This window comes from Arthrobacter sp. PM3 (assembly GCF_003352915.1).
In the GTDB taxonomy this organism is placed as follows: domain Bacteria; phylum Actinomycetota; class Actinomycetes; order Actinomycetales; family Micrococcaceae; genus Arthrobacter.
Map to the genome: position 1 here is coordinate 2801072 of NZ_CP022314.1, position 95507 is coordinate 2896578.

76 protein-coding genes and 1 tRNA gene are annotated in these 95507 nt (G+C 69.2%); 42 read left to right on the forward strand and 35 right to left on the reverse strand.

Translation table 11 applies throughout. The features are described from left to right. Nucleotides 1-36: 36 nt before the first annotated feature. On the reverse strand, nt 37-519 hold the full coding sequence (locus tag CFN17_RS12765; RefSeq protein WP_208748112.1) for a helix-turn-helix domain-containing protein: 483 nt from the start codon (nt 517-519) through the stop codon (nt 37-39). Between the two features lie 357 nt (nt 520-876). Here CFN17_RS12765 and CFN17_RS12770 point away from each other — a divergent pair, with 357 nt between their 5' ends. Continuing rightward, the gene (locus CFN17_RS12770; protein ID WP_208748113.1) at nt 877-2382 is read left to right on the forward strand and encodes an NAD-dependent succinate-semialdehyde dehydrogenase; all 1506 of its coding nucleotides are present in this window, start codon (nt 877-879) and stop codon (nt 2380-2382) included. Between the two features lie 46 nt (nt 2383-2428). On the opposite strand, the gene CFN17_RS12775 is transcribed toward CFN17_RS12770, so the two are convergent. Genes CFN17_RS12775 through CFN17_RS12785 form a run of 3 tightly spaced genes read right to left on the reverse strand, consistent with a single transcriptional unit; the run spans nt 2429 to nt 7550 of the window. Next, complete coding sequence (locus tag CFN17_RS12775; RefSeq protein ID WP_208748115.1) at nt 2429-4957, reverse strand: DUF3488 and transglutaminase-like domain-containing protein; 2529 nt, start codon at nt 4955-4957, stop codon at nt 2429-2431. Next, nucleotides 4954-6390, reverse strand: coding sequence for a DUF58 domain-containing protein (locus CFN17_RS12780; protein ID WP_208748116.1), 1437 nt, complete (start codon nt 6388-6390; stop codon nt 4954-4956). The genes CFN17_RS12775 and CFN17_RS12780 overlap by 4 nt, the downstream gene beginning before the upstream one ends. 14 nt (nt 6391-6404) lie before the next feature. Next, complete coding sequence (locus CFN17_RS12785) at nt 6405-7550, reverse strand: MoxR family ATPase (RefSeq protein WP_208748118.1); 1146 nt, start codon at nt 7548-7550, stop codon at nt 6405-6407. A gap of 177 nt (nt 7551-7727) precedes the next feature. On the opposite strand from CFN17_RS12785, the gene CFN17_RS12790 reads away from it, so the two are divergent. The 5 genes from CFN17_RS12790 (at nt 7728) to CFN17_RS12810 (ending at nt 14061) form a co-directional block, all read left to right on the forward strand. Next, the gene (locus tag CFN17_RS12790; RefSeq protein WP_208748120.1) at nt 7728-8615 is read left to right on the forward strand and encodes a TatD family hydrolase; all 888 of its coding nucleotides are present in this window, start codon (nt 7728-7730) and stop codon (nt 8613-8615) included. 304 nt (nt 8616-8919) lie between these two features. Beyond that, the gene (locus tag CFN17_RS12795; protein ID WP_208748122.1) at nt 8920-10062 is read left to right on the forward strand and encodes a resuscitation-promoting factor; all 1143 of its coding nucleotides are present in this window, start codon (nt 8920-8922) and stop codon (nt 10060-10062) included. A gap of 204 nt (nt 10063-10266) precedes the next feature. Beyond that, a complete protein-coding gene (gene rsmA / locus CFN17_RS12800; protein WP_208751480.1) occupies nt 10267-11106 on the forward strand; it encodes a 16S rRNA (adenine(1518)-N(6)/adenine(1519)-N(6))-dimethyltransferase RsmA in 840 nt (279 codons plus the stop codon). Between the two features lie 82 nt (nt 11107-11188). Then, nucleotides 11189-12151 (forward strand): 4-(cytidine 5'-diphospho)-2-C-methyl-D-erythritol kinase, encoded by a 963-nt coding sequence (locus CFN17_RS12805; protein ID WP_208748123.1) that lies wholly within the window; start codon nt 11189-11191, stop codon nt 12149-12151. Nucleotides 12152-12231: 80 nt separating this feature from the next. After that, nucleotides 12232-14061, forward strand: a complete 1830-nt coding sequence (locus CFN17_RS12810; RefSeq protein ID WP_208748125.1) for an ABC-F family ATP-binding cassette domain-containing protein — start codon at nt 12232-12234, stop codon at nt 14059-14061. Nucleotides 14062-14594: 533 nt separating this feature from the next. Here the strand turns inward: CFN17_RS12810 and CFN17_RS12815 are convergent. Next, nucleotides 14595-15194, reverse strand: a complete 600-nt coding sequence (locus CFN17_RS12815) for a TetR/AcrR family transcriptional regulator (protein WP_208751481.1) — start codon at nt 15192-15194, stop codon at nt 14595-14597. A 246-nt stretch (nt 15195-15440) separates the two neighbouring features. On the opposite strand from CFN17_RS12815, the gene CFN17_RS12820 reads away from it, so the two are divergent. From CFN17_RS12820 to sufU, 12 genes are all read left to right on the forward strand, one after another. Beyond that, nucleotides 15441-15512, forward strand: a tRNA-Gln gene (locus CFN17_RS12820). Between the two features lie 42 nt (nt 15513-15554). Then, nucleotides 15555-17054: a bifunctional UDP-N-acetylglucosamine diphosphorylase/glucosamine-1-phosphate N-acetyltransferase GlmU gene (gene glmU / locus CFN17_RS12825; RefSeq protein WP_208748126.1), complete on the forward strand. Its 1500-nt coding sequence runs from the start codon at nt 15555-15557 to the stop codon at nt 17052-17054. Between the two features lie 5 nt (nt 17055-17059). Further along, nucleotides 17060-18040 (forward strand): ribose-phosphate diphosphokinase, encoded by a 981-nt coding sequence (locus tag CFN17_RS12830; protein ID WP_208748127.1) that lies wholly within the window; start codon nt 17060-17062, stop codon nt 18038-18040. A gap of 283 nt (nt 18041-18323) precedes the next feature. After that, nucleotides 18324-18941 (forward strand): 50S ribosomal protein L25/general stress protein Ctc, encoded by a 618-nt coding sequence (locus CFN17_RS12835; RefSeq protein WP_208748128.1) that lies wholly within the window; start codon nt 18324-18326, stop codon nt 18939-18941. 113 nt (nt 18942-19054) lie between these two features. After that, a complete protein-coding gene (pth, locus tag CFN17_RS12840; protein ID WP_208748130.1) occupies nt 19055-19642 on the forward strand; it encodes an aminoacyl-tRNA hydrolase in 588 nt (195 codons plus the stop codon). Nucleotides 19643-19825: 183 nt separating this feature from the next. Beyond that, nucleotides 19826-22570 (forward strand): LuxR C-terminal-related transcriptional regulator, encoded by a 2745-nt coding sequence (locus CFN17_RS12845; protein ID WP_208748132.1) that lies wholly within the window; start codon nt 19826-19828, stop codon nt 22568-22570. After that, nucleotides 22548-25250 carry a LuxR family transcriptional regulator gene (locus tag CFN17_RS12850; protein WP_261792191.1) on the forward strand — a complete coding sequence of 901 codons (2703 nt, stop codon included), beginning with the start codon at nt 22548-22550 and terminating at the stop codon, nt 25248-25250. The genes CFN17_RS12845 and CFN17_RS12850 overlap by 23 nt, the downstream gene beginning before the upstream one ends. 373 nt (nt 25251-25623) lie before the next feature. Next, nucleotides 25624-28239, forward strand: a complete 2616-nt coding sequence (locus CFN17_RS12855) for a LuxR C-terminal-related transcriptional regulator (RefSeq protein ID WP_208748136.1) — start codon at nt 25624-25626, stop codon at nt 28237-28239. A gap of 59 nt (nt 28240-28298) precedes the next feature. Next, nucleotides 28299-30908 carry a LuxR C-terminal-related transcriptional regulator gene (locus tag CFN17_RS12860; RefSeq protein WP_208748138.1) on the forward strand — a complete coding sequence of 870 codons (2610 nt, stop codon included), beginning with the start codon at nt 28299-28301 and terminating at the stop codon, nt 30906-30908. A gap of 481 nt (nt 30909-31389) precedes the next feature. Further along, nucleotides 31390-32973 (forward strand): sugar transferase, encoded by a 1584-nt coding sequence (locus tag CFN17_RS12865; protein ID WP_208748140.1) that lies wholly within the window; start codon nt 31390-31392, stop codon nt 32971-32973. 190 nt (nt 32974-33163) lie between these two features. Continuing rightward, nucleotides 33164-34471: an aminotransferase class V-fold PLP-dependent enzyme gene (locus tag CFN17_RS12870; RefSeq protein ID WP_208748142.1), complete on the forward strand. Its 1308-nt coding sequence runs from the start codon at nt 33164-33166 to the stop codon at nt 34469-34471. 11 nt (nt 34472-34482) lie between these two features. Then, a complete protein-coding gene (gene sufU, locus CFN17_RS12875; protein WP_208748144.1) occupies nt 34483-34938 on the forward strand; it encodes a Fe-S cluster assembly sulfur transfer protein SufU in 456 nt (151 codons plus the stop codon). Between the two features lie 107 nt (nt 34939-35045). Here sufU and CFN17_RS12880 read toward each other — a convergent pair whose 3' ends face one another. From CFN17_RS12880 to CFN17_RS12890, 3 genes are read right to left on the reverse strand one after another with little or no spacing between them, the layout of a single operon-like run. Next, nucleotides 35046-35267: an SCO4848 family membrane protein gene (locus tag CFN17_RS12880; protein ID WP_208748146.1), complete on the reverse strand. Its 222-nt coding sequence runs from the start codon at nt 35265-35267 to the stop codon at nt 35046-35048. Nucleotides 35268-35271: 4 nt separating this feature from the next. After that, nucleotides 35272-35769, reverse strand: coding sequence for a DUF2505 domain-containing protein (locus CFN17_RS12885; RefSeq protein WP_208748148.1), 498 nt, complete (start codon nt 35767-35769; stop codon nt 35272-35274). A 48-nt stretch (nt 35770-35817) separates the two neighbouring features. Beyond that, entirely contained in the window at nt 35818-37329 is a 1512-nt protein-coding gene (locus CFN17_RS12890) for an SDR family oxidoreductase (RefSeq protein WP_208748150.1), read from the reverse strand. 266 nt (nt 37330-37595) lie between these two features. Here CFN17_RS12890 and mfd point away from each other — a divergent pair, with 266 nt between their 5' ends. The 3 genes from mfd (at nt 37596) to CFN17_RS12905 (ending at nt 42755) form a co-directional block, all read left to right on the forward strand. After that, entirely contained in the window at nt 37596-41258 is a 3663-nt protein-coding gene (gene mfd / locus CFN17_RS12895) for a transcription-repair coupling factor (RefSeq protein ID WP_208748151.1), read from the forward strand. A gap of 6 nt (nt 41259-41264) precedes the next feature. Beyond that, the gene (locus CFN17_RS12900) at nt 41265-42092 is read left to right on the forward strand and encodes a metal-dependent hydrolase (protein WP_208748153.1); all 828 of its coding nucleotides are present in this window, start codon (nt 41265-41267) and stop codon (nt 42090-42092) included. A gap of 153 nt (nt 42093-42245) precedes the next feature. Further along, nucleotides 42246-42755: a TspO/MBR family protein gene (locus tag CFN17_RS12905; RefSeq protein WP_208748155.1), complete on the forward strand. Its 510-nt coding sequence runs from the start codon at nt 42246-42248 to the stop codon at nt 42753-42755. Nucleotides 42756-42829: 74 nt separating this feature from the next. On the opposite strand, the gene CFN17_RS12910 is transcribed toward CFN17_RS12905, so the two are convergent. From CFN17_RS12910 to nirB, 6 genes are all read right to left on the reverse strand, one after another. Continuing rightward, nucleotides 42830-43054 (reverse strand): hypothetical protein, encoded by a 225-nt coding sequence (locus CFN17_RS12910; RefSeq protein ID WP_208748157.1) that lies wholly within the window; start codon nt 43052-43054, stop codon nt 42830-42832. Nucleotides 43055-43107: 53 nt separating this feature from the next. After that, nucleotides 43108-43821, reverse strand: a complete 714-nt coding sequence (gene deoC, locus CFN17_RS12915; RefSeq protein ID WP_208748159.1) for a deoxyribose-phosphate aldolase — start codon at nt 43819-43821, stop codon at nt 43108-43110. A 159-nt stretch (nt 43822-43980) separates the two neighbouring features. Beyond that, nucleotides 43981-44886 carry an FAD-dependent oxidoreductase gene (locus CFN17_RS12920; protein ID WP_208748164.1) on the reverse strand — a complete coding sequence of 302 codons (906 nt, stop codon included), beginning with the start codon at nt 44884-44886 and terminating at the stop codon, nt 43981-43983. Nucleotides 44887-45142: 256 nt separating this feature from the next. Then, on the reverse strand, nt 45143-46330 hold the full coding sequence (locus tag CFN17_RS12925) for a uroporphyrinogen-III synthase (RefSeq protein ID WP_208748166.1): 1188 nt from the start codon (nt 46328-46330) through the stop codon (nt 45143-45145). An 8-nt stretch (nt 46331-46338) separates the two neighbouring features. Further along, complete coding sequence (gene cobA / locus CFN17_RS12930) at nt 46339-47373, reverse strand: uroporphyrinogen-III C-methyltransferase (RefSeq protein ID WP_208748173.1); 1035 nt, start codon at nt 47371-47373, stop codon at nt 46339-46341. A 2-nt stretch (nt 47374-47375) separates the two neighbouring features. Beyond that, nucleotides 47376-50051, reverse strand: coding sequence for a nitrite reductase large subunit NirB (gene nirB / locus CFN17_RS12935; protein ID WP_208748175.1), 2676 nt, complete (start codon nt 50049-50051; stop codon nt 47376-47378). Between the two features lie 259 nt (nt 50052-50310). Here nirB and nirD point away from each other — a divergent pair, with 259 nt between their 5' ends. Further along, complete coding sequence (gene nirD, locus CFN17_RS12940) at nt 50311-50688, forward strand: nitrite reductase small subunit NirD (protein WP_208748177.1); 378 nt, start codon at nt 50311-50313, stop codon at nt 50686-50688. Nucleotides 50689-50714: 26 nt separating this feature from the next. Here the strand turns inward: nirD and CFN17_RS12945 are convergent, their stop codons facing one another. After that, nucleotides 50715-52454 (reverse strand): phospho-sugar mutase, encoded by a 1740-nt coding sequence (locus CFN17_RS12945; protein WP_208748179.1) that lies wholly within the window; start codon nt 52452-52454, stop codon nt 50715-50717. 131 nt (nt 52455-52585) lie between these two features. Here CFN17_RS12945 and CFN17_RS12950 point away from each other — a divergent pair, with 131 nt between their 5' ends. Beyond that, complete coding sequence (locus tag CFN17_RS12950; RefSeq protein ID WP_208748181.1) at nt 52586-53065, forward strand: Rrf2 family transcriptional regulator; 480 nt, start codon at nt 52586-52588, stop codon at nt 53063-53065. A gap of 71 nt (nt 53066-53136) precedes the next feature. Here the strand turns inward: CFN17_RS12950 and CFN17_RS12955 are convergent, their stop codons facing one another. Beyond that, the gene (locus CFN17_RS12955; protein ID WP_208748183.1) at nt 53137-53955 is read right to left on the reverse strand and encodes a purine-nucleoside phosphorylase; all 819 of its coding nucleotides are present in this window, start codon (nt 53953-53955) and stop codon (nt 53137-53139) included. A gap of 96 nt (nt 53956-54051) precedes the next feature. On the opposite strand from CFN17_RS12955, the gene CFN17_RS12960 reads away from it, so the two are divergent. The 4 genes from CFN17_RS12960 (at nt 54052) to CFN17_RS12975 (ending at nt 57496) form a co-directional block, all read left to right on the forward strand. Then, a complete protein-coding gene (locus CFN17_RS12960) occupies nt 54052-55467 on the forward strand; it encodes an NAD(P)H-quinone dehydrogenase (protein ID WP_208748184.1) in 1416 nt (471 codons plus the stop codon). A gap of 129 nt (nt 55468-55596) precedes the next feature. After that, nucleotides 55597-56169: a TetR/AcrR family transcriptional regulator gene (locus tag CFN17_RS12965; protein WP_208748186.1), complete on the forward strand. Its 573-nt coding sequence runs from the start codon at nt 55597-55599 to the stop codon at nt 56167-56169. Then, on the forward strand, nt 56166-57002 hold the full coding sequence (locus tag CFN17_RS12970) for an SDR family NAD(P)-dependent oxidoreductase (protein WP_208748188.1): 837 nt from the start codon (nt 56166-56168) through the stop codon (nt 57000-57002). The genes CFN17_RS12965 and CFN17_RS12970 overlap by 4 nt, the downstream gene beginning before the upstream one ends. Continuing rightward, nucleotides 56999-57496 carry an SRPBCC family protein gene (locus CFN17_RS12975; RefSeq protein WP_208748190.1) on the forward strand — a complete coding sequence of 166 codons (498 nt, stop codon included), beginning with the start codon at nt 56999-57001 and terminating at the stop codon, nt 57494-57496. The genes CFN17_RS12970 and CFN17_RS12975 overlap by 4 nt, the downstream gene beginning before the upstream one ends. Before the next feature lie 8 nt (nt 57497-57504). Here the strand turns inward: CFN17_RS12975 and CFN17_RS12980 are convergent, their stop codons facing one another. The 3 genes from CFN17_RS12980 to CFN17_RS12990 form a co-directional block, all read right to left on the reverse strand. Continuing rightward, nucleotides 57505-58962, reverse strand: coding sequence for a benzaldehyde dehydrogenase (locus CFN17_RS12980; RefSeq protein ID WP_208748192.1), 1458 nt, complete (start codon nt 58960-58962; stop codon nt 57505-57507). A gap of 135 nt (nt 58963-59097) precedes the next feature. Continuing rightward, nucleotides 59098-59760: a Type 1 glutamine amidotransferase-like domain-containing protein gene (locus CFN17_RS12985; protein WP_208748194.1), complete on the reverse strand. Its 663-nt coding sequence runs from the start codon at nt 59758-59760 to the stop codon at nt 59098-59100. Between the two features lie 59 nt (nt 59761-59819). Beyond that, nucleotides 59820-60113 carry a hypothetical protein gene (locus CFN17_RS12990; RefSeq protein WP_208748195.1) on the reverse strand — a complete coding sequence of 98 codons (294 nt, stop codon included), beginning with the start codon at nt 60111-60113 and terminating at the stop codon, nt 59820-59822. 185 nt (nt 60114-60298) lie between these two features. Between CFN17_RS12990 and CFN17_RS12995 the strand changes: the two genes are divergently transcribed. Together CFN17_RS12995 and CFN17_RS13000 are read left to right on the forward strand one after the other, a co-directional pair. After that, entirely contained in the window at nt 60299-60775 is a 477-nt protein-coding gene (locus CFN17_RS12995) for a DUF805 domain-containing protein (RefSeq protein WP_208748197.1), read from the forward strand. A gap of 119 nt (nt 60776-60894) precedes the next feature. Then, complete coding sequence (locus CFN17_RS13000) at nt 60895-61443, forward strand: flavodoxin domain-containing protein (RefSeq protein WP_208748199.1); 549 nt, start codon at nt 60895-60897, stop codon at nt 61441-61443. Here the strand turns inward: CFN17_RS13000 and CFN17_RS13005 are convergent. Together CFN17_RS13005 and CFN17_RS13010 are read right to left on the reverse strand one after the other, a co-directional pair. Continuing rightward, nucleotides 61428-62117 carry a hypothetical protein gene (locus CFN17_RS13005; protein WP_208748202.1) on the reverse strand — a complete coding sequence of 230 codons (690 nt, stop codon included), beginning with the start codon at nt 62115-62117 and terminating at the stop codon, nt 61428-61430. The two genes, CFN17_RS13000 and CFN17_RS13005, sit on opposite strands and share 16 nt — an antisense overlap. Nucleotides 62118-62184: 67 nt before the next feature. Beyond that, a complete protein-coding gene (locus CFN17_RS13010; protein ID WP_208748203.1) occupies nt 62185-62817 on the reverse strand; it encodes a hypothetical protein in 633 nt (210 codons plus the stop codon). A 137-nt stretch (nt 62818-62954) separates the two neighbouring features. On the opposite strand from CFN17_RS13010, the gene CFN17_RS13015 reads away from it, so the two are divergent. Then, complete coding sequence (locus CFN17_RS13015; protein WP_208748205.1) at nt 62955-63296, forward strand: hypothetical protein; 342 nt, start codon at nt 62955-62957, stop codon at nt 63294-63296. A gap of 61 nt (nt 63297-63357) precedes the next feature. On the opposite strand, the gene CFN17_RS13020 is transcribed toward CFN17_RS13015, so the two are convergent. The 3 genes from CFN17_RS13020 to CFN17_RS13030 are packed head-to-tail and all read right to left on the reverse strand — an operon-like array spanning nt 63358 to nt 68613. Further along, complete coding sequence (locus CFN17_RS13020) at nt 63358-64917, reverse strand: FAD-dependent oxidoreductase (protein WP_208748207.1); 1560 nt, start codon at nt 64915-64917, stop codon at nt 63358-63360. After that, nucleotides 64914-67196, reverse strand: coding sequence for a molybdopterin oxidoreductase family protein (locus CFN17_RS13025; RefSeq protein WP_208748209.1), 2283 nt, complete (start codon nt 67194-67196; stop codon nt 64914-64916). Before CFN17_RS13025 ends, CFN17_RS13020 begins: the two co-directional genes overlap by 4 nt. Before the next feature lies 1 nt (nt 67197). Next, nucleotides 67198-68613: an MFS transporter gene (locus CFN17_RS13030; RefSeq protein WP_208748216.1), complete on the reverse strand. Its 1416-nt coding sequence runs from the start codon at nt 68611-68613 to the stop codon at nt 67198-67200. A gap of 293 nt (nt 68614-68906) precedes the next feature. On the opposite strand from CFN17_RS13030, the gene CFN17_RS13035 reads away from it, so the two are divergent. Further along, entirely contained in the window at nt 68907-70319 is a 1413-nt protein-coding gene (locus tag CFN17_RS13035; RefSeq protein WP_208748217.1) for an MFS transporter, read from the forward strand. A 341-nt stretch (nt 70320-70660) separates the two neighbouring features. On the opposite strand, the gene CFN17_RS13040 is transcribed toward CFN17_RS13035, so the two are convergent. From CFN17_RS13040 to CFN17_RS13065, 6 genes are all read right to left on the reverse strand, one after another. Further along, the gene (locus CFN17_RS13040; RefSeq protein WP_208748218.1) at nt 70661-71392 is read right to left on the reverse strand and encodes a glutamine amidotransferase; all 732 of its coding nucleotides are present in this window, start codon (nt 71390-71392) and stop codon (nt 70661-70663) included. 67 nt (nt 71393-71459) lie between these two features. Next, complete coding sequence (locus CFN17_RS13045) at nt 71460-73280, reverse strand: biotin carboxylase N-terminal domain-containing protein (RefSeq protein WP_208751482.1); 1821 nt, start codon at nt 73278-73280, stop codon at nt 71460-71462. A gap of 179 nt (nt 73281-73459) precedes the next feature. Further along, the gene (locus tag CFN17_RS13050; RefSeq protein WP_208748219.1) at nt 73460-74161 is read right to left on the reverse strand and encodes a nucleoside triphosphate pyrophosphatase; all 702 of its coding nucleotides are present in this window, start codon (nt 74159-74161) and stop codon (nt 73460-73462) included. 91 nt (nt 74162-74252) lie between these two features. Next, nucleotides 74253-76808 carry an MMPL family transporter gene (locus tag CFN17_RS13055; RefSeq protein ID WP_208748220.1) on the reverse strand — a complete coding sequence of 852 codons (2556 nt, stop codon included), beginning with the start codon at nt 76806-76808 and terminating at the stop codon, nt 74253-74255. A gap of 1 nt (nt 76809) precedes the next feature. Continuing rightward, the gene (locus tag CFN17_RS13060; protein ID WP_208751483.1) at nt 76810-77490 is read right to left on the reverse strand and encodes a TetR/AcrR family transcriptional regulator; all 681 of its coding nucleotides are present in this window, start codon (nt 77488-77490) and stop codon (nt 76810-76812) included. A gap of 105 nt (nt 77491-77595) precedes the next feature. Further along, nucleotides 77596-77973, reverse strand: a complete 378-nt coding sequence (locus tag CFN17_RS13065) for a YbjQ family protein (protein ID WP_208748221.1) — start codon at nt 77971-77973, stop codon at nt 77596-77598. Between the two features lie 173 nt (nt 77974-78146). Here CFN17_RS13065 and CFN17_RS13070 point away from each other — a divergent pair, with 173 nt between their 5' ends. Beyond that, a complete protein-coding gene (locus CFN17_RS13070) occupies nt 78147-78701 on the forward strand; it encodes a Clp protease N-terminal domain-containing protein (protein WP_208748222.1) in 555 nt (184 codons plus the stop codon). A 228-nt stretch (nt 78702-78929) separates the two neighbouring features. On the opposite strand, the gene CFN17_RS13075 is transcribed toward CFN17_RS13070, so the two are convergent. The 4 genes from CFN17_RS13075 to CFN17_RS13090 form a co-directional block, all read right to left on the reverse strand. Beyond that, nucleotides 78930-80351, reverse strand: coding sequence for a dicarboxylate/amino acid:cation symporter (locus tag CFN17_RS13075; RefSeq protein ID WP_208748223.1), 1422 nt, complete (start codon nt 80349-80351; stop codon nt 78930-78932). 264 nt (nt 80352-80615) lie between these two features. Beyond that, nucleotides 80616-82316 carry a DUF885 domain-containing protein gene (locus tag CFN17_RS13080; protein WP_208748224.1) on the reverse strand — a complete coding sequence of 567 codons (1701 nt, stop codon included), beginning with the start codon at nt 82314-82316 and terminating at the stop codon, nt 80616-80618. Nucleotides 82317-82408: 92 nt separating this feature from the next. Next, nucleotides 82409-82669, reverse strand: coding sequence for an acyl-CoA carboxylase subunit epsilon (locus tag CFN17_RS13085; protein ID WP_261792193.1), 261 nt, complete (start codon nt 82667-82669; stop codon nt 82409-82411). Next, nucleotides 82666-84249 carry an acyl-CoA carboxylase subunit beta gene (locus CFN17_RS13090; protein WP_208748225.1) on the reverse strand — a complete coding sequence of 528 codons (1584 nt, stop codon included), beginning with the start codon at nt 84247-84249 and terminating at the stop codon, nt 82666-82668. Before CFN17_RS13090 ends, CFN17_RS13085 begins: the two co-directional genes overlap by 4 nt. Nucleotides 84250-84453: 204 nt before the next feature. On the opposite strand from CFN17_RS13090, the gene CFN17_RS13095 reads away from it, so the two are divergent. The 10 genes from CFN17_RS13095 to CFN17_RS13140 all read left to right on the forward strand — a co-directional run bounded on the left by CFN17_RS13095 (nt 84454) and on the right by CFN17_RS13140 (nt 95175). Then, nucleotides 84454-85359 carry an NAD(P)-dependent oxidoreductase gene (locus CFN17_RS13095; RefSeq protein ID WP_208748226.1) on the forward strand — a complete coding sequence of 302 codons (906 nt, stop codon included), beginning with the start codon at nt 84454-84456 and terminating at the stop codon, nt 85357-85359. 49 nt (nt 85360-85408) lie between these two features. Then, complete coding sequence (locus CFN17_RS13100; RefSeq protein ID WP_208748227.1) at nt 85409-86335, forward strand: biotin--[acetyl-CoA-carboxylase] ligase; 927 nt, start codon at nt 85409-85411, stop codon at nt 86333-86335. Beyond that, a complete protein-coding gene (locus CFN17_RS13105) occupies nt 86328-86927 on the forward strand; it encodes a PH domain-containing protein (protein ID WP_208748228.1) in 600 nt (199 codons plus the stop codon). Before CFN17_RS13100 ends, CFN17_RS13105 begins: the two co-directional genes overlap by 8 nt. Further along, nucleotides 86917-88182, forward strand: a complete 1266-nt coding sequence (locus tag CFN17_RS13110) for an adenylate/guanylate cyclase domain-containing protein (protein ID WP_208748229.1) — start codon at nt 86917-86919, stop codon at nt 88180-88182. Before CFN17_RS13105 ends, CFN17_RS13110 begins: the two co-directional genes overlap by 11 nt. Nucleotides 88183-88317: 135 nt before the next feature. Further along, entirely contained in the window at nt 88318-89103 is a 786-nt protein-coding gene (locus CFN17_RS13115; RefSeq protein ID WP_208748230.1) for a PP2C family serine/threonine-protein phosphatase, read from the forward strand. Between the two features lie 51 nt (nt 89104-89154). Continuing rightward, nucleotides 89155-91452, forward strand: coding sequence for an NAD-dependent DNA ligase LigA (gene ligA / locus CFN17_RS13120; protein WP_208748231.1), 2298 nt, complete (start codon nt 89155-89157; stop codon nt 91450-91452). Next, nucleotides 91449-92291 carry an inositol monophosphatase family protein gene (locus tag CFN17_RS13125; protein ID WP_208748232.1) on the forward strand — a complete coding sequence of 281 codons (843 nt, stop codon included), beginning with the start codon at nt 91449-91451 and terminating at the stop codon, nt 92289-92291. The genes ligA and CFN17_RS13125 overlap by 4 nt, the downstream gene beginning before the upstream one ends. A 99-nt stretch (nt 92292-92390) precedes the next feature. Continuing rightward, complete coding sequence (locus CFN17_RS13130; RefSeq protein WP_208748233.1) at nt 92391-92894, forward strand: GNAT family N-acetyltransferase; 504 nt, start codon at nt 92391-92393, stop codon at nt 92892-92894. A 110-nt stretch (nt 92895-93004) separates the two neighbouring features. Continuing rightward, nucleotides 93005-93388: a RidA family protein gene (locus tag CFN17_RS13135; protein ID WP_208748234.1), complete on the forward strand. Its 384-nt coding sequence runs from the start codon at nt 93005-93007 to the stop codon at nt 93386-93388. Between the two features lie 56 nt (nt 93389-93444). Next, nucleotides 93445-95175 carry a SulP family inorganic anion transporter gene (locus CFN17_RS13140; RefSeq protein WP_208748235.1) on the forward strand — a complete coding sequence of 577 codons (1731 nt, stop codon included), beginning with the start codon at nt 93445-93447 and terminating at the stop codon, nt 95173-95175. 75 nt (nt 95176-95250) lie between these two features. On the opposite strand, the gene CFN17_RS13145 is transcribed toward CFN17_RS13140, so the two are convergent. Further along, the coding region (locus tag CFN17_RS13145; RefSeq protein WP_208748236.1) for an IS30 family transposase at nt 95251-95507 on the reverse strand (257 nt) is incomplete at its 5' end.

Here is a 95507-nt window from a genome sequence, read left to right on the forward strand (position 1 = left end):
GGAAGTCAGCCTTGAGGGCGGTGAGGGCCTGGACCTTCACCGTCGTTCCTGCGCCCTCAAGGCCCGCAATTTTCCCAGGTAAGCCACCTCCGCCCGCAACCGTTCGTTCTCCCGGCGCAGCCTCTCCAACTCCGCCCCCGGCCCGGGCTCCGGCTCCGGCGGCGGGGACCCGGGCCTCCCGGGCCTGCCGCCAGCCTTCGGACGCAACGCATCGGCACCCTCGCGGCGATACGCAGCCGCCCAGTTCTTCAGCAACCCCGACGAGGACAACCCGGCCTCCGCCGCGAGAGCCTGGGCGGTCTCACCCGCGATGAACCGCTCGACCAAGGCCAGCTTCAGCTCGAACGAGTACACCTGTTTCGTCTGCTTGGCCACCAGCACTCCTCGACCATGGATCCTCCACCGCAGATACAGGCCCTTGACCGGCGAGCGAGCCACACCCATCACCCGCGCAGTCGCCGCATCCGCGATGCCCTTCTCAAACCACGCTACAGCGGCCTCGCGCTGATCTTCAGACAACGGACTACGACCAAACATAAAACTGCTCCCCTGAAGTCGGAAATGAATATCCCAGTCCAACTTCCGGGGACCACTTCACCTTGGGTGGGGTGGGCATGTCCGCCGGGGGCGTTGAGCCAAGGGACATGTCCAGTGGGGGGTGCTCCAGCTAGTTGTGCAGCTGCACAGCACATTCCAGACCGCATAGTGCGCGCATGCATAGACTTGCCCGTAAGCGCGGCAGTACCGTGGCAGTAATCCGCACGCCCGGGCCCACGGCAGCGAGCGTCGCCGCCGGGAGGTCGTGCCGGCAAACCAGAGCCAAAAATCCAGTGGCAACCAACTGGATCCAACCGAATTGCTGACGAGGGAGTCGTTGTGACCGTAACTGCCCAGCCTATTGTTTCCGCGGAGCGGGAGAGTGCCCTGCTGGCCTCTGTCCCGACGGGCCTGCTGATCAACGGTGAATGGCGCCCGGCCGTCTCCGGGAAGACGTTCGACATCGAGGATCCCGCGACCGGCAAGGTGCTGCTGAGCATCGCCGACGCCGGTCCGGAGGACGGCAAGGCCGCCCTCGACGCCGCCGCCGCGGCGCAGGAGTCCTGGGCGAAGGTCCCGGCGCGGGAGCGCGGGGAGATCCTGCGCCGGGCGTTCGAACTGGTGACGGCCCGGGCGGAGGACTTCGCACTGCTGATGACCCTGGAGATGGGCAAGCCGCTGGCCGAGGCCCGCGGCGAGGTCACCTACGGTGCGGAGTTCCTGCGCTGGTTCTCCGAGGAGGCCGTCCGCGCCTTCGGCCGGTACTCGGTGTCCCCGGACGGCAAGTCCCGCCTCCTGGTGACGAAGAAGCCGGTGGGCCCCTGCCTGCTGATCACGCCGTGGAACTTCCCGCTGGCCATGGCCACCCGGAAGATCGCCCCGGCCGTCGCCGCGGGCTGCACGATGGTGCTCAAGTCCGCGAACCTGACCCCGCTGACCTCGCAGCTGTTCGCCGCCGTCATGGTCGAGGCCGGGCTGCCGGCCGGGGTCCTGAACGTGATCCCGACCTCCACCGCCGGGGCCACGACCGGGCCGCTGATCAAGGACTCCCGGCTGCGGAAGCTGTCCTTCACCGGATCCACCGAGGTCGGCCGGCGGCTGCTTTCGGACGCGTCGGAAACGGTGCTGCGGACCTCGATGGAACTCGGCGGAAACGCCCCGTTCGTCGTGTTCGAAGACGCCGACGTCGATGCCGCCGTCGCCGGGGCGATGCTGGCGAAGCTGCGGAACATGGGCGAGGCCTGCACCGCGGCGAACCGGTTCATCGTGCACGAGTCCGTCGCGGACGAGTTCGCGGAGAAGTTCGCCGCGAAGATGAAGGACATGACCACGGCCCGGGGCACCGAGGCCGACTCGAAGGTCGGTCCGCTGATCGATGCGAAGAGCCGGGACAAGGTCCACGAACTCGTCACCGACGCCGTGAACTCCGGCGCGGTCGCCGTGACCGGCGGCTCCGCCGTCGAGGGCCCGGGCTACTTCTACCAGCCGACCATCCTCAAGGGCGTCACCGAAGGCACCCGGATCCTGTCCGAGGAAATCTTCGGCCCCGTCGCCCCGATCATCACCTTCAGCACCGAGGACGACGCCGTCCGGCTGGCGAACAACACCGAGTACGGGCTGGTGGCCTACGTCTTCACAAAGGACCTGAACCGGGGCATCCGGATGGGTGAACGCCTCGAGACCGGCATGCTGGGCCTGAACGCCGGCGTGGTGTCCAACGCGGCCGCCCCCTTCGGCGGGGTCAAGCAGTCCGGCCTGGGCCGGGAAGGCGGCCTCGAAGGCATCGAGGAATACCTCTACACCCAGTACATCGGCATCGCCGACCCCTACGCCGACCAGGCCTAGGAACTACTCCGCCGGCCGCGGCCCCGCACCAGCGGACCGCGGCCGGCTAGCCCCGGCGCACCCGGCGGACGGCAGCGCGGATCCTCAGCCAGGATTCGGCAACGCCCCGCCGGGTGCGCTTTGCTGTCCGGGCGAGGGCCCCGCGGGACGCCGGCAGGGCCTGCCGCCAGCCGGAGAAGACCGACGGCGGCAGCCAGTCCGCACGCAGCCGGACCGGAAGCTTCGCATTGGACCGCAGTGCTGACTGCACCAGGGCAATTCTCGCCGCGGCGGCGGCAGCGTCGCCCGGAGCCGTGCTCCCCGGTTTCCGGGCCGGACGGCCGTACCGCTCACGTTCGAAGTCCTCGGTCAGGGCTGCCGCGGCCCGCTGCCCGGGAGCGTCCGCGCCGCCGGGGCCGCCGGCGGGCGCGCCCAGCGCCCCGGAAGCACGCAGGCGCGCGGAGAAGTGCCGCGGCGTCTCGCTGGCCCCGGGCACCACGCCGTAGTCCGTGGCCAGATCCCGCAGTTCCGCCCAGGCCTGCAACGCCGGTCCGGGTGGCGCGCCGCCGTCGCCGCGGGACACCGTCCTGAGCCTGCGGCGCCGCACGGCGCTGCGCACCAGCCGCGGCGAGGCTGCCAGCAACGCCAGCAGCAGCACCACGGCGGCGCCGTAGAGCGCCTGGGCCGGGCGCGCATCCGAGGCACCCGGCGCCCCGGCCGCGGGAAGGGGGACCGGGGCGGTCGTGGGAACCGGCGCCGCGGTGGAACGCTCCCCGGGGGTTAAGGCGTCGTTGCGTTCATTGGTGCTGGCACCGCTGGGCGTGGCGGCCTCGGTGGCGTAGGCCGGGACGACGCCACGGGAGGGCGTCGGCTCAAACGGCACCCAGCCGATGCCCTGGAAGTACAGTTCCGGCCATGCATGCGCGTCCCGGGCATCGACCTCGAACTCGGGCAACGGCCCCTGCCCGGAGACGGACACGGTGGCCCCTGTGGGGCGCCCCGGGGCATAGCCGACGGCGATTCTGCTCGGAATGCCCTCCAGCCGCGCCATCACGGCCATGGCCGAGGCGAAGTGAATGCAGTACCCGCTCTTCTGGGTCAGGAAGTCCGCGAGGACGGACAGGCCGTTCCCGTCATAGCCGCCCTGGACGGGGGACTGCAACGAGTAGGTGAAGTCGAGTGAACGCAGGTACTTCTGGATGGCCAAGGCTCGCCCGTACGGGGTGGCCGCTCCGGCCGTCACCGAAGCGGCGGTGGTCCGCACGATCTCCGGCACGTTCGAGGGCTGGCGGAGGAACTGCTCCGGGAGCCCGCGCGCCGGCCCGGCGGCCTCGGCCAGCAGCCCGGCGGTAATCTGCGGGGCGACGGACGTCACCACGTACTGCTGGTCGCGGGAGTTCGTGTCCAGCCCCTTGATGCTGAGCGTGGCAGGGTCCCAGGTCCAGCGCCCGGTCAGTCCGCTGACCGACTCCGGTGCGTACGGCGCCGGGAGATAGGGGCTCGTGTACTGGCCCGTGTTGACGGCCGTGACCACGCGAAGTTCCGTCGCGGCGCTCTCCACGCCGGCGTCGATCTTTCCGGTGCCCGGCCGCCGGGTGGACTCGCGGTCATCAGGGGCCCAGGAATCGCCGTCGAAGCTGTCCACCGTCACCGACCGCAAGTACGGCGTGGTCGGGGCGTTCGTGGCGAACGTGATCCGGCCGTTGCCGGCGGGGCTGCGCAGGCTGCTGCCCAGGGTGATCATCGGATTCAGGCCGGCGGCGGCCCCGAAGGGGTTCAGCCTCGAACCCTGCGGAAACGTGCCCTGGTCGAAGCCCGGGATGACCAGCTGGGCGGCCAGTGTCACGGTCAGCGCCATGACGCCGGTGACCGCGCCGCGCCGGATTTGCCCGGGATCCCGGGCGGTGTCGGCACGGGTGCCGGCATCCGGCGCGAACCAGTGGCTGCAGCCCAGGATCAGGAGGAAGCCGACGGCGGCGCCGACGAAGCCCGGCACCCCCACACTTTGCGGCTTGATCATGGCCGGCACCACGAGGATCGCCAGGATCCCGAGCCCGCTGGTCGCCGGCAGTGCCAGTGGAAATGCCAGGGTGTCCACGAGGACCACCAGCAGCCCCAGTACCGCGCAGATCAGCATGACAATGCCTGCGTTGGGAGCCACCGGGGTGCTCTCGGCCAGGACGGTCTCGCTCGCGCGCCGCAGGAATTTACCCAGGTAGCTCATGGTCTCGGCGGACGGAATGATCCCGGCGATGCTGTGCTGCCGGAAGAAGGTGAAGGTCAGGACCACCACGAGTGCCGCCAGCCCGCCGGACGCCACGAGCCAGGGCCGGGCCCGCAGGGACCGGAGCGCTGCCATGGCGAAGGCCACGGCAAGGACGGTGGTCAGCACGGGCGAGTACCAGGCCCAGCCGCGCAGGACGCCGTTGAGCCCAAGGGCGGCACCGGCGACGGCCGCGGCGACGGCGGCCCCCATCACCCAGGGCTGGGCGCCCGGGCGGCCGCGCCGGGCGGCCGGGCCGGGGGAGAGGACCACCGCCGGTTGGTCCGCGCCGGAATGTCCCGGACCGGTGCTGCGCTGCGGTGCGAGGGTCATCGCCGGCCTCCTGCGCCGCGGCGGAGATCGGACGTGGCGGACAGGACCGGGCCGGCCTGGTCGAAGGCTGCCCAGGCTTCGGGCAGCGGGGTCCGGGCGGACACTGCCACGGCGCGCCAGCCGCCCAGCCGCAGCGCCTCCAAGACCTCAGGCATGTCGTCGGATCCGTGGACCGGATCCGTGACCAGCAGGGCGAAGGCGCTCGGCCCGAACGCGGCCGCCGGCGACAGCGCCCGGGCCTCGGCCGGGGTCAGGTGGCCCAGGAGCGCCAGGACAGGTCCGCGCTGCCGGTGGGCGGAGAGTTTGTCCATCAGGGCGTCATCGAAGGCGTGCGCCCCGGCCCCGCCGCTTGTCCCGGCGGCGGGAGCCGTGCCGGGCACCCGGGGACGGTGCAGGTGGTTGTGGTGCGCGCCGGAGAGTTGGATGGCGGCGAGGCTTTCGGCTACGGATTGCAGTCCTGCGGCCCCGCTGAATTCCTCTGCCTCGGGCTCGGGGGCGGAGGGCGACAGCCGGAAGGCAGGCGCGCCCGCGGTGTCCAGGAAGCGCAGGGAGTAGTTGCGCTCCGCGAGGTGGGCGCCGATTGACATCGCCGCGGTAACGACCCATTCGAACCCCTCGCAGGTCACCAGCTCATGGCCATCCTTCTCTCCGGTCCCGGGCCGAAAGACGCCGTGGGGGTAGGCGGCGAGCCGCTGGTCCAGGATGATGGTCGCCTCGGGGGTCGTGACGGATTCTTCCTGCCGCACCATGAGGGACCCGTGGCGTGCGGTGGCGGCCCAGTGCACCCGGCGCATGGGATCCCCGTGGCGGTATTCGCGGGTCATGACGTCGTCGTCGCTTGGATTGGCACGGATCCGGGTGGCGGTGACGCCGTCGTACCCGCGGGCACCGGCCAGCCCCGTCTCGGGAAGCTCCACGGCCGCGGGCGTCACGGTGAGGAGGTCGCCGCCGTCAATCGCGTGCCGGTGGAAAGACAACCCGAACGGATCGCTGAACTCTGCGGTGACCGGCCCGATCAGGAACTGGCCGCGCTTGGCGGAGCGCAGGTGGTACTCGTAGCGGCTGGTTCCGCCGGCCGCGGCCCGGGCCGGGAACCGGAAAACGGGGGATTCGCCGAACCGGGCCGGCAGGTGCTCCTCCATGACCGCATGGCCTGTCCCCGACCCGGTCCGCGCGACGGCCAGCCGCACCGTGGTGCGCGCCGACGTCTCGACCGGGGACGGGCTGAATTCGCGGTAGACCCTGAAGCTGGGCTTCAGCATGCGCGTCCCGGCCAGGGACAGCAGCGGCAGGACCAGCAGGAACACGGCCAGCGCCAGCAGGTCACGGCGCCCCATGATCTGGGCCGCCAGCAGAAAAACCGCACCCGCGCCGATCAGGCCCCAGCCGCGGGTGCTGAAAATGTGTCCGGGGAGCCGGTCCCTCAACGCCACGGCTGGACCGCGTCCTAGCGCGGGTTCGGCAGTTTGGGCGCCGGTGCGGCGGCCAGCGGGGAGGCCTTCCGGCCGTCTCCATGGGCTGACGCCGCCACCTCCGGGTTCACCGGGATCCCGGCGATGATGGTCCGGATGACGCTGTGCGGTGTCTCGCCCGCGCTGGACGCTTTCCGGTCCACGATGATCCGGTGGGCGAGGACGGCCTCGGCGACACTGACGATGTCGTCCGGCAGCACGAAGTCCCGGCCCTCCAGCGCGGCCGTGGCTTTGGCGGCACGCAGGAGCTGCAGCATGGACCGGGGGCTGGCGCCGAGCCGGAGCAGCCCGCTCTCCCGCGTGGCACGTCCGAGCGCCACCGTGTATTCCTTGATGGACCGTGACACGTAGACCTGCTGCACGGTCGCGATCATCGCGGCCACCTCAGCGGCCGTGACTACCGCAGTGACGCTTGCCAGGGGCGAGGACGCCTGGTGGGTTTCGAGCATTTCGATCTCGGATTCGGTGTCCGGGTAACCCATGGAAATCCGGGCCATGAAGCGGTCCCGCTGCGCTTCCGGCAGCGGGTAGGTGCCTTCCATCTCAATGGGGTTCTGGGTGGCCACCACCATGAACGGCTCATCCAGCCGGTAGGACGTGCCGTCCACCGTGACCTGGTGCTCCTCCATGCATTCGAGCAGGGCCGACTGGGTCTTGGCGGAGGCCCGGTTGATCTCGTCCCCGATGACGATGTTGGCGAAAACGGCGCCGTGGCGGAATTCGAAAGAGCGGGTCGCCTGGTTGAAGACTGACACTCCCGTGACGTCGGACGGCAGCAGGTCCGGGGTGAACTGGATCCGGCTGACGGAGCAGTCAATGCTGCGGGCCAGGGTCTTGGCGAGCAGGGTCTTGCCCACCCCGGGGACGTCTTCCAGGAGCAGGTGGCCCTGGGCGAGGAGCACGGTCAGGGCCAGCCTTGCCGCATCGGCTTTGCCGTCGATCACCGTGTTGATGGCCGTAAGGATCCGCGTGCTGGCCGAATGGAAGGCCTCCGCGTCCATGGCGTCCTGGACCCGCGGCGCGGGCCGGTGCCCGGCCGAATCCGGCTCTGTGGCAGGGAGGCCCGGGAAGTCCTGGCCTCCGGGGAGGACGTCGTCGAGGGAAGTGCGGTGGTAATCCATCGGCAGCCTTTCAGCCCTGGTAGTCCCCGGAACGGACCGGCAACAGCAGCCGGGCTCCGCGGTCGGGTTCGCCTGTCTCCTTACGGGGAAATAACAGAGTACTAACAGACTACTAACACAACTGCCGGGCCTGACAGAGAGTTCCGGGGAATTCTGGCCGCCCGATAGGGTGGAGGAATGCTCAATCCCCTCACCCCCATGCCATTCCGGTCGCCCGGAAATGACGGCACCGGCCGCGGCGGGTATCCGCCCGCACCGGAACCGCTGCCCGTCCCGGTCATGGACAACCACACGCATCTGGACTTTCCCAATGACGGGCCGTCCGTGAGCGTGCGGGACGCCCTCGACACCGCTGCGGCCGTGGGCGTCCAGGGTGCCGTGCAAGTGGGCTGCGACCTCGAATCGTCCCGGTTCACGGTCAAAGCCGTGGAGCTTGACCCGCGGCTGCTCGGCGCCGTCGCCCTGCACCCCAATGATGCCCCGGACTACGCGCGCCGCGGCGAACTGGAGGACGCCCTGGCCGAAATCGAGGCCCTCGCCGCCCACCCGCGCATCCGGGCAATCGGCGAGACGGGCCTCGACTTTTTCCGGACCGAAGGGGAGGGGCTGGCCCACCAGCGCTACTCCTTCCGTCGCCACATCGACATCGCCAAACGGCTCGGCCTCACGCTGCAGATCCACGACCGCGACGCGCACGACGACGTCGTCCAGGTCCTGCGCGAGGAAGGCGCCCCGGAGCGCGTGGTGTTCCATTGTTTCTCCGGCGGCGAGGAACTCGCCAGGACGTGCAACGCCGAGGGCTGGTACATGTCGTTTGCCGGAACCGTGACGTTCAAGAACGCCGTGAACCTGCGGGCTGCCCTGGCCATCGCGGAGCCGGAACGGATCCTGGTCGAAACCGACGCGCCGTTCCTCACCCCGCACCCGCACCGCGGCCGTCCCAACGCGAGCTACATGGTTCCCTACACCGTCCGGGCCATGGCGGATGTGACTGGAAAAGACCTGTCGGCGCTGTGCGCGCAAATCGCCGAAAACTCCTTGCGGGCCTACGGATCCTGGGCCTGAACGTCCCGGACGGGACCCCGCCGTCGATATACCGGGTATGCACAATTTCTTGGCTGCTTTATAACGCTACGGTTACAGTGGTCAACTATTAGCCGGGGTCGGGGAAGGCCTACGGATAATTTCAGCCAAGCAGGGCGTGCATCGTGGCCAACGAACCACATGCGCGCTCTCGTTTTGGGTGAGGCAGTGCATGCATCTTTCGTGACGTTTCGGACCCTGTCCGGAACCGCCCTTGGCGCGCTCACGGGAGGTGGCCGCATGCACCTATCCCCGTGCCCGGAAGGTCCAAGAGATTCGGGCAATCGTGGTCAAGTTCTTCACATCGGACGGCAAGATCAGCTTCGTCAAAGTTGGTGCGCAGCTCGTGGTGCTCGTGGCACTCGTGCTGGGCCTGGTGGCCTTTGTCGGCAACAACAAGACGATCACACTCAACGTGGACGGCAGAGTCAGCTCCGTCCAGACCTTCGGCGGGACCGTCGGACAGGTCGTTAAGAGTGCCAAGGTTGAACTGCAGCCGGCCGACCGGGTGTCGCCGTCGGTGGACACCAATGTGCAGGACGGATCAGTCATCAACGTCAACCTCGCCAAGGCCGTCAAGGTCAGCCTGGACGGCGCCGAACGGACCATCAACACCACCTCGCCCACCGTTGAAGGGCTCGTGACCGAGCTCGGCGTGGCCAGCGCCTCGCAGGTGTCGGTGCCGAAGGACGCCCAGCTGGCCGTTTCCGGCTCCTTCGTCGAGATCACGACGCCGAAGACCGTCAGCATCGTCGCGGACGGCAAGGCGGCGAAGACCACGACGACCGAGGCCACCGTGGCCAAGGTGCTCGAGGACGCCGGAGTGTCCCTCGGGGCCAGTGACCGCGTCTCCCAGCCCGGGAACGCGCCGGTGGTCAATGACATGGTCATCAAGGTTTCCCGCGTCGACGTCAGCAAGACGGCCACTACCACCGAGCCCGTCGCGTACGACACACTCACCACCGAGAGCGCCGACATGTTCAAGGGCGAGAAGACCGTCACCCAGGCCGGCGTCGCCGGCTCCACCACCAAGAGCTTCAAGCTGGTCCTCGTGGACGGCCGCGAGGCCTCCCGGACCCTGGTGTCCGAGACCGTCAACGCCCAGCCGGTCACCGAGAAAGTCACCGTGGGTACCAAGGAAAAGCCCAAGCCCGCCAACACCGGCGCGGCCGCCCCGGCCATGATGAACCAGGGCATGTGGGACAAGATCGCGCAGTGCGAGTCCGGCGGCAACTGGTCGATCAACACGGGCAACGGCTACTACGGCGGCCTGCAGTTCGACATCCGGACCTGGCTCGGCTCCGGCGGCGGCGCCTACGCCCCGAACGCCAGCCTCGCCACCAAGGCCCAGCAGATTGACATCGCCAACCGCGTTTACGCCCAGCGCGGCCTCGGCCCCTGGGGCTGCGGCTGGGCCGCCTCCAGCTAGCACGCCCTGCCGGCGGGTGAACGCCGGCCAACCTCCGCCCGCTCTCCGCGGCGGCTGACCACAGCCGCGGAGACCGCACAGGCCGGGTCCGGATCCCTTCCGGACCCGGCCTGTGGCGTACCGGCGCCGGGATAGGATACCTAGGTGACTGAACCGAGCCCCGACGCCCCCGAAAGCCTGCCGGCAGCGGCGCCCGCACCGCTGATGGGCGCCTCCGACATCCGCCGGCTCGCAGAGGAAATCGGTGTGCGGCCCACGAAGACCCTGGGCCAGAACTTCGTGATCGACGGCAACACCATCCGGCGCATCGTGGCCGCCGCGGACATCCGGGCCGGGGAGACGGTCCTCGAGGTCGGCCCCGGGCTCGGCTCGCTGACCCTGGGCCTGCTGGATGCCGCCGGGACCGTCGTCGCCGTCGAAATCGATCCCGTCCTCGCCGGGCGCCTGCCGGACACGGTCCGCCAGTGGCGCCCGCAGGCGGCGGAAGACTTCCACCTCGTCCTGGCCGACGCCATGAAAGTCACGGAACTGCCGGCGGAACCCACCGCGCTCGTGGCGAACCTGCCCTACAACGTCGCCGTTCCGGTGGTCCTGCACCTGCTGCAGCACTTCCCGAGCCTGCAGCACGGCCTCGTCATGGTCCAGGACGAGGTCGCCGACCGGCTCGCGGCGGGCCCGGGGTCCAAGACCTACGGCGTGCCCTCGGTCAAGGCCGCCTGGTACAGCAGCATGCGCAAGGCCGGGGTGATCGGCATGAACGTATTCTGGCCGGCGCCCAAGATCCACTCCGGACTCGTCGCCTTCACCCGCCGGGAACCGCCCGTCACAACGGCCACCCGCGAACAGGTATTCGCGGTGGTCGACGCCGCCTTCGCGCAGCGCCGCAAGACCCTGCGGGCGGCCCTGGCCGGCTGGGCCGGCAGCGCCGCCGAGGCCGAACGCTGCCTGCGCGCCGCCGGCGTCGATCCCGCCGCCCGCGGTGAAGTCATCGACATCGAGGCCTTTGCCCGGATCGCCGAAGCCCACGGCCGGCCCGGCTCCTGAGTTCCGTGACGCCGACGGCAGGGGTGTCCCCGGGCGCCGTCCCGTGCTTGGAGCCCGGGCCGGGATGCCATAGCGTGGAGCCATGAACGCAGTGAGAGGGCGCTTTGCCGCGAGGACTGTCCGGGTCAAGGCTCCGGGCAAGGTCAATGTCTCACTGGACGTCGGACCCTTGCGGCCGGACGGCTACCACTCGGTTGCCAGCGTCTACCTGGCGGTCTCGCTCTACGAGGAGGTCGCCGCCACCAGCACCGACACCGGCGGGATCACCGTCAGCATCAGCGACGCCAGCACTTTGGACCTGGACGGCGTGGACATCCCGCTCGACCACCGGAACCTCGCCTACAAGGCGGCGGCGATCATGGCCGACGTCTCCGAGCACGCGACCGGCGTCCACCTGGAAATCACCAAACGCGTGCCCGTGGCCGGCGGCATGGGCGGCGGCTCCGCCGACGCCGCCGCCACCCTGCTGGCCTGCGACGCGCTGTGGAACAGCGGCCTGTCCCGAGATGAGCTCGCCCACCTCGCGGCCGAGCTCGGCGCCGACGTGCCGTTCGCGCTCCTGGGCGGCACCGCCGTCGGCCTCGGCGTGGGCGACGACCTCTCCCCGGCCCTCGTCAAGGCCCAGACCGACTGGGTCCTGGTCACGGCCGACTTCGGCCTGTCCACCCCGGAGGTCTTCCGGACCCTGGACCGGCTGCGCGCCGCGGAGGGCGTGGCCGCGGACGAGCCGGTCGCCGTCGACCCCGGTGTTCTCACGGCGTTGCGCAGCGGCGACGCCGATGCCCTCAGCAGGGTCCTGGTCAACGACCTCCAGCGCGCCTCGATCGAACTGGCCCCGAACCTGCGGGACACCCTGGGGTGCGGGGAGGCCTGCGGCGCGGTCGCGGGAATCGTCTCCGGCTCCGGACCCACCGTCGCGTTCCTGGCGCACAGCGCCGCCGCCGCCGCCGGACTCGCCGAGGACCTCCGGCACCACGGACTCGACGCCATGGCCGTCCACGGCCCGGTGCCCGGGGCCCGCATCATCTCCGATACGCTCCTTTAGGAGCTTTTCCGCTCCCACGGCAACACATCACCGAACCACCGCACCGAATCCCAGCACCGAATCCCCAGAAAGCAGTTCCAGTGGCACACCTGCTCGGCGGCGAGAACCTCACGGTCTCGTATGCAACCCGGACCGTCCTTGACGGCGTAACCCTTGGCCTGGAAGAAGGCGACCGGATCGGCATGGTGGGCCGCAACGGCGACGGCAAGTCGACCCTCATGCGCCTGCTCGCGATGCGGGCCACCCCGGACTCGGGCCGGGTCACCAAGCGCGGCGACGTCAACATCGGCTACCTGGACCAGAGCGACGTCCTCGACGGCGACCTCACGGTCGGCGCGGCCATTGTGGGGGACAAAGCGGACCATGAATGGGCCGCCAACCCCAAGATCCGCGAAGTCATGGGCGGCCTGGTGTCCGACGTCGACTGGCACGCCAACGTGCACGCGCTTTCCGGCGGGCAGAAGCGGCGGGTGGCCCTGGCCAAGCTGCTGATCGAGGACCACGACGTCATCATGCTCGACGAGCCCACCAACCACCTTGACGTCGAAGGCGTCGCGTGGCTGGCCCGGCACCTGAAGACCCGCTGGCGGGCCAACCAGGGCGCGTTCCTCGTGGTCACGCACGACCGCTGGTTCCTCGACGAAGTCTGCAACAAGACCTGGGAAATCCATGACGGCGTCATGGACCCGTTCGAGGGCGGTTACGCGGCCTACGTCCTGGCCCGGGCCGAGCGCGACCGGATGGCCGCCGTCGTCGAAGGCAAACGCCAGCAGCTGGTCAAGAAGGAGCTCGCCTGGCTGCGCCGCGGCGCCCCGGCCCGGACCTCCAAGCCCAAGTTCCGGATCGAGGCCGCGAACGCCCTGATTGAGGACGTCCCGGAACCGCGCGACTCCATGGCGCTGAGCAAGATGGCCACGGCCCGGCTCGGCAAGGACGTCCTGGACCTGGAAAACGTGTCCCTGGACCTGCTGGGCGGCGAGTCCGGGCAGAAACTCTTCGACAACATCACGCTGCGTCTCGCGCCGGGCGAGCGGCTGGGCCTCGTGGGCGTCAACGGCGCGGGCAAGACCACCCTGCTGAAGCTGCTCAACGGCGAGATCCAGCCCACCTCGGGCAAGGTCAAGCGGGGCAAGACCGTGGTCACCGCCGTCCTGACCCAGGAGGTCAAGGAGCTCGACGACGTCTCGGACCTGCGCGTGATCGAGGTGATCGAGCGCGAGAAGCGTTCTTTCAACGTCGGCGGCAAGGAGTTCACCGCCGGCCAGCTCGTGGAGCAGTTGGGCTTCACCAACCAGAAGCAGTGGACCCAGGTCAAGGATCTCTCCGGCGGCGAACGCCGGCGCCTGCAGCTGCTGCGGCTCCTGGTCGGCGAACCCAACGTGCTGATGCTCGACGAACCGACCAACGACCTCGACACGGACACCCTGGCCGCCGTCGAGGACGTCCTGGACGGCTGGCCCGGCACCCTGGTGGTGGTCAGCCACGACCGATACCTGCTCGAACGCGTCACCGACCACCAGATGGCGCTCCTGGGCGACGGGAAGCTCCGCGGGTTGCCCGGCGGCGTCGACCAGTACCTGGAACTGCGCGGGTCGGCGCTGGCCGGCTCCACGGTGGCCGGCGGCGGCAACCCCGTCACAGCTGCCGGCGGGGGACCCGCACCGGCCGCCTCCGGCCCTTCGGAGGCGGAGAAGCGGGAGGCCCGCAAGGCCAAGAACCGGATCGAGCGCCAGCTGGGCAAGCTCCAGCAGCAGGAAGAGAAGATCCACGCGCAGATGACGGCCGGGGCCGGGGACGCCAGCAAGTTCGACGAGCTCGCCGAACTCAACCGGAAACTCCAGGACCTCGTCGGGGAACGCGAAGACCTCGAACTCGAATGGCTCGAAGCGGTCGAGCTGCTGGGGGAGTAGCCCGCCTGCTGGCCGCCCCCGCGGGGGACATGCTCAGTGTGCCGCCCCACGCATGGACATGCTCCCCGCAGCCCTCGTATCCCTTGGGACATGCTCAGTGTGCCGCGGCGCGGCTGGGCATGCTCCCCGCAGTCCTTAGTCCTCCCGGGGCATGCTCCTCTTTTGAAGCGAAGAATGAGCATGTCCCGCGGAGTGCCCGAAACCCTCAGAGCATGTCCAGCCGGGCGGACAAGGAGTGGACATAGGGGCGCTATGTCCACTCCCCGAGGGCAAGGATGAGCATGTCCCGAGTGCAGGGATGAGCATGTCCCGCGGGCAGGGATGAGCATGTCCCGCGGAGCGGCTGAAGCCCAGGGGGCATGTCCGGCGGCAAAGGCCAGGGACAGGCATGGTGGTCCTATGTCCATTCCCCGGGGTGTTACTGCTCCCAGGGAGTCGGAATGAGTATCCCAGTCCAACTTCCGGGGACCAGTTCCGGGCCAGGGGAGGGCATGTCCCACTGGGGGGTGGGGCCGGGGCCCGCGCCCGGAACCCTAGTCCTGGCTGCGCAACTCCGGGTCCTTCTGCAGACCGGTCAGGCCGTTCCAGGCCAGATTGACCAGGTGGGCGGCGACCTCGCGCTTGTCCGGGGTACGGCTGTCCTGCCACCACTGCCCGGTCATCGCGACCATCCCCACGAGCATCTGGGCGTACATGGCTCCGTCGGCCGGGCTGAAGCCGCGGCGGGCGAGTTCGTCTTCGAGGATGTGTTCCACCCGGGCCGCCACCTGTGAGAGCAGGGTCGAGAAGGCGCCCTCCGGCTGGGACGGCGGGGCGTCGCGCATGAGGATCCGGAATCCGTCGGTCCGGTCCTCGATGTACGTCAGCAGGGCCAGGGCGGCCCGCTCCACCAGGACACGGGGTTTGGCTTCCTCGGACAGGGCCTCGTTGATGGAGGTCAGCAGGATGTGGAATTCGTAGTCCACCACCTGCGTGTACAGGCCCTCCTTCGAGCCGAAGTGCTCGTAGATCACCGGCTTGGAGACGCCCGCGGTGGCGGCTATTTCCTCAATGGTGGTGCCGTCTAGGCCGCGGAGTGCGAAGAGTCCGCGGCCGATGCCGATTAGCTGGGTGCGGCGCTGCGGGCCCGTCATCCGGGGCCGGGGAGCGTGGCCGGGGGCACGCCCGGGCCGCCCGTTGCCGGTGTCCGCCCCGCCGGATGCGCCTGCAATGTTGCTCACAGCTCCATCATGCCCTACCCCGGCCCGCCGCACGGCCGGTGACCGTCCGCGGGAAACAGCCCGGCCGCCTCACAGCCGGTGCTGCGGGCGCTGAGTCGCACGAGCATCGACCTTCGTGGCAGAATTGGTTCTCGTGCCCCAGGTCAACCCAGGGCACGGTCCGCTCTGGTGTAACGGCAGCACCCCGGCCTTTGGAGCCGTGGAGTATAGGTTCGAATCCTATGGGCGGAACTGGCGAGACACACTGCGCAACCAAGCAAGGAGAGCCAACACGTGAGCCCCGAGAACACCGGCCCAGCCGCCGTGATCGTCCTAGCTGCAGGGGCCGGCACCCGGATGAAATCCCGCACGCCGAAGATCCTTCACGAGATCGGCGGGCGGTCCCTGGTGGGTCACGCGCTCAACGCCGCCCGCAGCATCGACCCCCGCGAGCTGGCCCTGGTGGTCCGGCATGAACGCGACCTCGTGGCCGCCCACGTCACCGCCCTCGATCCGAAGGCCCTGATCGTGGACCAGGACGACGTCCCCGGCACCGGACGCGCGGTCGAAGCCGCCCTGGAGGCCCTCGACGCCCAAGGCCCGCTGAGCGGAACGGTGGTGGTCACCTACGGCGACGTGCCCCTGCTTACCGGTGAACTGCTGGCCGAGCTCGTTGCCGTCCACGAGGCCGACGACAACGCTGTCACCGTCCTCACTGCCGTCCTCGACGACGCCACCGGCTACGGCCGCATCCTCCGTGCCGGCGACGGAACCGTCACGGGCATCCGCGAACACAAGGACGCCACCGAGGCCGAACGCGGAATCCGCGAAATCAACTCCGGCATCTACGCCTTCGACGCCGCCGTTTTGCGCGACGCGCTGGTCCACATCACCACCGACAACGCGCAGGGCGAAAAGTATCTGACCGATGTCCTGGCCCTGGCCCGTGCCGCGGGCGGCCGTGTCGCCGCCGTCGTCACCGCGGACCGCTGGCAGGTCGAAGGCGCCAACGACCGCGTCCAGCTCTCGGCCCTCGGCGCCGAACACAACCGCCGCACGGTCGAGGCCTGGATGCGCGCCGGCGTCACCGTCGTCGACCCCGCCACCACGTGGATCGACTCCACGGTGACGCTCGACGAGGACGTGCGCCTCCTGCCCAACACCCAGCTGCATGGCGCCACCACGGTGGCGCGCGACGCCGTCGTCGGCCCCGACACGACCCTCAGCGATGTCACGGTAGGGGAGGGCGCCAAGGTGGTTCGCACGCACGGCTCCGGCTCCACGATCGGGGCGCGTGCCAGCGTCGGCCCCTTCACCTACCTGCGCCCCGGCACCGTCCTGGGCGAGACCGGCAAGATCGGTGCGTTCTACGAGACCAAGAACGTCACGATCGGCCGCGGCTCCAAGCTGTCCCACCTCGGTTACGCCGGGGACGCCGAAATCGGCGAGAACACCAACATCGGCTGCGGCAACATCACGGCCAATTACGACGGCGAGAAGAAGCACCGCACGGTGATCGGCTCCGGCGTGCGCACCGGTTCCAACACTGTGTTCGTGGCCCCGGTCACTGTGGGCGACGGCGCCTACAGCGGCGCCGGCGCCATCATCCGCCAGGACGTCCCGGCCGGTGCCCTCGCCCTTTCTTTGGCCAAGCAGCGCAACGCGGAAGGCTGGGTGGCGGCGAACCGCCCCGGCTCCTTGTCCGCCGCCCTGGCCCAGTCCGCCGCCGCAACAGCCGCCGCAGGCGTCGCCCCGACTTCCTCCACTACTCCGGCACCAACAGAAGAGGGCTAGCAATCATGAGCGAAATTACGGCACACGGCGAAAAGAAGCTGGTGCTGGCCGCGGGGCGGGCGCACCCTGAGCTGGCGAAGGAAATCGCGAAGGAGCTGGGCACCGAGCTGCTGCCGCTGGACGCGTACGATTTCGCCAACGGGGAAATCTACGTTCGCGCCGGCGAAAGCGTCCGCGGCACCGACGCCTTCGTGATCCAGGCCCACCCGGCCCCGCTGAACAACTGGCTCATGGAACAGCTGATCATGATCGATTCGCTCAAGCGGGCCTCCGCCAAGCGCATCACCGTGGTGTCCCCGTTCTACCCCTACGCCCGGCAGGACAAGAAGGGCCGCGGCCGCGAACCGATCTCCGCGCGCCTGGTCGCCGACCTCTACAAGACCGCCGGGGCCGACCGGATCATGAGCGTGGACCTGCACACTTCGCAGATCCAGGGCTTCTTCGACGGCCCCGTGGACCACCTCATGGCCATCCCGCTCCTGGCCGACTACATCCGCACCCGCGTCGGCTCGGACAACATCACCGTCGTCTCCCCGGACACCGGCCGCGTCCGCGTCGCCGAACAGTGGGCCGAACGCCTCGGCGGCGCCCCGCTGGCGTTCGTGCACAAGAGCCGCGACCTGACGGTCCCCAACCAGGCCGTGTCCAAGACGGTCGTGGGCCAGATCGAGGGCCGCACCTGTGTACTGATCGACGACATGATCGACACCGGCGGAACCATCTCCGGCGCCGTCCAGGTGCTCAAGAACGCCGGCGCCAAGGATGTCATCATCGCCGCGACGCACGCCGTGTTCTCCGACCCGGCGGCCCGCCGGCTGTCCGAGTCCGGTGCCCGCGAGGTCGTGGTGACCAACACGCTGCCGATCTCCGCGGACAAGCGCTTCCCGCAGCTGACGGTGCTGTCCATCGCGCCGCTGATCGCGCGCGCCGTCCGTGAAGTGTTCGACGACGGCTCCGTCACCAGCCTGTTCGACGGCCAGGCCTGATCCCTGCCCGTCCCGCGCTGCCCGTCCCGCGCTGCCGGTGGGCCCGGTTTCAGAAACCTGGCCCGCCGCTGGTAGGGTTGTACCGAAACCTTGGCGAGGGAGAGCGCCGGTAAGCCGTATACATACTGTATACACGGCCGCCGGGCTGCTGGTCTCCGTTATCGACTGGGTCTGAATCTCCTTCTGAAGGGCAGCTGCACGGCAGCCCGGCGTTGAAGGTCGCAAACAGACCTCCGCCCTTGCTGACCACCGTTTAGCTTGAAATGCCACGAGGAGTTACCCCATGTCTGAGCAGAAGCTCGCAGCAGAAGTCCGCACCGAATTCGGCAAGGGCTACGCCCGCCGCGCCCGCATGGCCAACCTGATCCCGGCCGTCATCTACGGCCACGGCGCCGAGCCGATCCACATCACCCTGCCGGCGAAGGCCACCACCCTGGCGGTCCGCGTCCCCAACGCCCTGCTCACCCTGGACATCAACGGTGAACAGCACCTGGCCCTGGTCAAGGACATCCAGCGCAACCCGATCAAGCAGATCGTCGAGCACCTGGACCTCCTGACCGTCCGCACCGGCGAGAAGGTCACCGTTGACGTCCCCGTCCACGTGACCGGCGAAGCCGCCCCGGGCACCGTCCAGAACCTCGAACTGACGGTTGTTTCCGTCGAAGCCGAGGCAACCCACCTGCCGACCGCCATCGAGGTCAGCATCGAAGGCCGCGGCGCCGGCGAGCACGTCCACGCCTCCGACCTCGTCCTGCCGAAGGGCGTTGCCCTGCTGGCCGACCCCGAGGCCCTGGTTGTCAACATCTCCGAGGCTGTCGAAATCGTCGAAGAGGGCGAAGAAGCCGGCGAGGAAGCCGCTGAGGCTCCCGCCGCCGCGGAATCCGAAGCAGCAGCCGAGTAATTTCTGCGCATTCACCGGTGGCCGGGTCCCTGAGGGGCCCGGCCGCCGTCGTCTGACGACCCGTTCCGCCCTGCGCGTCCCGCCCCGACCCGGGCCTACCGAAGGACTGATCCATGACCGACACCTGGCTGATCGTAGGCCTTGGCAATCCCGGACCCGAGTACAGCCACAACCGGCATAACGTCGGCCAGATGGTCCTGGACGAGCTCGCCGCGCGCGCCGGGGGCGGCTTCAAATCACACAAATCCCGTGCCCAGGTCCTCGAAGGCCGCCTGGGTATCGGCGGGCCCCGGGTGGTGCTGGCCAAGCCGCTTTGCTATATGAACGTCTCCGGCGGCCCGGTCTCGGCGCTGGCACAGTTCTACGGGATCGACCCCGCCCACGTCATCGCCGTCCACGACGAGATCGACATTCCCTTCGACACCGTGAAGCTGAAGCTCGGCGGCGGGGAAGGCGGCCACAACGGGCTGCGCGACATCTCCAAGGCCCTGGCCACCAAGGACTACCTGCGCGTGCGGGTGGGCGTCGGACGTCCGCCGGGCCGGATGGACACCGCCGACTTCGTCCTGCGTGATTTTTCCGCCCCGGAGAAGAAGGACCTGCCCTTCCTCATCGATTCAGCCGCCGACGCCGTCGAGCTTCTGGTCAAGGACGGCCTGCTCGCGGCCCAGCAGAAGTTCCACCCCGCCAAAGCGCAGTGAACCCGCCACAACCCGGTAAACAGGGCCCGGACCCCACCAAGATGTCCGAATAATGGGTTTCCGTTCCAAGAATCCGGCATTCCGGTTATGATCTGTCTACTCTCACGTCGGGGGATAGGGATACGCTACTTCTAAGTGGGCAGTCTGGGGTTGCTGTCTACAAAGCGGTACGAAGGAAACTACATGTCGAGGGATTCGCTGGGCTGGGGGAATGTTTCCACTACATTGGCACCCGCCGAAGAAGAACATGCCGCCGGTCCGGTCGCGAGGCACGGATGGTCCGGCCTGGCACGCAGCGCCGACGCCGAGCGCGTCCGGACGGAACTGCTGGCGCAGGACCGGATGGGCGTCGTTATCACCGGCGACCGCGGTGTCGGCAAGACGCTGGTCGGCCGGACTGCCCTCGCGGGATTCGGCCCCGAGGTCTACACCATCCAGCTCCGGAGTTCAGGACCCGGGACGGCCACGCCCTACGGCTGCCTCGCTTTCACCCTGGCGCGGCTCCCGCAGAGCTCCCTGGGCTCGCCGACAGCCATCCTGCACGGCATCACCTCACTGATCCGCGACGACGCGGCCGGCCGTCAGTGCGTTATCCTGCTCGACAACGCGGGGGCGCTGGATGAACTGAGCACCGGTGTCCTGCTGAACCTGCTGCAGACCCGCACCGCCCGGCTCATCGCGACGGCCCAGCGCACCACGGACCTTCCGCCGGACTTCTACTGGCTCATCACCTCCGGCCAGCTTGCCGAGGTGCGGCTGGCAAACCTGACCGAACTTGAAACGCTGGAGGTCCTCCAGTCGGCCCTCGGCCACCGCGTCTCGACCGCCCTGGCAAGCCAGCTGCACCAGCTGGTCGGCGGCAGCCCGACCCTCCTGCAGGCCGTCGTGTCCGAACAGATCGAACGCGGCAACCTCGTCCTGTCCGGGTCCGTCTGGACCCTGGTGGACGAGGTTGTACTGGACGGACGGACCGCGCTGGAAGATATCGTCCGGGCCAGGTACGCCCGGGAGACACCTGAGGCGCGGGAAGTCATCGATGTCCTCTCCTGCGCACGCACGCTCCCGCTGTCCCGGCTCGCCAGGATGTACAGCCCCGGCGTCATTGCCGACATGGAGGAAGCCGGCCAGATCGTCGTCGACCGCACGGACCGGCACCTGGTCACCCTCGGCGACCGCTACCTGGGCGACATCGTCCGCAACTGGCTGAGCGTTGAACGCCGCCTGGAACTCCGGGACAAGGTCCCCGGGCACCAGAAACATGAACTGGACGAGCTGACCGTCGAGGACCTGCTGGCGTACGCGGCGTGGACCCACGACTGCCACGCCCAGCTCGCCCCTGCCCACGCACTGGCGGCAGCCAGTGCCGCCGTCAAGCTCTTCGACCCGAAATTCGCCCTCAAATGCGCCGGCAGCCTGTCGCCGTCGGATACCGAGTGGGCCGCCGGCCAGCTCCAAAAATCGGCGGCCTATCTCCAGCTCGGCCTGCCCCTGCAGGCGATGTCCGCGCTGGACGATGTCTCCGAGCAGCAGGTCAGGGACCTCACAGCCGAAGGCTTTGCCGACTTCATTGCCGCGAAGGCCGACTGCATGGCCTGGCTGGAGGATCGTTCCGGCAAGGTCCCCGAACTCCTCCGGCAGGCCAGGGTGCGGCTCCAGGAGCTCAGCCTGGACGAGCCGCCGGCCGACCCCGCCGCGCTGTCCCGGGCCGGGCTGGGCCTGGACCTGTGCGAGTTCAACTACCTGTCCTTCATCGGGGACTACGAGCCCATGATGGAGCGGCTCACCACGGCGGCCACGACCGACATCCCGGGCGCCGATCCCGCGCACCGGCTCCGGTCCGCCATCATCCTGATGGAGGCCCTGTCCATGACGGGCCGGGAGCTGGATGCGAAGAAACTCATGCGCGAGGTCGGCGGCCAGCTGGGCGAATGGTCCCACGTGCCGCGCTTCCGTGAAAACTTCGCCTGGCGTTCCTACAACGTCCTGCTCCTGTCCGGCCTGTGGCGCCAGGCCATCGACATGCTCAAGGACGCCAGCGGCCGGGCCGGGCACGGGCTGCATTCGGGCAGCGCCGCCACCGACCTCGCCGTCGGGCTTGCCTACGTGTATGCCGGCCGCGGCTACATGGCGCTGGACCCGCTGTTGGCCGCCATCGCCCAGCTGGAGGTCCGGGCGAGCCTGCAGTCCCTGCGCCAGGCCTACGCAGCGACCGCCTTTGCGTATGCCCAGACCGGCAACTCCGTCCAGGCCACCATCTACCTGGACCGCGCCCGCTCGGCCGATGGCCCGGCCCGGTTCACGGTGAGCAGCTCGACGGAGTTCTGCATGGACATGGCCTCGCGGTGGCTCGGCGACCCCGAGGCCAAAGACCGGCTGGTGCGGTCCGCGGAGGCGCATTTCCGGAAGGGGCGCTACACCCTGGCCGGCATCTGCATGCTCGGAGCCACAGTCAACGGAACAGCCAAGGACTTCATCTTCATGGAGGAGATCGCCGGGCTGAGGCAGGGCCCGCTGTCCGAACTGTCCCGCACGGTCGCCGTCGGCAGCCGGAAGAAGGATGCCGCGGTGATGCTCGAAGCCGCCGAACAGGCCGCGGCACTGGAGCTGGACGCCGTCCAGGCCCGCTGCGCGGCGCTCGCGTTCGACTTCGCCAAGGGCGCCGGACTGACCGCCAGCGCCAACGCCGCATACAGCATGCTCGAAAGCCTCTCGGAGTCGGTTCCGATGCTGCCCGTCATGCCCCGGAACAAGGGGCCGCTGCTCACCGACCGGGAGCGGCAGATCGCCGCCCTGGCCGGAAACGGGGTCTCGAACAAGGACATCGCCCTGGAAGTCGGCATTTCGGTCAGAACAGTGGAGGGACACCTGTACCAGGTGTTTACGAAGCTCGGCGTATCTTCGCGAAGTGATCTGCTTGGACTCATCTAGGGGCACGGCGGGGCCCCCCGGCACCGAGGCTAACCACGCCTTGACCGGGAGGTCTGAAGATTTGAAGTCGGCCGTCGAGTCGCTTCAGGGCGGCAGCCACGTGGCCGTGTTCGTCCTCGGCGACAGCGGGACGGGGAAGTCCAGGCTCATCGAAGCCGTGGTGGCCGAGCTCGCCGCCGAAGTGACACCGGTGCGGATCCACGGCAGCGCGTCCCTGACGAATGTCCCCTACGGTGTCCTGGGGCCCTTCATCGTCGGGTTGCCGGTCCAGGACGCGACATCGCAGCTGGCCGTGCTGCGCACCCTGTGGTCGCATTTGGAAGAAGAGAAACGGGCCACCCAGAAGCCGCTCCTGCTCATCGTCGACGACGCCCACGACCTCGACGAGGCGACGGCGGGCATCCTGGCGGAGCTGGCCGCGGCCGGCTGGGCGAAACTGCTCGTGGGAGCGGCGGCCCGCCCGGGGCTGCCGGAGCCGCTCCTGCAGCTGTGGTTCGAAGGCATCGCCGAGCGGCATGACCTCCGGCCGCTGACCCTCGCGCAGACCACCGAAATGCTCGAAGGCGAGCTCGGCGCGCAAGTCCTGCCCAACGTCGCTGAGATCCTCTGGGAGGCTTCCGGCGGGAACCCGATGCTCCTCAACGGGCTCCTCGACGACGCCCGGAAGGACGGGACGCTGCTCCGGCAGAACGGCGTCTGGCTCTTCACCCGGCACCTGAACAGCCACGGCGACCGGCTGACCGACGTCGTGCGCCGCCAGCTGCTGCTCCGCTCGCCGGAAGAACGACAGGCGCTGAACCTGGTGGCGCTGGCCGAGCCGGTCGCCCGGGACCTGATCGAGTCCGTCGCCGGCGAAGCGGCCGTGGAATCGCTGATCGAGAGCGAACTGATCCGGGTGAGCGACTCGCCGCCCGGCGAACTTCGGCTGTGGCATACCGTGTACGGCGACACCCTCCGGAACCTGATCTCGCCGGCGCGGAGCCTGCAGCTGAGGCAGAGCCTGCTGCGGCGCATGGACAGCGAACCAACGTCCGCCGAAGGACTGCTGCGCCATGTGAGCTGGTCGATCGAATGCGGGGCCGAAGTCGAGGACCGGCAGCTCCTGCGGGCCGCGGTGCTCGCCAGCCGGCTCTACGAGGACGAACTCGCCCGCAAGGCCGCGGGCCTGGTCAAGGACCCGGACCTGCAGATGGCGGCCCGTGCCGTGATCGCGCGGACCCGCTACAACTCCTCCGACTACGTTGCGGCATGGGAAATCCTCGACGCCGATTTCGGCCAGGGCAACACGCTGCCCAGCCTGCTGGCCGGCTCACTGCTCTGGGCCGCGGTCATGTCCGCGCTCGGACATGAACCGGACGAGATCATGAAACGGGCCCGGACGCTGCAGCATGCCGGCGAGCGTCTGGCCGAGGCCCGGCCGGACACCGCGCAGGACGTCCTCGCCGCCGTCGCCGAACGACTGGACACCATGGAAGCCATGGTGCTGGCCATCGCAGGCGACTACACCAAGGCACCCGCGGACGCGGAGCTGCCGCCGCCGGCGAACAACCTCCAGGCGGCCTTCCGGCTGACCCTCGACGCGGAGCGGCTCCTGGCCGCCGGCAAGGGCCTGAGCTCGTTTGCCGTGATGTCCCAGGCCGTGGAAGCTGCCGGGACCGACCACGACGAGCTGTACTTCCTCACGGATTTCCTCGTGGTCCGATCGGCTGCCGCGGCGGTCCAGGCCGGAGACTGGCAGGCAGCCGAAACCCTCCTGGCCGGTTTCGTCGCCGGGTCCGGGCCGAGCCTGATCTCTTTCGGCGGGGGAGTCCACGCCGCCCACGGCATCATCCTGCTGTACCAGGGCAAAGCCGCCCAGGCACTTCACACCCTGGGTGCCGCGCTCGAAGCGCTGCGCCTGACCGACCCCCAGCAGCTGTTCGCCCTCACGGCGGCCATGGCCTTCGCCGCCGCCGCGGAAGTCGGCGCCCAGACCAAAGCCGAACTGTTCCTCGCCGACTACGAGACCGCCCCGGCGGCGTTGCCGCGTTACATGCGCTCCCTCGCCGCGATGGCCGTGGTCTACGGCAAGGCCCGGCTCGGGAACTACCCCGGTGCGATCGAGGAACTGAAACGGCTCGGACGCCCCGATCAGGCGACGGACACGGCCGGCCTCGAACTCGACGCGCTGGCCCTGTGCCTGGCGCTGGGGGACACGGACGCGGCCCCGCGGCTGCTGGAACTGCAGCCCGGGCTCGAAGGTCCGAGGGCTGCCGCGATCTGCGCCTACGCGGCGGCCATCAGCACGGACAATGCCGCGGACCACCTGGACGCTGCGAAGACGTGTGAAGCCGCCGAGCTGTGGACCTTCGCCGCGCTTGCCTATGACGCAGCGGCGCACGCCTACCGGGCCGCGGGCGACACCCTGCGCGAGCGCATGGCCAACTCCCAGCGCAGGAGGTGCCTGGACCGGGCGGATGATCTTCCCGGCGAGGACACGGCCAAGAGTGACGACTCGCTGGGCATCCTGACGCGCCGCGAACGCGACATTGTGGCGCTCGCGGTGCGGGGCCTGACCGACCGGCAGATCGCCGCCGAACTGCAGGTGTCCGTGCGCACGGTTGAGGGCCACCTCTACCGCAGCTACGCCAAGCTGAACGTGAAGGGCCGCGAACAGCTCCCCGGGATCGGCCCCCGCTAGGTTCCGCAGCCGCATGTGGCGGGCCGTATTCCGGGCTTCCGGGAGGACACGGCCGGGGACACCTGAAACCGGTTTTCCGACTACTTGGTTTCGACCCCGCAGCCGTGCCGGTCCAACTGAGTACAGGTACGTAGAGGGGGCCGAATACTCGCCCGGTATTCGAGTACTACTTACGCATACGGAAAATTCGCGCGGTCAATACCGTAGATGTATCACCGCTCACACTTTGACTGCGAAGGTCTCTCATATGTTCCAGCAAGACGCCAGCTTGCCTGCGGGCAGCGGCCATACCGAAGCGTCATTTCCGGCGACGAGAAACGGCTACGGCCGCAACAAAGACAGACCTTTCACGCGCCAGGAAGTCGTTGCCGAGGTGGTCGAAACTCTGACCTCGGGCTCCGGCTGCGGCATCGTCCTCGTGGGCGACCACGGGGCTGGCAAGTCCTTCATCGCCCAGCGCGCCCTCGAGCAGCTCGGCGACGAGTACATGGTGGTCCAGGTCAGAGGCAGCTCGATTTCCTCCAAGCTGCCGTACGGCGCCCTCAGTGTGCTTCTGAACGACCTCGACGCCTCGCACCTGGAACACCCTCTGATGGTGCTGCGCGGGCTGACCCAGCTGCTGCACAGCAAAGCCGACGGACGCAGGGTGGTCCTCTTCGTCGACAACGCCCATGACCTCGACGAGCTCTCCAGCATGATGGTGGCCCAGTTGAGCGCGGGGGCACACGTCACGCTGCTGGCTGCGTGCGTGGACATGCCCCATGTTGGCGGTGACATCATGGGCCTCTGGAAAGACGACATGCTCCGGCGGGTCGACCTTGGACCGTTCGACTTCACCGAGACGGCAGCAACGCTGCACCACGAATACGGGGGACGGTTCTCCCTGACCGCGGCCCGGGCGCTTTGGAGCGCAAGCGGGGGCAACGCCCTCTTCCTCCATTCCCTGGCCCGGGAACAGATCAAGCTCGGCACCGTGCTCCGCCAGGATGGCGTCTGGTTCCTGGGCAACGGCCCCATCGCCCTGACGGGTGAGATCCGCGACGTCGTGAAGGCGCGCCTCAACCGGCTCGGGGCCGGCCAGCGCGACGTCTTCGAACTGCTGGCCCTCGCCGGCGGCGTCCCGCTGCAGACCCTCATGCTGATCGCCAACCCCCAGGACATGGACGCACTCCAGGAGCGGTCACTGATCCGGGTCACACACGAACACCCGCCGATGGTGAGCGTGGCCAACCCGGTAACCGCCGGCATCGTCGCCAGCGTCGTCCCCCCGGGCCGCAGCGCCGAACTCCGCCGCCGGCTGACGGCTGTCGTCCAGGAATCGGATGCTCTGGACGCCGGTGGTTCCACCGGCGTCGCCTGGGCACTGGACTGCGGGGAACAGGTGAGCCCCGAAGTGGCCCTTGCTGCGGCCCATACCGCCAACAGTGCGTCCGACCCCGTCGCGGCCCTTCGGTTCGTCGAGGAGATCGAGGGAAACGACCCCGCCGTCCCGATGGCCATCGAAGCGCTGAAAGCCCACATCTCGGTCAACAACGAGGAGTCCGCCCGCCGGGTCCTGGAGACGCTGGACGAGGCTGGCCCCGGGGAGGTCCCGCTGGGCGAGTGGACCGTCCTGCAGCTCCTGCGCGCTGAGCTGGACAAGCGTAGCCACGCCCCGGCAGCCGATCCCCAGGCACGGCTCCGGGAGCTCGCGGAACGGCTGGCCACGGAGCCAGCCGGGGACAGCCCCGCTGTTCGGACAGCCCGGGAGCAGCTGCGCGTGGCCGACGCCGAACTCGCCGCGTTCCAGGGCCGCTACGCCGATGTCCTGGCCGTCACCGACGGCATGGACACCGCCGACCTTGGCAGCGAATCCAGGATTGTGGCCTCCAGCCTGCGCTGCGAGGCCCTGGCCGTCACCGGCAACGTGGTGCAGGCCCTGGCCTTGGGCAAGCAGGTCCTGGCCGCCGCCGCCGGCGTCCGGCTCACGGACCGGGCCGCCCGTGAGATCCGCGGAAGGTTTCTGCTGCTCCTGCTCCTCTCGGCCAAGTACCGGGAGGCCTCGGCTTTCCTTGACGAGACCTACAGCGGCGGCGAACCACAGACCCGGCTCGGCGGGATGTTCGAGATCGGGCACGGTGTTATCGACCTGCACGCCGGGCACCTCGACGACGCCCTGTCCCGGCTCCAGGCCGGCCGCTGGCAGCTCCGGGCGCTGGACCCGGACACGCTGGCCGGCCTGGCCACGGCGGTCTGCGCCTACGCCGCAGCACTCCAAGGCGAAGAAGAGGCTGCTGGCCTCCTGCTCGCCGACCTCGCCCAGCCGCGGCCGGCCGCAGCCTGGCTGGTGGAACGGCTGACACGCTACTTCGAACTCTCAGCCCAGGCCGAGCTCGGTCAACGTTCCCTGTCGATCCGGGCGCTCACCGCCGAGGCGGACCGCGACACGGAATCCTCGGCCCTGGCCCCGGCGCTCCTGTTCCTGTCCGCCGCGTCCCGGCTGGAAGACCGCCAGACGGGCCAGAAACTGGGCGCCCTCAGCGACCGGGTCGCCGGACAGTTCGCGTCACTGTGCTCGCGGCTGGCCGAGGGCATGCGGGAGGCCGACAGTGAACGGCTGCTTGCGGCGTCCAAGGACGCCGAGGCCGCAGGGAACGCAGTGTTCGCCAGGGACGCGGCCCGCAAAGCCGTCAGTTGCGCCAACGACGCCGGCAACCGGATCGCGCTGCGGATCGCCCAGCGGGCGCAGCAGTCACTCGATGACAAGTTCGGCAGCCCGAAGAACGGCCTGCACTCGCTGACAACCTCGACTCTGACGGCAAGGGAATGCGAAGTGGCGGTCAGGGCCGCCGCCGGCACGTCAAACCGCAAGATCGCCGAACAGATGCACGTCTCGGTCCGCACAGTGGAGGGCCACCTCTACCAGGTGTATTCGAAGCTGCATGTGGCCAGCCGATCGGAACTCAAAGATGTCATCTCAACTCCGGCAGACAGCGCCCGGCTCGGCTGAGACCGGCACGTTCGACGGCGGCTGCCCGGCATCCGCCGGGGCCGGCAGGAAGAACGACGATGGAAAGCCTGGCTGAGACCGGCCCGCTGGTCGAGCGCTCGGCGCTCGTCAAGGAACTGGTGCGTTGCCTGCAGGACGGCACCAAGTCCGGTGCCCTCGTCATCGGCGGGGCCGGCACGGGCAAGACCGCGGTTGTCAAAGCAGCCATCCGCGAACTCGGAACCCGCAGCCACGTGATCCGGCTGACAGCCACCCCGGCGCTGGCCGCTGTCCCTTTCGGGGCGCTGGCTCCGTACCTGTCCACGCTCCCCGACCGCGAACTCGACTCCTATGCCGCGGTCGTGGAGGCCCTGGCGGGCAGCCTGAAAGCCGAGGCGATCCGGCCCCTCTTTGTGATCGACGACGCCCATTGCCTGGACCAGGGGACCATCCGGCAGCTCGCGCAGGCCGCGGCCACCGGCGCAGCCGGGATCCTGGCAACCTGCCTGCCCGGACCGATGATTGCCGAAGAATTCCTGTCACTCTGGGACGACGGCATCGTCGCCAAGTTCGACCTCGACCCGCTGAGCCGGACCGGGACCCACCAGTTGTGCGAGCAGGTCCTGCGGGCCGACGTCTCGCCCTGGGTCAGTGCGCTGTTTCACGACGCGGCCGACGGCAACCCGCTCATGCTCATGTCCCTGATCCAGCATGCCCGCGCCAGCGGTGCACTGGGCTTCCGGCACGGGGTGTGGTTCCTGCTGGCCAACCCCGAAATGGCTGGGGTCCCGGCCGCCGACGTTGTTGACCGGCAACTGCGCTCCATGACCCCGGAGGAAAAGACGGCCGCCACGATTGTTGCCCTGGCCGGACCGCTCTCCCTGGCCCAGATCCTGCGGATCAGCGGCCCGAAAGCTGTCGATGCCCTGGACACGGCCGGCATCATCGCCGTCTCGGCCGGGCATGACCGGCTGGTCCGGCCCGCGAGCCCCATGGTCGGCGAGATCATCCGCCACCGGGTCCCGGCCGGCCGGAGTTCAGCCCTGCGCTCCAGCGTCCTGGCGCTGCCCTCGGCCCGTACGGCGGCCCCGGGAGCGGCCCTGAACCGGCTGCGCTGGTCTCTCGACTGCGGTGTGGAAATCCCGCCGTCCCAGCTGTTGCAGGCCGCCGTTGCCGCGAACACCGCCTTGGACCCGGTGACCGCGGCCCGGGCAGCGCGGGCCGTTCGGGATACCCGGTACCTCTCCGAGGCCCGGATCCAGCTGGCGTACTCGCACTTCATCCTCGGGCGCACGGCGGCCGCGGCGGCGTGCCTGGAGTCCGCCGGGCCGCTGCCGGCCGGCAGACCCCCCTTATTGGCCGCACTGCTCGCGGCCCGGCTCGGGTCCGCAGCGCCGCCCCGGCCCTGGGGTGATCAGATCCGGGATGATCAGCTCCGGGACGGGACGGCCGTGGCGGAACTGGCCGCCGGTCTCCTCACCCGCACCTGGGACGGCCGGTTCGTAACGGCCGGACCAGTGCTCAGCGACCTCATCCGCGCTGCCGGCACCGACCCTGAAATCCGGGTGCCGGCCGTGTCCGTCCTCGCCGAAGTGCTGACCGCGCAGGGCCGGCTGCGGGCCGGGCTGCGCCTGGACGGGGAGGCCTGGAGCGGGGCCAGCAGCGCGAGCACGGCGCTTCCCCTGGTCTACGAGGACCTTGTGGTCCGGCACTGCCTGAACCTGATCCGGGCCGGCGACTGGGACGGCGTCGGCCGGGCCCTGGACGAATACGCGGCCCGCGAGCCCGGACGGCTCCTGTATAGCGGCGGCATGCTCCACCTCATGCGCGGATACTCCAGGCTGCGCCAGGGCAGGATGCGCGAAAGCCTGGCCGAAGTGCGCCTGGGCGTAGAGGAACTCACTATCGCCGACCCGCTGAACCTGCTGCCGTTTGCGCACGCCGTCGCTGCGTACGCGGCCGCCGCCGTCGGAAGCCACGAGGAGGCCGGAGAACATGTCCTGGCCTTCCGGCATTCGGCATACGGGGAACCAAAGACCCTGCAGCTGCTGGCGGAAGCGTACTGCCGGGCCGCGGCGCCCGGGGACGATCCGGTCGGGAGCGGCGCGGAAGCCTTGGCCCGGCTGGCGGACGAGGCCCTGCACGAAGGCCTGCGGGGCGTTGAAACCGACATCCGGCGGCTCGCGTTCCGCAGCGGCGACACTTCAGGGGCGGAATCCCTCGCCCTCAGCAGCAGTGCCGTGGACGGCCCGGAGGCACGCCTGCTCGAAACCTACGCGCGGGCGGTGTCGGCTTCCGACGCCGTCGACCTCATCGGGATCAGCGACGACGCGCTCAACGGCGGCCACGGGCTCCTGGCGCTTGAAGCCGCCCAGCAGGCCGAGCGGATCCTGGCCGACGACCCGGAACGGTGGAGGCTGACTGCGGTCCAGCGGCGAGTCCACCACCGCCTCGTGGAGGCCGGAATGTCGGCGCGGCTGGAGATCGTCCACAGCGATCACGGTGCCGCCCTGACCACCCGCGAGGCCGAAGTCCTGGAACTGGTGTCCGGCGGGGCAACGAACGCCGAGATTGCCGCTGCCCTGTGTGTGTCGCAACGGACCGTGGAGGGGCACTTGTCCCGCATCTTCGCCAAGCTCGGTGTCGGCCGGCGCACCGACCTTCTGGACCTGGGCACCGTTCAGCCCTGACACCGGACCCCCGCCGCAGCGGCGGCTGCGTACCGTCCGGGTGGACCGGGGGACCGGCGGGAGTATCCCCAAGTAGTGCCCGTCAAATCGGTCCCGCAGAAGTCGGGTAAACGCTACTCGTGTGTGGAACCGGTCCGGGCGATTGACTTAAGTCAGTCCCACGAACAACTCACAAAGGTCTCAGAATGAGGAACTTCAGGTCGGTACTCGACCGCGGGCACGACCTGCAGACTAGCGTGGCATCAAATAGCATCTTGCTTGCTGAGGCAGCCACTGCCACCATTAGAGGTGGTCGTGGCATAAATTCAATACACCGAACTCCTTCAGTGGATTCGCACGGGGCCGCAGCCGGCAGCCGTGCGCCAAGGTCGGAGCCGGCGGCGTCAGAGCCTTCTGAGACCGAGGCTCTCCCCCCAGCCGCCGTCGGCTCCCTTAATCGGTCTACACCCGGGTCCGGCCCGCTCAAAAGTGAGGATCCGGCATGAGCGCCGTCGACGAGCGGCGCAGGGGATACCGGCCCCGGGGAATCCGCTTGACGCGCCGGCCGGCCGCGGTTTTGGCTTCCAGCGCCGGGCCCCTCGCCCGGCCGTGGGGCACCGTCGACTCCGGCGTGAACGCGCAGGCCGCGCGCGTGGACTCCGGACAGTCCTGGGCCAAGCGCTACCGGCGGTGGCTGCGGATCACCGACGCAGTCATTGTGGCGGTCACCGTTGCTGCCGCGTACGCCTTCCGGTTTGAGGAAGTCGGGCCCTTCCCGGTCCATGCGGGCGCAAGCGGCTCGTATCTGGCGGTCAGCATTGCCGTTGTCTTGGCCTGGGTTCTGGCGCTTGAAGTGCACCGCACCCGCGAGGAGACAGTCCTGGGCATCGGCTCGGAGGAATACAAGCGGGTCCTGGATGCCACCCTGGGCGTCTTCGGGGGCATCGCCATTATCGTTATCCTTCTGGGCATCGACGTGGTGCGCAGCTACTTTGCCCTCGCGTTGCCGGCCGGGGCACTCCTGCTCCTGGTCAACCGCTGGCAATGGCGGGCGTGGCTGAACCGTCAGAGAGTTTTCGGGCACTACCTCTCCAAGGTGATCGTGGTGGGCGCACCTGCCGACGTCGAGTACGTCATCCGGCAGTTCGGCAAGGTTTCGGGCGCCGCGTACGAAGTCGTGGGCGCGGCGTTGCCGGCCGGTTCCTCCGAGAAACACCTGCAGATTTCTGCGGCCCGGATTCCGGTGCTGTGCGATGTCGATTCGGTGGCGGGGAAGGTCGCCGAGACGGGGGCCAACGCGGTGGTAGTGGCCGGGCCGCTCGAAGGCGGAACCCGGGCCATCCGGCAGCTGGGCTGGGCACTGGAAGGCACCCGGGCCGGCCTCGTCCTGGCCTCCAGCTTGACCGACGTCGCGGGCCCGCGGATCCACTGGCGGCCCGTGGAAGGCCTGCCCCTCATGCACGTGGAGCTGCCCCGGTTCACCGGCGTCAAGCACACGCTCAAACGCCTCGTGGACATTCTGGCATCCGCCGCGGCACTGCTGATCCTCTCACCGTTGCTCGGTGCGCTGGCCTGGATCATCGTCCGCGACAGCAAGGGGCCGGTGTTCTTCCGCCAGGAGCGGGTGGGACGCAACGGCAAACGGTTCAAGATGGTCAAGTTCCGTTCCATGGTCACGACCGCCGAACAGGACCTGGCCGGGCTGCGGCACCTCAACGAAGGTGCCGGGCTCCTGTTCAAGCTCAAGAATGATCCGCGGATCACCGCCTGCGGCCACTGGCTCAGGAAGTACTCCCTGGACGAGCTTCCGCAGTTCTGGAACGTGCTGAAGGGGGACATGAGCCTCGTCGGACCGCGGCCGCAGTTGCCCGGTGAAGTCGACGGCTATGAGGGCGACGTGAGCCGGCGGCTGCTGATCAAGCCGGGCATCACGGGCCTGTGGCAAATCAACGGCCGGTCCAACCTGGATTGGGATGAGAGCGTCCGCTGGGACCTCTACTACGTGGAGAACTGGTCTTTGACCGGAGACATCATGATCCTCTGGCGCACGTTCAGAGTCGTCCTGCATCCGGTGGGAGCGTACTAGGGCGTGCCACCCCTGTCCGGTGGCCGTCCGCTGGGCTCCCGGACCGGATAAGAGGCCGCGCGCAGCGGCCGCGCTGGAGGTCTGCGGGAACGTGGGATAATTAGGTCGAATCTGTGTGACGTATTTCCGGCGGCCGGCTTCCCGGCCGCCGCGGTACGCCCCATCGAACGCCGATCCAGGAGTCCCCGCCATGGTTGCCACCCCAGCCCATCTCCGCCGCTCTGCCGTCGCGCTCGGAAACGAGGAGGTTCTGAGGATCCGCAATGACTTTCCGATCCTGCAGCAGCACGTCAACGGCAAACAGCTCGTCTACCTGGACTCCGGGGCCACCTCGCAGAACCCGCTCAGCGTGCTCGAGGCCGAGCAGGAATTCTACGAGCAGCGCAACTCGGCGGTCCACCGCGGGGCGCACCATCTCGCCGTCGAGGCCACCGAGGTGTTTGAGAACGCCCGGGAAACCGTAGCGTCCTTCATCGGAGCGCAGTGGGACGAACTCATCTGGACCTCCAATGCCACGGAGGGCCTGAACCTGCTCACCTACTCCTTCCTCAACGCCTCGCTCCCCGGAGCGGGCCCCGATGCCGCCCGTTTCGCCCTGGCGCCGGGCGACGAACTCGTGGTCACCGAAATGGAGCACCACGCCAACCTGATCCCGTGGCAGGAGCTCGCCGCCCGGACCGGCGCCGTCCTGAAGTTCATCCCCATTGACGACTCCGGCGCCCTGGACCTGGACGCCGCGGCCGGCATCATCGGGCCCCGGACCCGCGTGCTGGCATTCACCCACGCCTCCAATGTCCTCGGCACCATCAACCCGGTGGCTGCCCTGGTTGCCCTGGCCCGCTCAGCCGGGGCGTTAGTGGTGCTTGACGCGTGCCAGTCCGCGCCGCACCTGCCCCTGGATGTCAAAGCGCTCGACGTCGACTTCGCCGTGTTCTCCGGGCATAAGATGCTGGCCCCCACCGGAATCGGCGGCCTCTACGGCCGCTCCGAGCTGCTCAACGCTATGCCGCCGTTTTTGACCGGCGGCTCCATGATCACCACCGTCACGATGGAACGGGCCGGCTTCCTGCCGAGCCCGCAGCGGTTCGAGGCCGGAACCCAGCGCATTTCCCAGGCCGTGGCCCTGGCTGCGGCGGTGAACTACCTGAGCGAAACCGGGATCGGCCGCATTCACGCGTGGGAGGCCGAACTCGGCCAGCGCCTCGTGCAGGGCCTGGCGTCCATCCCCGGCATTCGCGTGCTCGGCCCCGCCGCGGGGGAGGACCGCATCGGCCTGGCGGCCTTCGACGTCGCCGGCGTCCACGCGCACGACGTCGGCCAGTACCTGGACAGCCGGAGCATCGCCGTTCGGGTGGGGCACCACTGCGCCCAGCCGCTGCACCGCCGGCTCGGCCTGACGGCCACCACCCGCGCCAGCACCTACCTGTACAACACCACGGACGATGTGGACGCGTTCCTCAATGCGGTCGCCGACGTCCGTGCCTACTTCCAAGCCTAGGACGGACCTCCATGAGTCTTGACCAGCTTTACCAGCAGATCATCCTGGAACACTCCAAAGCCCGTCACGGCAGCGGCCTGGACGCTGCCGCGGCGCCGGCGGGTGCCGCTACCGGCCAGTCGCACCAACTGAATCCGACGTGCGGGGACGAGATCACGGTCCGGGTGTCCGTGGCCGGCGGGAAAGTCAGCGAGCTGCGCTGGGACGGGGAGGGCTGCTCGATCTCGATGGCCTCGGCGTCCGTGCTGACGGACCTCGCCGAGGGCATGGCGGTCGAGGAACTGCGGACGGTGATCGACAGTTTCCGCGAGGTGCTGCGCTCGCGCGGCAAGATCCCGGCCGACCCGGAGCTGCTGGGCGACGCCGCGGCGTTCGAGGGCGTGTCCCGGTACGCCGCACGGGTCAAGTGCGCCATGCTCTCCTGGGTGGCTGCTGAGGACGCCCTCGGCCAGGCACTGACGGCCTGACGGCGGGCGCTCAAGGCGCACGTTGTCACGGGCGGTCCCCGGGGAGGGACCTTGGGCACGCCGGCGGCGGTGACCGCCGGCGTGCCGGTCGCTATGCGTGCCGGATGCTAAGCGAGCAGCCCGGCGATGCCGATTACCGCCGTCGCCGCCCCCAGCACCATGGAGATGCTGACGAGGACCACATGGACGGTCAGGAATCGCGTGGCCTTGCCGTCGGCGTCGCGGGCGCGCGGGTCCTTCATGACCCGGCGCAGGAACTGCGGCCAGACCACCAGGGACCAGACCCCGGCGATGATCAGGACGACGGCAGGGAACGCGGGCAGCTGCACGGCGTTAGTGGCTTTCGAGCCAGGCCTGCGCCTGCTGGGACTGCAGGTTCAGGGCCTTGCCGACCATCGGTTCGGCAGCGTCGGCGATCTTGCCGCCGAGGAACGGTACCGAGGAGGTCACGTTGCCTTCAAGCTCGATCCGGGTGCTGCCGCCGTCGGACACGAGGCGCTGGACAGCGCTGACATCCAGCGGTGCGCCGGCGACCTTGAGCGAGATCCTGCTCTGCCGGGAGCCGTCGGCTGCCGGGGCCTCCCAGTCCTCCAGCTGGGTCACCTTGAGGCTTTCGCCGACAATCTTCCGGGCAAGGTCCGGCATCCGGGTGGTCGGGATGGTCCGCACGGTAGTGGTGCTGAACGCGCCGGCGGGATCGCCGTCGACGGCGAAGGATTCGAGGCTGCCGCCGACGAGTTCGCTCGTGTGGCGCAGGAAGTCTTCATTGACGAAAACCGCTGCCACGCGGTCGACGGCGTGCGGGACAGTGGTGGATGCACTCAGGGCCATAGGGGGGTCCTCCGTGGTGTGGAAGTGGACGATTCGGGCTCCAACATCCTACGTGGTGCGCCGGGCAGGTTCCGATTCGAGCCTCTCCAGGTCTCGGGCGGCGGCCGTGATATTCCGTGACATGGCCGGAAAAATGACGCTGTGGAACGGCAGCACGGCCAGCCAGTAGAGGCGGCCGCTGAGGCCTTTCGGGAAGAAGATGGCGCGCTGCCGGTACCGGCTGCCGGCGCCCTCCGGCTCGACGGCGAGCTCCAGCCAGGCCCGGCCGGGGGCCCGCATTTCGGCGCGCAGCCGCAGCAGCCGGCCGCGGTCGATCCGCTCCACCCGCCACCAGTCCACCACCTCGCCCTCCGCCAGCAGGTGCGGGTGCCGGCGTCCGCGCAGCAGTCCCGCCCCGCCGGTGAGCTTGTCCAGCCAGCCGCGCACCTGCCAGGCCAGCGGCAGCGAATACCAGCCGTTCCGGCCGCCGATGCCCTCAATGACGGTCCAGACGTACCGGGGATCCACGTCGCTGGTGAAGCTGCGCTCATCCAGGAACACCGTGTGCCCGGCCCAGTCCGGGTCGCTGGGCAGGGGATCGGCGTCGGCGCCGGCGCTCGCCCAGGTGGTTTCGACCTGGCCGTCGCGTTCCTTGCCCAGTGCCAGCGCCACGGCCCGCCGGTACGGCGTCAGTCCGCCCTCCGGCACCGGGATGTAGGCATCGATGTCATGTTCCCGGGAGACCGCATCGTGCTGGAGCGACTCCACGAGCGGCAGGGACATGGACAGCGGGATCGGGGTGGTCAGGGCCACCCACAGCCCGGCAAGCCTGGGGGCGGGCACCGGAAGCGCCAGGACCACCCGGTGCGGCAGGCCGGCCTCGGCCGCGTATTCCTTCATCATGCCCGCGTAGCTGAGCACCTCCCGGCAGCCGATGTCGAACGTCCGGTTGATGGGTCCTTCCAGCGACGCGGCGGCCACGAGGTAGTACAGGACGTCGCGGACCGCAATCGCCTCGATCTTGTTGCGCACCCAGCTGGGGGCCGGCATCAGCGGGAGGGTCTCGGACAGGTGCCGGATCATTTCGAACGACGCCGAGCCCGAGCCGATCACGACGCCGGCCTGGAACACCACGGCGTCCACCGGGCTGGCCAGGAAGACGTTCCCCACGGCTTCGCGGGACCGCATGTGGGTGGACAGCCTGGCCCCGGCCGGGTGCAGGCCGCCGAGGTACACGATCCGGTCCACGCCGGCCGCGGCAGCCGCCCCGGCGACGGTCCCGGCCATGGCCTTTTCCTTCGCCTCGAACCCGGCGCCGGCGGCCATGGAATGCACCAGGTAGTACAGGACGTCGACGCCGGCCAGCGCCTCGCGCAGGGCCGCGCCGTCGTCCAGGCTGCTCTGGATGACCTCGACGTCCTCCAGCCACGGCACGCCCGCGATCTTGGCCGGCGTCCGGACCAGAACCTTGACGCGGTGCCCGGCCTCGAGCAGGCGGGGGACCAGGCGGCCGCCGATGTAGCCGGTGGCGCCGGTGACCAGCACCGTCTTTGGATTCGCTGCTATGGGGACGCCGTTCATGGAAGGCTCCTGTCGTTGCGCCTACAAGGCATTCGGAGTGCGGGCCGCCGCGGACGGCTCCCGGCCGGACCGCAATCCGGCCGGCAGCCGTGCCGGCGGTCCTGCCAGCCTAGCCGCGATGGCCGGGAGTGTCTGCCGGCCGCCGGCCGCCGAAGCCGGGTCCGGGCTGCCACGGCTGCGGGGTAGGCTTGGAAGACCCGGGATTCCGACGAATTCCGGCTATTTGTGTTGCCTGCACGTCCGTGATCACCTCAGGAGCAACAGCCATGAGCCTCAACGGCCCGTCCCTCACCGGTCTGCGCCGCGTCCTCGCCGAGGACCGCAACTACACCCGCGTCCGGGCCGAGGCCTCCCGCGGCTTCGCCGGCCGCAGCGAGGACTACCAGATCAGCGCGCCGGCCGGCCTGCGGGCCACGCTGCTCGCGGAAGTGGCCGACGGCCTGGCGGCGCCGGCCGATGACAATGCGGCCGGCGCAGGCTCCGGCCCGGCCCCGGTGGTCCTGGCCGTCACGGCCACTGGCCGGGAAGCCGAGGACCTGGCCGAGGCGCTACGCGCCTACCTGCCGGCCGCCGCCGTCGCCGAGTTCCCCAGCTGGGAAACGCTCCCGCACGAACGGCTCTCCCCACGATCGGACACGGTGGGCCGCCGGCTGTCCGTGCTCCGCCGCCTGGCTCACCCCGACGCCGCCGGCGCCCTGCGCGTCGTCGTGGCCCCGGTCCGCGCCGTGGTCCAGCCGATCGTGGCGGGCCTGGGCGACCTCGTTCCGGTGACGTTGAAGGTCGGCCAGGACGTGCCCTTCAGCGACGTCGTGAAGAACCTCGCGGCCGCCGCCTACGCCCGGGTGGACATGGTCACGCGGCGCGGCGAATTCGCGGTCCGCGGCGGCATGCTGGACGTCTTCCCGCCCACCGAGGACCACCCGATCAGGGTTGAGTTCTTCGGCGACGAGGTCGAGCAGATGCGCTGGTTCGCCGTCGCCGACCAGCGCTCCCTCACCGCACCCGGCATCCACCATCCCACCGAGCTCCACGCCCCGCCCTGCCGCGAAATCCTCATCACGCCGTCCGTCATGTCCCGCGCGGCAACGCTGAAGGCCCAGATGTCCGCCGCAGCCGACATGCTGGAGAAGATCGCCGGCGGCATCGCTGTCGAGGGCATGGAATCGCTGGCACCGGTGCTCGTCGACGCCATGGTCCCGTTCCTGGACCAGCTCCCGTCCGGGTCCGTCGCGGTCGTGATCGAGCCCGAAAAGGTCCGCACCCGGGCCCACGACCTCGCCGCCACGAACGAGGAATTCCTCGAGGCGGCCTGGTCCACAGCCTCCGACGGCGGGACGGCGCCCCTCGACTTGAGCTCGGCCGCTTCCGAGGCCCTGCACTCGGCCAGCTTCCGGTCCCTGGCCGAAACCCGCACCACGGCCCTGGCTCACGGGGTCTCCTGGTGGTCCATCACCTCGCTGGCCTCGGACGAGGACCTGCTGCCCGACGTCGACGTGCTGAACCTGCACGCCCGCGAACCGCGCGGCTACCAGGGCGACGTGGCCGAAATGATGGACTTCATCGGCTCCCGGGTCCGGGACCAGTGGCGGATCGTGGTGGTCACTGAGGGCCCCGGGCCGGCCCAGCGGCTGGCCGAGCTGTTCCACGACAACGACATCCCGTGCGCCCGGGTGGACACGCTCGACGCCGAGCCGCAGGCCGGCCTGATCGAGGTGACCACGGCCGCCGTCGGACGCGGTTTTGTCCTGGACGGGCTCAAGCTGGCGCTGCTGACCGAGGCGGACCTGCTGGGTCGGACGTCCGCCGGGTCCACGAAGGACATGCGCCGGATGCCCTCAAAACGGCGGAACGCCGTGGACCCGCTGCAGCTTGTGGCCGGGGATTTCGTGGTCCACGAACAGCACGGGATCGGCCGGTTCGTGGAGCTGATCCAGCGCAAGGTCTCCGGCGGCGGAGACGGCGTGCGCGAATACCTGGTCCTGGAATACGCCCCGTCCAAACGCGGCGCCCCCGGCGACCGGCTCTTCGTTCCCACCGACCAGCTGGACCAGGTCACCCGCTACGTCGGCGGGGACGCCCCGGCGCTGAGCAAGATGGGCGGCGCGGACTGGGCGAGCACCAAGTCCAAGGCCCGCAAGGCCGTCAAGGAGATCGCCGGCGAACTGATCCGGCTTTACTCGGCCCGTATGGCCTCCCGAGGCCATGCGTTCGCGCCGGACACGCCGTGGCAGCGCGAACTGGAGGAAGCCTTCCCCTACGTGGAGACCCCGGACCAGCTGACAACCATCAACGAGGTCAAGGCCGACATGGAGCGCGAGATCCCGATGGACCGGCTGATCTCCGGCGACGTCGGCTACGGCAAGACCGAGATCGCCGTCCGCGCCGCATTCAAGGCCGTCCAGGACGGCAAGCAGGTGGCGGTGCTGGTGCCCACCACGCTGCTGGCCCAACAGCACTACGAGACCTTCACCGAACGGTTCTCCGGCTTCCCGCTCCGGGTCAAGCCGCTCTCGCGCTTCCAGGGCGCCAAGGAAGCCAAGGAAACCGCCGACGGGGTCAAATCCGGCGCGGTGGATGTGGTGATCGGCACGCACCGGCTGCTGTCCAAGGACTTCGCGTTCAAGGACCTGGGCCTGGTGATCGTGGATGAGGAACAGCGTTTCGGTGTCGAGCACAAAGAGGCGCTGAAGAAAATGCGGACCAACGTGGACGTCCTGGCCATGAGCGCCACCCCGATTCCCCGGACCCTGGAGATGTCCCTAACCGGCATCCGCGAAACGTCCACCCTGGCCACCCCGCCGGAGGAACGCCACCCGGTTCTGACGTACGTGGGCCCGTACACGGACAAGCAGACTTCCGCCGCCATCCGCCGCGAGCTCATGCGCGAAGGTCAGGTGTTCTTCGTCCACAACCGGGTCTCCACCATCGACAGCACCGCGGCGAAGATCCGCGAACTGGTTCCCGAGGCCCGGGTGGAAGTGGCGCACGGCAAAATGTCCGAGAGCCGGCTCGAACAGATCATCGTGGACTTCTGGGAAAAGCGCTTCGACGTCCTGGTATGCACCACCATCATCGAGACCGGGCTGGACATCTCCAACGCCAACACCCTGATCGTGGACGGGGCGGACAAATACGGGCTCTCCCAGCTGCACCAGCTGCGCGGGCGTGTGGGCCGCGGCCGGGAACGGGCCTACGCCTACTTCCTGTACCCCTCGGAGAAACCCCTGGGCGAGGTGGCGCTGGAACGGCTCAAGGCCGTCGCAACGCACAACGAACTCGGCGCCGGCATGCAGCTGGCCATGAAGGACCTAGAAATCCGCGGCGCGGGCAACCTGCTCGGCGGCGAGCAGTCCGGCCACATCCAGGGCGTCGGGTTCGACCTCTACATCCGGCTGGTGGGCGAGGCCGTGTCCGAGTACCGGGGCGAGGCCGAAGAGAAGGCCGCCGAGATGAAGATCGAACTGCCCGTCAACGCCCACCTGCCGCACGACTACGTGCCCGGCGAGCGGCTGCGCCTGGAAGCCTACCGGAAGCTGGCGTCCGCGGTGACAAACGAGGCGATCGACGAGGTCCTCGCCGAGCTCGTGGACCGCTACGGGGAGCTGCCGCTGCCGGCGAAGAACCTGATCGACGTCGCCCGCTTCCGGGTGGGCGCCCGCGAAGCCGGGCTGTCCGACGTCGCGCTGCAGGGCAACTTCATCAAGTTCTCCCCGGCGCAGCTGCCGGAGTCCAAGCTCATGCGGCTCACCAGGATGTACCCGGGCGCGCAGGCGAAGCCTGCCCTGGACGCCGTGCTCATCCCGAAGCCCAAGACCGCCAGGATCGGCGGCAGGGACCTTCAGGACGCCGAAATCCTCGAGTGGGCCAACGGCGTGATCCGCAACATCTTCTCCGACTCGCCTGCAGCGGCGACACCGGCGGTGAAATAGGCCGTGATGGGAGGACATCACGCCGCGTCCGGGGCCGCGGCGTGGGTGGCCATTGCCTCGACCGGGCCGTATGCCCTGGGCTGGTACCCGCTGGACCCCACCGGAATCGTGATCGGCGCCATGGCGACGGCGGGGACCGCGCTGGTCTGCGACTGGGACCACCGCACCAGCACAGTGGCGCATGCACTGCCGCCGCTGTCCAACCTGGTGGCCCGCGGCATTGAGAATGTCAGCGGGGGCCACCGGCAGGGCACTCACTCGGTGCTGGGTGCGGCGTTCTTCGTGCTGCTCGCCACGATCGCCGGGCAGCTGCAGCTGCAGACCCCGTGGGGGCTGCTGTCGGTGGGGGCCGGGCTGCTGTGCATGTTCATGATCAACATTGCCGCGAAAGCCCTCAAACTCTTCCGCAAGTCCGGCTGGATCAGCAACTGGGTCTTCGCGCTGGTCATGGCCGGGCTGGTGACGTGGTTTGCGCCGCACCAGTGGACCTGGCTGCCGGTCTCGATGCTCACCGGGGTGCTGGTCCACATCGTGGGCGACATGATCACCACCGGGGGAGTGCCGCTGCTGTGGCCGATCGTGATCAAGCCGCCGAAAGTCCTGCGGAAACTGCCGCTGCTGAAAAACATCTGGAAAGCCAACGGGGCGTTCTCCATCCCGCTGCTGGGCCGGGCCGGCTCGCGGCGGGAGTGGCTGGTCCTCATCCCGGTCAGCGGCTACGCGATGGTGGGGATGTTCGGCGCGGGCCTGGCCGTGGCCCAAGCGCATTTCCCGGCCGCCCTGGCGCTCGGCAACGGCCTGATCAGGAGCCTGTTCACGCTGGTGCCCGGCTAGGCTGCATGGGCGCCCGGCGCCGTTACTTTCCGGTTGTGCGGCGGTACCCTAGGCCGCATGGAGGTGCATCCTGAGCCACAGGGTCACCCAGGGTGCCACTTCTCCTGACATCAAGGATGCACGTCTGGACCGGTAGGGAACCTGGGAGTAGCAATGAAACCGATGACAGTGGTGTGGACGGCGGCTGCGACCGCCGCGACGGCGGCGGCCGGCGCAGTGGCGACGGATCCGAATGCCGGGTGGTATCGGCGGCTGCGCAAACCTGACTGGCAGCCGCCCGCCATCGCGTTTCCTGTGGTCTGGACAGCCCTTTACGCGGACATCGCCGTGAGTTCCGCCGTCGCGCTGGACACCAGCGATGCACCGGACACCCCCGCCCGCACAACCCGACGGCGGGAAATAGCCGCCTACCGGGGTGCTCTGGCGGCAAACCTCATCCTCAATGCGTCTTGGAGTTGGCTCTTCTGGCGCGGCCGCCGGCCGTGGCTGGCGGCGGCAGAGTGCGCCGTGCTGACAGCGAGCAGCGCCGACCTGGTGCGCCGGACGTACAAGCTGAACCGCAGCGCCGGCACGGCCCTTGCCCCCTACGCCGTGTGGTGCGGATTCGCCACCGCTTTGTCAGCGGCAATCGCGAAGCTCAACCCCCGGACGGCCGCCCGCTAGGTCCGGCGCCGCCGGACGTCCCTTAACTGACTGAAGCCCCGGATGGTCCGGAGCTTCAGTCAGTTAAGGAACGCTTAGTTTTCGCCGGCCGAATCCGAACGGCCCAGCACGGTCTGCGGGATCCAGAAGGCGAGGGCGAAGAGGACGAGGCAGACAGCCATCGGCCAGGGGTTGTCCAGCGTGAGGAAGGACAGCGAGTAGATCGCGCCCAGGAACAGGACGATCATCGGCACGAACAGGGCGATGCTGGAGCCGAGGCTGTTCTCGACTTGCCGGGTCTTGGTGTTGTTGCTGGACATTCGTTCCTCCTCGGCCCCGGGGGGCTCAAAACTGTGGGCGCTGCCGGCGCGGGTCAGTACGCGGACGAACCCTGTTCACCCGTGACAATCGCGATGCCGGAGCTGGCGCCAATACGTGTTGCACCTGCAGCAATCATAGCCTGTGCGTCAGCCAGGGAACGCACACCGCCGGAGGCCTTGACACCCAGGTCCGGGCCCACGGTGCGGCGCATCAGGGCGATGTCCGCGGCGGTGGCCCCGCCGCCGTTGAAACCGGTGGAGGTCTTCACGAAATCCGCCCCGGCCTCCACGGCAGCCTCGCAGGCGAGGACCTTCTGCTCATCGCTCAGCAGCGCCGTTTCGATGATGACTTTCAGGATGGCGCCGCCTTCATGGACGGGCTCCGCGACGGCTGCGATGTCATCGATCAAGGTGCCCTTGTCGTTGGCGCGGGCCGCGGCGATGTTGATGACCATGTCGACCTCTTCGGCGCCGTCCAGGACGGCGCCGCGGGCCTCGAACGCCTTGACATCGCTCGGGGTTGCGCCCAGCGGGAAGCCGACCACGGAGCAGGTCAGCACGCCGGAGCCTTTGAGGGCGGTCTTGACGGTCTTGACCCAGACCGGGTTCACGCAGACGGACTTGAAGTGGTACTCGGCCGCCTCGGCGCAGACCTTGAGGATTTCGGCTTCGCTGGCCTCCGGCTTGAGCAGCGTGTGGTCGATGTAGGAGGCAATGCCGGCTGCGGTCCCGGCAGCGGCACCTTCAGTGGCGGCTTCGTGGCTCATGGTGGTCCCTTTCCTGGCGGGCCGGGACGCGGCGGTCCTTGCCCGGGCCTTGCGGGCCTGTGGGCCCTGTCGGCGCCGCACGGTTCGCGGCTTATCAGGTGACCATCTTGCCACAGGAAAGGGCCCGGCGGACGCTGCCGCCGGGCCCGTCCGCGCTAATCAGGCGGCCTCGGCCAGGGGAGTGCCGAGGGTGGCCTGCAGCAGCTGCGAGGCGCACACCGACGCCGCGGAACCGGAGGCCACCAGCAGTCCCAGCCGGACGCCGTCGTACGCTGCCGCGTCCCCGATCGCCCAGATGCCCGGCACCGAGGTGCGGAAGTCCTGGCCGATGACGATGCCGCCGCCGGGCGCCGTGGCGAGCCCGGCCGTGGCGGCGAGTTCGTCACGGGCGATCCGGTCCTCGGCAAGGATCACGAGGTCACCGGTCATGCTGGAGCCGTCCTCGAAGACAATGCCGGAGGCCGGCAGGACCGACCCGGCGAGGGTGGGAACAACCGCGGCGGGCCGCACGGTGGTGCGGACCGGGCGGACGCCGCGGGCCCGGAGGACGGCCTCGGCCTGCCCGGCGGCGGAACCGGTGCCGACCAGGATGCCCAGGGGGCGCCGGCCCAGGACCCGGGTGACGTCTTTGACGGCCTCACCCAGCCGGGCGGCGTCGTCGATCGTGGAGTAGCTCAGGCACCGTCCGGCGCCTTCCACCGGGGTCTCGGCCGGGGCGGAGCCGGTGGCGATGACGAGCTCGTCGTAGCTGAATTCCATGCCGTCGGCGGTGGTCACGCGGCGGTTCCCGGCGTCGATGTAGCTGGCCGGCTGGCCGAAACGGACGGACACCTGGGGCAGGACAGCGAGCTCCAGCAGTTCCTCAGGCGCATCGTCACGGTTGCTGAGTACCGTGATCGTGCCGGCGAACGGGGTCCGGGTGAGCTGGCGGACCAGGGCCTGGGCGGCCGGGCCGGCGCCGGCGATGACGATCCTGGGCCGCGCGGCCGGAGCGTGTGCGGTGGTGGTCGCGGCGGCCGCCGGGGAGGAGGTGAAGGAGGTGGGGGACAATGCCGGTGCGGACATGTGCAGGCCCTTTCGCTGGGTGGCCGTGATGTGGCCGGTGTGCTTGATGAACCCCAGCGTAGGCGCCCGATTTTTCCGGGGTGTTTCCCGGGTGTTGCCGCCCCTGGCCTGCCTGTTCGCCAGTATTTACCGGCCGGTAATGCCGTGCGTCACACCTTCGCGGCGGGCGGGAACGGCGGGCGTGAACAAAGCAACGCGGGGTCACTTAGCGTCCATAAATCACGGTGGGATGGGCGCTAGGTGACCCCGCGTTGCGTTAGACCCGGATCCGGTAGCCGCGCTTGACCACGGTTTCGACCAGCCGGGTGTCCGGCAGCGCGGAACGGAGCCGGCTGACGGTCATGTCCAGGGCATGCACGGAGCCGCGCAGTTCCAGCAGCTCGGACAGCGCCTCGCGGGAGAGCACCGCCCCGCCGGCGCCGATCAGTGCGCGCAGCAGCAACAGCGGCGCCGGTGCCATCTCGACGGGTTCGCCGTTGATCCGCAGCGACCGGCCGCGCAGTTCGACGCTGCCGGAGATGGTGTCCAGCCGGCGCACGTGGTTCAGGGCCAGATGCTCGCAGACCAGCCGGATCAGCGCGCCCATCCGGAACCGTTCCGGGATCAGCGGGTGCAGTCCGGCGTCCAGCAGCGGCTGCGCGGTGATGGGCCCGACGACGGCGGTTGCCACGGTGGTCTTCAGGCTCTCCACGAGCTGCTTGTAGACGCCCATCTCGTGGGCCGTGCTCCACATCGCGTCCACGGCGGGGGCGCTGGTGAAGGTCAGGACGTCCAGGTTGCCGCTGCAGGCGGCCTCGATGAGCTTGGGCAGCCGGTCGGCGCCGTCCGGTTTGACCCAGCGGTATGGGGTGACCGTGAGGACCGTGGCGCCGGACATGCGCAGGCGCTCCAGCTGCCGGACATCGGTGTAGCCGTGCAGCTGCACGGCGACCGTCTTGCCGCGCACGCCCTCGGCAAGGAGCATGTCCACCAGGGTGGAGGTGGTTTCGTCGCTGCTGATCCCGACGTCGGCGAGCCCGGCCGCACGCACGGCGCCGCGTGCTTTGGGGCCGCGGACGAACATGCGCGTCGCGGAGAGGGTCTCCAGCAGCTGCTCGCCGATGCCGAACGTGTCCGCCGCCTCGCACCAGCGGCGCATGCCGTACGCGGTGGTGGCGATGCAGAGGTCCGGCTTGGCGGCGATGATGGCGCGCGTGTCATCGATCAGGCTCTGGTCCTCTCGGACCGGGGCGATCTTCAGCGCCGGGGCGTGAAGCACCTCCGCACCGCGGCGCTCCAGGGCCTCGATGAGGTCCTGGGAGCGGCGGTGCGAGGTGACGCCGATCCGGAAGCCGTCCAGGGGCAGGTCCTTCTCGGCCCCGTCGTCGGCGGGCTCCGGCGCGCCTGAAGTTACGGGGGTGCCGGGCTCCGGGAAGGCGGCGGCGATGGCATTGAGTGCGCTCATGAGAATCCCTATGCTTCCAGCAGTGATGCGGCCAGCCGGTCGAGTTCGGCCGTGGCCTCGGCGCAGCCCCGGTTGGCTTCGGCTATCCGGACGACTTCGCCGATCACCAGGACCGCCGGGTTGCTGCAGCCGGCTGCTGCGGAGGTGATGGTGCCCAGCTCGGCGATTGTGGTGCGCTGGCCGGGGCGGTAGCCGCGCTCCACCACGGCCATCGGCATGTCGGTGCGCATCCCGGCCCGGCGGAGCCCGGCGGCCAGGTGGTGCAGGGTGCCGATGCCCATCAGGACAACAATGGTACCGCCGAGCCCGGCCAGGTGCTTCAGTTCGTTCTCGCTCAGCGGCGCATGGCCGGACACCACGGTGAACATGTGGCTGACCTCGCGGTGGGTGACGGGGATCCCGGCGGCGGCCGGCACCGAGATGGCGCTCGTCACTCCGGACACCACGCGCACCGGGACCCCGGCGGCGACGCAGGACGCGACTTCCTCGCCGCCGCGGCCGAAGACGTACGGGTCACCGCCCTTGAGCCGGACCACGTTGTTGCCCGCCAGCGCGCTTTCCACCATGAGCTTTTCGATGTCGGCCTGGCTGACCTTGTGGTGGCCCGGCTTCTTGCCCACGTCCACCAGCTCCGCCGACGTCAGGGACGGCAGCTCCTGGTAGGGGGCCAGCCGGTCGTAGAAGACGACGTCGGCGTCCCGCAGTGCGTTGACGGCGGCCACGGTCAGCAGCTCCGTGGTGCCGGGGCCGCCGCCCACCAGGGTGACGTGACCGGCCGGTCCCGCGGCGGGCTCCGCCGAGACCGGGATGCCGGCCGCGCGGCAGCGTTCCAGCAGAGCGTCCCACCCGGGCTGGCCGTCGTCGACGGCGGCGACCAGGAACGGCCGCTCCGGCAGGTCCCCGTCGAGTCCGGCGCCCTGCGGAGTGCTGAGGCGGTACACGACCGCGCCGGCGGCCTCGTAGCGGCGCACGGCCTGGCGGGCGGCGGTTTCGGAACCGGTGACGAGGACATCCCGGCCGGTGAGATCGATGCTGAGCTGCATGGTTAGACACCACTTTCGATGGCTTCGCCGGTGGAGAGTCCGGCGGCCCGGACAGGGATGGTCGTGGCGATCAGCGTGGCGCCCTTTTCCTCGGCCGTGGCCGGGCGCATCTGGCCGCGCTCGTCCGGGACGAAGGTGATGGAGTCGTCCTTCTGGTCCGGGGCGTTGACGAAGGAGCGGAACCGGCGCAGGCGCTCGGGGTCCTTGAGGGTGTCGGCCCACTCGTCGATGTAGGTGTCGACATGCTTGGCCATGGCGGCCTCGAGTTCCTCGGCGATGCCCAGGGTGTCCTTGACGACGACGTCCTCGACGTGCTTGATGCCGCCGTCGAGCTCCTCCTGCCAGCGTGCGGTGCGCTGGAGGCGGTCGGCGGTGCGGATGTAGTACATGAAGTAGCGGTCGATGTACTTGATCAGCGTCTCGTCGTCGAGGTCCTTGGCGAGCAGTTGGGCGTGGGCCGGGGTGGCGCCGCCGTTACCGCCGACGTACAGGTTCCAGCCGTCCGCGGTGGCGATCACGCCGACGTCCTTGCCGCGGGCCTCGGCGCATTCGCGGGCGCAGCCGGAGACGCCCATCTTGAGTTTGTGCGGGCTGCGGAGGCCGCGGTAGCGCAGTTCGAGCGCGATGGCCATGGCGACCGAGTCCTGGACGCCGAAGCGGCACCAGGTGGAGCCGACACAGGACTTCACGGTGCGCAGGCTCTTGCCGTAGGCCTGGCCGGATTCGAAGCCGGCGTCCACCAGTTCCTTCCAGATTTCCGGGAGCTGCTCCAGCCGGGCGCCGAACATGTCGATGCGCTGGCCGCCGGTGATCTTGGTGTAGAGGCCGTATTTCTCGGCCACGGCGGCGATCACGCCGAGCTTCTTCGGGGTGATCTCGCCGCCGGCGATGCGGGGGACCACCGAATAGGTACCGTCCTTCTGCATGTTGGCCAGGGCGCGGTCGTTGGTGTCCTGCAGCGTGCCGCGGCCGGCGTCGAGGACGTAGGCGCTGTTCTGGCTGGCGAGGATGTTGGCGATGGTCGGCTTGCAGATGTCGCAACCCGCGCCGGTGCCGTACTTGGCCATGATCTCTTCGAACGAGGTCAGTTCCAGGACCCGGATCGCGTCGAAGAGTTCCTGCCGGGACAGTTCGATGTGTTCGCAGAGGGCCTTGGAGACCTCGACGCCGGACTTGGTCAGCTCGGTTTCCAGCAGCTTCTTGAGCATCGGCACGCACGAGCCGCACTGGGTGCCGGCGCGGGTGCAGCCCTTGAGCTCGCCGAGTTCCTGGACGGGGGCGTTGCGCTCGCAGGCGCCGCAGCCGTTGATGGCGTCGCGGATGGTCCCGGCCGTCACGTTGTTGCAGGAGCACAGGGTGGCGTCGTCCGGGAGTTCCGTTTCCGGGGCGTCCCCGCCGCCGGCGGCGGTGAGGTAGGCGCCCGGTTCGGCGGCGAGCTCGCGGCCCAGCATGGGGCGCAGGGACGTGTAGGGGGCGGCGTCGCCGACGAAGATGCCGCCGAGGAGGGTCTTCGCGTCGTCGGTGGTGACGATCTTCTGGTAGACGCCGCGGGCGGGGTCGGCGTAGACGATTTCCAGGGAGTGCTCGGTCCGGGCGAACGCGTCGCCGAAGCTGGCCACGTCCACGCCGGAAAGCTTGAGTTTGGTGGCGGTGTCGAACCCGGGGAACGTCGCCTCGCCGCCGTGCAGCCGGTCGGCGACGATTTCGGCCATGGTGTTGGCCGGGGCCACGAGGCCCAGGCACATGCCGCCGAAGTTCGCGACCTCGCCGATCGCCCAGATGCCGGGGATCTCCGTTTCGCAGCTGTCGGAAATGACGACGCCGCCGCGCGGGCCCAGCTCAAAGAGCTGCTTGGCGCCCTCAGGGGCCCGGAAGAGCTCGTCGCGGGGTTTGACGCCGATGGCGACGATCACGATGTCGGCGTCGATGATCCGGCCGTCGGCCATGAGGACGCCGGTGACCTGGCCGTCGTCGTCGGAAAGGACCTCGGAGGGGAACACGCCGCCGTGGACGGTGAAGCCCTTTGCCTCGATCAGGCGGCCGAGGGCCTGGCCGGCGCCCTCGTCCAGCTGGGTGTTCATGAGCCACGGCGAACCGTTGATGACCACGGGAACAGCGCCGAGCTGCTCGGTGCCTGCGGCGGATTCCAGGCCCAGGAGGCCGCCGCCGATCGTTACGGCGATGACCTTGCGGCCCAGCTTCCTGGTGAGGTCCGCGATGGCCTTATTAATGGACCGGACGTCCTCAAGGGTGCGGTAGACATGGGTGAGTTCGGCGCCGGGGATGGGCAGCCGGGCCGCGTCGGAGCCCGTGGCGACGACGAGCTCGTCGAAGGGGTAGACGGTTCCTGCGGCGGTGGTGACGGTCTTGCCGGCGGCATCGATGCTGGTGACGCGCTCGCCGGTCTTGAGCTCCAGGGCGCCGTGGTCCCACATGGACGCCTCGCCCAGGGTGAGGTCGACGTCGGCGTCGGTGAGCGCCTTGCTCAGCGCGACGCGGTCGTAGGGGAGGTGGGCTTCCTCGGTGAGGACGGTGACGTGCCAGCCGTCGAGGCCGCGGGCGTGCATGGCATCGGCGAAACGATGGGCTGCAGGGCCGCCGCCGGCGACGACGACGCGTCGCGGGGTGGCGGCGCTGGCTGCGCCAAGGTTCTGGTGGCTTGAAGTCTGTCCGGTCACGGTGGGCCTTTCGCATGGGCCGCAGACGGTGCTCTGCAGCTTGTCCATCCAGACTAGGGAGAGGGAATTTCGCTTCAGTTTCCCGTTTGTTTCGTGATCTTAACTTCTGCATCACGAATGCATTTCCGGCCGCGTGAGCTCTCTTTTACGTCCCCGACACATTGACTGCACCCGCTTGTTACACCCCGGCCCTAGCTTGGAGATGTGGCCGCACAGGCGGTCCTGCCCGGAATGAACGGGCATGTTGAGAGGGGCCGAAATGACCGCAGTACTTGAAGTTGAGGAACGCGCGTTCCAGGAAGATGGCGACACCGCTGCCGGCTGGCACGGCGTGTGCGCCGTGGCGGACCTGGAACCCGGCTGGGGCGAGGCCGCACTGATTTCCGGCCGCCAGGTCGCCCTGTTCCGCACCGTGGCCGGTGAGGTTTTCGCCGTCGCCCAGGAAGATCCGGCCACCGGCGCCCACGTCATGGCGCGGGGCATCACAGGATCCCGCGGTGCGCGCCCCACCATCGCCTCGCCGCTGCACAAGGAGGTCTATGACCTCGCCACGGGCGAATGCCTCACCGCCCCCGACCTCCGGATCGCCACATTCGCCACCAGGGTCGTGGACGGCCGCATCGAGGTGCGGCTCTAAGGCGCCCCACCCGCGAGACGCCTCCGCTAGAGGCCCAGGGCTTCGCGGACGTCGGCGAGCACGCTGTCCAGCGCGGCGCGGGCCTCGGCCCGGGCCGCCGGCAGTTCGGCCGCCGAGCCGGCGCTGCGGATGACTTCGAGGTAGCACTTGAGTTTCGGTTCCGTGCCGCTGGGCCGGATGATGACGCGGGTGAGATCCTTCGTCAGGTACAGCAGGCCCTCGGTAGGCGGCAGCTGCTCGCTGCCCGCGGCCAGGTCCGTGACGGTCTCGACGCCGGAGCCGCCGAAGGACTCGGGCGGGCTCACCCGCAGCCGGTTCATCATGGCATCCAGCAGGCCGAGATCGGCCACCCGGATGCTGAGCTGGTCGCTCGTGTGCAGTCCGTGCACCAGGTAGAGCTCGTCCAGGGTGTCAAAGATCGTCTTGCCCTCGGCCTTGGCCGCGGCGGCGAGTTCGGCGATCAGGACCGCGGCCGAAATGCCGTCCTTGTCGCGCACCAGGGACGGGGCAACGCAGTAGCCCAGCGCCTCCTCGTAGCCGTAGACCAGCCCCGGAACACGGGCGATCCACTTGAACCCGGTCAACGTTTCCTCATGGGCGTAGCCTGCCGCGGCGGCAATCCTCGCCAGCAGCCGCGAGGACACGATCGAATTGGCGAACACTCCCGCCGGCGGCTCGCCGGCGGCGGCCAGCCGCGCCACGACATGGGCGCCCAGCAGGGCGCCGACCTCATCGCCGCGCAGCATGCGCCACGCGCCGGTGGCAGGGTCCTTCGCCGCCACCGCTGCCCGGTCGGCGTCGGGGTCGTTGGCGATCACGAGGTCCGCGTCCTCGCGTGCCGCCGTCTCGAGGGCAAGGTCCAGGGCGCCGGGCTCTTCCGGGTTGGGGAAATTCACGGTGGGGAAGTCCGGGTCCGGCTGTGCCTGTTCGGCGACCAGCATGACGTCGGTGAACCCGGCGGCGTTCAGCACGGCCGCCGCCGTGTCCCCGCCCACGCCGTGCATGGGCGTCAGGACGATCTTCAGCCCGCGGGCCGGGAAGCGCCCGGGCGCCGCGAGGGCGGCGACGGCGGCCTCGTAGTCGGCGGCGATGGAGGGATCCAGCACGGTCCAGCCGTCCGTGGCCAGGGCCACGGTGTCCAGGGCGCCGACGGCGTCGATCTCCGCCGCGATCAGGGCGTCGTAGGGCGCCACGATCTGGGCGCCGCGGCCGCTTTCCTCGACGGCATGCCGGCCCAGGTACACCTTGTAGCCGTTGTCCTGCGGCGGGTTGTGGCTGGCGGTGACCATCACGCCGCCGTCGCAGTCCAGGGCGCGCACCGCGTAGGCGAGCAGCGGCGTGGGCAGGGCGGCCGGCATCAGGAACGTCTCGACGCCGGCGGCGGTGAGGATCGCGGCGGTTTCCGCGGCGAAAATGTCGGAGTTGTGGCGGGCATCGAAGCCGACGACGGCGCGCGGCCGGGTGCCGGGGGAGGCCTGCCCGACGGCGCCGGTGAGGAAGGCGGTAAAACCGGCTGCGGCGCGGCGCACCACCACGCGGTTCATGCGGTTCGGGCCCGGGCCGAGGGCCGCACGCAGCCCGGCGGTGCCGAACTGCAGGGTGCCGCTGAAGCTGTCGGCCAGCTCCTGCCGGGCCGCCGCGACGCCGTCATCGGTGAGGCGGATCAACTCGGACAGGGCGGCGGCAGTGGCAGGGTCCGGGTCCTGGTCTGCCCAGTCGCGGGCGTCGCTCAGGAGTCGGGCGAGGTCGGCATCAGAAGACGTCATAGGAACCAAACTATCGCCAATCGGGCGCGATCCCGCCCCTGACAACCGGGAGCCGGGGTTTCAGTTGCATCACGCCCGCCCACGGCCGGGGCCCTTGACACCTAAATTTCCGGACACGTAGCGTCTGGAATATGAAGATGGGCCGAGGGGTCGAATGGGCCGTGCACAGCTGCGTCAACATGGCCTGGACACCCCCGGGCGAGCCGGTGAACAGCGCCCGGCTCGCGGAGTACTACCGGCTTCCCGCCGCCTATTTGAACAAGCAGTTCCAGTCTTTGGTCCGGGCCGGGGTCCTGGACTCCGTCTCGGGTCCCCGCGGCGGCTTCCTGTTGGCGCGCAGGCCGGAGAACATCTCCGTGCTGGACATCGTCCTGGCCCTGGAGGGGGCCGAGCCGGCCTTCCGGTGTGAGGCGATCCTGGGGAATGTCCCGGAGCCGGCCCGGGAGGGGGACTTCACCCGGTCATGCCTTATTTCGCAGACGATGCGCCAGGCGGAGCTCGCGTGGCGGCAGGCGCTGGCGCGGCAGAGCATCGCCGGGATCGCCGACTCCATGGAGCGGCGGTTCCCGGCGGACAAGGCGAAGGTCTTGGACTACCTGGCGGCGGAGTAGCCGCGGAAGCAGTCCAGGACCCGGTATCAGCCCAGGTCCCGGGATCAATCCAGGACGACCACGGGCCGTGGTCAGAGTTTGGCGATGATCTCCGCGAGGAGCTTGGAAATGCGCGGCCCGGCGGCCTCGCCGGCCTCCAGGACTTCCTCGTGGCTCAGCGGCACGGGGCTGATCCCGGCCGCGAGGTTGGTCACGAGCGAGACCCCGAAGACCTCCATGCCGGCGTGCCGGCCGGCAATGGCCTCAAGCGCGGTGGACATGCCCACCAGTGACGCGCCGATCCGCTTGGCGTACTGCACTTCGGCGGGTGTCTCGTAGTGCGGGCCGGTGAACTGGGCGTACACGCCTTCCTGGAGTGAGGGGTCCACCTCGCGGGCCAGGCCGCGGATGCGGGCGGAGTACAGGTCCGTCAGGTCCACGAACGTGGCGCCCTCCAGGGGCGACGTGGCGGTGAGGTTGATGTGGTCGCTGATCAGCACCGGGGTGCCCGGGGCCCAGTCCTCGTTGAGGCCGCCGCAGCCGTTGGTCAGCACCAGCGTCTTGCAGCCGGCGGCCGCGGCGGTGCGGACACCGTGCACGACGGCCCGGACGCCCTTGCCCTCGTAGTAGTGCGTGCGGGCACCCAGGACCAGGGCTCGCTTGCCTTCTTTGGTCAGGACGGAGCGGATGGTGCCCACGTGCCCCACTACAGACGGTGCGGAGAAGCCGGGGATTTCGGCGGCCGACAGGGTGGCGGTGGTCTCGCCGATCAGCTCGGCGGCGTCGCCCCAGCCCGAGCCGAGGACCAGGGCGACGTCGTGGGTGTCGACTCCCGTCTCTTCGGCGATGTAGTCAGCGGCGGCGCGGGCGGCGTCGAAGGGGTCCTTGTTGAGGAATTCTGTTGTGCTCACCGGTACAAGCTACCGTGCGCCCCGCCTGCTGCCCAGCACCGCGCCGCGGCCCCGATTCTTGGTGGCTCCGGTTCGGATGGTGGACAATGGTGGATTGTGACTACGCATCCTGACTTCAGCTCACCCCGCATCGCAATTCTCGGCGGAGGGCCGGGCGGCTACGAAGCCGCCATGGTCGCCGCCTCGCTGGGGGCGCAGGTCACCATCATCGAACGTGCCGGACTCGGCGGATCCGCGGTGCTGACCGACGTCGTGCCGTCCAAGACCCTGATCGCGACGGCGGACCTGATGACCCGCGTGGGTGAGGCGGGGGAGCTGGGGGTCAAGTTCGACGTCGACGGCGGCGACTTTGCCCCTGCGATGCGCGCGGACCTCAAGCACATCAACGACCGCCTGCTGCGCCTGGCGCGGAAGCAGTCGGAGGACATCCAGTCCGGGCTGGAGCACCAGAACGTCCGCATCCTGATTGGCTCAGGCCGGCTGCTGGACAACCACACCATCGAGGTTCTGACCGCCGACGGCACCGAGACCGTGGAGGCCGACACCATCCTGGTCGCGGTCGGAGCCCACCCGCGCGAGCTGCCCACCGCACGTCCGGACGGTGAACGCATCCTGAACTGGGCGCAGATCTACAACATGGACGAGCTCCCCGAAGAGCTGATCGTGGTCGGCTCCGGCGTCACGGGCGCGGAATTCGCCTCGGCCTATAACGGCCTGGGGTCCAAGGTTACCCTGATTTCCAGCCGCGACCGGGTGCTCCCGGGCTCGGATACCGACGCTGCCGAGGTCCTTGAGGGCGTCTTCGAACGTCGCGGCCTGACGGTGCTCTCCCGTGCCCGCGCCGAGACCGTGGAGCGGACGGCCGACGGCGTTGTGGTCACCCTCGGCGACGGCTCGACCGTGACCGGCAGCCACTGCCTGGTCTGCGTCGGCTCCATCCCCAACACTGCCGGGATCGGCCTGGAGGAGGCCGGCGTCGCGCTCACCGAGAGCGGCCACATCAAGGTCGACGGCGTCTCCCGCACCACCGCGCCGAACATCTACGCCGCGGGCGACTGCACCGGAGTCCTCGCCCTGGCCTCCGTGGCCGCGATGCAGGGCCGGATCGCCGTGGCGCACTTCCTGGGCGACGCCGTCATGCCGATCAAGCTGCACCAGGTCGCGTCCAACATCTTCACCTCGCCCGAGATCGCCTCCGTGGGTGTGTCCGAGGCCGAGATCGAGTCCGGTAAGTACCAGGCGGACATCATTAAGCTGTCGCTGCGCAGCAACGCCCGGGCCAAGATGCGCAACCACCGCGACGGCTTCGTCAAGATCTTCGCCCGCAAGGGCTCCGGCACCGTGATCGGCGGCATCGTGGTGGGCCCGAACGCCTCTGAACTCATCTTCGCGGTCTCCATCGCTGTGACCCAGAAGCTGCACGTCGACGACGTCGCCAGCACCTTCACCGTGTACCCGTCGCTGAGCGGCTCCATTTCCGAAGCCGCCCGCCGGCTTCACGTGCACATGTAGGAACGCGGCACGTAGCAGAGAATCAGAAGGAACCGGCCTCTTCAGGAGGCCGGTTCCTTCGCCTTAACCGGGGCGGCCGCGACATCGAGCCGCATTTACAATCTGACATTATTTGCATATATTGTCAGAGTGAGCGATCGTTCAAACGAAATCATCGACGCCGCTTATGTGTGCTTCACCCGCCACGGGACGCGCCGGACGACGATGCACGACCTGGCGGACCAGGCCGGCATTTCCCGGCCGGCGCTGTACCAGTACTTCCGCAGCAAGGATGACGTCTTCCGCTCGCTGGTGGCCCGTCTGCTGGACGGTGCGCTTTCCGCCTCCCAGCGGGCAGCGGAGACTGAGGGGCGGCCCGAGGACCGTCTGGCCGGAATTCTGTTGGCGAAGCTCGATCTCGTGATGCAGATCTGGCGTGACAGCCCGGCGCACGCGGCCGAGCTCCTCAGTGTCGACACCCGGGTCTCAGCCGAGGTGCTCGGGCGTTACGAGGAGTCCATGCACGGCCTGCTCGCCCGGACGCTCCAGGAGGTTTACCCGGCGGCCGACGCCCGGGAAGCGGCCGAGATCCTCCTGGCCTTCACCCGGGGCCTGGAGGCGGGAGTCGCCGACCCCGACGCCCTGCCCGACCGCCTGCGCCGGGGCGTCAGCATTTTCGTCGCCGGCTTCAACACCCTTACTTTCGCAAAGGAACAACCATGACCACCGCTGTACTGATTACCGGCGCGTCTTCCGGTATTGGCCGCGCGAGCGCCGAACGGCTGCTCGCCCGGCCCGGGTTCACCGTCTACGCCACGGCGCGCAATCCGTCGGCGATTGCCGATCTTGAGGCGGCCGGGGCCAGGGTCCTGGCGCTCGACGTCACGGACGCGGCGTCCATGGCCGCCGGCGTGCGGACCGTGGAGGAACAGCACGGCAGCGTCGGCGCCCTCATCAACAACGCCGGCTACGGCGAGTACGGGACCATCGAGGAGGCAGACCTGGACGCGGTCCGGCAGCAGTTCGAGACCAACGTCTTTGGCTTTTCCCGCATGATCCAACTGGTCCTGCCGGGGATGCGGGCGGCCGGCGCCGGCCGGATCATCAACATCGGCTCCATGGGTGGCAGGGTCACCTTCCCCGTCGGCGGCTACTATCACGCCACCAAGTACGCCGTGGAGGCCATCACGGACGCGCTCCGCTTCGAGGCCGCGCCGTTCGGCATCCGGACCTCGTTGATCGCTCCGGGCCTGATCCGCACGGGCTTTGGCGCCACCGCCTCACGGACCCTGGCCGCCTCCGGGGATGCGGCAGGCCCGTATGCGGCCCTGAGGGCCGCCGCGGACGAGCAGATGGCCACTTCCTATGCTTCGCCGGTTCTCGCCGCCGAACCCGACGCCGTCGCGAGCGCGGTCGAGCACGCCGTGACGTCGCGGCGACCCCGGCCCCGATACACCGTCACCCCGGCCGCAAAAGCCATTGTCCAGTCCCGCCGATTCCTGGGGTCAGGCCTCTTCGACGCCTACCTCCGCCTGCAGTTCAGGAGCAGCAAATGAACCCCACCGCCGACTGGCCCGCGGGCTTCGAACCCGCCACGACGCGGGTCTACGCCTACAACCAGATCCACACCCGGCTCACCCCGGAGCAGCTCTGGCCGGTGCTCATCGACGCAACCCGGTGGCCCGCCTGGTACCGCAACGCCAAGGACGTGGTGATCGACGGCGGCACGGCGGAACTGGGTGCCGCCTCCCGGTTCACCTGGACCACGTTCGGCCTCCGGGTCGCCAGCACGGTGCGCGAATTCGAACCCTGCACCCGGCTGGGCTGGGAGGGCGCCGGCCGCGGGTCCACCGGCTACCACCGATGGGACCTGCAGCGCACGGACAACGGCGGCACGCTGATCGTGACCGAGGAAGTCCAGGGCGGAATCTTCGCCACGCTGCTGGGCCCGGTGGTCAAGCGCAGCATCGAAAAGCAGCACCAGCACTGGCTGGAGAAGCTGCTGGAAACCGCGGCAGCGCGGGCGGACGCGGCAGGGACGGGGGCCTGAAAAGGGGCCTAGAACGGGTATGGGGCGATGTCCGGACGCATGGTGAGCCACTGGATTTCGGTGAACGACTCCATGTTGGCGTGATGGCCGCCGATCCGTGAGCCGTTGCCGGAGTTCTTCGTGCCGCCGAAGGGGGAGTTCGCCTCGTCAGAGACGGTCTGTTCGTTGATGTGCACCTTCCCCGAGTCCAGCCGGTCGGCGATCGTCATGGCCAGGCCCACGTCGCCCAGGATGCCGATGGAGAGCCCGTACTCGTTGTCATTGGCCAGCGCCACGGCCTCGTCCACGGTGGAGAACTTCATCACCGGCGCCACCGGGCCGAAGATCTCGTCCTTCCAGGCCGGGCTGTCCGTGCTCAGGTCCACCAGCACGGCGGGCCGGTAGAAGCGTCCGTCGTGGGTTCCCCCCGCGGCCAGCCGGGCACCGGCCTGCACCGCGTCCTGGACAATCCCGTCCACCCGCTGCAGCTGCCGGTCGTCGATGACCGGGCCGAGCGCCACGGTGCCGCTCTTCGGGTCACCCACCGGCAGGTGGGCGGCCTTCTCGGACAGGGCCGCGACGTAGTCGTCGTAGACGTCCTCGTGCACGATGTGCCGCCCGGCCGCCATGCAGATCTGGCCCTGGTGCATGAACGAACCGAACGCCGCGGCCGAGGCCGCCCTGGCGATGTCCACCCCGGGCAGCACGATCAGCGCGTTGTTGCCGCCCAGCTCCAGGTGGGCGCGCTTGAGCAGCCGGCCGGCGGTCTCGCCGATCTTCCGGCCGGCCGCCGTCGACCCCGTGAAGGCAATCACGCGCACCTCCTCGGCTTCGACGACGGCGGTGCCGATCTCCGCGCCGCCGGGCAGCAGTGCGAGCAGCCCCGGCGGCAGGCCTGCCTCCTCGAAGATCCGGATCACGCTCACGCCGCCGCACACCGTGGTCCGCGGGTCCGGCTTGAGCAACACGGCGTTGCCGAGGGCCAGGGCGGGGGCGACTGCGCGGATGGACAGGATCAGCGGGAAGTTGAACGGGGCGATCACGGACACGACGCCGACCGGCCGGCGCCGGGCGAAGGACCACCGGTTCTCGTTGGAAGTGAGCACGTCCCCGGCGGGCAGTGAGGGCAGCGCGGAGGCCTCGTAGCATTCGTTGGCGGCGATGTGCGTTTCCAGCCCGGCCTTGGGCGGGATGCCTCCGGATTCGCGGACGATCCAGTCCTGGATTTCGGCGGCGTGTTCCTCCCAGAGCTGGCCGGCGCGGCGCAGGACGGCGGCCCGTTCCTCCGGATTGCGGGCCGCCCACTCCTTCTGCGCCTTCGCCGCGGCGGTGGCGGCCTCGCGGACGTCATCGACCGAGGCAACGCCGTAGCTGCCCAGCTGCCCGCCGGTGGCCGGTTCGACGACGGGGCTGCTCCCGCCGCCGCCGGTGCGCCAGCCGTTGAGGTAAATCTTGCCCTCCCAGAGGGCGGAGTCGAACAGGGACATTCGGTGTCCTTTCGGCGTTCCGGACGGCGGGCGTCCGGCAGGTGGGATGGTCCGGGGGTCAGTCCCGTCCATCACATGCCGTCCGGACGCCGCCGTCAAGAGCCGAAGCGGGACAGGTGTCCTCCGCCGGGGCACCTACCGCCCGAACTTCCTCCATTGTCCTTCGGAAACCACCTCGACGGAGCCGTCGACGACCTTGATAGCGGTCTGTTCGTCAATGGCGTAGGCGGGGCCGCCGATGTCGGCGGCCCACCGCTCGGCGTGGGCCAGGGTGTTGGTCGGGAACGCGTCCAGGTGCGGGAAGATCGAAAAGTCCACCACCCCCAGGGTCCGATCGTCGGATGCGGACGGCCACTCGACGAAGTATTCCCCGATCCGGGGCGTCATCACCATGCTTCCGGCGCTCACTCCCACCCATACAGTGCCGGGCAGTGACGGCAGCAGCTCGGCCAGCCCGGACTCCCGCATCCAATGGGACAGGTAGGTCGCGTCGCCGCCGTCGACCAGGAGCACGTCGGCCTCACGAACCCAGGGGACCCAGCGGTCCGCGCCGATGGTGGGCAGCGCGGTGAGCTCGAGGACGCCGAGCGACGCCCATCCCAGGCCGGACAGGTGCCGGGAGCCGGGCTCGGCGGCCAGGAGGCCCAGCACCGATGCCGGTCCACACATCGGGTGACCCCACTGCGCTGTCGGGACGACCAGAGCGCGGCACTCGGCGACCGGTTTGTCGAGAAGCTGCACGAGCGCGGCATGAATGCTCGGGTTCGTCACGCCGCCTGAGGTAAGCAAGAGCTTCAAAGGTGCCTCCAGAGTCCCCGCGTGGATGGTGGATGTGCCGGTGCCCGCCGTTCGGCTTCTTACAGTTCGGCGCCGCCGTGCAGGCCGTCGTCGCTGCTGTCGCCCGCGCGTGACCCTTCCGCGTCCTCCGGCGGCAGGTCCATGTTCCCGCGTCCTTCCAACATCGTCGGCCCGCCCGCGTGAATGTCGTAGCGCTCGGGCCGGATCCCGTGGGACTGCTCCTCGACCAGGGCCTGCTCTTCGCTGAACCGGATGGCGTTGGCCTCGTCGCCCGCGTCGCCGGGGATGTCCTCGCGGAGCTTTGACGGGTCCGGAACCACAAAGCCGTCGCCGTTGTTTCCGTTGTCAGTCATGGGGTCGTCCTTTCAAGAGAGGCTGTCCGTTACATGGTAAGCATACTTTTCATTCCGGGCGCCAGGAGTGCGTCGTGCACGCGCACGGATGAACGCGGTGTAAATTCTCACCGCCCAACCTGCATTTTGGCCCGTGCCCGGCCCTAGGATGAGTCTCGTCATCCGCACTCATCCAAGGGGACTACATGAGCTATCCGCAGCAGCCGAATGCGTTTCCCGCCCAGACCGCCGGTGAGCCGCCGCTTTGGGCTCCGCTCTACGGCGCCAGCCTCCAGCAGGCCGTCCAGCGGTTCTTCAAGAAGTACGCCACGTTCTCCGGCCGGGCCAGCCGCAGTGAGTACTGGTGGTGGGCCCTGGTGGCGTTCGTCGTCGGCATCATCATCAACATCATCACGAGCACCGGAATGACCACCACCCCGTCCGGCGCCGCCATTCTGGGCCCGAGCGCCGTCGTCGGAATCGTCCTGGCTGTCATCTGGGGCCTGGCGACCATTGTTCCCTCCCTGGCCCTCCTGGCCCGGCGCCTGCATGACGTCAACCTGAGCGCCTGGCTGATCCTGGTCATCCTGGTGCCGTTCCTCGGCGGACTGGCGCTCCTGGTGATGACCATCCTGCCGTCCAACCCGGCCGGCCAGAGGTTCGACCAGCCATCCGGGTACTAGCCCGGCACGTCCCGTGCCGGGCTAGTACCGCCGGGCAGTTCCGTGACCGCCTACGGTCGCGGGGCTGCCCGGGGGCGTTAGACCCTAGAACGGCCTCCCCGCCGCGCCCACACTGAGTCATGGCCAACATCTATGTTCCGTACGGGACCGTTGAAGGACAGACCGCCCAGATTGCGGACTACATTGCCGAACTGATCCGGGCGCACGGACACCAGGCCGAGGCGGCGGACCTCAAGCACTCCGGCACCGCCCTCCCGGCCGGCTACGACGGCGTGATCGTGGCCGCCTCGGTTCACATGGGCAAGCACGAGGGGCACGTCGCCGAGTTCGTGAAGAAGAACCGCGCCGAACTCGAGCGCCTGCCCTCCGCCCTGGTTTCGGTCAGCCTCGCCGCGCACGGGGACCATGAGAACGCGGAAGGCTATGTGACGAAGTTCGAGGAGGACACGGGCTGGCGGCCCTCACACGTCGGTCTGTTCGCCGGCGCGCTGCTCTACACCCACTACGGGTTCATCAAGAAGCACATGATGAAAAAGATCGCCGGCGACAAGGGCTCCCTGGACACCGACACGTCCCGGGACTACGTCTACACCGAGTGGGACGGCGTCCAGCGCTTCACCGAGGACTATCTGGCCTGGCTGGCCAAGCAGCGTCAGGCGCAGGCGTAGGGCGGAACGGAATCGCCGGGGGCAAACGGCGTGAACCACTGATCAAAACCGAGGTTTCCGGCGGGGGCCGGAGCTTCGGCGTCGTCGGAGTACAGCGCAGTGCTCTCGGCGTCCTCCAGCAGGACTTCCTCGACGCCGGCCCGCCAGTCCTCCGGCAGGTCCAGTTCGTAGATGTCCTCGGTGATGGCGGCCTGGTCCAGCAGGCAGCGCACGGCCAGTTCCGCGGCGAGGCAGCCGGGGGCGGTCCAGCCGCGGACCAGCGACGCCGTGACATCGGCGGCGACGGCGATGAACTTCTGGGTGAACTTCGCGTCATAGCCGGAGGCGAACTGCGGCGGCAGCGAGGACAGGACCGAGGTCCCGGCGATGTCGGCAGCGGTGATTTCCTCGAGCGTGCCCAGCGTTCCCAGGTCACGGAACAGCTGGTCGATCAGAATGCCGGACGAGTTCCAGAGGAGGCCGGCCAGCAGGCGGGTCCGGCGCACGGACTCCTCGCGGCCCTCCGGTGAGGCGGCCGCCATTTCCTCGAGGTCTTCCGGATCGAACTGGAGCCGCTGCTCGGCCGTCATGTCGTCCGGGTGCGGGTCAAGCCCGAGTAGTTCCAGGCTCAGGCCGGTGAGTTTCCCGGCGTCGGCCAGCAGTTCTTCGGTGATGTCGTCGTCGTCGGCGCTCATGGTCCCGATGCTACCCGCCGGCCGCCTGCGGCCCGATTCGCGTTACGCGGCCTTAGGTGCGCCGGGTTTAGGCGGCGGCCGCCCGGTGGTCTTCGGACGCACTGCCTGCGCCGATCATTTTGGCCGCGACGAGGTAGCAGATGCCCGAGATCAGGGGGACGACGCTGGCCGCGGTGAGCGAGGCGAGCGGGCCGGACCGTGCGATCAGCGTGATGAGCAGCGGCAGCACGCCCAGGCCGACCAGCAGCCAGCCGGCCAGTGCGGTGCGTTTCAGGCCGAGCACGGCGGCCGGGAACGCCAGCGTGATGACACTGACGGCGATGACGGGCCCGTTGTCGCTGAGGAAGCTGCGCAGGGCCGTGGGGTCGAACGCGAGCCAGAGGCACGCGGCGATGAACGCGGAGGACAGCGCCAGAAGAAGGGGGGAGGTGACAGCGGGCCAGAACCACGCCGAAACCGCGAGGATGAGCATCGGGACCACCCAGGCGAGGGTCAGCAGCAGCCCGGCATTTCCGCCCGGATCCTGCATGGCGTAGCTGGCGGTGAAGACGCCGGCGAGGACCGTGAACACGGCCATGACGCCCGCCCCGGTCCGCGTCAGCACCGTGGCGCGCTGGTGGGGCTCCCGGCTCCTCGTCAGGAGCAGCACGACGGCGATCACAACCACTGCGCCGAGGGCCAAAAAGACCGAAACGTTCATGGGATGCCTCCTGCAGACGAACGGGGCCTACCTTCAGTACACGCCTGTCCCGGTGCCGGTGCAAAGGGGAGAAAGGCCCGCAATCGGGGAGCAAAAAGCCCTATCTCCGAGCGTGTCGCATGTGCCATAGTGGCGATATGTTCGTTTTCGTGATAATAGCGATCGTGCTGCTGGCCTTGTTTTGGCAATACATCTTGGCTGCGTTCGGAATTTGGGTGTTCGTGCTCATTATGCGCGCCGTTATCAACTGGACGGTGGTCGACTCGAAGCCGGATTACCGCCGGAGGCCCGTTCCGGGCCGCCCTGTGGCCAGACCCGTGCAGGCCCGGCCCGTGCCCGTAGCCCGGAAGGCAGCCAATCCCCAGCCGGCCCGCGAGCTGCCGGCGCCGGACTACCTGCCGAGGTGGACGGCCAGGCGCCGGCTGGATGCCGGCCGCGAGCATGCCCAGTGGCAGAAGGCTTTCGACAGCGCAGCCTAGTGGGATCCGTCTGGCCGCTGGTGCCGAGAGCGCTCGCGCCGCAAGGCGTCATGGCTGCCCGTCAGGCAACCGCCCCCTGAAAGTGGGCCTCGATGATTCCCCTGATGTCGTCGTGGCAGCCGCCGCAGCCGGTGCCGGCGCGGGTGGCCTCGGATACTTCGGGGACGGTTGAGCAGCCCTCCGAGGCCGCCGCGGCAATGGCCGTCCCGCTGACCCCAGCGCAGCGGCACACCGTGCGTGCGGGGTCTGCGGCGCCGGGGGCGGCCAGCTGGTCGGGCCCGTCCAGGCGCAGCAGGAGGGAGCGGTCTGCGGGGAGTTCGGCGCCGCGTTCGAACAGCTGCACGAGCTCGGCGGAGGTGCGCGGCATGCCCACGGCCACAAGGCCCTCCAGGACACCGGCGCGGGTGGTCATCTTGACGTAGCGGCCGTGCTCGGGATCGGCCCACTGGGCAATCTGCAACCGTGGACGGCCGTTCATGGCACCCGCGGTCAGGGCTTCCTCGTCCCACGGCTCGGCGGACACGTCACCGGCCACAGCCATGTTCATGCCGCGGGCCTTGAGCACGATCACCCCCGGCAGTTCGGCTGCAAGCGCGGGCAACGCTTCAGCCTCGGCAGGCGAACCGGACGCCAGCAGGGTCAGATATTCTGCGAGCCATTCGGCCTGCCGCCAGCCCGGGCCCACCAGGCCGGAGGGGCCGCGCGCGGTCCGGCACTCCACGCATTCGGCGTCCGGGCAGCGGACCTCCGCGCAGTCGCCGATCGCGAAGATGTGGGGCTCGTGGTGCGCCCTCAACCGGTGGTCCACCAGGATGCCGGCGGCGGTGGACAGGCCGCAGCCCTCGGCGAGTTCAGTCCTCGGCCGGACGCCGCAGGAAAGGACCAGGAGGTCGCCGTCGATCGCGGAGCCGTCATCGAGCAGCAGCGCCGAGAACCCGCCGTCGGGGGCGTTGTGCTCCACGCCCGTGGAGCGGGCGTTCCCGGCCACACGCACGCCGCAGTTCCGCAACGACGCCGCGAGGACCGCGCCGCCGCCGCGGTCGATGTTCCTGCCCAGGGGGTGCGGGCCGTTGTGCACCACGGTGACGGTGGCGCCTTCCTCCGCCGCGGCCAGCGCGGTCTCCAGGCCCAGGACGCCGCCGCCCAGGACCACCACGCGCTTGCCGCCGGCCACCGCGGCATGCAGCACGGCCGCGTCGCGCAGATCGCGCAGGGCGGTCACGCCCGGCGGCAGCACGGGGGCGGCCGGGTCCGGGTTGAGCCCGGTGAGGTTGGGGATGACGGGACGGGAGCCGGTGGCGAAGACCAGCCGGTCGTAGCCCGGGGAGGTGCCGTCGGTGAGGACCACCTGCTGGCGGGCGCGGTCCACGCGCCGCACCCGGACGCCCAGCCGGACGTCGACGCCGTCGGCCACCAGAGCGGCCGCGTCCGCGAGGGCCAGGGCGCCCGGCGTCGTACGGCCGACGCCCAGGTCCGCCACGAGGACGCGGTTGTACGCGGCCTCCGGCTCTTCGCCGACCACGGTCAGGTGGGCGAAGCCGCCGCGCACGGCAGGCAGCAGTTCGTCGATCAGCCGCGCGGCGACGGGTCCGAAGCCCACCACCACAATCCGCTCAGTCATGAGGTCTCCTCTGCTTGAAGAACGCGGGTGTGAACACCGCTGTGATCACCGGCAAGGGCATCCACGGACACTGCATCCCCGGAAAGCGCCGGGCGGATCCACACTTTGCTGGTCTTGAACTCGGGCATCCCGGAAATGGGGTCCGTGGCCGCCTCGGTGAGCCGGTTGGCGCTCTCGAGTTCCGGGAAGTGGAACGGCAGGAACACCGTCTCAGGGCGGATGTCCGTGCTGAGTTCGGCCCGGCAGCTGACCTCTCCGCGCCCGTTGGAAACCGCGACGAAATCGCCGTCGGCGATGCCCTGGGCGGCGGCCGCGGCGGGGTGCAGTTGCAGCCGCGCCTCGGGCCGGGCATCGAGGAGCGCGGCCACCCGGCGGGTCTGTGCCCCGGACTGGTAGTGCTCCATGAGCCGGCCGGTGATGAGGGTCATCGGCTTGCCGGGCTGTACGGCACGGTCGCGCTCAGCCGCGGCTGCCGGGGAAGTACGACGCCGGGGCGTCACTGCGGTGAACACGGCCCGGCCGTCGGCGTGGGCGAAGGCGTCCAGGAACAGCCGCGGCGTGCCGGCGGTGCCGGCGGGGAACGGCCAGTAGGCAGCCTCGCCGCGGTCCAGCATGGCGTAGTCGATACCCGAGTAGTCGGCCAGGCCGCCGGAGGACGCGAGCCGGAGCTCCTCGAACACGGTCTCGGGATCGTCGCTGTAGGTGGAGGGCGCCTGCAGGAGCTCGGCCAGCCGCGTCATGATCCACAGCTCGCTGCGCACCCCGGGCGGGGGAGTGATGGCCCGGCGGCGCCGGAGCACGCGGCCTTCGAGGTTGGTGAGGGTTCCTTCTTCCTCGGCCCACTGGGTGACGGGCAGGACCAAGTCCGCCTCGGCGGCGGTCTCGGAGAGGAAGAAATCGCACACCACGAGGAAGTCCAGGCTGCGCAGGCCCGCGATGACGGCGTTGGCATCCGGGGCGGAGACCGCCACGTTGGCGCCGTGCACGAAAAGGCACCGGACGCCGTCGGGCTGCCCCAGGGACTTCAGGAGCTGCACGGCGGGCAGGCCCGGGCCGGGGATCAGGGATTCGGGCACGCCCCAGACTCCGGCCATGTGGGCGCGGGCCGCGGGGTCGGTGATTTTCCGGTAGCCGGGGAGCTGGTCGGCCTTCTGACCGTGTTCCCGGCCGCCCTGGCCGTTGCCCTGGCCGGTCAGCGTGCCGTAGCCGCTGCGGGCGGAGCCGGGCAGGCCCAGCAGGAGGGCGAGGTTGATGGCGGCCGTGGCGGTGTCGGTGCCGTCGACATGCTGTTCGACGCCGCGGCCGGTGAGGATGTAGCTGCCGCCCTTGGCGGCGCCGTCGGCCAGCCGCCGGGCGGTGTCCCGGATCAGGCCGGCGGGGACGCCGGTGATCGACTGGACCCGTTCGGGCCAGAAGCTTCCGACGCTGCGGACGAGCGTCTCGTAGCCGGTGGTCCGGTCCGCGATGTAGGCGGCGTCGGCGAGGCCTTCGTGGATCACCACGTGGGAGATGCCCAGGAGCAGGGCGAGGTCGGTGCCCGGCAGGGGCTGCAGGTGGAGGCCGCCGCCGTCGGCGGTGAACGCCGCGGTGGCGGAGCGCCGGGGGTCGACGACGATCAGCCCGCCGGCGTCGCGCGCACCCTGGAGGTGCTGCACGAACGGCGGCATGGTCTCGGCCACGTTGGAGCCGAGCATCAGGATGGCGCTGGCGGCGTCGAGATCCGCCAGCGGGAAGGGGAGCCCGCGGTCCAGGCCGAAGGCGCGCATGCCGGCCGCGGCGGCGGAGGACATGCAGAACCGGCCGTTGTAGTCGATCCGCGAGGTGCCCAGCGCCAGCCTGGCGAACTTGCCCAGCTGGTAGGCCTTCTCGTTGGTGAGCCCGCCGCCGCCGAACACGCCGACGGCGTCCGGCCCGTGCTCGGCCCGGGCCTGCTGCACTGCGGAGACGATCAGCGTGAGGGCCTCGTCCCAGCTGACCGGGCGGTGGACGCCGTCGGCGCCCTTCAACAGAGGCTCCGTGACGCGGCCCCGGTGGTTCAGCAGGGAGGCCGAGGTCCAGCCCTTGCGGCATAGGCCGCCGCGGTTGGTGGGGAAGTCCCGGCCGGCCACGGTGAGCAGCGGCGGCGTGTCGACGGCGGGGGCCGGCGCCGCGGGAACGGGGTCTGACCCCGGCTGGGAAGCCGGGGTCAGTCCGTTTGCGGCCGGGGCCGCTGGAGAGGTGAGCGTCATGGCGCACTGCAGGGCGCAGTAGGGGCAGTGCGTGGCGGCGCCGGTGGTCATGTTAGACGTGTCCCATCGCGTTTCGGTTGGCGTTGCGGATGTAGTAGAACCAGCAGACGGCGAGCATCAGGACGTAGGCCCCGACGAATCCGTAGAAGGCCGACGTGTAGGATCCGCTGGCAGTGTTGGAGGCGTTGAGCACCTGGGGGATGACGAATCCGCCGAAGGCACCGATCGCCGAGATCAGGCCCAGGGCCGAGGAGGCGAGTCGCTGGGTGGTGACCGTGCTGGCACCGGAGCGCGCTGCCCGGCTGGAGGTGGCGAAGATGACCGGGATCATGCGGTACGTGGCGCCGTTTCCGAAGCCGCTGGCGGTGAACAGGAGCAGGAACAGGACCAGGAAGAGCCAGAAGTTCTTCAGCGGGATGGTCCAGATCATGGTCAGGGTGATGACGGCCATGGCAGCGAACGCCGTGACGGTCATGCGGGCGCCGCCGTTGCGGTCCGCCAGGCGGCCGCCGTAGGGGCGGGCCAAGGATCCGACCAGCGGGCCGAGGAACGCCAGGGACAGGGCCACGGCGCCGACGGAGATGGAGGAGAAGGCCGGGAAGTAGTCCTTGATGAGTTTGGGGAAGACGCCGGCGAAGCCGATGAAGGAGCCGAAGGTGCCGATGTAGAGCAGCGCCATGATCCACAGGTGCGGTTCCTTCAGCGCGGCGAGCGAGCCGGCGACATCGCCCTTGGCACTGGTGAGGTTGTCCATGTACTTCCAGGCGCCGAAGGCTGCGAGCAGGATCAGCGGGATCCACATGAGCCCGGCGACGGGCAGGTTGACGGTGCCGGCGGCCAGGAGCGTGATGGCGATCGGCACGGCCAGCTGTGCGACGGCGGCACCGAGGTTGCCGCCGGCGGCGTTCAGTCCCAGGGCCCAGCCCTTTTCTCGGGCAGGGTAGAAGAAGGTGATGTTCGCCATGGAGCTCGCGAAGTTGCCGCCGCCGAAGCCTGCCAGCGCCGCCACGAACAGCATCAGGCCGAACGGGGTGGCCGGGTTGGACACGCACAGCGCCAGACCCAGCGTGGGGAGCAGCAGGAGCAGCGCCGAGACGATCGTCCAGTTGCGGCCGCCGAAACGCGGCACCATGAACGTGTACGGGATCCGCAGCGTGGCGCCGACCAGGCTCGGCATGGAGATCAGCCAGAAGATCTCGTTGGTGGAGAACTTGAACCCTGCGCTGGGAAGCTGGACCACCACGATCGACCACAGCTGCCAGACAACAAAGCCCAGGAACTCGGCGAAGATGGACCAGTTCAGGTTGCGGCGGGCGATTGCGCGGCCGGCGGACTCCCACTGTTCCTTGTTCTCCGCGTCCCAGTTGGCGATCCAGCGGCCGGGCCGGTGGTCAAGGGTCAGGGTGCCGGCAGCGCGGGCTGCAGCGGCATCTGCGGTGCCGATTTCGGCGGTGCGTTCAGCAGTCACTTGGGAGACCTCCTTGGGGGGTGTTGTCATTCCAAGGTAGGTACGCCGCGTTTCAGGGACGGTCGCGGTTTATTAACGTGCTGTGACGTTTGCCTATCGGAGCCTTTATTAAGGTGTGAGGATCGCTGTGAGGACCACCACGTGAGACAACCCCAAGTGTCCAAATAATGGAATGATTGTCCATTCAATGGACGCGGGGAACTATTATCAGACATATACGAATCCCTAGCCGGGCGGCTCGGGGCATCGGGCTCTGGGGCAATTCCGTCCGGTCTTCATGAAAGCGCTACTACATGTCCTCCACCGCAACCTCCGCGGAGCATGGGTCCGCCAAGCAGGTGAACTCGCGCGGCCGCGTGATTGTCGCCAGCCTGATCGGCACCACCGTCGAGTTCTATGACTTCTACGTGTACGCCACCGCCGCCGTGCTGGTTTTCCCGAAGCTCTTCTTCCCCGGGCAGAACGAGACCACGCAGCTCCTGAGCTCCTTCGCCGTCTTTGGCGTCGCGTTCATCGCCCGGCCGCTCGGCTCGATCGTCTTCGGGCACTTCGGTGACAAGTTCGGCCGCAAGGGCACTCTGGTGGCCTCGCTGCTGACCATGGGGATTGCCACCTTCCTGATCGGCTGCCTTCCGACGGCGACCGTTCCCGGCTGGGAGTTCTGGGCTCCGGCCCTGCTCGTCGTGATGCGCTTCGCCCAAGGCCTTGCCCTCGGCGGGGAGTGGAGCGGCGCGGCCCTGCTCGCCACTGAGAACGCCCCGGCGAAGAAGCGTGCCATTTACGGCACGTTCCCGCAGCTGGGTGCTCCGATCGGCTTCATCATCGCCAACGTGATCTTCCTGGTCTTCAGCTACACCCTGACCCCTGCGGCCTTCGAGGCATGGGGCTGGCGCGTGCCGTTCCTGGCCAGCGCCGTCATGGTGATCATCGGCCTCTGGGTCCGGCTCAAGCTGATCGAAACCCCCGCCTTCACCAAGGTCATCGAATCCAAGGAGGTCGCCAAGCTGCCGCTGGCGCGGGTCTTCAGGACCAGCTGGCGTCCGTTGATCCTGGGCACGTTCATCATGCTCGCCACCTACGTGCTCTTCTACCTGATGACGACGTTCACGCTGACCTACGGCACCCGTGCCTCCAGCCTGGAGACGGCGAAGGCCGCGGCCGCAAAGGCCGGCAAGCCGATGACCGAAGCCGCTGCCGCCGCGTTCGTCCCGGGCCTGGGCTACACCCGGAACGACTTCCTCTGGATGCTGATCGCCGGCGTCGTGTTCTTCGGCATCTTCACCCTGGTCTCCGGCCCGCTGGCCGAGAAGTTCGGCCGCCGCAAGATGCTGATCGCCGTGACCTTCGGCATCCTGGCTTTCGGCCTGCTGTTCGTTCCGCTGTTCAGCGCCGGGTTCGTGGGCACCATGGCCCTGCTGGTCATCGGCTTCTCGCTCATGGGCCTGACGTTCGGTCCGATGGGTGCGCTGCTGCCGGAGCTGTTCCCGACCAACGTCCGCTACACCGGCTCCGCCATCAGCTACAACGTCTCCAGCATCCTGGGTGCTGCGGTGGCTCCGTTCATCGCGGTCTGGCTCTGGGAACAGGCCGGTGGCAGCACCGTGCTGGTGGGCGTGTACCTGGCGTCCATGGCCGTGCTGACGCTGATCGCACTGTTTGTCAGCCGGGAAACCCGGGACCTGGACTACACCAACAACGTCGCCTGACGCTTCCGTCCCGTCGCTGACAACGAGAGCCCGGTGTGTTCGCTGAACACGCCGGGCTCTTTCATCGAGCGACGCTCCCGCAGGTCCGGCGGGATTTGCCGCGACGCTCCCGCAGGTCCGGCGGGATTTGCCGCGACGCTCCCGCAGGTCCGGTGGGATTTGCCGCGACGCTCCCGCAGATCCGGTGGGAAAGTGCGGGAGCGTCGTCTGGAAAACGGCCAGATCTGCGGGAGCGTCGTCTGGAAAACGGCCAGATCTGCGGGAGCGTCTGGTCCGGGGACGCGAACCGGCGAGGAGTGCGCCGACGACTTGCAACGGTCGTCGCGGTCGTCCAGGCCGTCCTAGCGGGCGTAGCGCTCCACGAAGTTCCGGAGGATTTTCATCGGCTCCGTGGCGGTGAACTGGCGGGCGTCGTCCATGAGCATCTCGGCCGATTCCGGCGGGAAGTACCCGGCGTGCCGGTAGATGTCGATCCTCGTGATCAGGCCGTCGGCATCGAGTTCGGGGTGGAACTGGGTGGCGTAGAGGTTGGTCTTGATCCGGAACATGTGCACCGGGCAGGCTGCGGAGCTGGCCAGGAGCACCGCGTGCGCGGGCAGGACCGTGCAGGCTTCCTTGTGCCCGGTGAAGGCGGTGAAGGTTTCGGGAAGTCCGCGCAGCAGGGGATCGAGCATACCTTCCCCGGTCAGCTTGATGGTCACGCCGCCGAGTCCTTCTCCGTAGGTGCGGTCGATCACGGCGCCCTGGTGCCGGCCCAGGGTGCCGACCCCGTAGCAGGCGCCAAGGAAGGGGAAGTCCGCCGCGACGATCCGGTCCAGCAGTGCGGCGAGCTCCCGCTCCACCCGGTGCTGGGTGTCAGTCTTGTGCTCGGGCGGGTCGCTGGAGGTGAAGGGGCTGCCTCCCACGATCACTCCGGAGTAGCGGGACAGCTCCAGCTCCAGCAGGGGTCCGGCTTCCATCCGGACGCGGTGCAGCTGGGCCGGTTCGAGGCCGCCGTAGCGCAGGTAGGCCCGGTATTCGTCCTCCGCGGCGGCGTCCTCGGCGCGGGAAGCGAGGAGCAGAAATGGCTTCACAGACCAAGTTTGCACGGCGGGACACGGAGGCGCCAGAGGCGCGCCCGTGTCCCGCCGCGGGTGCGTGCTACTCGGGGGTGCCGTCCTCGATCAGGGCGATGATGGCACCGGCGGACACGGTCTCGCCGGCCGCCGCGGTGAGGCCGATCACGACTCCGGCACGGTGCGCGGTGAGCGGTTGCTCCATCTTCATGGCTTCGAGCACGACGACGAGATCGCCCTCGGCGACAGCGTCGCCCTCGGAGACGGCCACCTTGACGATGGTTCCCTGCATGGGGGAGGTCAGGGCGTTGCCGCCCGCGGCCGCGGTGGCGCCGCCGCTGCGGGCCCGCTTCTTGGCCTTGGCCGGCTTGCCGGCGCCGGCGGTGCTGACGGAGCCCAACGACGCCGGGAGGACAACTTCCAGGCGCTTGCCGCCAACCTCGACGACGACGCGCTGGCGTTCGCCGGCGTCGGCCGCTTCAGGCTCAGTGCCGGCGGGGGTCCAGGCGGGGATGTCGTTGACAAACGCCGTCTCGATCCAGCGGGTGTGGACCTTGAAGGGGCCCTCGGCCGGTGCGAAGTCCGGGTTGGCAACCACCGCGAGGTCGAACGGGATGACGGTGGGGATGCCTTCGACCACCATCTCCTCGAGTGCCCGGCGGGACCGCTGGAGGGCCTGGGCGCGGGTGGCGCCGGTGACCACCAGCTTGGAGAGCATGGAGTCGAAGTTGCCGCTGATGACATCGCCCTGCTCCACGCCGGAATCGATCCGGACGCCGGGGCCGGTCGGGTTTTTCAGCGTGGTGATGGTGCCGGGGGCGGGCATGAAGTTCCGGCCCGGGTCCTCGCCGGTGATGCGGAATTCGATCGAGTGGCCGCGGACTTCCGGGTCGCCGTAGCCGAGCTCTTCGCCGCGCGCCAGGCGGAACTGTTCGCGGACGAGGTCGATCCCGGTGACTTCCTCGGAGACGCAGTGCTCCACCTGGAGGCGGGTGTTGACCTCGAGGAAGGAGATGGTGCCGTCCTGGCCGACGAGGAATTCGCACGTGCCGGCGCCGAGGTAGCCGGCCTCCTTGAGGATGGCCTTGGACGATTCGTAGAGGCGCTGGTTCTGCTCGTCGGTCAGGAACGGTGCGGGGGCTTCCTCGACGAGCTTCTGGTTGCGGCGCTGCAGCGAGCAGTCGCGGGTGGAGACCACCACGACGTTGCCGTAGGCGTCGGCGAGGCACTGGGTCTCGACGTGCCGCGGCGCGTCCAGGAAGCGCTCGATAAAGCACTCGCCGCGGCCGAAGGCGGCCGTGGCCTCGCGGACGGCGGATTCGAAGAGTTCGGGGATTTCCTCGCGGGTGCGGGCCACCTTGATGCCTCGTCCGCCGCCGCCGAAGGCCGCCTTGATCGCGACCGGGAGGCCGAACTTGTCCGCGAATTCAAGGATCTCCTCGGCGGACTCCACCGGGTCGGCCGTGCCCGGGACCTGCGGGGCGCCGACCTTTTCGGCGATGTGGCGGGCCTGGACCTTGTCGCCCAGCGCGGAGATGGCCTCGGGGGAGGGACCGATCCAGGTGATGCCGGCGTCGATCACCTTGGCGGCGAATTCGGCGTTTTCGGCCAGGAAGCCGTAGCCGGGGTGGATGGCGTCGGCGCCGGACCGGCGTGCGACGTCGATGATCTTGTCCATCACGAGGTAGGACTCCGCGGCGGTGTTGCCGCCCAGGGCGTAGGCCTCGTCGGCGAGCCGGGCATGCAGGGCGTCGCGGTCCGGGTCCGCGTAGACAGCCACCGAGGCGATGCCTTCATCGCGGGCGGCACGGATGATGCGCACCGCGATTTCTCCACGGTTGGCGATCAGCACCTTGCTGAGCGGACGGGTGCCCGCGGCCGCAGATGACTGCGCTGCTCCCGGCACGGTGGTTGCTGACTGCTCCGAATTTGCTGACAAGGCGTCTCCTTCTTTCCTTCAGGGAGCCTAGCGCGGTTTTGTGGGTTCCGCCGATATTACTTGCGGATTCCGCGCGTAAACGGCCCCTCCTTTGTAGGGTTGCCACAAAGGAGGGCGAATTGGCTCACTCCTCCTCCGCTCCGTGCCTACTCGGACCTGACGTCCGCGGGGTCCACGGCGCCGCCGGTCCACAGTTCGGTGATCCCCACATTGGCCTGGCCGAGCAGTCCGCGCAGGGTGGAGATGGACAGCCCGACGACGGTGTGGGGGTCGCCGTCGACCTTGCGGATGAACGCCCCGCCGTAGCCGTCGATCGTGAAGGAGCCGGCGCACTGCAGCGGCTCGCCGGTGGCGATGTAGGTTTCGATTTCCTCGGCGCTCATCTCCATGAAGTGCACCTCGGCGGAGGACACGGAGCCCAGCGTCGCCCCCGACCCCCTGGCGATGGCGGCGCCGCCTGCACCCTCGGGGTCAGCCTCGTCCGGGTCCGTGTCGCGGCAGTCAACGAGCCAGTGGCCGGTGTGCAGGATGCCCATGCTGCCGCTCATGCGGAGCATGCGCTCCCGGGCGACATCGGCGGTGTAAGGCTTGCCGTGGGCCTCGCCGTCGAACTCGAAGACCGAATCGCAGCCGATCACGATCGCGCCGTCGGCCTCCGGCAGCGACGCGACGGCCTCGGCCTTGGCCCGGGCAAGCAGCAGGGCGGTGTCATGCGGATCGGTGACCCCGTAGCGGGCCTGGACGGCGTCTTCGTCGACGTCGGAGACAAGCACCTCGTGCCGGATCCCGGCGTGGCTGAGCAGCTTGGTACGGGCGGGGGACTGGGAGGCAAGAATGAGGCGGGTCACGGCTCCAGCCTAGTTCACCGCGACACGGCAACGCGGGGTCACTCGCGGCCCATGTTCCCCGGCGGGATGGGCGCGGAGTGACCGCGTTGGTTTAGCGCGCCCCGACTTGCTCCGGCTCGGCATCCGGCTCCGCCTCGGGGGAGGCCGCCGCGGCCGGCGCCTGCTGGCGGAGCCTGGCGCCCTCGACGTCGACGTCGGGCATGATCCGGTCCAGCCAGCGGGGCAGCCACCATGCCCTGTCGCCGAGCAGGTACATCACGGCCGGGACGATCGTCATGCGGACCACGAACGCGTCCACCAGCACGCCGAACGCCATGGCGAAGCCCAGCGGCCGGACCATGTTCAGGTGCGAGAAGATAAAGCCCGCGAACACGCTGACCATGATGATGGCCGCGGCGGTGACCACGGACGCGGCGTGGCTGAAGCCGGTGCGGACCGCGTGCTTGGCCGGTTCGCCGTGCATGAAGGACTCGCGCATGCCCGAGGTTATGAACACCTGGTAGTCCATGGCCAGGCCGAAGAGCACACCGATCAGGATGATCGGCAGGAAGCTCAGCACGGCGCCCGGGTTTTCGACGCCGAACACCGTCCCCAGCCAGCCCCACTGGTAGACCGCGACGACGGCGCCGAACGCGGCCGCGAGCGAGAGCAGGAAGCCGCCGGTGGCCAGCAGCGGCACCACGATCGAGCGGAACACGAGCAACAGCAGGATCAGGGACAGGCCGACCACGATCCCCAGGTACGGCGGCAGGGCGTCGCCGAGCTTGGTGGAGACATCGACGTTGCCGGCCGTCTGGCCCGTGAGGCCGATGCTGACGCCGGTGGAGTCTTTGATTCGGCTCTTTTCGGCGCGGAGGTCGGAGACCACCTGGACCGTGCTGGCGCTGGCCGGGCCCTCCTTGGGGATGACCTGGAACACCGCGGTGCGGCGGTCCTCGCTCAGGGCGACCGGGACGGCGGCGGTGACGTTGGCCGTGCCGCGCAGGATGTCCGCGACGTCGAGCTGCTTGGAGGTGGCCTCGGCCTCGCTCAGGCCGGCGGGGAAGTCGCCCACCACCACGATCGGCCCGGTCATGCCTTGGCCGAAGCTGCGCCCCGTGACGTCGTAGGCCTTGAACGCCTGGGATTCGACGGGCTCGGATCCGCCGTCGGGCAGGGCGAGCCGGAGCTGGCTGGCCGGCAGGGCCACGATGCCCAGCAGCAGGACGCCGGCCAGCAGTGCCAGGACGGGGTGGCGGGTGACCAGGCCGCCCCAGCCGCGGGTGCTGCGGCGTTCGTCGCGGGCCCGGTCCTCGGCCTCATGGCCGGGGGCGGCGTTGTGCTTTGCCGCCTTGGCCCAGGCGCGGCGGGAAATCAGCCGGGTACCGATCAGGGACAGCATGGCGGGCGTGAGGGTCAGGGCGACGACGACGGCGACGGCTACGGTTGCGGCCGCGGACAGCCCCATGACGGCCAGGAACGGCAGTCCCGGGATGACCAGGGCGGCCAGGGCGATGATGACGGTCAGGCCTGCGAACAGGACCGCGTTGCCCGAGGTGCCGGTGGCCAGCGCCACGGACTCCTCGCCGTCCATCCCGGCCAGGAGCTGGCCGCGGTGCCGGTTGACGATGAAGAGCGAGTAGTCGATGCCGACGGCGAGGCCCAGCATGAGCGCCAGCATCGGGGAGATGGAACTCATGTCGATGGCGCCGCTGAGGGCGAAGGTGCCGCCGACGCCGACAGCCACGCCGACGAGGGCCATCAGCAGGGGCAGCCCGGCAGCAATGAGCGTTCCAAGCATGATGATGAGCACCAGGGCCGCGATGGCGATGCCGAGGATCTCCGAGATGCCGAAGAGCTCGGAGACATCCTCGGTGATTTCCTTGCTGGCCAGGGCGGTCACGCCCGCGGAGGAGACCTCGTGGGCAATGTCCTGCACTTGCTGGCGCACGGCGGGGGCCAGGCCGTTGATCGAGGTCTTGAACTGGACCTGGGCGATCGCGGCTGTGCCGTCCTCGGAAACGAACCGCATGCCCCGGGACGCCTCCAGCTGGCGCTTGGCCAGGGCGAGCCGGGCCGAACCGGCCTCGAGTTCCCGGGTTCCGGCGTCGAGCTTTTCCTGGCCGGCGGCGAGGGCGGCCTTCTGCTGGCCGAGCTGCGCCTCGATGACGGCGGCCGGCATGCCGGCCGCCGTCATTTGCTGCTCCGCGGCGTCCAGCTTGGCCTTCCCGGCGGCAAGCTGGGCGGCGGATGCATCAAGCTGCGCCTTGCCGGCGGCCGCCTGTTGCTCGCCGGCGGCGAGATCCGTGGCGGCCTTGTCCAGCTGCGCCTGGGTGGCGAACGGGTCCACCGTGCCCTGCACGTCCGGGAGGGTCTTCAGCTTGGCCAGCGCCGCGGCGACGGCGTCCTTGCCGGCCGGGCTGAACTGGCCGTCGTCCGACTTGAAGACGATGCCGGCCGAGCCGCCGGAGGACTTGGGGAGCTCGTTCTTGAGCTTGTCCGCCATCTGCTGCGTCTCGGTGCCGGGAATCTGGAAGTTGTTCGACATCGAGCCGTGGAACGCCGCCGCCGCACCGCCGACGGCCACCATGACGGCGAGCCAGAGGGAGATGACGAGCCAGCGGTGGCGGTAGGAGAACTTGCCGAGACGGTAGAGCAACAGGGCCATGTCAGTGCCGATCTGGGGAAGGGGTGGCGGGGGAGTGGGATGCGAAGCCGGAGCCCAGCAGGCCCATGGAATCGATCAGGAGCTGGCGCAGGACGGCCAGGGACGCGGGGCCGAGGTCGCCGCCGCAGCGGGCGAACCACACGTCCATGGCCGCTTTTCCGCAGGAGATCACGGAGCCGGCAAGGGCGCGCAGGTAGAGCTCGTCGACGTCGCCGCCTGCCGTCAGTGCAAAGCGCTCGCGGGCGGCGTCGATGATTTGTGCGGTGCAGTGGTCCCAGGCTTCCAGTTCGGAGCGGCTGAGCTGGGGATTGGTCTGGCCCAGGCTGTAGAGCTCGGCCACCGGGGCCACGGTCATGGGATCGGCCAGTGCAACGAGGGCTGCGCGGGCCGATTCCAGGATGGGTTCGCCGGCCGGGCGCAGCCGGAACTGCTGGAGCGCGGTGTCCAGGAAACCGAACGTCACCGAGGCCATTGCCGCCTCGGTGCTGCCGAAGTAGTTGAAGAAAGTGCGGCGGGAGATCCCGGCGGCCTCGGCGATGTCTTCCACGGTGAAATTTCCGGGACCCCGTGTGCGGAGCAGGTCCATCGCGGAGTCCGTGATGGCCTGCCGGGTGGCCGCCTTGTTCCGCTCGCGGCGCGAGGGAACGGCGGGATCGCCGGAACCGGCCGGCTGGGATGGCAAGGATGTCACGCGCTTACGCTACGTGCATGTTTGCACTCTGCGCAAGTATTTGGAGGGTGGGGGAGCAGGCGCGGAAGTTCCGGTCTCGCCGGCCGGACGGACGGGTCAGGCGGACGGGCTGGTCAGGTAGACGGACTGGCCGGTCGCTCCGGCTTCGTCCTGGGTGAGCGGAATCGCGAAGACCGCCGTGCCGTAGGCGCAGATCTCCGTCCAGTTCGGTCCGATCGCGGAGGTGTCGAAACGCATGGCGATGATGGCGTTGGCGCCGCGGTGCTCGGCCTCGGCCACCATCCGGGCCATGACCTGCTGCCGGCTGTCGTAAAGGGCCCGCGTCATTTCCCGCACCTCGCCGCCGCCGAGGGAACGGAAGCCGGCCATGACCTGGGCGGTGATGTCCCGGGACCGGACGGTCAGGCCCATGACCTCGCCAAACACGGCGTCGATCCGGTGGCCCGGGATGTCGTTCGATGTGACGATCAGCATGCCCTGAGCCTACCCATCCTTAAGGATTCACAGCGGGATTCACAGGAACATGAAAGGCAGGAAACAGCTATCCCTGCTGGGACGGGTGCAGACTGGAAAGTGCTCCCGGACAGACGTCCCGGACGACCCAACGGCAAACGCCGTCACCGCGCGGCAGACCCAGGAGACAGTTCATGTCACGCACCACCAAAATCGCGCTCGGCCTCGGCGCTGCGGCCGTGGCCCTGGGCGCCGGGCTCGGACTCGCCGGCATGGCCTCCGCCACGACGACGCCGAGCCCCACCCCGACCCCCAGCTCAAGTGCGCCAGGCGGCAATTTCGCCGACGGCCACGGCATGCGCGGCGGGCGCCACGGCCACGGCGGTGCGGAGTTCGGCGCCCGCGCCAAAGAGCTCGCCGCCAAGCTGGGAGTCGACGAGGCCAAGGTCACCGATGCCCTGAAGGCCTTCCGGGAGGCCAACCGGCCGGCCACGCCGCCGGCCGACGGGCAGAAGCCGGACCGCGCCGCCATGCAGAAAGCACTGGCCGCCTCCCTGGCGAAATCCCTCGGCATTGACGAAGCCAAGGTCACCGCCGCCCTGGAGGAGCTCCGCACCGCCGAACAGGCCGAACACGCCGCGGCGCTGAAATCCCGGCTGGACCAGGCGGTCAAGGACGGCACCCTGACTCAGGCGGAGGCAGATGCCGTCACCAAGGCGGCCGAGAAGGGCGTGATCGGCGGACGCTAACGCCGCTGCGGAGCCGGACCTTCGCTCGTCTCAGTCGTTTGTTAAACCAGAGAAGTCCCCGGTATTCCGGGGACTTCCCATCCCAACGCTCCCTCAGTAATTGCGCCGGCGCGCAGGACGCTCCCTCAGTAATTGCGCCGGCGCGCAGGACGCTCGGTCAGTAGTTACGCCGGCGCGCGGGACGCTCCCTCAGTAGTTACGCCGGCGCGCAGGACGCTCGGTCAGTAGTTACGCCGTCGCGTCCGCCAGTTCGCGCTTTGCGTGTCCGGCCGGGGGAGTTGCGGCGGCGTCGAGGTCGTCGCTGAACGGGTCACCGTTGCGCGGCGCGTTGTACAGGTCCTCGTCCAGGATGCCCTGGCGCTTGGCCACGATCGCGGGGATCAGGGCCTGGCCGGCCACGTTGACTGCGGTGCGTCCCATGTCCAGGATCGGGTCGATCGCCAGCAGGAGCCCGACGCCGGCCAGCGGCAGGCCCAGCGTGGACAGGGTCAGGGTCAGCATCACGACGGCACCGGTGGTGCCGGCGGTCGCTGCCGAGCCCAGCACGGAGACAAGCGCGATCAGCAGGTACTGGGTGAAGTCCAGTTGGATGCCGAAGAACTGGGCCACGAAGATCGCGGCAACAGCCGGGTAGATCGCGGCGCAGCCGTCCATCTTGGTGGTGGCGCCCAGCGGCACCGCGAAGGAGGCGTAGGCACGGGGGACGCCCAGGTTCCGTTCGGCCACGCGCTGGGTCAGCGGCAGGGTGCCGATCGAGGAGCGGGAGACGAAGGCCAGCTGCACCGCCGGCCACACGCCGGAAAAGTACTGCTTGACGGACAGGCCGTGGCTGCGGACCAGGACCGGGTAGACCGCGAACAGCACGAGTGCCAGGCCGATGTAGATCGCCACGGTGAACTTCCCGAGCGAGCCGATGGTGTCCCAGCCGTATACGGCCACGGCGTTGCCGATCAGACCGACGGTGCCGATCGGCGCGATCCGGATGATCCACCACAGGACCTTCTGGATGACGGCGAGGGCCGAGGCATTGAGGTTCAGGAATGGCTCGGCGGCCTTGCCCACCTTGAGCGCGGCGATCCCGACGGCGATCGCGATCACCAGGATCTGGAGCACGTTGAAGCTCACGGCGGTGGTGGCGACGCCGTCCGTGACGGTGGTGGTGGCGCCGAGGCCCAGGAAGTTCTTGGGGAACAGTCCGGTGAGGAAGGCCCACCAGTCCCCGGACTTGCCGGCGTACTTGGCTTCCTGGCTGATGCCGGTGCCGGCGCCGGGCTGCAGAAGCACGCCGAGCCCGATCCCGATCAGCACGGCGATCAGGGAGGTGATGGCGAACCAGAGCAGCGTGTTCCACGCGAGCCGTGCGGCGTTGGAGACCGCTCGCAGGTTGGAGATGGAGCTGACGACGGCGGTGAAAATGAGGGGGACCACGGCGGTCTGCAGCAGCGAGACGTAGCTCGAGCCGATGGTCTGCAGCGTGGTGCCGAGGGCATTGGGGTTCGCCTTGGTGCTGCCCGTGTACTTGGCTATGAGGCCAAGGCCGAGGCCGACGATCAGGGCGGCGATGATCTGGAAGCCGAACGAGCCGGCCCATTTGGGCAGCTGGAACCCGGTCTTTCCAGCGGGTGCGGGGGTGCTTGTCTGAGTGGTCACCGGAACACGCTAGGGCTCCGGCCATAACACGGCGAACCGATGTTGAGAAATGTTACGGCGCACGATAAGCTCCGGCGGCACGGAACCGCCGAAATTCCGCGCGAATCTGGGGTTTTGTGAAGTTATTCCCGGGGCTAATGTGGCCATTGTCTCGTCGCCCCGGGCGGCCGTCACGCGAGATGACAGCTCGCGGCAATGTTTGGTGAAACACTGCCGCGAACTGCCGGCTCGGGAGCGGCCGGTATATTGGGCGCGGTTGCCGGCCTAGCCCAGGAGCGCCCGCTTCAGCGTGTCGAGGCCCACCGACCCGATGTTCAGGGCCTTGGTGTGGAACGCCTTCAGCTCGAAGCCCGGACGGGACTCAAGCTCGGCCCGGATCTGCTCCCAGAGCCGCTGCCCGACCTTGTAGGAGGGCGCCTGGCCCGACCAGCCGAGGTAGCGGGTGAACTCGAACTTCAGCTGGCCCTCGCTGATCGGCAGGTTGGCCTTGAGGAACTCGAAGCCCTTCTCGGACGTCCAGGTGCCCGACCCCCAACGCTCGGGCACCTCCAGCTCCAGATGCACGCCGATATCGAAGACCACGCGGGCGGCCCGCATGCGCTGCATGTCCAGCATGCCCATGTGGTCGCCCGGGTCCTTCAGGTATCCCAGTTCCTGCATGAGCTTCTCCGCGTACAGCGCCCAGCCCTCCCCGTGCCCGGAGGTCCAGCAGACGCTCCGGCGCCACTTGTTCAGCAGTTCCCGCCGGTAGGTTGCCGTGGCGACCTGGAGGTGGTGGCCCGGGACGCCCTCGTGGTAGACGGTGGTGGTTTCGGCCCACGTGGTGAAGGTGTCCTCGCCGGCGGGCACGGACCACCACATCCTGCCGGGGCGGCTGAAGTCCTCGGACGGGCCGGTGTAGTAGATACCGCCCTCATCGGTGGGGGCGATCCGGCATTCCAGAGTCTTCATGATGTCCGGGATCTCGAAGTGGACGCCGGCGAGTTCCGCCACGGCTTTGTCGGAAAGTTCCTGCATCCAGGCCTGGAGGGCGTCGGTGCCCTTCAGCTGCCGTGCGGGATCGTTGTTCAGGATTTCCTTGGCTTCCTCGATGCCGGCTCCGGGCCGGATTTCCTCCGCCACCCGTTCCTGTTCGGCGATCAGCCGGTCAAGTTCCTGCACGCCCCACGCGTACGTTTCCTCCAGGTCCACGGTGGCGCCCAGGAAGGAGCGCGATGCCAGGGCGTACCGTTCGCGGCCGACGGCGTCCTTGGCCGGGGCGACGGGCAGGAGGTCGGACTCCAGGAAGCCCGCAAGCTTGGCGTACGCCACCCGGGCCGCGGCCGTGCCGGCGTCGAGCCTGGCCTGCAGTTCCGCGGAGAGGGGACCGTCCGCGGTCACGGCGCCGGCGGCGAGCTTCGCGAAAAAGCCGTCCTCGGCGGCGTGCTTGGTGGCCTGTTCGATCACGATCGACACCTGGCGGGCCGCGGCCACCAGGCCGTCCTGCTTGGCCGCACGAAGCGACTCGATGTAGCCGTCGATCGCTGCGGGCACATTGTGGGCCCGGCCGGCGATGTGGTCCCACTGCTCCTCGGTGTCCGTCGGCATGAGGTCGAAGATCGCACGGATGTCCTGGGACGGCGAGGCGATGTTGTTCAGCTCGGCCGCGTCCCAGCCCGAAGCGTGGATTTCCAACTGCAGGCCGAGCCGCTCGCGCATCGCGTCGAGGGTGACGGCGTCGACGTCGTCAACGGGTGCCGCGCCATCCAGTGCCGCGAGGGCGTCGCGCGCAGCAGCCGCGAATTCCTCGTGGCCGGCGGGGGAGAAGTCTTGGTATTCGGTCTCGTGCCCGGGCAGGCCGAGCTCGGTGGCGAAGCTCGGATTGAGCCGGATGAGGGTGTCCGTGTAGGCGTCGGCGATGGCGTCGATGGCCGTCCGGGGGCGGGCGGCAGCGGAGTTGTCTGAATCAAGGGTTTCGGTAGTCACCCGACGAGACTAGCCCGGCAGCCCCCGTTATGAAAGGGTTGCTGAACTTTTTTCGGTGCCTGGTTTATTGCCGTCAGTAAAGGCCCGGCCGCCTAGCCGAGGCTGCGGCGCCAGGCATCGGGGCCTGGCCTGGGAGCCAGCCGCAGCTGCTGCCGGCGGACCCAGACCCGGACGCCGGGCTTGGCCGGCGCTGTCTGCGGGGTCTGGCCCAGGGACAGCACGACGGCGGTCAGCGCCGCCAGCTCCTCCGGCGTCGGCTCGCCCTTGACCACCGATAGCAGGGCATCCGCCGGGTTGCCGGGCCCGGCGGCTTGCGCTGCTGTGTCCGTTCCCGGTTCTGCAGGGGCCGTCACAGCGGGATGTTCCCGTGCTTCTTGGCGGGCAGGGCGGCCCGCTTGTCCCGGAGGGCGCGCAGGCCCTTGATGATCTGCACGCGGGTCTCGGAGGGCGCAATGACGGCGTCCACGTAGCCCAGCTGAGCTGCCTGGTAGGGGTTGAGCAGCTCTTCCTCGTACTGGCGGATCACCTCGGCCCGCTTGGCCTCGACGTCGCCGCCGGCTTCCGCCTCGGCGGCGAGTTCGCGGCGGTACAGGATGTTGACGGCGCCCTGGGCGCCCATGACGCCGATCTGGGCCGTGGGCCATGCGAGGTTGAGGTCGGCACCGAGCTTCTTGGAGCCCATCACGATGTAGGCCCCGCCGTAGGCCTTGCGGGTGATCACGGTCAGCTTCGGCACGGTGGCCTCGGCGTAGGCGTAGAGCAGCTTCGCGCCGCGGCGGATGATGCCCTGGAATTCCTGGTCCTTGCCGGGCAGGAAGCCCGGGACGTCCACCAGGGTGAGGATGGGGATGTTGAAGGCGTCGCAGTGCCGGACAAAGCGGGCGGCCTTTTCCGATGCGGCGATGTCCAGGGTGCCGGCAAACTGCATGGGCTGGTTGGCCACGACGCCTACCGTGTGCCCCTCCACCCGGCCGTAGCCGATGATCACGTTCGGGGCGTAGAGGGACTGCATTTCCAGGAAGTGCGCGTCGTCGACGATCTGCTCGATCACCGTGCGCATGTCGTACGGCTGGTTGGCTGAGTCCGGGATGAGCAGATCGAGGGCGAGGTCGTCGTCGTCGACCTCCAGCTCCTGGGAGTGCTCGAGCACCGGGGCTTCGGCGAGGTTGTTGGAGGGCAGGAAGTCCAACAGTTCGCGGACGAACTCGACCGCGTCGGCTTCATCGGAGGCCAGGTAGGTGGACGTGCCGGTGTTGGCGTTGTGCTGGCGGGCACCGCCCAAGGTCTCCATGTCCACGTCCTCGCCCGTGACGGTCTTGATGACGTCCGGGCCGGTGATGAACATGTGGGAGGTCTTGTCCACCATGACCACGTAGTCGGTCAGGGCGGGGGAATAGGCCGCCCCGCCGGCGGACGGGCCCATGATGAGGGAAATCTGTGGGACCACGCCGGAGGCATGGACGTTGTTGCGGAAGATGTCCGCGAACATCGCCAGCGAGGCCACGCCCTCCTGGATGCGGGCGCCGCCGCCGTCGAGGATGCCGACCACCGGGCAGCCGTTGCGCAGCGCAAACTCCTGGACCTTGACGATCTTCTCGCCGTTGACCTGGCTCAGCGAGCCGCCGTATACGGAGAAGTCCTGGCTGTAGACGGCAACAGGGCGGCCGTCCACCGTGCCGTAACCGGAGACAAGGCCGTCCCCCAGGGGCTTCTTCTTCTCCATGCCGAACGCCGTGGACCGGTGCACGGCCAGCGCGTCGAACTCGACGAACGAGCCGGCATCGAGCAGGAGGTCGATGCGCTCGCGGGCCGTGTTCTTGCCGCGGGCGTGCTGCTTGGCGACCGCTTCCGGGCCGGAAGGCTGCTCGGCACGGGCCTGGCGGTCGCGGAAGTCTGCAATCTTTCCCGCAGTCGTGGTCAGATCGTGGCTCATCAAGTGTCTCCGGCTCTGTCGCTAGCTTGTTCGGCGCCCGGCCTGCGGGGTCCTTTGGCTGGAATCCACAAAAGCAGGGCTCTGCTGGCAAGTCTAGTGACGGTATTGGCCCGTGCCGCTGTAGGGAACCTACAATTTTCCCGCCGCCAAGCTCCCGCATCGCCTTGTTACCCATCAGTAACATAGTTCGGCTAGAGTGTGCTCATGACTTCAAGCAACGACGCTTCGGGCGCCGCCCGTCAGTTCCGGCAGTCAGGGCCGTACCAGGCCACCGGTACCCTCCACGGCCGCACCCTCCTGATCTCCGGGGGCAGCCGCGGTATCGGCCTGGCCATCGCGCTCCGGGCCGCCCGGGACGGTGCCAACATCGTCCTCATGGCCAAGACGGGTCAGCCGCACGCCAAGCTGGAGGGTACCGTCTACTCGGCCGCCGAGCAGATCGAGGCCGCCGGCGGCCGTGCGCTGCCGCTGGTCGGGGACGTCCGCAACGATGCCGATGTCGCCGGGGCCGTCGGTGCCGCGGTGGACCGCTTCGGCGGCATCGACGTCGTCATCAACAATGCATCGGCAATCGATCTGTCCCGCACCGACGCCGTGGACATGAAGCGGTACGACCTCATGCAGGACATCAACGTCCGCGGCACGTTCCTGCTGTCCAAGATGGCGTTGCCGGCGCTGCGGGCCTCCGACGCCGGCCATATCCTGACGCTTTCCCCGCCCCTGAACCTGGACCCCAAGTGGGCCGGCCTGCACCTGGCTTACACCATGGCCAAGTACGGCATGAGCCTGACCACCCTGGGCCTGGCCGAGGAGCTCAAGGACGACGGCGTCATGGTGAACTCGCTCTGGCCGTGCACCCTGATCGACACCGCGGCCATCCGCAACATGCCCGGCGGCGACAAGATCGTCCAGGGCGCCCGCGGCCCCGAAATCATGGCCGACGCCGCCCACGCGGTGCTGACCGGCAGCAATGCGGTGCCCGCCGGCGGCAGCCGCAGCGGCAACTTCTACACCGATGAACAGGTCCTCGCGGCGGCCGGCGTGGCGGACTTCAGCCCGTACAGCCTGGGCGCCGCCGAGGACCGTCTGGTGCCGGACATCTTTCTCTGAGCTTGCTGGGGCCGGAGCCGGGCCCGGCTTTCCTCGGTAGGATTCAAACATGGAAGCCGTGCAGGAAACCCCGGACCGCCCGCCCCTGGATCTCAACGCCCTCAGCGATGAGTCGTTCCTGTCCGCCAACGGCATTGCGCGGCTGACCGTGGTGGAGTCCACCGGCTCCACCAACGCCGATCTCCTTCACGGCGTGAGCGAGGATCCCGGCGCATGGCCTGACATGTCCGTGCTCACGGCCGAATACCAGACCGCCGCCCGCGGCCGGCTCGACCGCCACTGGGAGGCGCCGGCCCGCAGCTCCGTGTCCGTCTCGCTGGTGCTCCGGCCCGTCAACGCGGACGGCCGGCCCCTGCCGACCCACAGCTACTCATGGCTGTCCCTCCTCGCCGCGCTTGCCCTGCGCGAGGCCCTGACCGACACCGCAGGCATTCCGGCGGAACTCAAGTGGCCCAATGACGTCCTGGTCCGGGGCCGGAAAATCGCGGGCATCCTCGCCCAGCTCGGCCCGCTGGGTGGAACCGGCACCCCGCCGGTCATTCTTGGCACCGGCCTGAACGTCACCCTGACCGAAGCTGAGCTTCCGGTCCCCACGGCCACGTCCGTGCTGCTGGAGAACCCGGACACGGTCGACCGTACGGAACTGCTCAAGAGCTACCTGTCCCGTTTCGCAGCCCTGTACCGGAGCTTCTGCAACGCCGACGGCGACCCTGCCGCCGGCATGGCCGGCGGGCCTTCGCTGCACAAGCGGGTGGAACACCTTCTGACGACGCTCGGCAAGCAGGTCCGCGCCCAGCTCCCCGGCGACCACGAGATCATCGGCCATGCCACGCGCCTGGACGAGTACGGATCCCTCCTGGTGGTCGACGCCGCCGGCCATGAACACGTGGTGACCGCCGGTGACGTGGTGCACCTGCGGCCGTGGAACCCGGCCGGAACCGGCGACGGCGGCGGCGCAGAAAGCGGCTATGCGTAAAGTGCTCCTGCCGGGAGAGCAAGTGATTGTGGTTACCCGGCCCCAGCCCCGGATGCTGATTTTCCCGGCGCTGTTGTTCATTGTGGTTCCGGCGCTGGCCGCCTACGCCAGCGCCTGGGTGGTCAAGGGCGGCCCGGCGAAGCTGGTGCCCCTCATCCCCGGGGACTGGACGCCGTGGCTGGTCGCCGTGTGCGTGGGCCTCGCGGCGTGGGTGCTGCTGGGGTACTGCCTGCCGAAGGTCAGCGCGTGGCAGGCCACGCGCTACATCCTGACCAGCCAGCGGTTAGTTACCCGCCGCGGAATGTTACGGCGGCGCGAGGAGCAGGTCCCGCTCGCGGCCGTCCGCCATGTGGCCATTGAGCAGTCGTTGTTGCAGCGCTTATTGCGCTCCGGGAATATATCCTTGGAGACCGGGGACCCCTGGGGAGCGGTGGTACGCGATGTCCCTGAGGCAGCGACGTTCCGTGACTTCATGCTTGACGCGATGGCCGAGCTCCCCAGAGGTGAGGGGCCCGGCACAGACGGCATGACGCGCTACCCGGCCCAGGACATGCCATGGGAGACGAGAGAAGGTGGAAGAGATGAACGCTGAGAACGTCGACCAGGACACCGACCTCGCCATGCCGGAGGTGCCGCGGGAAGCGCAGGAGATCGTCTCGGAGCCTGCCCCCGCCGCCTACGGTGCCGCCGGCACTGGCGACGCCGCTGATGACGGCGACGCCGATCCGGCTTCCGTCGACGCAGCCGCCGATCCCGCCACTGACGCCGATCCCGCCACTGACGCCGCCCCGCCCACCGGCGCCATGTCCGCCGAACGGCTCGCCGCCAAGGCCCTCGAGGGCAGGCTCCTGGGCGGCGAACGCAAACTCAAGCGCCGCGAAGTCGCCGCCGGTGCCGGCGTCTCGCTCCTCTCGGCGCGGAAACTCTGGCGCGCGCTCGGCTTCCCCAACCTCGGGGACGAGGACATTGCCTTCACCGAACGCGACCAGTCGGCGCTGTCCACCATCGTGGACCTGGTCCGTGACGGCAAGCTCACCGAGGAAGCGGCCATTTCCATCACTCGGGCCATTGGGCAGATGACGGACCGGATGGTGGTCTGGCAGATCGAGGCCCTGGTGGAGGACATGGTCCAGAAACAAGGGATCCCGGATGCCGCCGCCCGGAAACAGCTGGTCAATGAACTGCCCAACCTGATCGACGCCCTGGAGGAAATGCTGGTCTACTCCTGGCGCCGCCAGCTCAACGCCGGCGTGCAGCGTCTGGCTGTCCGCGCCGAAGCAGGCCTGGCCTCCAGCGAGGAGGGCCGCGAAGGCGACGAGGACGACGCGCCGCTGCCGTTGGCCCGGGCCGTCGGGTTTGCCGACCTCGTCTCCTACACCAGCCTGTCCCGCCGGATGAACGAGAAGACCCTCGCCCAGCTGGTGCAACGCTTCGAAAACAAGTGCGCGGAAATCATCTCCGTGGGAGGCGGCCGGCTGGTCAAGACGGTCGGCGACGAAGTCCTCTACATCGCCGAAACGCCGGCTGCCGGCGCCGAGATCTCCCTGGCCCTCTCACGCGCCTTCGCCGAAGACGAGATCCTGCCGCAGGCCCGGGTAGCCATGGTCTGGGGCCGCATCCTGTCCCGGCTGGGGGACATCTACGGTCCCACGGTCAACCTCGCCGCCCGCCTGACCGCCCTGGCGGACCCCGGCACCGTCCTGGTGGATTCGATGACCGCGGCGGCGCTGGAACACGACGAGCGTTTCGTCCTGGTGCCCCGCCCGGCGGAGGACGTCCGCGGGTTCGGCGAAATCCACCCGGTGCTGCTGCAGCGCGGCAGCGGCCGGGGCCTCGTCCTGGACTAAGCCGCAGGTCCGGGCGCGCCGTGGCATTCTTCTCAGTTGTGCGGCCGGTATGCAATAGTCGGACGGGCAGTTGCGACCCGGCCGGGTTTGCGACCGCTGTCGACTTTCGCGTGCACCACTTGATTTAGGACGGCCATGAACCCAACTCCAGACGCCCCGTTCCCGCAACCGGACGGGCAAAGGGGACTGCGGCTGCAGTGCGGGTACGGCACAGACCGGGGTCTGCGCCGCGAGATGAACGAGGACTCTTTCATTGCGGCCGATCCCGTCTTCGCAGTGGCGGACGGCATGGGAGGCCACGAGGCGGGCGAAGTCGCCAGCGGCATCTGCGTGCGCACCCTGGCGGAGCTGCCCCAAGCGAAGACCGGCAGCCGGGATGCCACGGCCGGCGTCCTTCAGGAGTGCTTGTTCAAAGCCGATGCCGACATCCGTGAGGCCACCGGCTCCCGCGCCGGGACCACGCTGTCCGGCGTCGTGGTGGTGGAACAACGCGGCGTCCCGTATTGGCTGGTCCTCAACATCGGTGATTCGCGCACCTACCGGTACAGCCACGGCCGGCTCACCCAAATCAGCGTTGACCATTCCGAGGTGCAGGACCTGGTCGACGCCGGCCAGATCACCTTAGCTGAGGCCGCGGTCTATCCGCGCAGGCACGTGGTTACGCGTGCCTTGGGTGCCGGGGACGATTCCGAGGCCGACTACTGGCTGCTTCCCGTGGAGGACGGCGACAGGATCCTGGTCTGTTCCGACGGCCTCAACGGCGAGCTGGGCGACGAGCAGATTGCCGGGATACTGGCATCCGAGGCAGACCCCCAGGCGGCTGTTGACGAACTGATCCAGGCGGCCTTGCGCAGCGGCGGGCGGGACAACATCACAGCGATTGTGCTCGACGCGCGGACTGAAACCGGGGACGCCGCCTGACCGTCTGGCCGGTGAACGGACAACATCGGAGAACTAAGGCAGGATAGGTCTGTGAGCACAGGGAACACGGCAACAGGCACCGAACAGCAGAGCACCGAGGCGGACCAGGTCCCCTCCGGCGACGTCCGCACGGAGTACGAGGACCTCGTGGAGCAGGTCCGCAAACACCGCTTCGCGTACTACCAGGAGGACGCGCCCCTCATCTCCGACGCCGAGTTCGACGAACTCTACCGGCGGCTGGAAACCCTCGAGGCGATGCACCCGGAACTGGTGGCCAACGATTCGCCCACCCAGGAAGTGGGCGGCGAAGTGTCCGCCGCGTTTGCCGCCGTCGAACACCTGCAGCGCATGTACAGCCTGGAGGACGTATTCTCGCTTGAGGAGCTTGAGGCCTGGATCGCCAAGGCGGAGGCCGGCGTCGCCAAGATCGGCAACGGCGGGACGCCGCCGGCGTGGCTCACCGAGCTGAAGATCGACGGCCTGGCCGTCAACCTGCTCTACCGCGATGGGGTGCTGGTCCGGGCCGCCACCCGCGGCGACGGCACCACCGGCGAGGACATCACGCATAACGTGCTGACCATCAAGGACATCCCGCAGCAGCTCAAAGGCAGCAACTTCCCGGCGGAAATGGAAGTCCGCGGCGAGGTCTTCATCCCGTCCAAAGCCTTCGCCGAATTCAACGAAGCTTTGATTGAGGCCGGAAAGGCGCCGCTGGCCAACCCGCGCAACGCCGCCGCCGGGTCGCTGCGGCAGAAGGACCCCGCCGAAACCGCCAAGCGGCCGCTGCGGATGTATGTCCACGGCATCGGCGCCCGCGAGGGACTGCCCACGGCCAGCCAGTCGGACACCTACCGCCAGCTCGCCGAGTGGGGCCTGCCGACCAGCCCGTACTTCGAGGTGCTGCCCGGGCTGGCCGACGTGCTGGACTTCATCAAGCGGTACGGCGACAAGCGGCACAGCCTCACGCACGAGATCGACGGGATCGTGGTCAAGGTGGACGACTTCGCCACCCAGCGCGCCCTCGGCTACACCACCCGCGTGCCGCGCTGGGCCGTGGCGTACAAGTACCCGCCGGAGGAGGTCCACACGAAGCTGCTGGACATCGCCGTCAACGTCGGCCGCACCGGCCGGGTCACCCCGTACGGCGTGATGGAACCGGTCAAGGTCGCCGGCTCCACCGTCGAAATGGCCACCCTGCACAACCAGGAAGTGGTCAAGGCCAAGGGCGTCATGATCGGCGACATCGTGGTGCTGCGCAAAGCCGGCGACGTCATCCCGGAAATCGTGGGCCCGGTCCTGGCGCTTCGGGACCAGCAGGACCCGCCCGTGCGCGAGTTCATCATGCCCACCGAATGCCCGGCCTGCGGCACCCCGCTGGCCCCGGGCAAAGAAGGCGACGTGGACATCCGCTGCCCGAACTCCCGCTCCTGCCCGGCGCAGCTGCGCGAACGCGTGTTCCACCTCGCGGGCCGCGGCGCCTTCGACATCGAGGCCCTCGGCTGGGAAGCCGCCATCGCCCTGACCCAGCCCGCCGAGCCGGACACGCCCCCGCTGAGCACCGAGGCAACCCTGTTCGAGCTCACACCGGAGCAGCTCGCCGACGTCCGGGTCCGCCGGGAGAAGCGCTCCAAAGGGGTGGCCACCGGGGAGTACGAGCTCGTGCCCTACTTCTACACCAAGGCCACCGCGAAGACCCCGTCCAAGCCCACGGCCACGACGGACAAGCTCTTCCGCGAACTCGAGAAGGCCAAGGCCCAGCCGCTCTGGCGGGTCCTTGTGGCGCTGTCCATCCGGCATGTCGGCCCGCGGGCCTCCCGTGCCCTCGCCACGGCCTTCGGCAGCATGGACGCGATCCGGCAGGCATCCGAGGAGGAGCTCGCCGGGGTCGACGGCGTGGGCCCGGTCATCGCCCAGGCACTGACGGAATGGTTCGCCGAGGACTGGCACCGCGAGATCGTGGACCGCTGGGCGGCCGCCGGGGTGCGGATGGCCGACGAACGCGACGAGTCCACCCCGCGGACCCTGGAAGGGCTGACGGTCGTGGTGACCGGCAGCCTCGAGGGCTTCAGCCGGGACGAGGCCAAGGAAGCGATCCTGGTCCGCGGGGGCAAGGCGGCCGGGTCGGTGTCGAAGAACACGGACTACGTGGTGGCCGGCGAGAACGCGGGCACCAAACTGGACAAGGCCGAACAGCTCGGCGTCCCGGTCCTGGACGAGGACGGCTTCCGGGCGCTGCTGGCCAACGGCCCGTCCCCGGCAGCCGGCGACGCGGCCAGTGACACGGACAATGACGCAGACACCATCCCGGAGGACGACGGCGAGGACCACCAGGAAGCAGCCGGCCAATGAGCGCCGGCCCCTCGATCCCTGCCGCGCCCGCGCCCGGCACGGCGGCGCTGCTCGGGCTGGCGAGGTCGGCCGCTGCCGCGGGGGCCGCGGTCCTGGCCGGCCGGCAGGCTGCCGACCTCGGCGTCAGCAACAAGGGCGACTCGGGAGACTGGGTGACCGCCTTCGACCTCGCCGCCGAGGCCGCCGTCCGGGACGTCATCACCGCCGCCCGGCCGCAGGACGCCATCACCGGGGAGGAAGGCGGGACCGTCCTGCCGGCGGAGCCCAGCGGCTACCGCTGGTCCATCGACCCGCTCGACGGCACCACCAACTTCATCCGCAACATCGTCTACTACGCCACCTCGGTGGCGGTGGCGGACCCCGACGGCGTCTGGCTGGCCGGCGTCGTCAGCGCCCCCGCCCTGGGCCGGACCTACTACGCGTCCCGCGGCGAGGGGGCCTGGCTCGAGGAGCAGGGCCGGCTGAGCCCGCTGCTCGGCCCCGTCCCCGGCCGGACCGGCCAGATCCTGGCGACCGGCTTCAGCTACGATCCCGCGGTCCGGGCCGAACAGGCCAGCGGACTGGGCCCGCTGATGGACGGCTTCGCGGACATGCGCCGGCTGGGTTCGGCGGCCCTGGACCTGTGCCTCGTGGCGGACGGCACCCACGACGCCTACGGCGAACGCGGGCTCAACGAGCACGACTTCGCCGCCGGGGCCCTGATCGCGGAGGAAGCCGGCTGCTGGGTGCGGCGGCCGCGGCTGACCAGCCCGCTGGCCGGCGGCCCGTCCGACGACGAGCGCCTGGCCGCGTGGACGTGCGCTGGCTCGCTGGAACTGTCCGGCAAATTCCCGCTCTGAAAGCTCCGTACCGGCGGCACCTCAGCGAAAGGTGATAGTTCAGTCACGGAAACGGCCCTTCCGGAGGGTTCCGGCGCGTGCCGCCCGTACCATTGACAGGTGCCTTCGCAGATCCTCATCCGCCCCGCCGTTCCGGCCGACTACGACGCCGTAGCGCGCATCACCCGGGACGCCTACCTGGCGGCCGGCTACTTCGAGAGCGCCGACCACCCGTACATGCGGCAGATCCAGGACGTCGCCCGCCGGGCGGCGGACGCAACCATCTGGGTCGCGGAGCGGGACGGCCGGATCCTCGGCTCGGTGACGCTCGCGGTCGCGGGGGAGCCCTACGCGGACATCGCCCGCAGCGACGAACTCGAGTTCCGCATGCTCGTGGTGGACCCAGCCGTCCAGCGCAGCGGCGCCGGCAAGGCCATGGTCCAGGCCATCATCGAACACGCCAGGACCCTGCCGGGAATCCACGCCGTGGCCCTCACCACGGGCCTCAGCTGGGAAAGCGCCCACGGCCTGTACCGGAAGACCGGCTTCGTCCGGGCCCCGGAACGTGACTGGCTCGTCCCGGGCACGGACATCAAGCTGCTCGTCTACCGCCAGGACGTCTAGGACATCTCAGCGGGATTCCGCGGCCGACACAAACGCGCCCGGGTTAACAGCCCCTCCGCCATCGGCCCTAAAGTTGTGCCGATCCCTGCGGCAACTGCGAAAGGCACCCCATGCGCAAAACGTTCGGCACCGGCTCCACCTGGGAGCAGACCCTCGGCTACTCCCGGGCCGTCCAAGTGGACAACACCCTCTACATCTCCGCCACCGCAGCCAGCGGCGAGGACGGCATCGTGGGCGAGGACTTCTACACCCAGACCAGCTACATCCTGCAGAAGCTCGGCGCCGTGCTGGCCGAGGCCGGGTTCGGCTTCGAGGACGTGGTGCAGTCCAAGCTGTACCTGACGGACATCAGCAAGTGGGAGGAGGCCGGCCGCGCCCACGGCGAGGTCTTCGGCGAAATCCGCCCCACGCTCTCCCTGGTCCATGTGCTGCCCTTCCTCGACCCGAAGATGCTGGTCGAGATCGAACTCGTCGCCCAGAAGAGCGCCAGCTAGGCACACCCCGCCGCCGGACTCTGGCGGAACGGCCGTGCTTGGGGTAAGACTGGCCCATGACCAGGGCGCACAGACCCCGCCCCGCTGGAGTGCCCGTCGCTGGAGTGCCCATCGTCGGCCAGCTCCGCTCCTATGACAGGACGTGGCTGCGGGGTGACTTGATCGCCGGTGTCACCGTCGCGGCCCTGATCGTGCCCAAGAACCTCGGCTACGCCGGGATCGCGGGCGTCCCGCTGCAGAACGGCCTGTACGCGGCCGCCGCCGGGGCGCTGCTCTACGGGATATTCGGCAGCTGCCGGCAGATCTCGATGGGGCCCAGTTCCGGCCTGGCCGCGGTGGCGGCCAGCGCCGTGCTCGCGGCAGGCATCACGAACGACGCCGATATCGCCTCCTTCGTTGCGGGCATCACGCTCGCCTCGGGGGTCCTGTTCCTGCTGCTCGCCGTGCTCAAGATGGGCTGGATCGCGCAGTTTCTGTCCAGGGCCGTCGTCACCGGGTTCCTCTTCGGTGCGGCGATCGACGTCGTCATCGGGGAGCTTCCCAAGCTCACCGGGACCGAGGTGACCGGCTCCAACCCGATCCAGGAACTGTGGTCCTGGCTCGGAACCCTGGGCGAGGCGCACCTGGCGACGGTGATCGTCGGCGTCATCGCGCTCGCCGTCGTGTTCGGGCTGAAAGCCGTCGCGCCCAAAGTCCCCGGCGCCCTGGTCCTGGTGGTGGGCGGGTTGCTGGCCGCGGCCCTGTTCGATCTCGGGGCCAAAGGGGTGGCCCTCGTTGGTGATGTGCCCCGGGGGCTGCCATCGCTTCAGGTCCCGGACGGTGCGCTGATGTGGGAGCACGCGGGCACCGTGGCGCTCGCGGCGGTGGCGCTGGTCCTGATCGGATTCTCCCAGACCGCCGGGGATGCCCGGGCGTTCGCCGCCAAGCACGGCTACCAGATCGACATCAACCAGGAATCCGTAGCCCAGTCGCTGGCCAATATGGCGGCAGGACTCTTCAAGGGGATGCCGGTCTCCACGAGCCTGTCCGCCAGCTCGCTGAACGACCACTCCGGAGCGAAGACCGGCCTTGCCTCCCTCACCTCCGGGGTCACCGTCCTGCTGACGCTTCTGTTCCTGGCGCCGCTGTTCTCGATCCTGCCCAAGCCCGTGCTGGCGGCGCTGATCATCGAGGCTGTCGTGATGGGCATGATGAACGTGCCGGAGATGCGCCGGCTTGCCCGGGTGCAGAAGTTCGATTTCTGGATTGCGGTCGCGGCGATTGCCGGTACCCTCATCTTCGGCGTCCTGGCGGGCGTGGTCATCGGCATCGGACTGTCGCTCATCTGGCTCGTGCGGGTGGCTACCCACCCGGAGATGCCGGCCCTCGGCCGGGAACCGGGCACCCAGGTCTTCCGTGAAGCCGACGGGCACCCCGGCGATGAGATCCTGCCCGACGTGGCCGTGATCCGGTTCGACGGCGGCCTCTTCTTTGCCACGGCGGACGCCCTGGAGGACCGCCTGCGCGAGGTCATCCACACCCAGCAGGGACTGACTGGAATCGTCATCGACTGCGGAGGCATCAACTTCATTGACTCCCAGGGCGCGGCAAAAATGGCGGAAGTCGTGACCCTCACCCGCGACGCCGGGGTCAACCTGCGCCTCACCCGGCTGAAGCCGGCCGCCCGGGCCGTCCTGGAACGGGACGGCGTGATCGGGCTGATCGGGGCGGACAAGATCCACGGCAACATCCACCGCGCCGTCGAGGCGGAACAGGCGGCGGCAGGCAAGGACCCCGGCGCCGGCTAAAAGCAACACGGGGTCACCTACGGCCCATCTCGCCGCCTCAAAGTCAACTGGTCGTTGCAACGGGCCGGGTTTATGTCATGCTGCGGCGGCGATGAGTTGGCGCATGCGTTGTTTTGGGGTCTCGAGGTTCAGGGTGGGCCGTGGCCGGTTGTTGAGTTTGTCGGCGATGGTGTCGAGGTCCTCGGCGGTGAAGACCGAGAGGTCGGTGCCTTTCTCGAACCAGTGGCGCAGCAGCCGGTTGGTGTTCTCGTTCGTACCCCGCTGCCAGGGTGAATGCGGATCGCAGAAGTACACCCCCGCGTCCAGGGCCAGCTGGATGCGGGGGTACTGGA

What these genes read in the sequence shown, in the direction of transcription:
- CFN17_RS13140 (WP_208748235.1), top strand. Translation starts at nt 93,445, where the DNA reads ATGACCAGGGCGCACAGACCCCGCCCCGCTGGAGTGCCCGTCGCTGGA.
- CFN17_RS12945 (WP_208748179.1), bottom strand. Translation starts at nt 52,454, where the DNA reads ATGACGTCTTCTGATGCCGACCTCGCCCGACTCCTGAGCGACGCCCGC.
- CFN17_RS12865 (WP_208748140.1), top strand. Translation starts at nt 31,390, where the DNA reads ATGAGCGCCGTCGACGAGCGGCGCAGGGGATACCGGCCCCGGGGAATC.
- CFN17_RS12910 (WP_208748157.1), bottom strand. Translation starts at nt 43,054, where the DNA reads ATGTCCAGCAACAACACCAAGACCCGGCAAGTCGAGAACAGCCTCGGC.
- CFN17_RS13025 (WP_208748209.1), bottom strand. Translation starts at nt 67,196, where the DNA reads ATGACCACCGGCGCCGCCACGCACTGCCCCTACTGCGCCCTGCAGTGC.
- CFN17_RS12905 (WP_208748155.1), top strand. Translation starts at nt 42,246, where the DNA reads ATGAAACCGATGACAGTGGTGTGGACGGCGGCTGCGACCGCCGCGACG.
- CFN17_RS13110 (WP_208748229.1), top strand. Translation starts at nt 86,917, where the DNA reads ATGAACGCTGAGAACGTCGACCAGGACACCGACCTCGCCATGCCGGAG.
- mfd (WP_208748151.1), top strand. Translation starts at nt 37,596, where the DNA reads ATGAGCCTCAACGGCCCGTCCCTCACCGGTCTGCGCCGCGTCCTCGCC.
- CFN17_RS13000 (WP_208748199.1), top strand. Translation starts at nt 60,895, where the DNA reads ATGGCCAACATCTATGTTCCGTACGGGACCGTTGAAGGACAGACCGCC.
- CFN17_RS13055 (WP_208748220.1), bottom strand. Translation starts at nt 76,808, where the DNA reads ATGGCCCTGTTGCTCTACCGTCTCGGCAAGTTCTCCTACCGCCACCGC.
- CFN17_RS13115 (WP_208748230.1), top strand. Translation starts at nt 88,318, where the DNA reads ATGAACCCAACTCCAGACGCCCCGTTCCCGCAACCGGACGGGCAAAGG.
- CFN17_RS12870 (WP_208748142.1), top strand. Translation starts at nt 33,164, where the DNA reads ATGGTTGCCACCCCAGCCCATCTCCGCCGCTCTGCCGTCGCGCTCGGA.
- CFN17_RS13010 (WP_208748203.1), bottom strand. Translation starts at nt 62,817, where the DNA reads ATGAACGTTTCGGTCTTTTTGGCCCTCGGCGCAGTGGTTGTGATCGCC.
- CFN17_RS12890 (WP_208748150.1), bottom strand. Translation starts at nt 37,329, where the DNA reads ATGAACGGCGTCCCCATAGCAGCGAATCCAAAGACGGTGCTGGTCACC.
- CFN17_RS12860 (WP_208748138.1), top strand. Translation starts at nt 28,299, where the DNA reads ATGGAAAGCCTGGCTGAGACCGGCCCGCTGGTCGAGCGCTCGGCGCTC.
- CFN17_RS13095 (WP_208748226.1), top strand. Translation starts at nt 84,454, where the DNA reads ATGACTTCAAGCAACGACGCTTCGGGCGCCGCCCGTCAGTTCCGGCAG.
- CFN17_RS12950 (WP_208748181.1), top strand. Translation starts at nt 52,586, where the DNA reads ATGAAGATGGGCCGAGGGGTCGAATGGGCCGTGCACAGCTGCGTCAAC.
- nirD (WP_208748177.1), top strand. Translation starts at nt 50,311, where the DNA reads ATGACCGCAGTACTTGAAGTTGAGGAACGCGCGTTCCAGGAAGATGGC.
- CFN17_RS12815 (WP_208751481.1), bottom strand. Translation starts at nt 15,194, where the DNA reads ATGACGGGCCCGCAGCGCCGCACCCAGCTAATCGGCATCGGCCGCGGA.
- CFN17_RS12980 (WP_208748192.1), bottom strand. Translation starts at nt 58,962, where the DNA reads ATGTCCCTGTTCGACTCCGCCCTCTGGGAGGGCAAGATTTACCTCAAC.
- CFN17_RS12970 (WP_208748188.1), top strand. Translation starts at nt 56,166, where the DNA reads ATGACCACCGCTGTACTGATTACCGGCGCGTCTTCCGGTATTGGCCGC.
- CFN17_RS12835 (WP_208748128.1), top strand. Translation starts at nt 18,324, where the DNA reads ATGTCTGAGCAGAAGCTCGCAGCAGAAGTCCGCACCGAATTCGGCAAG.
- CFN17_RS13105 (WP_208748228.1), top strand. Translation starts at nt 86,328, where the DNA reads ATGCGTAAAGTGCTCCTGCCGGGAGAGCAAGTGATTGTGGTTACCCGG.
- deoC (WP_208748159.1), bottom strand. Translation starts at nt 43,821, where the DNA reads ATGAGCCACGAAGCCGCCACTGAAGGTGCCGCTGCCGGGACCGCAGCC.
- CFN17_RS12805 (WP_208748123.1), top strand. Translation starts at nt 11,189, where the DNA reads ATGAACGCAGTGAGAGGGCGCTTTGCCGCGAGGACTGTCCGGGTCAAG.
- CFN17_RS12830 (WP_208748127.1), top strand. Translation starts at nt 17,060, where the DNA reads ATGAGCGAAATTACGGCACACGGCGAAAAGAAGCTGGTGCTGGCCGCG.
- CFN17_RS12785 (WP_208748118.1), bottom strand. Translation starts at nt 7,550, where the DNA reads ATGGATTACCACCGCACTTCCCTCGACGACGTCCTCCCCGGAGGCCAG.
- CFN17_RS12925 (WP_208748166.1), bottom strand. Translation starts at nt 46,330, where the DNA reads ATGAGCGCACTCAATGCCATCGCCGCCGCCTTCCCGGAGCCCGGCACC.
- CFN17_RS12885 (WP_208748148.1), bottom strand. Translation starts at nt 35,769, where the DNA reads ATGGCCCTGAGTGCATCCACCACTGTCCCGCACGCCGTCGACCGCGTG.
- CFN17_RS12845 (WP_208748132.1), top strand. Translation starts at nt 19,826, where the DNA reads ATGTCGAGGGATTCGCTGGGCTGGGGGAATGTTTCCACTACATTGGCA.
- CFN17_RS13125 (WP_208748232.1), top strand. Translation starts at nt 91,449, where the DNA reads ATGAGCGCCGGCCCCTCGATCCCTGCCGCGCCCGCGCCCGGCACGGCG.
- CFN17_RS13100 (WP_208748227.1), top strand. Translation starts at nt 85,409, where the DNA reads ATGGAAGCCGTGCAGGAAACCCCGGACCGCCCGCCCCTGGATCTCAAC.
- CFN17_RS13065 (WP_208748221.1), bottom strand. Translation starts at nt 77,973, where the DNA reads ATGCTGATCGTCACATCGAACGACATCCCGGGCCACCGGATCGACGCC.
- CFN17_RS13005 (WP_208748202.1), bottom strand. Translation starts at nt 62,117, where the DNA reads ATGAGCGCCGACGACGACGACATCACCGAAGAACTGCTGGCCGACGCC.
- CFN17_RS12975 (WP_208748190.1), top strand. Translation starts at nt 56,999, where the DNA reads ATGAACCCCACCGCCGACTGGCCCGCGGGCTTCGAACCCGCCACGACG.
- CFN17_RS13035 (WP_208748217.1), top strand. Translation starts at nt 68,907, where the DNA reads ATGTCCTCCACCGCAACCTCCGCGGAGCATGGGTCCGCCAAGCAGGTG.
- rsmA (WP_208751480.1), top strand. Translation starts at nt 10,267, where the DNA reads ATGGGCGCCTCCGACATCCGCCGGCTCGCAGAGGAAATCGGTGTGCGG.
- sufU (WP_208748144.1), top strand. Translation starts at nt 34,483, where the DNA reads ATGAGTCTTGACCAGCTTTACCAGCAGATCATCCTGGAACACTCCAAA.
- CFN17_RS12995 (WP_208748197.1), top strand. Translation starts at nt 60,299, where the DNA reads ATGAGCTATCCGCAGCAGCCGAATGCGTTTCCCGCCCAGACCGCCGGT.
- CFN17_RS13135 (WP_208748234.1), top strand. Translation starts at nt 93,005, where the DNA reads ATGCGCAAAACGTTCGGCACCGGCTCCACCTGGGAGCAGACCCTCGGC.
- CFN17_RS12920 (WP_208748164.1), bottom strand. Translation starts at nt 44,886, where the DNA reads ATGTCCGCACCGGCATTGTCCCCCACCTCCTTCACCTCCTCCCCGGCG.
- CFN17_RS13015 (WP_208748205.1), top strand. Translation starts at nt 62,955, where the DNA reads ATGTTCGTTTTCGTGATAATAGCGATCGTGCTGCTGGCCTTGTTTTGG.
- CFN17_RS13070 (WP_208748222.1), top strand. Translation starts at nt 78,147, where the DNA reads ATGTCACGCACCACCAAAATCGCGCTCGGCCTCGGCGCTGCGGCCGTG.
- CFN17_RS13020 (WP_208748207.1), bottom strand. Translation starts at nt 64,917, where the DNA reads ATGACTGAGCGGATTGTGGTGGTGGGCTTCGGACCCGTCGCCGCGCGG.
- CFN17_RS12990 (WP_208748195.1), bottom strand. Translation starts at nt 60,113, where the DNA reads ATGACTGACAACGGAAACAACGGCGACGGCTTTGTGGTTCCGGACCCG.
- cobA (WP_208748173.1), bottom strand. Translation starts at nt 47,373, where the DNA reads ATGCAGCTCAGCATCGATCTCACCGGCCGGGATGTCCTCGTCACCGGT.
- CFN17_RS12775 (WP_208748115.1), bottom strand. Translation starts at nt 4,957, where the DNA reads ATGACCCTCGCACCGCAGCGCAGCACCGGTCCGGGACATTCCGGCGCG.
- CFN17_RS12790 (WP_208748120.1), top strand. Translation starts at nt 7,728, where the DNA reads ATGCTCAATCCCCTCACCCCCATGCCATTCCGGTCGCCCGGAAATGAC.
- CFN17_RS13090 (WP_208748225.1), bottom strand. Translation starts at nt 84,249, where the DNA reads ATGAGCCACGATCTGACCACGACTGCGGGAAAGATTGCAGACTTCCGC.
- pth (WP_208748130.1), top strand. Translation starts at nt 19,055, where the DNA reads ATGACCGACACCTGGCTGATCGTAGGCCTTGGCAATCCCGGACCCGAG.
- CFN17_RS12900 (WP_208748153.1), top strand. Translation starts at nt 41,265, where the DNA reads ATGGGAGGACATCACGCCGCGTCCGGGGCCGCGGCGTGGGTGGCCATT.